The organism is Streptomyces sp. NPDC001292, assembly GCF_042896465.1.
Lineage (GTDB): Bacteria > Actinomycetota > Actinomycetes > Streptomycetales > Streptomycetaceae > Streptomyces.
The window spans coordinates 1-115343 of the sequence record NZ_JBIAXG010000011.1 but is presented as its reverse complement, the minus strand read 5'-3'; the positions used below and the strand labels follow the sequence as shown (position 1 = coordinate 115343).

Below are 115343 nucleotides of genomic sequence, written 5' to 3'. Positions count from 1 at the left end.
TGCACCCGCTTCTGCGCGTTCTTCGACACCACTCACCGGGGCCGGGTCGCCCATACGGCCGGATTCACCGGCCTAGGCGTGGGTGCGACCCGCTTCGCAGCCGAGGTGATGCTCGACCTGCTGGCCGGCGAGCGAACCGAGCGGACCGAACTGGAGATGGTGCGGCGCAAGCCCCTTCCGTTCCCGCCGGAACCGATCCGCTGGGCGGGAATCCAGGCCACCAGGCGGTCCCTCGCCCGCGCGGACGAGAACTCCGGACGGCGCAATCTCTGGCTCAAGACCCTCGACCGGCTCGGCCTCGGCTTCGACAGCTGATGTCCGCTCATCCGGGCGAGGCAAGGGTGCCCGCGGAGCCGGCCCCTCCCTGTCTCGGCGATGCCCGTCGGCAGGACCACCCGGCGCCACAGCCAGGGGCCCCGCCCGCGACTCCGCCTCCAGCACGTCCAGCGGCTCTCCCCGCATGATCGCGGCCGACACCTCCGCGCCCGGTGCCACTGACCGGGCGCGAGCCACGGCTTCGTCTCGCCGACCTCCATCCCGGCGAGGCCAAGACTGACGCCCGCGATGCCTTCGTCATCGCCGACGCCGCCCGATCGATGCCACACACCCTCCGCTCCATCGAACTGGACGACGAGACCATCGCCGAGCTGGAGATGACCGTCCCTGGCCGACCCGGTCTCGCGGGCGTACCACGACAAGAGGACCGCTCAAGGAAAAGCACCACACCCAAGCCCTCCTCTGCCTCGCGAGACCACGAGCCAACGTGCTCGTCGCGATGCTCCGCGACGGCACCTTCCACGACCCCCAACCCGCCTCCACAGGTTGACGAAACCCATAGGGGCACCAGCCCCTCGTGGCGTCAGGGGCCGCAGGCCTCAGGAATTGGCGGACCACACCTGGCGGCCGCCGACCCAGGTGGACTGGACGGGGATCTCGGAGATACCGTCCGGGTCGGTGCCGAAGGGGCTGGCTCCGAGCACCACGAAGTCGGCGAGCATCCCCGGTGCCAAACGGCCCTTGAGGTGGGACTCGCCGGTGGCGTGAGCGGATCCGGCGGTGTACACCTCGAGCGCCTGAGCAACCGTCAGCCGCTGGTCGGCGCCGAGCACCCGGCCGTCGGCGGTGCGCCGGGTGACCATGGTCTGGACAGCGAGCAGCGGGTTGAGCGGTCCGGCCGGGTAGTCGGAGGAGCCGGCGACGGTGACCCCGGCGTCCAGCAGGGTGCGGTGCGCGCACACCTGCTCGGCGCGGTCGTCGCCGTAGTAGCCGATGAGCTTCGCGCCGTGCCCGTGGACGAAGGAGCCGAACGGGACCGGTGTGACCCCACTGCGGCGGATCCGTGCGACCAGGGTGTCGTCCACCATGCTGCAGTGCTCGATCCGGTGGTTGACCGTGTTCTGCGGATGCAGGGCGCGGGCCCGTTCGATGGCGTCCAGCACCTTGCCGACCGCCAGGTCGCCGTTGGCATGGACGCCGACCCGCAGCCCGGCGGCGTGCGCTGCCTCCACCGTGGCCGCCAGCTCCTCGTCGCCCATCACCTGGATACCGTTGTCACCGCCGGTCTCCGCCCGGTACGGCCTGCTGCACAGACAGGTGCCGCCCGCCAGCGCACCGTCGGCCATCAGCTTGACGCCCACCACCCGCACCCACTCGTCGCCGAAGCCCGCGTGCAGCCCGGCCCGGCGCAGCTCGTCGAGGTAGCGGTACCACAGCAGCATGCCGACGCGGGCGGTCAGTCGCCCGCGCTCGGACGCGAGCTGGTACAGCTGCAGCTCCTTGGGGGTGACCAGGGCGTCGCACCAAGAGGTGATGCCGGTGGCGTGCAGGTCGGCGCAGACCTCTCCCAGCGGGCCGACGAGGTCCTCGATGCTGTGGCTGGGCAGGAACTCGGGTTCACCGACGGCCCGGTACCACTCGTCGAACCAGGCCCGCTCGTACATCCAGCCGTCCAGCCGCCCGCCGGCGTCCCGGCCCAGGTCGCCACCGGCCGGCGCGGGGTCACCGTCACGGAATCCGGCGAGTTCCAGCGCGGGCGAGTTGGCGACGGCCATGTGGCAGGAGAAGTGGATGACCACCACCGGACGGCCCGGGGCGAGGGCGTCCAGGGCGGCACGGTCGAGTCGGCCCTCGGGGTCCGCACGCGGGTCGTAGCCCTCGGCGGTCACCCACTCGCCGGGCGGGGTGGCCGCGGCGGCGGCGGCGATGCGCTCGCGCGGCGGCACGGAGGTGTCTCCGCTGCCCAGGTGAAGGCGCAGCTTGGTCTCGGCGAGGCAGGAGGGATGGCAGTGCGCGTCGTGGAAGCCGGGCACGACGTGTCCGTCACCGAGGTCGGTGCGGTCGGCGGTGGGAAAGGTCTCGGACAGCTCGGCCAAAGAACCGGTGGCGACGATCCGGCCGGCCAGGACAGCAAGAGCTTGGGTTTGTGGTCCGGCGAGCGTGGTGATCGCGCGGGCGTGGAATATCCGCACCTTCTCCCGCCGGTGCGACGCGGCGGCCGACACCGGGGAGCCGGACTGCGGAAAGGCGGCTTGGGTTGTCATGGTGGGCTCCTCAGACTGTGGCGGGGGTGGAAGCGGAGGGGGCGGACGACTCGTCCGGGAGTACGGGCGCACCGCTGCAGGCCCGCAGCACCAGCTCCACGGCGACCGCGGTCACGACGTTGACGGCCAATGAGATCAGCCCAGTGCTGATGGCGCCGTGGTAGGAGCCGCCGAAGGTCAGCCAGATCAGTACCGCCTCGCCGGCGACGATGCCGGCGCCGGCCGACCAGGAGCGCAGCAGCGGGCGGCGGGTGAGCGCGGCGGCGGTGGCGGGCGCCATCTGTCCCAGGCCGCTGTACGTGAGCAGCAGGAGGTTGGCCAACGCGTCGGGGCGGGTGATCCCGAGCACCAGCGCGAGGGTGACCGCGATGACGACCGTGCCGTGGTTGATCAGCAGCCCCGAACGCGCGCCGCGCGGGCGCAGCACATTGCGGGCGACCAGGGTGGACATGCCGAGCACGATGCCCGCCGAGGGCACCATGGCGGTCGCGGCAGCGGCCACCGCGATAACGCCGAGCAGCCAGTCGGGCATCGCGCCGGAGGCCAACTGCAGCAGCACGCCGTTGCCAGCGGGCGAGGCCACGCCGCTGAGCGTGGTCAGCGCGGTGAAACCAACGATCATCGGGATGGCCTGGGTGGCGCCGTACACCGGTATCCAGATGCTGTTCTTACGCAGCGCCTGCTCGCTGCCGGCCGCCAAGACGGGGGGCCAGCCCTGCGGCATCGTCAGGAAGAGGACGCTGAAGAGGCTGGTGAGCATGGCGGTGAAGAACCACACCTGGCCGTGCGCCCCGCCTGCGGGCACGCTCAACAGCTCCCAGTGGTGCTCCCGCAGCTGGGCGCCGAGGTGGTTGATGCCGCCGTTGTAGTGCGCGGGGACCATCACCAGCAGCACCAGCAGCGCGACGACCATCAGGGCGTCCTTGAGGTAGGCCGCCTTGGCGACGCCCTGGATGCCGGACCACAGCACGAAGGCGACCACCAGCACCGAGGCCGCGATCATGGCGGGGGTGCCGGTGTCCTTGTTGCCGGTGGCCAGCTGGATGACCAGGCCGAGTCCGGTGATCTGCAGTTGCAGGTACGGCAGCAGGAAGACCACGCCAAGGACGGAGGTGAGCCCGCCGAACAGGCGGCTTCCGTAGCGGTCGGCGAAGAAGTCGCCCTGGGTGAGGTAGCCGCGGTCGCGTCCCATCCGCCAGATGACGGGCGCGATGGCGTACAGGCCCACATAGGCGAGCGGCAGATAGGGCAGCGCGTAGGTGACGGCCACACCCGAGGTGAAGGCGAGCCCGGCGAGGCCGAGGAAGGTGAAGGTGGTGTAGATCTCGCCGGCCTGCAGCAGCCAGGTCGTGAAAGCGCCGAAGTTGCGTCCCCCGACGCTCCACTCCTCCAGGCTGGCAGCGGGCCGGCGGCGGCCGAGCAGACCGAGGGCGCCGATGGCGACCATGCCCAGGACGCAGACGAGCAGCGTGACGGACATCAGCGCTCCTCCCCGGTACCGGTGGCGGCGGCGTTGCGGCGGCAGCGCTCCACGTAGGCCAGCGCGGGAGTCAGTGCGAGCACCCACCCGACGGACCAGACCAGCAGTGAGGGCAACCCCAGCCACAACTGGGGTCCGTTCACGAAGGGCAGCCACACGGCCGCCAGTAGCGCCACCACGGGCACCGCGAGAAGCGTCAGCGCAAGAGGCATGTTCATGCTCCGCATTCCGGGAGGGATTCCAGCCCGCGTCCTTGGCTGCGGGGCGGGATCGGATCGCAGCAGCATCGGCCCGCACTGGCAATTGGGGCTTGATTTTGCAGCAAACCGGCGTTCAGATAGCGTCCATGAAGTTTTCCGCCGACCTGGACGAGACGGACCTTGCGCTCGTCACCGCGCTGCAGACCTCGCCGCGAGCCTCCTGGGCGCTGGTGGGCCGGGCGCTGGGCATCAGCCCGGTCACCGCCGCCCGGCGCTGGGAGCGGCTGGTGAAGGCCGGGCTGGCCTGGGTGACCGCGTACGGCGGCGACTTCGTCGCCCGGCACCATGTGGCGGCGTTCGTCGAGGTGGACTGCGTGCCCTCGCGATTGTCCGCGGTGGTGGCCGGGCTGGTGGAACAACCACAGGTAGCCAGCGTGGAACACACCTCGGGGCGGCAGGACCTGCTGCTCACCGTGCTGGTCTCGGACCTGGCAGCGCTCTCCCGGCTCCTCACCGACGTGATCGGCCGCCTGGACGGAGTGCTGGCCACCCGCAGTCAGATCGTCACCGAGCTGCTCACAGAGGGGTCCCGCTGGGACCTGCGGGCACTGGACCGCGACCAGCGGCAGGTAATGCACGATGGCCGCGACGACCTGGCGGTCCAGGAGTCCGACCCCACCCCCGCGCCCGAGGACATCCCGCTGATGCTGGCGCTCGGCCGCGATGGTCGGCTCGGCTACCAGGAATTGGCGCAGCGTACAGGGATGAGCGAGTCCACCGCACGGCGGCGCACCTCGCGGCTGCTACGCACCGGCGTGCTGGTGCCGCGGTGCGAGATCGCGCACTCACGGTCCAACTACCCGGTGTTCGTCACCTACCGGATGAACGTCCCTTCGGCCGCGTTGGCGAGAGTGGGCTCCGCGCTGTCCGGGGTGCCAGCGGTGCGGATGTGCGCCTCGATCTCCTCGGCGCACAACCTGGTGGTCAACGGCTGGGTGCGGTCGGTGCCGGACAGCCGACGGCTGGAGGAGTACCTGGTCGAGCGGTTCCCGGAGATCACATTGGTCGACCGGTCGCTCACGCTGGCGAACTTCAAACGGATGGGCTGGATTCTGGACGACGAGGGCCGGGCGGTGCGCTCCATCCCCATCGACCTGTGGCGTGCCCCGGCATAGCGTGACAGCCGGGCCCTACCGTGGGATGTGCCGCCAGTCGAGGAAGCCTTCTTCACGGTGGACTCCACCGTCACCCGTGGCATCCCGGTGATCACCGTGAAGCCGAACGCGACCTCGCCGAAGGCGGCGCCTGCCGCGGGCTCGATGGAGAACGTGACGGTCATCTTCTCCGTCGCGGCGAAGGGCACCGACTTGGTCTCCCACACTCCGCGGCAGTCCACCGGGCGTCCGGAGCTGACCGAGGCCGCGATCGTGGTCTCGGGCGGCGGCGGAGTGGGTTCCGCGGAGTGGGCTCCGCAGAGTGGCTGGTGCCGTTCACGCTGGGCGCCGCCTGGGCGCGCGGGGACGTGACACATCAGCGCGCGGGCTGGGTGCGTGGCGGGCCATGACGTCCTTACTGACGCCCAGCCGGATACACCTGGTCGTGGACTGCTGCCGGGTCCCGGACCAGCGCGTCAGCAGGGCCTGCGGGCATGGATGTCTCCCTGGTGGCCCGGTCGATCCGGTGTGTCGCGGCCGGAAAAGGTTTGAGATCAGGCCATTGACAACCGGTGTGTCGTAGGCCACTTTGTTCGCCGTCGTCCCTCGTCGATGAGGAGTCGCGGATGGCTGCGCAAGAAGAAGTCCGGCCAGAGATAGAGCTGGACGAGGATGCTGCCCGTCTCGCAGAGATGGGCTACAAGCAGGAACTCCATCGCGGTATGACCGCGTTCTCGAATTTTGCCGTGTCGTTCTCGATCATTTCGATCCTGGCGGGCTGTATCACATCGTACGGGATCGCGCTGAAGTCGGGTGGTCCGTCGACCATCGTGCTCGGCTGGGCGGTTGTCGGTGTCTTCGTGACGTGTGTGGCGCTGGCCATGGCCGAGGTGTGTTCGCGCTACCCCACTGCGGGTGGTCTCTACTTCTGGGCCGGTGAGCTTGCCAGGAAGAACAAGCGTGCCTGGGCCTGGTTCGTGGGCTGGTTCAACTTCATGGGCGAGATCGCCGTGACTGCCGCGATCGACTTCGGGTGCGCCACGACCTGGATGGCGTTCATGAACCTCGTCTGGGGCACCGAGGTCACTGTCGGCCGTACTTACCTGCTGTTCCTCGCGATCATTCTTGTGCACGCGCTTCTCAACACGTTCGGCGTGAAGCTCGTCGCGTTTCTGTCGAACGTCTCTGCCTGGTGGCACGTGGTGGGCGTCCTGGTCATCGTTGCCGTGCTGTGGGCGCTGCCCGAGCACCACCAGTCCGCCGGGTGGACGCTGACGGGCTGGCACAACGCCACCGGCTGGACCTCCGGCCTCTACGTCTTCCTCATGGGCCTGCTGATGGCGCAGTACACCTACACGGGGTACGACGCGTCGGCCCATGTGGCGGAGGAGACCAGGGGAGCGGCCCGCAGCGCTCCACGCGGGATTGTGATGAGCGTGGTGATCTCGGTCATCGGCGGTTTCATCCTGCTCTTCTCCATCACCGCATCGATCCAGGACAAGAGTTCCGCGGGGCTGGACAAGCTGGCCGCGTCGAGTACCGGGCTGCCGCCGGCGCAGGTCTTCCTGGACTCGCTGAACAGTCCGGGCACGGCGAAGTTCCTGCTGTTCATCGTGTGTGCCGCGCAGTTCTTCTGCGGGATGGCCTCGGTGACCGCCAACTCCCGGATGAGCTATGCGTTCTCGCGCGACAACGCCCTTCCGGGGTCGAGAATCTGGGCGAAGGTCAATCCGCGCACCGGGACGCCCACGAACTCGATCTGGTTCTGTGTGACGCTCTCGGCGATCCTGACGCTGCCGGCGCTGTTCAACACCACGGCATACCTGGCGGTGACCTCTATCGCGGTGATCGGCCTTTACATCGCCTATGTCACGCCGGTGCTGCTGCGTCGTCTGCGCGGCAACGAGTTCGTTCCGGGACCGTGGCACCTGGGCAAGTGGAGCAGCCTGGTCGGCTGGGTCGCGGTCGTGTGGGTGGTGGTCATCTGCGTGCTGTTCGTGCTGCCGCCGACCCGGCCGGTCAATGTCGACAGCTTCAACTATGCGCCGATCGCGGTGGCCGTGGTCGGTCTGTTCGCGCTGGTGTCGTGGTACGCGGGCGGCCGTAAGCACTTCATGACCAGCCGTGACAACCTGGAGGAGCTGTGACGTCGTGACGCCTGCGGCCCCCGTTGGGCATGCGACGGACCCCGATCTGGGAGAAACTCCGTTGCGGCCGGTGCGTTCCCACCACGCTTTCGAGTCGCGCGTGGAGCAGCTGGCGACCGCGATCAGGCCGGGCGGGTATCCGCGTGGTTCGGCGCTGCCGACCGAGCGGATCCTGGCCGAGCGCCTGGGAGTGTCGCGGGCGACTCTCCGGGAGGCGATCGCCGCATCGCGGATGGCGGGTTTCGTCGAGGCGCACCCCAGCCGCGGCGGTGGCACCGTCGTCGTCCACCGGCCGGAAGCCGGGGGAGGGGTTGCTGCCGTTCTCGCGCGAGGAGCTGAGGAGCTGCTGGACGCATTGGAGTTCCGGCGGATCGTCGAGCCGGGAGCGGCGTATCCGGCGGCGAAGGCCGCCGATCTGGATGCGCGGCGGCGTTCGCAGTTGGGGGAGACGCTGGCGCTGGTCGACGAGGCCGCGGACCCGGCCGGGCAGCTGCACGACACGCTGATCGCGATTCCGGTGCTGACGACGAACATCGAGTACTCCCACCACCAGCACCATGCGGTGGTCTCCGCGGTTCTGCGCGGGCGTCCGGACGGGGCCCGGCAGTCAATGAACTCGATGCGAAGATCGAGGAGATGATCGCCCCTTTCGTGCAGGCGGTGGAGCGGCTGGATGAGATCCCCGGGACAGGCCCGGTCGCAGCCGCGGTCATCGTCGCCGCAACAGGGCTGAACTTGTCCCGCTTCCCCACCCTCAGCCACCTGGCCTCCTGGGCCAAGTTCGCCCCGGGGTGAAGGGGTCCACCGGGACGAAGAAGGGCAAGAACAGCACCGGCCACGGCAACCGGTACCTCGCTCGCGTGCTCGGCGAGGCCGCGGTCGGTGCCGCTCGAACCGGCAGATTCCTCGGCGAACGCTACCGGCGCATCGCCCGCCGCCGCGGAAAGAAGAAGGCGATCGTCGCCGTCGACCGCTCCCTCCTGGTGATCATCTGGCATCTGCTGTCCGACCCCGACACCCGCAACACCGACCTCGGCTCTGATCACTACGACCATCGCATCAACCCCGAACGTCGTAAACGGGCCCACATTCACCAGCTCGAAGCCCTCGGCTACAAGGTCACCCTCGAACCCGCAGCCTGACGGACAGCACCACCTGGACCGAGGCGTTACCGCCCCCGGTCACGTTGGCATGCCCGGACTCACGTGGATTTTCGGATCAGGCGCAGATCGTCAACGGCATGACGCTCACAGACAACGACACGATTCCCAGCATGGGCGAACCTTCTGAGCAAGTGGAGCAACAAGTCACAGAGGCGCCAGACCCCACGGCGGGTCTGGCCACCGCCGACTTGCCGGTCAGCGGACTGACCCGAATCTAGGAGTCTTCATGAGTTGGAGCACGAAGCGAATCAAGCTGGGCGCGTGCACGGTTGGGGCGCTGACCGCCGCCGTCCTCGCCGTCAGCACCACGCCAGCCGCAGCGAGCGGGACCTTCAGCGGCCGCGCCTATGTCTACGGCGCTGGAATCTTCTCCGACGACTGGGGCGACGAGGGCGTTCTGTCGACCAGCACGCACACGTACTCCAACGCCACCTGTCTGTGGCAGAAGATCCTGTGGGCGGATGGCTATCTCCCCTATCTCTCGGACGTCGACGGCATCTTCGGATCCAAGACCAAGTCCGCGACCCAGGCCTGGCAGAGATTTCATCAGCTGAACGACGACGGGGTCGTCGGCAAGGCCACATTCTCGATGGCGAACGGCGCCCTGTTGGACAACGACAAGAACGGCACCGTCGACACGTTCGACGGCTACAAGTACAAGACCTCAATCTGGCGTGACAGTGAGGGCCGGTACGCCTTCTACGACGGCGATGGCCAATCCCGGCTCGCTGGTTACGACTACCGGACCTGCAGCTGACTGCGGACGCCGGTCAACTGCCAACATCGGCATCGGCGCACACCCGAAAGCTCCCGCCGGCAAAGTCCCGGCGGGGGCTCTTCGGGTGCCCAGGCGGGATCAAGGGGGCGAGCGGACTGGCACCGCCCCTACGAGGCCCTGGCCGCGCCGGACCCGGCCCGGCCCACCGTGCTGCGCCGCCGGCTGCAGTGGCTGCCCGTCCGGCTGTTGTGGCACCCGTACTGGACCGGCCCGAGGCGCATGCCGCTCGGCGACGTGGGTGAGCGACGGGTGCGCTTGTGTCCGGCGCCGGTGCCGCTGCGGCGCGCTCGGCGTAGTTCTTGCGGTCGGTGACCGGGTCGGTCAGGTCAGCCTTCGGGATCAACGCAAGGAATGGTTCGAGTTCCGGATCCATGAGGCCATCCTGGCCATCGATGCCCAGGGGATCATCCGCCAACCGTCGGGCATCGGGCCCGGGTTACGCACCGAAAAGGACCTCAAGACCCCTCACCGGCCGATGCGTACCACGTCGAGTGTCGCCCCTGCCCGCGCCGGGGCGTCCAGCCCGGCTCGCCCTTCTGCTCGCGTGGCGGCGCGGTCGCCGGCGCCTACCACACCGGCCGTTCACGAGGGTGCCCCGGCTCGCGAAGCTGCTGCGCGTGCCGGCCCCAGCCGACCGGGCACCGGACATCCCCGACCTGTCCCCGTATCAGTCAGGCGTCAGGGTACGAGAACAGCTCCTGGACCTGTCCCCGTATCAGTCAGGCGTCAGGGTACGAGAACAGCTCCTGGAAGTCCGCGTCGAACAGCGACGTACGTGATGTGATGTCAAGCCTCAAGCAGCGAGTGTGCGTGGTGACTGCATTCACCAGCCTCTTGGTGTGCCTCCATCCCTTTTCTTCGCAGGGAATCCAGGCCTTCGGGCCGGGGGAATGCAATGGCAAGCCCTGTCCGCAACCGCCTGCACTCCACACCGGCCGCCCGCAGGACCGGACACGACAGTCAGCGCGATCCACTGCGCCGACGAGGGGGTACACAAGGGCAGATGGAGCGGGGCAGCGCGCACAGGCGTCGCAGAGTATGCCTGGACACAGGCATTCCCTCATGCAGCCATCGCCATCGCCGTCCTGCTGAGCGAGGCGTCGCGCGCAGGGGCCCGATCGGCGAGGACGACAACCCGCAGGAGCGCGAACGGGCCGATCCCCGCCAGAGCGGACGCCGACCGCTGGACCGTCTGCTCGACCAGGGCCGAGGGCTCGGACCGGATGGCGTACAGGCAGAACAGCGCCCCTGCCGTGAACGCATGGCTCACGGCGACGGTCACCCCGGACTGAAGACGGATTCCCGGCCCTTCCGCTTGCTCCGGAAGGAGACCCGCCCCGCCGAGCGGTGATGCAGTCCGGCGAGTGAACCGGCCCCCGCGCGGTCGCCCGCCGGGCCGCTTCACCCACCCGCCGTACCCGCCCGGACTCGGGGCGAGCTGCTCGTGAACCGCCGTGAGCCGGTGGCGTCCGCGCCCCGATGGGCCGCTCACGGTCTGCGTCCTTGTCCGCAATTAGGTTCGTGCCGCCGCCGAAGGACGCTCAAATATTGGCGAGTACACGCCCATTGTCCTGGGCGCGGCGAAGGGGTTACATGGTCCCTGCACGCGGACGAAAGCGCTTTCTATCAGTCGGGAGAACCCGGTTGAATGCCCCTTGACCGCCGCTGGGAGGCTGTATGACACCGCCCCGCACCAGACGCTACTCACTCGCCGTCGCCGCGCTCGCCGCGACCGCCTCGCTTGCCGCCGCCACGTTTCCGGCCCAGGCGGCCCGCTCCTCAACCGCCCACACTCCGCTGCGAGCCCAGGCTGTGGCGGCGTACGACTTCGGACACCCGGACCCCGCCGACCCAGGTCGCGAGCAGGACATCGGACGCTCCGGCACCACGCTCAGCCTGATCAACGGCGGCTCCGCGATGCGCGTGGCCGACGAAGCGTACCCGGGTGCTTCGCCCGCCCTGCAGGTGCGCCAGCAGAACCCGGCCACCGCGGGCAACGACGACTGGAAGGCCGGGGCCTGGGACGCCGAGGGCATGTCGTCCCTCGGGGCCTTCCGCAGTGCCCGCGGTGCCACCGTCATGGGCTGGTTCAAGATGACGGGCGACAATCCCGCCCTGAACTCCAACACGGCCAACCCGAGCGACCGTTACAACGCGATAGGACTGGCCGGCGTACTGTCCGGAACCTCTGACGGTCACGCGGTGCGTGCGCTGCTCGAACTCATCCAGGTGAACGGCGAGTTGAAGCTGGTCGCGCTGGGGAGACGCCTGGACAGCGGCGCCTCCCAGACTTTCGCCGCCGAGGCCCCCTGGGAAGAACTGCTGCCCCGCGGTGAATGGGTCCACCTGGCCGCGACATTCGACTTCCGCGACGGCACCCTTGCGCTCTACCGCGACGGCAAGCCCCTGGACGGCTTCTACGTCACACCGGGCGACCCCTGGGAACTCGCCACCACGCCGGCGCCCCACCGCGCCTCGCCCACCGATCCCCGCGGCATCAAGATCGGCGGCAGCTTCCCCCAGAACACCCGGGAGAACAACGCCTGCGACTGCCGCATGGACGACCTCCTGTTCCTGGACCGCCCGGTGCCGGCCGGAGCGGTGGCGGCGGAGTACCGGCGCATGACGCGGAGCCGCTGACCGCTCCCGTCCTGGATCGTTTTCCCTACTTGTCGCGCCAGCCCGAAGGGACCCGCATGGCGTCACGACGTACATATCGAAGGAACTGGGCGGCTGTGGCCGTCAGCGCAGCCCTCGCCCTGGGCGGTCTCGCCGCCCCTTCCCACGCAGACGAGCCCGCCGCAGCGACAGCCGCCCTGACCGACCCCATTCCGCAGAAGCCCGTCCAGTCCACGACGAGCCTCGTCATGGAGGAGTTCGCGCAATTTCCCAAGTCGGAACCCGTTCCGGCACCAACGGATCCGCGCCTGATGCGCCACGCCCGGATCAACACCATCAATGAACTCCCCGACGGCTCCGGCCGGATGGCGACTCCGGACCTCAACGGCACCCTGTACGTCACCGACCCCGGCGCCGCGACCAGCACCTCCGGTGGCACCCCGCACCCCTACCTGGACGTCAAGGCCGCATTCCCGCACTTCTTCTCGGGCCGCGGCCTCGGTCAGGGCTTCGGGTACGCGGCGTTCCACCCGGAGTTCGGCACGAACGGGCGCTTCTACACCATCCACACCGAGCTCGCGTCGCAGGCCACCGAGACCCCCGACTACCGGCAGGCCGGCACGCTCACCTATCACGGCGTCATCACCGAGTGGACCGCCGACGACCCCTCCGCGGCCGTCTTCCACGGCACCCATCGCGAGGTGCTGCGTATCGCTTTCGCCGGCCAGGTCCACGGCATTCAGCAGATCGACTTCAACCCGACGGCCAAGCCCAACGACGAGGACTACGGCCTCCTCTACCTAGCGGTGGGCGACGGAGGGCAGGGCGTCGGCAACAGCGAGCCGCAGAACCTGGCGCTCCCGCACGGCAAACTTCTGCGGATCGATCCCGCGGGCCGCGACAGCGCCAACGGCCGGTACGGCATCCCCGCGTCCAACCCGTTCGTCGGTGAGCCCGGTGCCCTTGGGGAGATCTACGCCATTGGCATGCGGGACCCGCACCGCTTCAGCTGGGACGCGGGCGGCAGCCACCGTATGTATCTCGGACACATAGGCGAGCACGCCATCGAGTCGGTGTACGAGGTCAAGGCCGGGGACAACTTCGGCTGGAGCGAGCGCGAGGGCCCCTTCGCATTCGACAAGAAGACCACCGACCCGTGCGCCCGCATCCTCCCCCTTCCCGCCGACGACGCCCAGTACGGCTACACCTACCCGGTCGCCGCCTACGACCACGACCCGGGACCCGGCTGGAACTGCCGGTCCGACGTGGGCCGCGCCATCGCCGGAGGCTCCGTCTACCGCGGCAAGCACGCGCCGGCGTTGCGCGGGAAGTACATCTTCGGCGACCTCGTGGATGGCCGGATCCTGGCCGCGGACACCCGCGACATGCGCCGCGGCGCCGACCTCGCGCCGCTCGAGCAGCTGATGCTCTTCGACAAGTCGACCGGGAAGACGGTCACCATGCGCGACCTCGCCGGTGACCAACGTGTCGACCTGCGCTTCGGCTCCGACCGCAGCGGCGGCCTGTACATCGTCTCGAAGGCCAACGGCAAGGTCTGGAAGGTGACCGGGACCCGCACCTTCGCCGACTGCGAGATCGGCAACACGCCCACCACCCACACCACCGGCCCCGACAACTGGGCGCCGGTCACCCCGGCCAAGTGGGCGTACACCGAACGCGAGACGATCATGACCGAGCCGGGCGTCGCCCGCCCGGGACCGCGGCGCCCCTTCGAGTACGCCGTCCTGACCGCGGGCCCGAGCTACTCCTCCGTCACCGTCGAGGCGGAGGTTCGGATCGACACCCCCGTCGAGATCACCAACCGTGACGTCATCCTCATCTGGGACTATCAGTCGGACACCCGATTCCAGTACGCGCACCTGTCGAGCGACAACACCATCTATCCGCACAACGGTATGTTCACGGTCAACGACGCCGACCGGCTGCGCATCGACGACCAGTGGAACGGAACCTTCGGCGCACCTCCGGCGATCAAGGACGACGGATGGCACAAAGTGCGCCTCACCCACTGCGCCGACACCGGTGAGACCGCCGTCTACCTGGACGGCAGCCCCAACCCGCTGATCACGGCCACCGACCCGGTCTTCGCCTCGGGCCGGGTGGGCTTCGGATCCTTCGACAACGTGGGCCGCGTCCGTCACCTGAAGGTGACGGGCACTGCGGCCGGCGACTGACCTCGCGGGGGCGGGCCGAGACCTCGGCCCGCGACCCGACGGGCGCCCGCCGAGTCCGAGCCGACGGGCGCCCGCCGAACAGGCCCTCCCGGATCGGCCGCCCGTTCTCGGCGGCGAGCAGGCGCGCCCAGCGGCCGGGGTCGGCCTCGACGCGGTCGGCGTTCGAACAACCCGACAGACGTGCTGTTGGGCGCGGACCAGGACGGCGACGGCGCGAGCCAGGTCGCTGTGATATGGCGTTTGGCCAGTAACTGTCCGCTGCCGTCGACCAGGGCCACGTCGTGCGTGATCCCAGGATTCGGCGCGAGCCCGGTCCGACATCTCGTAGCTGTTCGTGGCACCAGCTCACACCGCGGGCCCGGGTCTGCGTTGGAGCTGAAGGGGCTCGGGCATGACAAGGGGTCACCGTGCGGGGGGCTCGCGGCACCAACTCCAACGAGCGATCAGACAAGCAGTGTTGACGAAGGTGGCCGTCGCGAGGACGCCGGACACCGCCACTCTGGATAGAGGGATCGAGTGCCCGGACGGCTCAAGGCATCAGTCCGGCCCATGTGGCCACCACCGGGACCATCGTTCACGGCTCGAACAGCCCGTTGGCACGCACGTCCCTCGTGACTGTCGCTATCACCGGATAAGGACGGCTCCGACGTCGCTATCACACGCCACACCAAGACCATCTCGCCCGTGGCCAGCAGCTTCGGGGACAGCACTTGGGAGTGACGAATCCACGGCCCGGGAGATCGTGGGGCCTTCCCTCAAAGTGCGATGTTCATCGGTCGCCGCACAGCCCGCGGGAAGAGTCCGGTCCAGGCGCGTCGCCCTCGTCTCGCTGACTTTGGCGTGGCTCCGACATCCGGTCGTGGAGGGCCAGGTAGAGATTGGCGACGACGACCGTCGACGTGATCGGTGCTCCGAGCAGCTCCTCGACGCGCCGCAGCCGATATCGCACGGAGTTGGGGTGCAGGAACATCGCCTGTGCGGTGGCGCGGACGTCCTGGTCGCAGTTCAGGTAGGTGACTACCGTGGCGGTCAGGTCGTCCCGGGTGAGCAGGTGGCCGAGCTGCTGGCGCGCCTTGGCCGAGACAGCTTCGACCGAGCGGCTGGCGAGCAGCCAGGTCACCAGGTCGACGTCCTCGAACCGCAGGATCGACCCTGGCTGCTCGGTCTTCTCGACGGTACCCGCCCCGAAGCGGTGGTGCCGGCCTCGCATCGCCACCCTGAGAGCGCGCTCGGCGTCCCTGGTCCGGGCGCGGGCGAGGTTGAGGTCCTCGAACGGCTCGCTCAGTCCGACGTGGTGGGTGCGAGCGGCCACCCGGAGCCAGTCGTCGAGGACGACACGGTCACCGGCCAACCCGCTGAACCCGTCTGTCTGGTCGGCTTCCAGGACGAGCGGCAGACCGAAGCTCTGGGCCGTCTCCAGGAGGACGTCCCGGGGGTCGGGGTGCGCGGGTGCCGGGCCGTCGCCGCGTGAGGTGTCCTGGTCGACCTTCGGTACGGCCACGAATGCGCGCATCGTACGATTCCGCTCGAAGCGGAAGGGACGCAACCGGTCCCAGATGCGGCTGGCCGTGTCAGGAGTCATGCCAGAGCGGATCGTGCGCAGGATCTCGGCGGCCTCAGTCACGGATTGGGCCAGCGTCAGGGTGCGCAGTCCCCGCATCGCTCCCAGAAGCTTCTGGGTCGCGTCCAGGATCGGTTGACCGAGTTCGCCGATGACCTGCTCACGGCGTGAGGCGATGGCGATCCAGTACCCGACGCCGCGCAAGGCCACCGGACGTGCCGTGACATGCCAGCGCCCGACGGTGAAGCCGCGCTGGCCGCCGTGGCTGCTTCCCGCGCGCACCGCGCTCCAGATGAGTACCGTGGGGCCCTGGCCAGTGGACTCGACCACGCGTCCGGACTCCTCGTACAGGATGGCCGCGCCATGGGTAAGCGCACCGATCCGGTGCACCAGGGCCTTGATCGGCTGGTCCGCGGCCAACGCCTCCAGCAGGTCCTCCTGGATGCGCAGGCGTTGCCGCAGCAGGTAGGCGTCCGAGGACAGCTCGGACTCATATACGTACTGCTCGACCTGCAGGAACGGCACCGACGGGTCGACCGTGAGCAGGTTCAGGCCCGCTGCTTCGGCGGCTCGGCGCAGGGTGGGCGGGACGTCCTGGAAATGGACGCCGACGCCGAAGAGCAGCGCTGCGGCCCGGCACTGGACGAGTTCCTCGACCAGCGCCTTCTGTTGCCGCTCGGCGTCCGGCAGGCCGACGAACCGCAGGCCCGTGGTGAGCATGAGCCAGTCCTGGCGCAGCCACTTCCCGGCGCTCTCGATCTCGACCGAGTGTGCGCCGCGGATGCGGCGGTCAAGGTCCCCTTCGTTGACGATCTTGAGACCGAGGTGACGCTCCCCGAGCAACATGCGAACGGTGATGTTCCGGGTCGGTGGCATGCGCGCAGCGAACCAAATTTTGTGCTGCCGCACAAGCCTCAGCTGTCGGATTGGTAGATCGTACGTCGACCGGAGGCTGGTGCTCCCTCATTCTGTTCTCCACTCCGCAATCGCGGCGCCTACTACATCAGGAGCGCTTGTGCCAAAACTCCGTGTGGCTGTCGATGTCGGCGGCACTTTCACCGATGTGTGCATCTTCGACGAGCAGGCGCACGCGACCCGTGTGACCAAGGTGCCGTCCACGCCGGCGGACCCGATGCGTGCGGTCGTCGCCGGAATTGAGCGGGCCGGGATCGACCTGGCGGACGTCGGCCTGTTCTCGCACGGGACGACCGTCGCGACCAACGCCCTCATCACCCGCCGCTTCCCGGCGGCCGCGATGGTGACGACCCGGGGTTTCCGGGACGTGCTCGAGATCCGGGACGGCACCAAGGACGACCTGTGGGACGCCTACTCGGACGTGGCCCGGCCGTACATCCGGCGCCGCGACCGCTTCGAGGTGTCCGAGCGGATCGACGCCGAGGGACGCATCGTCACTCCGCTCGACGAGGAGGAGGCACGTCAGCTGGCCCGGCTGCTGGCCCGCCGCGGCGTGAGCACCGTCGCGGTGTGCTTCATCAACTCCTACGCCAACAACGCGCACGAACTGCGCATGGCACAGATCCTCGCCGAGGAACTTCCCCAGGCGAGCGTGTCGACCTCCGCCGAGATCCTTCCGGAGATCTTCGAGTACGAACGCTTCAACACCACGGTCGCGAACGCTGTGCTTGCCCCGCTGGTCACCGGCTATGTCGACCGGCTGGCCGAGCGCCTGAGCCACGGCGGGTACGGGGGCGATCTGCTCCTGCTGCACTCGGGCGGCGGCTCGATGACCCCGCGGATGGTGGGCCGGTTCCCCGTCCGTCTGGCGGCCTCCGGTATCGCGGCCGGCGCCATCGCCGCCCGGCACGTCGCCGCGCAGTGCGGTTACCCGAATGCGATCGGGCTGGACATGGGCGGCACCAGCACCGACATCTGCCTGGTACACGAAGGGGAACTGCGCACCACCAAGGAGTGGTCCGTCGAGTACGGCTACCCGATCATCTTCCCCAGCATCGAGGTGCTCACCATCGGCGCCGGCGGCGGCTCTCTGGCCTGGATCGACGAGGCGGACTCGCTGCGCAACGGCCCGCAGTCGGCCGGCGCGACGCCGGGACCCGCCTGCTACGCCGCGGGCGGCGAGGAGGCCACCAACACCGACGCCAATCTCGCCCTGGGCAGGCTCGGCACCAGCCTGGCAGGAGGCGCCAAGTCACTCCAGCCCGAACTGGCGGAGAAGGCCATCAAGAAGATCGCCGAGCCGCTGAGGCTCGAACTCGCCGAGGCTGCGGGGGCGATCATCAGGGTCGCCAACGCCAACATGGCCGACGCAGTCCGGCTCGTCTCGATCCGGCGCGGCTACGATCCCCGCGACTTCGCGCTCGTCGCGTTCGGCGGCGCGGGCGCCCTGCACGGCGCCGAGGTCGCCCGCGAGCTCAGCATCCCGACCGTGATCGTCCCGCCGAACCCGGGCGTCACCTCCGCGCTCGGCTGCCTGCTCGTCGACATCCGGCACGACCTGTCCGCGATGTTCTCCTGTCTGGCGCACCAGGCCGACACCGAGGAATTCGAGCGCACCTTCCAGGAGCTGGAGCAGGAGGCCTCGCAGCGCCTCACCCACGAGGGCATCGCGCCCGAGCATGCGGTGCTGCAACGCAACGCCTCGATGCGCTACCAGGGACAGTGGCGCTCGCTCGTCGTGCCCTGCGGTACGGGGCCGGGCGCGCTCGCCGAGGCGGTGGAGCGCTTCCACGAGGAGCACGAGCGCGAGTTCGCGTTCCGCCGGAACGACACTCCGGTCGAGATCTACCAGCTCGGCCTGCAGGCGACCGGTGTAACGCCGAAGCCGGCGTTCGCCACACACGACCTCGCCGTCGGCCCAGCCCCCGAGCCGACGGCGACCCGGCAGGTCTGGTTCCCCGACACCGGCTGGGTCGAGACCGGCATCCACCGCCGCGACGACCTCCCGGCCGGCACCCGCCTCCAAGGGCCCGTGATCGTCGAGCAGTTGGACTCCACCACCGTCGTCCCACCCCGCGCCGAGGCCGAGATCGACGCCTGGCTCAACATCCGCATCCACCTCCAGGAGGCCTGACGTGAGCACCACCGAGCACCCCCCGCACGAGCGGACGCTCGATCCGGTCACCTTCGAGGTCCTGAAGAACGCCTTTGCCACCTCGGTCGACTTGATGAGCGAGCAGATCCTGCGGACCTGCTACTCCTTCGTCATCTACTGCCGCGACTTCTCCTCCGCGCTGTGTGACGCACAGGGCAACACCGTCATGCAGGGCAGCCAGGACATCGCCGTACACGTCGGCACCCTGCACTTCCAGTGCAAGGCCGTCATCGAGTACTTCGGCGACGACATCCACCCCGGCGACGTCTTCGCCATCAACGACCCGTACCGCGGCGGAACCCACTTCAACGACATCAGCTTCATCCGGCCCATCTTCGTCGAAGACGAGATCATCGGGTTCGCCCAGAACAAGGGTCACTGGGCCGACGTCGGCGGCACGGTCCCCGGCTCATTCGACGTCACCGCGAAGGAGCATTTCGGGGAGGGCCTGCGCATCCCGGCGCTCAAGATCTGGGACCGCGGCGTCTTCCGCCACGACGTTGCCCAGCTGATCGTGCAGAACACCCGCTCGCCGTTCGTCGGCCTCGGCGACCTGCACGCGCAGTCCGAAGCGACCGCGGTGTGCGAGCGCGAACTCGTCCGCCTGGTCGACCGATATGGCCGGGACACCATCGTTGCGGCGATGGCAGAGGTCCAGGACTACGTCGAAGACCTGGTGCGCAGCAAGGTGAGCGAACTACCCGACGGGACCTGGGAGGCCGTGGACCACCTTGACGCCGACCCCGGCAGCGAGGAGGGCCTCGTCCCGATCCGGGTGAGGATGAGGATCGAGGGCAGCACGGTCACCTACGACCTGTCCGGCAGCGCGCCCGCCGTCGCGACCTTCCTCAACAGCGGCTACGGCGCCACGTATTCGGCGCTCTACGCCGGCACGAAGAGCTTCTTCCCCGACGTCCCGCTGAACTCCGGCTTCTACCGTGTGGTCCTCGGCGACCTCGGCCCCGAAGGGACCGTCGTGAACGCCGGCTGGCCGATCGCGGTCACCGGATTCTGCTCGGGAGCTTACGAGAAGCTGATGAACGCGATCATCGAAATCTGGTCGCGGATCCTGCCCGAGCGAGCCATGGCCTGCTCCTTCAACCTCGAATACCTCCTGGTCGGCGGCCGTGACGGCCGGAGCGAGGAGCGACCCTACTTCATGTGGTACGACTGGATGGCCGGCGGCTGGGGCGGCCGCCGCACGAAGGACGGCTCCAACGCCACGTCCCCGGTGTTCGGCCCCGGCCTGGCAGTGCAGCCACTGGAGGGCCAGGAACGTCTGTGCCCCGTACTGACCACCACGCACAGCATCACCCCCGACTCCGGTGGACCGGGGATGTACCGCGGCGGCTGCGGAGTGGACAAGGGCGGCCTGCTCACCGACGCCGAGAAGACCGTCATGTCGTACTGCTGCGACCGGGCCCGCTCCATCACCTGGGGCATCGAGGGCGGCTTGCCGTCCGTCCCGCACGGCGTCTGGCTCAACAAGGGCACCGAGGAGGAACGCTTCCTCGGCAGTGTCTTCTCCAACGTCGCCGTCGAGTCCGGCGACACGTTCACCCGCCCCTCGGCCGGCGGCGGCGGATACGGCGACCCGCTCAGGCGCGATCCCCACCTCGTCGTCGAGGACGTGATCGACGGCTACGTCTCCCTCGACCGCGCGGCCAAGGACTACGGAGTGGTGATCCGGCCGGTGAGCCCCGAGCTCGACGAGTACGAACTCGACCGGCAAGCCACCGACGCGCTGCGAACCGAGATCGCCGCCGCCCGCGCCGACTGGCTCGCCCAGGACCCCGAGGAACTCGCCGAGCGCTACCGCGCCGGTGAGGTCGACATGCTCGACATGATCCGCCGCTACGGAGTCATCGTCGACTGGGGCACCGGAGAACTGCTGCCCGAGACCACCGAACAGTTCCGCCGCACCCTGCGCGACCGCGCGCTCGCCCACTGGGTGTGACCAAGCCCCCCGCTCCCGGTGCGCACTTACCCGTGCGAAGGGTTCCTCGCCGTGTTGGCGACGCAGAGGGAGCCGGCACACTCGACGGCCACCGCCGGGTGTGCCCGTGCCCTATCGCGGCCGAGGTGATCGCGCGCAAGTGGGGCGGTACGGCACAGCGGCTGATCGAACACCACGGACGAATTCACGCGGCTGCACCGCCGGTCGACAGGAGGTGAACGGCATGGGCGTACCCCTCACTTGGCTGCTGCGGCGCCCGGAACTGCGTCTGAAAGTGCTGGCTGGGCGCGACGGCCTGAACCGCGAGGTGAACTGGGCGCACAGCATCGAACTCGCCGACCCGGCACCGTGGCTTGGTGGCGGCGAACTCGTGCTCACCACCGGACTGCGGCTGCCGGCCTCGGCCGACGCTCGCAAAGATTACATCAGGCACCTGGCGAAGGCCCAGGTGGCCGCCGTCGGCTTCGGCGTGGGCCTGTCGCACGCGCGCGTGCCCGACGCCCTGGTCGAGGCGGCCGCTCACCGGCGGCCGGCACTACGACGACGATCGCATGAGCGGGGCCTTCGTCCAGCCCACCGTGGCCGAGCTGGCCGGCGACGACCCGCTGTGGCGCGAGGAACTGTTCGGCCCTGTCCTCGCCGTCCGCCGCGCCCAGGACACCCAGGAAGCGCTCGCCCTGGCCAACGACAGCGACTTCGGCCTCTCCGCGGCCCTCTTCACCGACGACCTGCGGGCCGTCACCGCCGCGATGGACCAGGTGGACGTCGGCGTGTTGCACATCAACTCCGAGACGGCCGGCGCCGACCCGCACGTGCCGTTCGGCGGCGCCAAACAGAGCGCGTACGGGCCGAAGGAGCAGGGCCGCGCAGCGCGCGAGTTCTTCACCCGCACCACGACCGTGTACCTGCGCAGCTCCGGAGGGCCGACGCTGTGACCACACCCTCGGCGTTGCCGCTGAGCGGCGTACTCGTCGCCGACTTCGGCCGGGTCCTCGCCGAGCCCTACGCCACCATGCTCCCCGCCGACCTCGGCGCCGACGTCATCAAGGTCGAGCACCCCGCTACCGGGGACGATACCCGCGCCTGGGGCCCGCCCCACGCGCACGACGAGGCCACCTACTTCCTCTCCGTCAACCGCAACAAGCGCTCCCTGGCGCGGTCGGCGCCGCCCGCGACTGCCTCCAGACCGCCCTTGAATATGCCGACTCCCGTGTCCAGTTCGACAAGCCGATCAGCACCTTCCAGCTGACCCAGAAGAAGCTCGCGGACATGAGCGTCTCCCTCGGCAGCGCAGCCCTGCTCGCCGTGCACCTGGGCAGGCTCAAGGACCAGGGCCGGATCCGTCCCGAACAGATCAGCGTCGGCAAGCTCAACAACGTCCGTGAGGCCCTGGACATCGCCCGCGAGTGCCGGACCATCCTCGGCGCCAACGGCATCTCCTTGGAGTACTCGCCGCTGCGCCACGCCAACAACCTGTGTAGTCCTCACCTACGAGGGCACCAGCGAGATCCGCACCCTGGTCGTCGGGCAGGCTCTCACCGGCCAGGCCGCCCACCGCTGATGCTCGATACCCCTCCGGAGAAACGCCCAATGACGCCATCGATACCCAGTCGCTCCACAGCTGCAGCCCTGCCGGCCCCTTCCGACATCAGCCGCGTCGGCGTCGTCGGAGCGGGGCTCATGGGCAGCGGAATCGCGGAAGTCTGCGCCCTGGCTGGGCTCGCCGTGCTGGTGTGCGAGACCGGCCCGGAAACCCTCGAAGCCGGACGCGACCGGATCACCGCATCCCTGGACCGCGGCCTCCGCAACCGCAAACTCAGTGAAGCGGAGCGCGATGCCGCGCTGGGCCGAATCCGCTTCACCACCGACTTGGCGGACTGTGCCGACCGGGACATGGTGATCGAAGCCGTGGCCGAGGACGAGCACATCAAAACCGAGGTGTTCGCGAGCCTGGACAAGATCGTCACCCGGGCGGACGCCATCCTCGCGACCAACACCTCGTCCATCCCGGTGATGAAGCTGGCCATGGCCACCCGCCGCCCGGAGCAGGTCGTCGGCACCCACTTCTTCAATCCAGTGCCCGTGATGCCCCTGGTCGAGATCGTCCCCTCACTTCTGACCGGCAACCAGGCCCACGGGCTCGCCGAGGCCTTCGTCACCGAGAGGTTGGGCAAACGGGCCATCAGATCACAGGACAGAGCGGGCTTCGTCGTCAACTACCTCCTCGTCCCGTACCTGCTGTCCGCCGTCCGCATGCTCGAATCCGGCGTGGCCACGGCCGAGGACATCGACCAGGGCATGGTCCTCGGCTGCGCCCACCCCATGGGTCCCCTGCGGCTGGCCGACCTGATCGGCCTCGACACGGTGAAGGCCATCGCCGACTCCATGTACGAGGAGTTCAAGGAACCGTTGCACTCTCCGCCGTCCCTGCTGCTGCGGATGGTCGATGCCGGACTGTTCGGCAAGAAGAGCGGCCGCGGCTTCCACGACCACTCCCGCTGAGAGACGCACGCGAAGAAGCGCATGTCTGACCAACAAATGGAGGACCTGAAGTGCGCATCCGGCTGGGCGCGTCGTTGTCAAGGCTGCGCGGTGCCACGCCCAGGTCAGCGGGCGAACGCTTAGTTCAGCCGGATGCCGGTCACCATCATCGCCCTGCCGGCCACCCCGGAAGCCGCCCGACCCGCCATGCCCACCGGCCCCGACGTCATCTCGCTGCGGAGGACCCTGTGATCCACACCCTCGACCAGCAGAACGATGAGCACGTCACCCGCCCCCACAGCGAGGGCATGCGCGACATCGCCGCCGCGGCCCTGATCGAGCACGGCGGACGGTTCCTTCTCATCGAGACCGCCGCCCGGGACCATCGAGCGGGGGTGTGCCCGCTCCAGCAGGGATCGCGGCCCAGTCGGCCGGGACCGTGTCGAGGGCGGCCTTGCTGTGGGGGTTGCCGACGTTCATAGCACTCCGATGCGCAGCAGCCGCCGGGACTGCTTGAGTTCGCGGGTGGCGATCCGCCGCGCGACGTCGGTGTGCAGCTGCCGGAAGGTCATGGAGAGCACGTCGTCCACGTACTGGGAGGGGGTCTTGTGGAACCAGCCGGAAGCGATGGCGATGCCCGCCGTGGTGAACCGCCAGAGTTTGTCCGCGTCGCGGACCAGTTCGTCCTCGTGGGACCGGGCGTAGGGCCGTGTGTCGTGCCCCTCGATAATGGCGGTCACCCGTGTGATGATCTCCTCGGTATAGCCGAGTCCGCCGAGGATCTCCCGGGCGAGCCGGCACCCTTCCCGCTCGTGCACGTAGCGGATGTCGGCGGTCTGCCAGTTCTCGCCGAAGCCCCTGGTCAGGATGTCCTCCTCGTCGACGCAGTACCAGCCGATGTCGTGCAGCAGGATCGCCAGGCGCACGACGAGGCCGTTCGCGCCGGTGCATTCCGTCAGCAGCTGCTCGGCGAAGTCGAAGGAGAGGGGGAGGTGGATGTCGTTCTTGCGCACACGCATGTACTTCGCTGCACTGCGCCAGACGTCGTCCAGGTTCGGTCCCTGGGCCGCCGGCCCGGCGGAGTCGACTGCGGTAGGCATGATCGCGGTCTCCTCGGGCGTATCGGCATCGGTGGACATGAGGCGGGGTTCACCGTCAGTCGAGGACTGTGACGACGCCGCGTGAACCGTCCACCCGGATACGCTGTCCGGTCTTGATCAGCGTGGAGGCGGTGCCGGTTCCCGTGACGGCGGGCACGTTGTACTCGCGGCAGACGATGGCGGCGTGCGACATCATGCCGCCGATGTCGGTGACCGTCCCGCGGATCTTCCCGAACGCCGGACCCCAGCTGGGCGCCGTGACCGGCGCGACGAGGATGTCACCTTCCCGCACGGTCCCGAGCTGCTCGGGACTGGTGATGACGCGGGCTATCCCTTCGACGACGCCTGGGGATGCGGCCATGCCGGTGAGCCCGGCGGTGGCGTCCGGGCCAGCGAGCCATGCGGCGATCCGGTCCGGGGTGATGCCCCACAGCATGGCGGTGAAGGGCTCGGTGATGCCGGCCGGCGGCTCGTTCAGCGCGGGTTCGGGACGTGCGGTGGCCAGGGCGCCGACGATGGCCTGGCGGCGGGCGACCTCCTTGGGCCAATACGCCGTTCCGGCGGCGGGGGAGCCGACGGCCCAGCCGTTGGCGTAGTCGAACAGGACCTGGCGCACCTCCTCACGGCCCAGGTAGAGCAGGTCGTCGGGGTCCTCCCAGAACCCAGCCTCATGCAGCATGCGCGACAGCTGGCGGACCTTGCGCCAGAACACGCCCATGGTCCAGTGCTCGATGTAGAAGTTGTGGTCCTCCACGTATGGGTACACCATGCGCGCGAGCCCCAGTTTGGCGTCGAACTCCCGCACCGCCTCCGGAGCGAGGAGCTCGCGGTACTCGCCGGTGATCCGGTCGCGTTCAGCGACCAGGTCGGCGACGCGGCGGTCGATGTGGTCGCCGCGCTCCAGGCGCTCGATGTAGTCGGCGATGTAGCCCAGGGGAATCGAGGGATGGTCGAGCCAGTACTCGTCGGAGCCGTAGAAGCCGTTGCCGCAGGTGAAGTTGAACCACGGCTGCTTGGCCTCCTCCCACGCCCTCAGCCACTCCTCGCCACGCGCTGTGACCGCCACCGCTGCGAGCCGCTGCTCGGCGTCTCCGGAGCTGCGCAGCGGGGCGGCGACGCCGAGCGTCAGCGCCAGCTTCGCCAGGGACTTCAGTTCGTCGTCGGGCCGGAACAGCTCCGTGTCGACGCCTTGGACCATCGCGGCGATCCCCTGGTCCGGAATGTCCGGGAACTGTCGCTTGCAGAACTCGAAGAAGTCGAGGTAGGCGGCGTAGCCGAGGTTGAGGAACTCCATGTGGTACTGCCAGCTGCGGTAGCACAGCTGGATCAGCCGGTCGTAGCCGCTGAACAGGTCGCAGCTCGCGTCCAGGCCGAGACCGGACTCGATGTCCGCGAAGGGCACCACCTCGGGGAGGGCGGTGAAGTCCAGCTTCTCCATCTCGGCAATGGTGTCGAACACCTTCCGCTTCCAGTTCTCCAGCAGTGCGTCCCAGTTGGCGTAGTAGTGTCCTGCGCGGCGGAGGAACTCGGGTACTCGGGCGGGGATTTCCTCGGCCGGGATGGCGACGGGGCTCATGTACACGTATCCGTTGTGGATGCGGTACTCGATTCCGCCTGCGCGTGGGACGAGGAAGTGCCGGCTGTTGTACTGCCCCAGACAGCGTATCGAGAACTCGACCCCGATGGTCTCGAACGGCTTGAGCACGTTGGGCCAGTGCTGGCTGTCGCAGAACCAGAACTTGCGCTCCTCGCTGTCCCGCAGGTCCTGCTGGAACACCAGGTAGTACGGGTACAGCCGTTCCCAGCCCTCTGCTCCGGGCGGTGCGGCGAGCTCGTACGGGCTGGAGAAGCACGTCCGTCCACAGGTGGTCTGCGCAGCCGACGTGCTCGTGCCGCCAGCCGGCGGCGGTGGGCCCTCCAGCACCGTCGGGGGAGCGCTGTGCGAGGGGGCGGCCTGCGGCGGCTGGTCGAGGAGAGTCCGGACGATGCTGCCGACGCCTGCTCCCGAGGCGGGAGCGGCGGCCTGCCGGGGCCTGCGGCTCCAGACGGTTTCCGGGCGGCTCTGCAGCAGTGCGACGTTGTCGGGACCGGGCAGATCCGCGTCGATGGCCCATTCGACGTCCTGCGGGGTGCGGTAGTGCTGCTCGGCGGCCTTGGCCAGGCGCGCCACGGCGACGATCTCCTCAGGAGTCAGACAGGGCGACATGCGGCGCTCCTCGTCCACCGGGCGCCGGACCAGGGCGCCGGCAGCCATGTCGGCGACCAGTTCCTCGGCCTTGTCCGACACAGTCGTGCGCACTGGTGTGAGCATGACCTTGTCGACGACGTAGTGGTCCGGGGTCACCTCGCCGGAGACGACCATCTCCCCGATCCCCCAGCTCGCGTCGATGACGATCTTCGAGTGATCGCCGTTGCCCGGATCCACGGTCATGGCGACGCCGGCCACACGAGAGCGCACCATCTTCTGCACGGCCACGGCCATGGACAGACCCTCGACCGGAATCCGGTTGCGGGCTCGGTAGGCGATCGCCCGTGCGGTGAACAGGCTGGCCCAGCACCAGCGGACCGCATCCAGGACGGCGTCGCCCCCGACCACCCACAGACGGGTGTCCTGCTGCCCGGCGAAGCTGGCGTTCGACAGATCCTCGGCGGTCGCGCTCGACCGAACGGCGACGGGGACCTCAAAGCCGCACTTCGCCGTCAGGGCCTGGTACGCCGCACGAAGCTCCGTTCCCACGTCAGCGGGCACCGGCTGCGCCATGATGGCCCGGCGGATCGTGGCGACGGCGTGATCTGCCGCGGCCATATCGTCCGGATCGACGCCCTCGACGGTCCGGGCGACCCAGGCCTGGAGTCCGTCCTGGGCGAGCACGGCGTCGAACGCTTCCGTCGTGATCGCGAAGCCCGGCGGTGTGGGCGCCCCGGCGGCGGCCATCGACGCCAGACTCGCGCACTTCCCGCCGAGGCGGGAGAGATCGATCTCATCACCGCTGTCGAGACGAAAGATGTACTTCTCCACGTATCAACCCTCCCACTCGACGCCCCGGCCGCGGACTGCGGAAGGACGGGTTTCCACCGGCGGGGTGTGACCCTGGAACCCCTTGGCAGGCACTGGTACCAGGCGTCGCAGTACGACAAGGCGGTTGCGCTCACGTCATGGAAGCGATCAAGTAGTGCCCCGCCCTCCGGAACGCGTTCCTCACGTGCCGCGTCCGCGCCGTCCGTCCCGTAGCAGGTTCCGCTCCGCGGGTCGGAAAAGCAGGTCTCCTTGATCACGATCCCCTGGCCGGCACCCGCCGGCCATCGGCCCCTGCCGGCCGTACCAGGAATCGGCCCCTGCCGGTCGTACCAGGAAAAGGGGAGTGGTGGCCGGTTCGCTCAGCCGGCTGTGATCAATCGGTCGTGAGGGGCATCTCGGCCCAGATGGTCTTGCTCTCGCGGGCGTGGCGGGTCCCCCAGTGCTGGGTGAGCTGGGATACGAGCATCAGGCCGCGCCCGCCCTCGTCGAAGGTGTGGGCGCGGCGCAGGTGCGGGGAGGTGCTGCTGCCGTCGGAGACCTCACAGATGAGGGTGCGGTCGTGGATCAGCCGTAGCTGGATGGGGGGCAGGCCGTAGCGGATGGCGTTGGTGACCAGCTCACTGACCACCAACTCGGCCGTGAAGGCGACTTCGTCCAGTCCCCAAGCGGCCAGCCGGTCGGAGGCGTCCGTGCGCGCCCGGGCGACGATGGCGGGGTCGGAGGGCAGGTCCCAGGTGGCGACCTGGCGCTCGCTGAGGGCTCGCGTGCGGGCGATGAGGAGGGCGATGTCGTCGTCGGCGGTATCGGGAAGCAGCGCTGCGAGCACGGCGTCGCAGAGGGCGTCCAGCGACTGCGCGGGCCGGGCGAGGGCGCGGCGCAGCGTGTCGAGCCCCTCGTCGATGTCGCGGTCGCGGGCCTCGACGAGGCCGTCGGTGTAGAGGGCGAGGAGGCTGTCCTCGGGCAGTTCGAGCTCGGCGGCCTCGAAGGGCAGACCGCCCAGGCCGAGCGGCGGGCCGGCGGGCAGGTCGACGAGTTCCGCGGCACCGCCGGGGGTGACCACGGCGGGCAGCAGGTGGCCGGCGCGGGCCATGGTGCAGCGGCGGGAGACGGGGTCGTAGACAGCGTACAGACAGGTGGCACCGAGGCCCCCCGCTGCTTCGGCGACGTCGGCGCCCTCGGCCGGGCCGGCTTCGGCGTGCGTCCGGGTGACGAGATCGTCGAGGTGGGTGAGCAGCTCCTCGGGCGGCAGATCGATGTCGGCCAGGGTGAGCACCGCCGTGCGCAGCCGACCCATTGTTGCGGAGGCCTGGACGCCGTGGCCGACCACGTCGCCGACGACCAGGGCCACCCGGGCACCGGAGAGCGGAATGACGTCGAACCAGTCGCCGCCCACGCCGGCCCGGGCACCAGCGGGCAGGTAGCGGGAGGCGACCTCCAAGGCTGCCTGGCCGGGCAGCGCTTGCGGCAGCAGGCTGCGTTGGAGCGTCTCGGCGGTGGTGCGCTCGCGGGTGTAGCGGCGCGCGTTGTCGATGCACACCGCCGCCCTGGCCGTGATCTCCTCGGCCAACAGGACGTCGTCCTGTCCGAACGGCTCCGGGCGCCGGCTACGGGCGAAGAGAGTCACACCGAGGGTGACACCGCGAGCGCACATCGGCACCACCATCACCGAGTGCGCCCCAAAGAGCCGGATCCGGGCGGCCCGCTCCGGATCGTGCGCCGCCCAACGAGCCAGGGCGGACTCGGTCATCTCGTACACCGCGGAACGGCCCGTGGCCAGGCACTCGGCCGCGGGCGAAGAGGCCGGGTAAGCCGCCGTGTTCCCCGGCCTGAGCATGCCCTCGGGGAAGGTGCCGGTGCTGGACTGCCGGGCGGTCCGGCGCATGGTGACCGGGCAGACCAGAGGCCCGGAGGGCGGCTCGTCGCCGCGGTGGATGAAGGTGAGTAGGTCGACGGACGCGTAGTCGGCGAGTGGGGGAACGGCCACGTCGGCCAGCTCCTGCGCCGTGCGCTCGATGCTCAGGGTGCTGCCGATGCGGGTGCTGGCCTCGTTGAGCAGTGCCAACCGCTGCCGGGCCCAGTACTCCTCGCTGTTGTCGTATGCCATCTGGGTGATGCCCATCACCCGGCCGGACGGATCCTTCACCGGCCACAGCCAACTGCTCCAGGCCCGCTCGTGGGCCTCGCGCGGCGCCCTGATGTAACTCTGGTTGCGCACCGGCACCCCGGTCTCGGCTACCTGGCGCAGCTGCGCCCGGACCTCCTCGTACATCGGGTCGGCCAGGTATGCCGGATCAGACACGACCTCGTCGGGCAGCCGCCCGTGCCCGTCGGCCTCGGTGACGCCCATCAGGCGACCCGAGGCCTCGTTGAGCCGCCGGTACCGCAGCTCGGTGTCGTACAGGAACAGGAAGACCGGGGCCTGGGTGAACGACCGATCGAGGAGCAGCAGGTCCTCCTGGCGTCGGTGCTCCTCCGCCGGGACGGTGGACATCACGTATCCCCGGGTCCGTCCCGCGCCGTCCAGCGACGGCTGGAGCCGCACCTCGACCGCGAGCCTGTGCCCGTCCCGATGGCGCACGGCCAATGCCCCGCGCCAGGGCTGCCGCGCACCTGCGGCGAGCGCGGTCGGTTCCGGGACGTCTGCCGCGAGCAGGTCGGCGGCCGCGTGTCCCACCGCCTCCTCGGGCGCGTAGCCGAGGAGCAGTTGGGCTCCCTCACTCCATCCGGTCACGATGCCCCGCTCATCCAGGGTGGCGGTGGCCGGGTACGGATGGAACGGATCGCAAGGGTCTTGCGGCCGACCGCCGGGAGCGGCAGGGTCTGGCATCATCGCCGCCACTCTCCTCTCGGGGTGAGACCGGCGCAGGCATCACCCCAAAACCCAGTATCCTGCCTCAAGGAGAGCAGCGAGGAGGGCGTCGGTCGGCTGTCCCGGGCCCCACTCAGGCCGTCGGTACGGAGAACCAGGTGGCCGCCGGGGCAAAAGGCGATGCGGTGGTGTCTGACGGGACACCCCGACGCCTCTGTGCTGTGGGGAAACCTCGATTTCGGCGGTCGACCAGGCACTTCGTCTCGGGGCGCCGAGGCTGTCGGGTGACGTCTTGCGGCACGGTTGTACTGGTTGCTCAAACCGCCGAGAAGCCGGATCCGGCCCTCCACTGGGCCGTGTAGCCCGTGGGCTGCTCGCTTCGGTCCGGGTGTCGGCGCGGCTCGCGAGATCAAGGCGCTGTGGCCCGGTGCGCACGGGCGCCGTCGCCGGTTTCGCCGAGGGACGCTGTCCAGGAGGCGACTTGGGTGCGGGAGGCGAAGCCGAGCTTGCCCAGGATGCGCTCGACATGGCCGTCCACGGTGCGGGGGGAGATCACCAATGTCTCGGCGATCGCACGGTTGCTCAGTCCCGTGGCGATCAGGCGCGCCACCTCCATTTCCCGGTCCGTGAGCGGGCAGTTCCGGGCGACACGCGTCGCGGCGGATGGCCTGGCGGCGGCGGTCTCGAGTGCGAGCTCGATCGCCTCGGCTTTCGTCAGATGAGCCAGGCGCTGGGTGACCGTTTCCACCCGGTCTCTGCCCAGGACCTCGGCAACCTGTTGAGCCATACGTTTGGAGTCCGCGGTGATGTGGGGTCCGAACGCGTCGATGGACGTACCGAGCCGGTGCCACACCGCTCCGGCGGCGGCTCCCAGCATGGCGGCGTTGTCCGCGTGCTGGTTGGACATGGCGATCCAGGACATCAGCTCCAGAACCAAGGCCGTGCAGACGCCGTCCGTGAAGTCACGCTGGATCTCCAGGGCCGCCGTCGCCGCGCGCTTGGCGGCGGCCATGTCGCCCGCACGCCAGTGCTGCAGGCCGCTGATCCACAGGGCGTAGGCGTGATTCCAGCGCTCACCGTGCCGGGCGCTCACGGCGAGGACCTCCCGACAAGTCTCCAAGGCGTCGCCGACGGGCTCCTGGAAGTTCCGCGCCATGGCCAGCTGGAACTGCGCGGTGAGCACCGCCCCGGTGTGGCCGAGTTCCTGGTGTCCCTGCACGGCCCGGTGGTACAGGTCGATCGCCGTGGGCAGGTTGCCGCTGAAGAGGTGGTACAGGGCCCGCCAGTTCGCCGCGTGCGCGGCCAGTTCGGGGTCGTCCAGTACCTCTGCCACGCGCTCCAGCTCCGTCAGACGGACGGCGGCGGCCTCGCGGTCGCCCTGCAGAAGGGTCGCCCAGGCCGCCACCCACAACACCGAGCCCCGTTCGACGGTGTCGCCGTCCAGCACGCTGAGGATGCGGTCCAGCCATCGTCTGCCCTCGCTGAGCGAGCCACCGGCGATCCAGAGGTAGCGCAGGCAGGACGCGAGCCGGCCGCCCGCGGGTCGTTCATCGGGCGTGGTGAGGGACCATTCCAGCACTGCGAGCAGGTTGGCATGGTCACGGCGCATTGTGGCGAGCATTTCGTGCTGTCCGGGGCCGCACCAGCGCTCCACCATGGAGCGGGCCTGACGCAGGTAGTGATCGCGCATGCGGCGCCTCAGCACCGGCAGTTCTGCGAGTTGGCCGAGCCGCTCGGCGCCGTATTCGCGCACGGTCATCAGCTGCCGGTAGCGGACCTGCTCGCCCGTGTGCTCGGCTATCACGATCGACTTGGCGACCAGCCGGTCGAGGATGTCGACGATGCGCTCAGGGGCGAGGTCGCCGAACCCGCATACCTCTTCGACCGCCGTCAGGTCGCATCCGCCCGGAAAGACCGACATCCGTGCCCACAGCAGGCGCTCGTCGCCGGAGCACAACTCGTGGCTCCAGTCGATCAGTGCGCGGAGGGTCTGCTGTCGGGGGCGCGCCACGCGGCTGCCGCCGGTGAGGAGTTCGAAACGGTGGTCGAGGCGCTCGACGACTTGGCCGACGGACAGGGTGCGCAGCCGGATGGCGGCGAGCTCGATGGCGAGTGGCATCCCGTCGAGCCGCTCGCACAGTTGCTGAACGGCAGGACGGTTGGCCCTGGTGACGGCGAAGTCGGGGGCGACGCTGCGCGCCCGGTCGACCAGCAGCTGAACGGCTTCGCTGTGGTCGACACTCGCGGCATCGTGCAGTTGCTCGGCCGTGGGTACCGACAGGGGCGGGATCAGTGTGACCAGCTCACCCGCGATACCGAGCGGCTCGCGGCTCGTGGCGAGGACGCGCAGGCCCGGTGCCGCTTCGAGAAGTTCGGCCAGCAGGTCGGCTGTGGTCGTCAGCACGTGCTCGCAGTTGTCCACGACCAGGAGCACCTGCTGGGTCCGCAGATGATCGACCAGTTGCTGGGTCGCGGACCGGTTCGACTGGTCCAGTACGGCGAGGGCTGAGGTGAACGCGGAGGCCACCTCGCGTTCGTCGTCGAGGCTGGCCAGCTGGATGACCTGCGTACCGTCCCGAAAGGCCTTGCGGATCCGGTCCGCGACCACCAGGGCGAGCCGTGTCTTGCCGATGCCGCCGGGTCCTGTGAGCGTGACGAGCCGGGAGGCCGACAGGTTCCTGCGCACGTCGGCGATCTCCTGCCGCCGCCCCACGAAGCTGGTGAGGCCGCCGGCGCCGACCAGGCAAGCGCGTCCACTGTCGTCCTGCATCGTCATCGATGTCCTCGCCTCGGCCGTTCCCCGGTCACTGACGCTATGCCGAAGGACACGCCGTGCCAAGAAGTACGCGCAACGAGAGACGACGTTCGCCCCGGTCAGCGCCTTGATCCATACATCAGCGCTCCGATTCGACATGTTCCACGACTCAATTCGACCTTGTGTTCGATGCGACGGGTACCCGCACGGGGGGAGGGGGTGGGGAAGGGGGTCATCTCACCCAAGACCGCGGCCGTGCCCGTGACCAATCTGCTGTCACCACGACGCGGGCCGGTGCTGTAGCGGACACGGCACCGACCCGCGTGCCACACCTCCGACAGGCAGGAACGGGGCAATGTCACATTTGAGGACGAGCCGCCCGGTGAAGGAACTCGGCAAGATGTCCGGCGCAGTCGTCGTCGACGCGGACACCGCTGGAGTGCACGGCACCAGATTCGGGACAAGCGAGCGTCTCGCATCCGTCGGCTCCCCGGGGTGGACCCCATGAACCAGCGCCATCTCAGGAACGCCTTCGGCCGCTTTGCCACTGGCGTCACAGTCGTCACCTGCGCCACCTCGGACGGCGGACGTCACGGCGCCACCGTCAACGCGTTCACCGCCGTCTCCTTGGAACCAGCCCTGTGTCAGGTGACCCTGACCCGCGAGTCCAAGGCGTGCCGGTACCTGAAGGACGTACCCTTCGCGGTCAACATTCTGGCCGCCGACCAGGTCGACGCCGCTTGGCACTTCGCGGGCCGGCCCGTGGAGCCGGAGCCGGAGTGGTCCGACGGCCCCGTCGGGCCCGTGCTCACGGGAGCGGCCGCGACGATCTCGTGCCACCCGTGGCGCACCTACGACGGCGGCGACCACTTGATCGTCATCGGTGAGGTGGTCGAGGCCGACATCACCGATCTCGAACCGCTGCTGTTCCACGCCGGAACCTTTCGCCACTTGGGCCGACGGGATGCGAGCGCCCACTGGGACGCCTGTCTGGACAGCCCCGAGAGCGGGTGGTTCACCGGCGCATCGGCCTTCACCGCGATGCACGCGGAGCGCGTCACGCGCCGGGCCGCGTAATTCCCATCGCATCCCCGAATCAGCTAGGAACGACATGACTCTCGAAGACACCCGCTCCCCGGCCGCCACATCCGCCGAGGAGGTCCGCAAAACCCGCCCTCTGACGGGCGACGAGTACATCGAATCGATCCGAGACGGACGGGAGGTGTGGGTCTACGGCGAGAAGGTCAAGGACGTCACCGAGCACCCCGCCTTCCGCAACTCGGTGCGCATGACCGCCCGGCTGTACGACGCCCTGCACGACCCGGAGAGGCAGTCGGTCCTCACCGTCCCGACCGACACCGGCAGCGACGGCCTCACCCACCCGTTCTTCCGCACCCCACGCAGCCGCGAGGACCTGATCGCCGACCGCGACGCCATCGCCGAGTGGGCGCGGATGACCTACGGCTGGATGGGCCGCAGCCCCGACTACAAGGCGGCCTTCCTCGGCACCCTAGGCGCCAACAGCGAGTTCTATCAGCCCTACGGCGACAACGCCCGCCGCTGGTACACGGAGTCGCAGGAGAAGGTCCTCTACTGGAACCATGCCATCATCAACCCGCCGGTCGACCGCGACCGCAACCCGGACGAGGTCAAGGACATCTTCGTCCACGTCGACGAGGAGCGCGACGACGGCCTGGTCGTCAGCGGCGCCAAGGTGGTGGCCACCGGCTCGGCCATCACCCACTACAACTTCATCGCCCACTACGGCCTGCCCATCAAGAAGAAGGAGTTCGCGCTCGTCTGCACTGTTCCGATGGGCGCGCCCGGCATGAAGCTGATCAGCCGGCACTCCTACTCGATGAACGCCGACGTCATGGGCAGCCCCTTCGACTACCCGCTGTCCAGCCGGTTCGACGAGAACGACACCATCTTCATCCTCGACAAGGTGAAGATCCCGTGGGAGAACGTCTTCATCTACGGTGACGCGGACAAGGCCAGCACGTTCTTCCCCGGCTCCGGCTTCCTGCACCGCTTCACCTTCCACGGCTGCACCCGCCTCGCGGTCAAGCTCGACTTCATCGCCGGCCTGCTGATGAAGGGTGTGGAGGTCACCGGCACCAAGGACTTCCGCGGCATCCAGACCCGCGTGGGCGAGGTGATCGCCTGGCGCAACCTGTTCTGGGGCCTGACCGACGCGATGGCGAACAACCCGGACGCCTGGAAGGACGACGCCGTCCTGCCGAAGCTGGACTACGGGCTGGCGTACCGGTGGTTCATGACGCAGGGCTACCCGCGCATCAAGGAAATCATCATGCAGGACCTGGGCAGTGGGCTGATCTACCTCAACTCCAACGCCAAGGACTTCTCCGTCCCGGAGATCCGCCCGTACCTGGACAAGTACGTGCGGGGCTCCAACGGTTACGACTCCGTCGAGCGGGTCAAGCTGATGAAGCTGATCTGGGACTCCATCGGCAGCGAGTTCGGCGGCCGGCACGAACTGTACGAGCGCAACTACTCCGGCAACCACGAGCAGGTGCGCGCCGAGATGCTCTTCACCGCCCAGGCCACTGGTGCCGCCGACGCCATGAAGGGCTTCGCGGAGCAGTGCATGGCCGAGTACGACTTGAACGGCTGGACCGCACCGGACCTGATCAACCCGGATGACGTGAGCATCCACCGCCGCTGACCACCGCCGGCCGGGGCGGTCCGGCGCCGCCCCGGCCCCCCCAATGGAGTCGCACCACCGGACGGGCAATTCTGCGCGCCCTGCTCGGCGCAGTGCGCCGAGCAGGTGAATCGTCCCTGTTCTTGGACGTATTCGTCGAGCGAGCCACCGAGAAGGCGGCCCCCGCACCCAGCACCGGCCAGGTTCGACCCAACGGTTCGGGCTGACGGCCCGCGACCGAAACCCGAAGCGGTACGACTTCGTCCCCGAACGAACTGAGACAAGGAGGCGGACGTGACAGCATCATCGCCCATGGACTGCGCGGAGGTCTCGCCGGCGGTCCACTCCATGGGAGCAGTGTGGACCGGCTTGCACGACGTGCCGTCCGAATGGCCTGGTTGCGCTGTGACCATGGGCGTCTTCGACGGGTTTCACCGCGGTCATACCGCGCTGGTCCGGCGGGTGCGCGAGCGAGCGGCAGAGCATGGGCTGCCGTCCGCGTTGCTGACCTTCGACCCGCACCCCCTCACGGTGACCCGCCCGGAGCGCGTGCCCAGGCAACTGGTGTCCCTCGAAGAACGCATCCGCCTCGCCCATGACCTGGGAATCGACGTCGTACTCGTGCTGCCCTTCACTGCGGCGCTGGCCGGCCTGGCGGCCGACGAGTTCATCGGCCGAGTCCTCGGCCACACGCTCCGGGCCCGCGCCGTTGTGGTGGGCGAGAACTTCCGCTTCGGTCGAGGAGGCGGTGGCGACGCCGTCCTGCTCCGCCGTGTGGGGAGGCGGCTCGGTTTCGCCGTGGACGCAGTGCCCCTCGTCGCCCACGCCGGCCGCACCTGCTCCTCCACCTTGATTCGCAGCTGTCTGGCAGCCGGTGACCTCAAGGGAGTCGAAGAGCTGCTGGGACGCCCGTGGCGTACGCCGGTTTCCGTGCCGCCTCCGTCGTCCGGCGGCACCGCGTCACCGGCTGCGAAAGCCGACGGCACCGCGAAGCGGTAGGACCACCATGGACTTCACGTCGAGACGGTCGCGGAGGCCCGCGTCAAGAACTTCCGCAAGACGGGGGAACCACGGCTACGGGAGGTGTTGGGCACCGTTCGGTCACCACCCACGCTTCGACATCGTGCTGGCGCCTGCGACGGAGGATGGCCGATGACCTTCACTTACGAGGCCCTGCCCATGCGCGTGGTCTTCGGCGCAGGCAGTCTCCGTCGCTTGCCCGAGGAAGCGGAACGATTGGGGCTGAGGCGGCTGCTCGTGCTGTCCACACCCGGTCAGCGCGCCCTCGCCGAGCATGCCGCCGGTGTTCTGGACGACGCCTGCGCCGGAATGTTCACCGGCGCACGGACGCATGTGCCGATCGAGGTCGCCGACACCGCACGCCGGGCCGCCCGCGAAGCGAACGCGGACGGCTGCCTGGCCATCGGCGGCGGCTCCACCATCGGCCTGGGCAAGGCCATCGCCCTGGCCTCCGGCCTGCCCGTGATCAGCGTGCCGACCACCTACGCCGGCTCGGAGATGACAACCGTGTGGGGGCTCACCGAGAACGGGCGCAAGCGCACCGGCCGTGACCGGGCCGTCCTGCCGCGCAGCGTGCTCTACGACCCCGAGCTCACCCTGTGTCTCCCCGTGGACGTGTCGGTGACCAGCGGCTTCAACGCCATAGCACACGCGGTCGAGGCACTGTACGCGCCGGACGCCTCGCCCATCGTGTCCCTGATGGCGGAGGACGGCGTGCGCTCCCTGGCCGCGGCGCTGCATGCGATCTCGGCCGACCGCCTGGACCTCGACGCGCGGACGGACGCCCTGCGGGGTGCCTGGCTGTGCGGTGCCTGCCTGGGGGCCACGACCATGTCGCTTCACCACAAGCTCTGCCACATCCTCGGCGGTACCTTCGACCTCCCCCATGCCGCCACACACACGGTGCTGCTGCCCTACGTCGCAGCCTTGAACCTCCCCGCGGTGCCGACGGCTGAACACGCCCTGCGGCGGGCCCTGGCAACGGACGACGTGCCGAAGCACATGGCACGGATGTCCGTCGGCCTCGGCGCTCCACGTTCCCTCGCCGAACTCGGCCTCACCGGGAACGAGTTCGACGAGATCGTGATCCAGGCGCAGAGCCAGCCGTACGCCAACCCGCGGCCCGTCACCACGGAGGCCCTCCGCTGCCTGCTCATGGACGCCTTCGACGGGACGCTCGCACCGTGAAGACGCGACAACCGGATCGGCGGAGTTCTCTTCCGCCCCTGCACCCGGGCGCCGGTTCCTACTGTCTCGGGTCGGGACGAGGTGCTCATCGTCGGTTCCAAAGCTGACTTGCAGGTGGCGGGCATCTGGCCCAACCACCCGGCCGGCCGCCGTGCGCCACGGCCGCGCTGCCCGGCTCACCCGACCTGGCACGGACGCTGCCCGCCCGTCCCACGACCGAGCCGGAGCCGGGCCGCCGGGCCGTCCTGGCACTGCCGGCCGAGCTCCACCGGGTCCCGGTGGCGCGCCGGTGCGCCACCGCCGCGCTGGCCCAACGGCGCTTGCCGTCGGCCGCGCGTATCGGCGGAACTGGTCATCGGTGAGCTCGCCGCGAACGCCGCTCGGCACGGCCGCCAGGACATGACCACGGGCACGGGCTCACCCCGGCGGGCAAGTCGAACATTGCACCCTTCCAAGGGAGTTGACTCTGCCTGGCCTCGGCAATGGTGTCGTACGCGCGCATCCACGTTATGCAGACCTGCCGCCCGTGAGCTGTCCGGCGTTGCGCCGGACCGGGCGGTGGCCGGACCTCTCATCAGCGTCTCGGACGGCACCTCCCGGGCCCGGTGACACCACCCCCCAGGTCATCCGTTCGACAGGAGGACACAGTCATGCCGGGCCCGGAGGCCAGCGGTCCTCTTGCAGGACCGCGAAAAACATAACGGGGGTGACGTCACCTGCCGGGCACTGGTCGGCTGTGCGTACGCCTGTGCGTGGCGAGGGGCGTGGACAGGTGAGCGGTGAGGGCGGTATGCAGTGCTATGGGCTGCTCTATGGCCAGATGCCCGCAGTCGATGACCTCGAGAGCGGCCTGCGGGATGCCCTCGGCGAGCTCTTGGGCGTGCGCCGGTGGAGTCGCCACGTCGCGGGAGCCGCCCACCACGAGGGTGGGCGTGGTGATACCTGGCAGTTCACGGCGCAGATCGTATGTGGCCAGGGCGTCGCAGCAGGCCGCGTACCCCGCGGGGTCGGCCTCGGCGAGGTTGCCGAGCAGCCTGCGGCCGAGACGCGTCCTCGCCGAGGTCCCGCTGGCGAACCAGCGGCCCGGACTGGTCACCAGAAGGGGAGCAGTGCCCTCGCGGCGGACGAGTTCTGCCCGCTCCTGCCAGGGCCCGGGCGCCCCGAAGTGGGCGGAGGTGCAGACCAGGGCCAAAGACGCAAGGCGCTCGGGATGGAAGGCCGCGAGGTGGGTGCCGATGGCTCCGCCCAGGGAGATGCCCGCATAGTGGAAGCGGTCCCAGCCGTGGTGGTCGGCGAGGTCGAGCACCAGGGAGGCGAGGTCCTCGACCGTGGTGCTGCCCGGTGCGGGATCGCGCAGCAGGTCGGTGGGAGAGCCGCTGTGCCCGGGCAGGTCGAAGCGCAGCACCAGGAAGCGACGGGCCAGTGAAGGAAGCTGGGGTTCCCAGACCGCCTTGGAGGTGCCCAGGGACGGTCCAAGGATCAGGGGTGGTGCATCGGCCGGACCGATGGTGTGGTGGTGCAGCAGATGGGATGGGGGCACGGTGTCTCCTGCGGCGGGTCAGCGTTCGAGGACGAGGGCGAGGCCCTGGCCGACGCCGATGCAAAGGGTGGCGACGCCCGTGCCGCTGCCGCGGCGGGCGAGTTGGTGGGCGACGGTGCCGGCGAGGCGCGCCCCTGAGGCGCCCAGGGGGTGACCGAGAGCGATCGCGCCGCCCTGCGGGTTGAGGATGGTGGGGTCGAACTCGGGCCACTCGGCCACACAGCCGAGCACCTGGGCGGCGAACGCCTCGTTCAGTTCCAGAACGTTCAGGTCGGCGAAGGTCCGGCCGGCCTTGGCCAGTGCCCGGTGGGTGGCCTCGACCGGGGCGAGCCCGAAGTACTGCGGATCGATGGCGGACACACCGGTGGCGGAGATCCGGGCGAGGGGTTCGCGGCCGGTGGCCTTCAGGCCCTCCTCATCGGTGAGCAGGAGGGCGGCAGCGCCGTCGTTGAGCGGTGAGGCGTTGCCCGCGGTCACCGTGCCGTTCTCGGTACGGAAGGACGGCTTCAGCCTGGCCATCGCCTCCAGGGAGGCGTTCGGGCGGATGCACTCGTCGGCACCGAAGACGACGGGGTCGCCCGTGCGCTGCGGGATGCGCACCGGAGCCAGTTCGGCATCGAAGAGGCCCTCGGCCTGTGCCTTGGCGGCCTTCTGATGGCTGCGCAGGGCCAACGTGTCCTGCTGCTCTCGACTGATCTTGTGCTTCTCGGCGATCAGCTCCGCCGACTCGCCCAGCGGGATGGTCCACTCGGGGTTCATGCGCGGGTTCATCATGCGCCAGCCCAGCGTGGTCGAGTAGAGCTCGGTGTGCCCGGCCGGGAACGCCTTGTTGCTCTTGGGCAGGACGTACGGCGCGCGGGTCATGGATTCCACGCCGCCCGCGATCGTGATGGAGGCGTCGCCGACAGCGATCGCGCGGGCGGCCTGGATCACGGCCTCCAGCCCGGAGGCGCACAGCCGGTTGACGGTCACGCCGGGCGCCGAGGTGGGCAGGCCGGCCAGCAGGACCGCCATACGGGCGACGTTGCGGTTCTCCTCGCCCGCGCCGTTGGCGTTGCCGAGGTAAATGTCGTCGATGCGGACCGGCTCCAACTCGGGCGTACGGTTGACCAGCTCGCGGAGCGCGTGGGCGGCCAGGTCGTCCGGGCGCACCGCGGCGAGGCTGCCGTTGTAGCGGCCGATCGGGGTGCGCACCGCGTCGACGATGTAGACGTGCTTCATGACGGAATTCCCTCGGAAACACGGATCTTTGCGGCTGTCCGACCGGTGATCTCCTCGGCGGTGACACCGGGGGCGGTCTCCGCCAGAACCAGGCCGTCGCCGGTGACGTCCAGGACACCCAGATCGGTGACGATCCGGTTGACGCATGCCTTGCCGGTCAGCGGCAGCGCGCACTCCTCGACGATCTTCGCCGAGCCGTCCTTGGCGGTGTGGGTCATCACGACGATCACACGCCGGGCTCCGTGGACCAGGTCCATGGCACCGCCGATCCCGGTCACGAGCTTGCCCGGAATGGCCCAGTTGGCCAGGTCGCCCCTCGCGGAGACCTGCATCGCGCCGAGCACGGCGACGTTGATGTGCCCGCCGCGGATCATGGAGAAGGACAGGGAGGAGTCGAAGAAGGACGCCCCGGGCAGGACGGTGACGGTCTCCTTTCCGGCGTTGATCAGATCGGGGTCGACCTGCTCCTCGGCGGGGTAGGGGCCGGTGCCCAGGATGCCGTTCTCCGATTCGAGAATGACCTCGACTCCCGGAGGAAGGTGATTGGGGATGAGGGTGGGCAGGCCGATGCCGAGGTTGACGTACTGCCCGTCCTGGAGTTCCCGGGCCGCCCGCGCGGCCATCTCCTGACGCGTCCAGGCCATCAGCTGCTCACCGTCCGCTGCTCGATCTTCTTGTCCGCCGCCTGCTCCAGGGTGAGCGCCACGACCCGCTGCACGAAGATCCCCGGCAGGTGCACCGCGTCCGGATCGATCTCACCGGGCTCGACCAGCTCCTCCACCTCGGCGATCGTCACCCGCCCGGCCATCGCGGCGAGGGGGTTGAAGTTGCGGGCGGACTTGTTGAACACGAGGTTGCCGTGCCGGTCGCCCTTCGCCGCGCGGACCAGCGCGAAGTCGGTGCGGATGCCGTGCTCGAGGACGTACTCGGTGCCGTCGAACTCCCGCACCTCCTTCGCCGGCGAGGCCAGGGTGACGCCGCCCGCACCGTCGTACCGCCACGGCAGACCGCCTTCGGCGACCTGGGTGCCGACACCGGCGGGCGTGTAGAAGGCGGGGATACCGGCACCACCGGCGCGCAGCCGCTCGGCGAGGGTGCCCTGCGGGACCAGTTCCACCTCCAGCTCCCCGGCCAGGTACTGGCGGGCGAACTCCTTGTTCGCCCCGATGTAGGAGCCGGTCACACGCGCGATCCGGCCCGCGGCCAGCAGCACCGCGAGGCCGGTGTCCATGGCCCCGCAGTTGTTGGAGACCACGTTCAACCCGCTGACCCCGCGCTCGTAGAGCGCCTGGATCAGCACGTTCGGCACACCGCTCAGCCCGAACCCGCCGGCCGCCAGGGAGGCGCCGTCCGGCACGTCGGCCACTGCTTCCAGGGCCGACGCGACCACCTTGTCCATCAGGCCACTTCCTCTTCGGCCGCGAGGTCGGACGGGTGCTGGGCCAGCGGCGTGACCTCGATCGTCATGTAGGGGAACAGAGGCAGGTTCCACAAAATGTGGTGTAGGGCCTCGTTGTCGGCGACGTCGAAGACGCTGATGTTGGCGTACTGCCCGACACACCGCCAGATGTGCACCCACTCACCGGACTTCTGCAGTTCCTGGCAGTACGCCTTCTCGCGGGCCACCAGGACCCCGCGGACCTCAGGGTCGAGGTCACGCGGGATGTCGACGTCCATGCGTACAGCGAAGAGCACGGTCGATCACGCCCTGTCGAGGACGAAATCGTAGGTGACCTCACGGCCGTTGCCGCCCGCGACCGGGGTGGGGTCGAGGATGAGCTCGGGCTTGACGGCGGAGGCGATGTCGTCGGTCACGTGCTCGCCGCCCTTGAAGTACAACTGGGTGGTGATGAGCTGGTGGCCGGGTGCCGAAACCTTGAGGTGCAGGTGGGCGGGGCGCCAGGCGTGCCAGCCGGCCGCGGCGATCAGCTTGCCGCAGGAGCCGTCCGTGGGGATCTGGTAAGGCGCCGGCTCGATGGTGTGGATCCTGAAGTTGCCCTGGTCGTCGGCGATGATCGTGCCGCGCAGGTTCCACTCGGGGAGGTCGGGGGCGAACTGGGAGTAGTAGCCGTCGTTGTCGGCGTGCCACAGCTCGACCTTGGCGCCGGAGAGCGGGGTGCCGTCCACCGACCGCACCTGTCCCTGGAACAGCAGCGGTGTGCCGGCCTCGCTCTCCTGCATGGGCAGGGTGGCCTCGGAGGGCAGGCGCGGGGAGTCGGGGACGTAGTAGGGGCCCTCGATGGTGCCCTTGCTGCCCTGCCGGTTCTCGTTGGCGACCTCCTCGACGACGTGCTCCAGCCACACGTCGAGGAAGAGCGGCCACTCGCCGTCCTCGCCGACCTGGATGAGCCAGGCCTTGAGGGCGTCGTACTCCGCGTAGGTGAGCTTGTGGCGACGGATGATGTCGTGGGCGGCGGTCAGTAGTTCGGTGACCAAGTTGTCGACGCGCTTGGTGTCGACGTCCGCGGCCTCCGCACGCTGCTTGCTGCGGAACTGTTCGGTGGCGGCGGCTCCGGAGGCGGCGGCGGTGGCCTGCTCGGTGATGATGCCGGTCATGGGGTGTCCCGTCCCTTGCGTCGAGTCTCAGCTGTCCTGCCGGTAGCGGGCCAGCTTGTCGGGGTCTATGTCGATGCCGAGCCCGGCGCCCTCGCGGATGCGCAGCGTGCCGGACTCGATGGTCAGCGGTTCGGTGAGGAGGTCGTCGGTCATATCGAGGAAGTTGGACAGCTCGCCCGCGTGCCGTGCCGCGGTGCGGTGAGCGGCACCGAAGGCGACCGAGCACAACGTGCCGATCTGGCCGTCTACCTGATTGCCCATCACCACCTCCACGCCGAGCCCCTCGCACTCGTGCAGGACGCGCTGGGAGCCGGTGAAGCCGGTGCGGGCGGTCTTGATACTGATCGCGGTGGCGGAACCGCTGAGGAGTTCGCGGGTCACCTCCGCCGGGCGGGTGGCGCTTTCGTCGGCGATGAAGGGGACCGGGCTCTGTGCGACCAGCCAGCGGCGGCCCAGCAAGTCGTCGGCGGGGCAGAGCTCCTCGGCGAAGGTCAGCCCGAGGTCGGCCATCTCGCGCAGGGCACGTGCCGAGTCGGAAGCCGACCAGCCGCGGTTGCCGTCGATGTACAACTCGACGTCCGGACCGAGAGCCTCGCGCAGCGCCCGGCAGGCGGCGACGTCATCGGTGTAGGGCCGCCGGCCCACCTTCACCTTGAAGGTGGTGATGCCGTAGATGTCCCGGGCCCGCTCGGCCTCCGCCACCATCTCGTCGGCGGGCGCGAAACCGACCATGTGGCTCACCCGCATCCGGTCGGTGTAGCCGCCGAGCAGACCGGTGACCGGCATCCCGGCGGCCTGGCCGAGGATGTCCCACAGAGCCATGTCGAGCGCCGCCTTGGCGGTCGGATTGCCCACGGTTCGCTCCAGCCGGGCGTGCACGGCCTCCCGTTCCAGCGCCGTGAGGCCCATGATCTGCGGCCTGAAGATCTTGTCGATCACCGCGACGATCGACTCCTGGGTCTCGCCGTAGGTGTACGGGCGTGGCGGGGCCTCGGCCGTGCCGACGAGCCCTTCGTCGGTGTGCACCCTGACCAGGACGTGGTCGGCGGTATGCACCTCGCCGCTCGCGAATTTCAACGGTTTTGCATAAGGAATGGCAAAGGGAATTGCCTCCACCTGGACGATCTTCATGCCACTCCTTGGGGAATGTGCGGGCCCGGCCCGAGAAATACGTCGTTGCGTTCCAGCACCCCGAGGAGATTCCGCAGCAGCGGTGATCCGTCGTCTTCGCGCCAGGCCAGGGCCAGCGGGACGGACAGGGCGTCCGTGATCTCCTTGTACCGGACACCCTCGCGGGGTGCGGAGCGGATGGAGTCCGGCAGGACGGCGAGCCCCAGGCCCGCGGCGACCAGGGCCAGGGCGGCGGAGGTCTCGGTGACCTCGTAGGCACAGTGCGGCGTGAAGCCGGAAGCCAGACAGCTGCGGACGACGGCGTCGTTGACGACCGAGCCGAGCGTGGCGCCGTACATGATGAAGTCCTCGTGGCGCAGCTGTTCGACGCGGACGCTGCCGCTCTCGGCGAGCCAGTGCTCCTCGGGTACGGCGGCGATCAGCCGTTCGTCGGCGAGGGAGCGGTGGGCGATGCCCTCCTGGCGGATCGGCGGACGCAGGACGCCGACGTCGAGGCGCCGCTCGATCAGCCCGAGCTCTTGGGCGGGCGTGAGCATATCGGTGTGCACCTCCATCATCACGTGCGGCATCTCGCGCTTGAGCAGCCGTGCCAGTGCGGGCAGCTGGCGGTACGAGGCGGAGCCCGTCAGGCCGACCCGCAGCACCCCTTCCACCCCCGACGCGAAGCGCCCCACCCTCGTCACCGCCTCCTCGACGGCCTTGAGGATGCGCTCCACATCGGTGCGGAACACCTCGCCGGCGCCGGTCAGGGTGACCTGCCGGGTCGTGCGGGTGAACAGGTCCACGCCCAGTTCCGACTCCAGGCGGCGGATCGCCTGGGAGAGCGGCGGCTGGGCCATGTGCAGGCGTTCCGCGGCCTTTCCGAAATGACGCGTCTCGGCGACGACCGCGAAATACCGAAGATGCCTGAGCTCCATCTGACTGCCCCTTTCCTTCCGGGGGCCCTCGAACGCGCTTCAGCGTAGGGAGCGACCCCCATACCACACAAATATTCAGTTCGACGTTATTGAGACGATAGTGATACCAATACCCCCTGGGTCAACCCTGGGGGAATGTCTGGGGCCGACTCTTCACCACGCCGTCGTGATTCTGAAAAGCGATGGCAGCGCGGCCGCAGTTGATCCACTCGCGTGGACTGTCCGGCTCGTACTCGGCTCCGACGATCAGCGCCTGCTTGCACAGAGGGCAGAGGCCCTGCTGCCGGACCGCCAGGAGGAGACTCGTCTTGTCCATCGGCGCTGGCGCCTTCCTGCGGCGGCGATCCCGCCAGTACTCGGTCAGCGCGGGGTCGTCCGGGGACGCTCCGCCCTTGACGAGCTGATGGCGGACGATGCCGGGCCAGGCGAATTTGATGAGGAAGGCACCGCTGCCGCGGTCGCCGAAAACCCATCGATCACGTCGGGACGGGTGGAACCTGCCGAAGTACTGGTCCACGACCCAGTACCTTGACTTGTTGCGGTGACGACGTCTGGCCCATTTGAAGGTCAGCCGCCACATGTAGTGATCCAGCGACGAGAACGTCGTCGTGGACGCCACCGCCCGGTAGTAGGCCGCCCAACCGCGAACGATCGGGATCAACCTGCGCAACACGGCCTCGGCATTGGACCCGTGCAGGCCCTTGACCTCGGTCCGCAGTCGCGCCCGGAGCCTCGCGCAAGCCGCTGTGCTCGGCTTGATGATCAGCTTGACGCCCGTTCGGCGGACGGTGAAACCGAGGCAGTCGAACCCCTCATCGAGGTGGACGACCTGGGTCTTGGGGCGGCCCATACGAGCAGGAAGACTTCGACGACGGGGTGAAGAGGTTCCGGAGAAGGCACTCGGTCCGAAGCCGGTGGATGACCGGCTATGCCTGCAGGGCATCTTGTACGTCCTCTGCAACGACGTCGGCTGGCAGCTGCTGCCGCTGGAGCTGGGTTCGGGCTCCGGTCAGACCTGCTGGCGCCGCCTGGGCCGGTGGCATGAGGCCGGCGTCTTCGACCGGCTGCACCGCCTCCTGCTTGCCGAGTTGCACGCACGCGGCCGACGAGCTGGACTGGTCGCGCGCCTGCGTGGATGCCTCTCACATCCGTGCGAAAAAAGGGGGCGCGGCCACCGGTCCATCGCCGGTCGACCGCGGGAAGACGGGCAGTAAGCACCACCTGATCTGTGACGGCCGCGGCACCCCGTCAAGGTCATCACCACGGCCGCCAACGTCAACGACGTCACCCAGACCCTGGCCCCGGTGGACGGCATCCCGCCCGTGGCCGGCAAACCCGGCAGGCCCCGCCGACGACCCGATGCCGTGCTCGACGACAAGGGATACGACAGCAACCCCAATCGCCGCCAACTACGCGAGGCGGCGATGTCGCTCATACTCCGTGGCACCGTGCTCGCCCTCCTGCCCAATCGGCCCATGCAGGTCGGCGGCCCATATACCACATTTGAGGGGTCTGCAAGCGGAACCGGCGTGTTGTTTCCGAGACGCGTCCTTAGGACGTGGTGCTCTTTTCGGTAGTCAGCCCGCCGGGATGGATGACCCGGCTCAAGAAGGCCTGGGTGCGCTTGTGCCGGGGATTGCCGAGGACATCCTGCGGCAGGCCCTCCTCCACCACGACGCCTCCGTCCATGAAGACGACGCGATCGGCCACTTCACGGGCGAAGCCCATCTCGTGGGTGACCACCATCATCGTCATGCCGTCGTCCACCAGGCCACGCATCACGGACAGCACCTCGCCGACCAGTTCCGGGTCGAGCGCGCTGGTCGGTTCGTCGAACAGCATCAGCTCCGGACCCATGGACAGCGCCCGGGCGATCGCCACGCGCTGCTGCTGTCCACCGGAGAGCCGCGTCGGGTAGCTGTTCTCCTTGTCGGCGAGACCGACCCGGGCGAGGTTCTGCCGGGCGACCTCGATGGCCTCTTGTTCGCTCCGCTTGAGCACCCGACGCTGGGCGATCGTCAGGTTCTTCAGCACGCTCAGGTGCGGGAAGAGGTTGAACTGCTGGAACACCATGCCAATCCGGCGGCGGACGGGGTCGATGTCGACGTCCGGGTCGGTGATGTCGACGCCGCCGACGACGACCCGTCCGGCGGTCGGTTGCTCCAGGAGGTTGGCGCAGCGCAGCAGCGTTGACTTCCCGGAACCGGAGGGACCGATCACGCAGACGACCTCGCCCACAGCGATGGAGAAGTCGACGCCGCGTAGAACCTCCAGGTCGCCGAAGCATTTGTGCAGTCCGCTGATTTCGATTGCCGCTGTCATCTCGCTGGCTCCATCCCTTCGGGTGACCTGCTGCAGGGTCCGCACGTTGTCACCTCGCCTTCGCATGCTTGGCCTCAAGACGCCGCACCAGATAGCCGAGCGGGATGGTGACCAGCAGATAGCAGAGTCCGGCGACGAAGATCGGCGTGGTGTTGGCCGTCTGACTCGCCAAGTCCCGTCCGAACTTGGTCAGTTCGCGCTGTTGCAGGGTCACGCCGAGGAACAGGACCAGGGACGAGTCCTTGAACAGCAGGACCAGCTCGTTGGTCAGCGGCGGCACGATGATCCGGAACGCCTGCGGGATGACGATCGACCGCATTGCCATGCTGTGCGACATGCCCAGGGTGCGCGCGGCTTCCAGCTGGCCCGGCGGGACTGCCTGGATGCCGGCGCGGATCGTCTCCGCCATATAGGCGGCGGACACCAGCCCGAGTGCCAACGCGACCTGCCCGTAAGCGCCGCCGGGCAGCGCCATGCCCGGAAAGGCGAGCGGGACGCCGTCGCCGACGAAGATGAAGATCAGCAGGGCGGGAAGGCCTCGGAAGAGCTCGATGTATGCCATGGCGAGCCATCGGTACGGCGCGACCGAGGACAGCCGCATCAGTGCGATCACCAGCCCGAGGACGAGCCCCGCACCGAACCCCGTGAGGGTGTACCCCACGGTGTTCAGCAGAGCGACCGTGATCAGGCCCGGGAACAACTGCTTGGCCACCGACGGCTCAAAGAACTGATGCTGCAGCTGGGACCAGTTCGCGAGCGAGGCCGCCACGACGATGGCGATGACCAACAGGACGTACTGTGCGCCACGGCTGAGCTCTCGGCGGCGGCGCGGCGAGAGGCCGGAGCGCGCTGGGATGCTCGCAGTCGGGTCGGCGCTGGGAGTCTGCACGGCCATCAGGAGTCAGCCCCCTTGGGGATGGTGCCTATCCACTGCTCGTAGAGCTTCTTGTACGTGCCGTCCGACTTGGCCTGCTTGATCGCCTTGTCGATCGCAGCCAGCAGCTTCGGGTTTGCGCCCTTCCTGACAGCGAAGCCGTACTGCTCACCGGTGTTGAGATTCCCCGCCAGCTGGAACTTGGCGGCGACGGCCTTGTCCTTGAGCCAGTTGAGTACGACGGGATAGTCCTGGATGATCACGTCGACCTTGCCGGTGCGCAGCCCGTTGAGTTCGGCATCGGAGCTCTCGAAGGACATCGCGTCGATGCCCTTGGCGTGCGCAAGGTCCTCGCCGGTGGTCGCCGACTGCGAACCCAGCTTGAGGTTCTGCGACTTGACGTCTTCCAGGGACGCGGCGGACACCCCCTTGCGGGCGAGCAGGGCCTGGGTGGCATCGAAGTACGGGATCGAGAAGTCCAGGTTCTGCTTGCGCTCGTCGGTGATCGTCATGCCCGCGGCGGCCACATCACAGATGCCGGCGTTAAGATCGGCGCCGGTCTTGATGGTCTCGAACGCCTTGTCGACGACCACCTGTTTCACGCCAAGGTCCTTCGCTACCAGATCGATCATCGAGACATCGAACCCGACGACCTTGCCGCCCTTCTCGAACTGGAAGGGGGCGTAGGGGAGGTGGGTGCAGGTCGTAAGCTGTCCGGCCTTGACCAGCTTGGCGCCGCTGGCCGTGGTGGTGGAGGTGGTGGAGCCACTGCTGCACGCGGTGGCGACGAGCGCCACCGAAACAGTGAGGGCAGCCAGAGCAGGGCTGCGGGTGAGACTGGCCTGCGCGTTCATGAGGGGATTCCCCTTGTGATTGAGGGACGGGGAGCCGGCCCAGGGGGGCGTGTGTTGCCCAGGACACACGAATGTTTAATTAACGTCTAGGTACCAGATACTTCACGGGCCCTAAACAGATGCTTATCTTTGGCGGCATGCTCGACTCGCGACAGATCAAGGTATTTGCCGAGGTAGTGCGCACCGGTTCGTACTCCGCAGCAGCCAGGAGCCTGGGTTACACGCCCCCGGCGATCAGCCAGCAGATGAAGGCGATGGAGCGGGCTGTCGGGACGCCTCTGTTCGCCCGTGTCGGCCGCGGGTTGAAGCTGACGGACGCCGGCCAGGTGCTGGCCCGGCACACGTCCGACATCCTGGAGAAGCTCATGTCGGTCCAGGAGCAGATCGCGGCAGTCGCTCGGCTCAAGGCTGGACGGGTGCGGATCTGTGCATTCCCTAGTGCGAGCGCCACGTTGGTGCCGGCGGCGGTGTCGCGCATCACCGACAGCCACCCGGGCATCCGGATCGAGTTGACCGAGTTGGAGCCGCCGCTGTCGCTGGAGGCGTTGTGCCGGGGCGACAGTGATGTGACCCTCGGCTTCTCGTACGCCGACGTGGTCGCCGAGCAGCCTGATGAGGAACTGCTGCGAGTGCCGCTGACCGATGACCCGATGCTCGTGCTCATGCCGACCTGGCATCCACTGGCCCGACGCCGCTCCGTCGACCTGTCGCAGTTGGCGCAGGATCGGTGGATCGCGGGGTGTGTGCGCTGCCGTGGCCACCTTGTACGCAGGTGTGCTGAGGCAGGGTTCGAACCGGATATCGCCTTCGCCAGCGATGACAACCTGGCGGTGCAGAGCTTGGTGGCGGCGGGATTCGGTGTGTCGCTGATGCCAGCGATGGTGCTGTCGTTCATGCGCCACCCCAAGGTGGCAGGGCTACCGCTCGTCCCTGCTGCGCACCGACACGTCTCCGCCTACACCTTGGCCGGCCACGAGCAGATTCCGGCTGTCCGACTGATCTTGGACGCCTTGCGACAAGCCGCCAGCGAGCAGAGACCGCGGGGCGTAAAGGCAGCGCCTTGATCCTTACGAGGGTTCAGCAGGCCCCTGATAGATAAGCAGAACTTTCCGGAACCGAAGAATCCTTCGCTGGACGTCTACGATCGGAGCTAGGCAAGCTGCAGGCATGACGCAGCCCCGTGGATTCGAGACGCTTGCCATTCACGCCGGGCAGGAGCCCGACCCCGTCACCGGCGCCGTAGTGCCGCCGATCTTCCAGACGTCCACGTTCAAGCAGGACGGGGTGGGGGGTCTGCGCGGTGGTTACGAGTACAGCCGTGCCGGCAACCCCACCCGTACCGCGTTGGAGGAGTGCCTCGCCGCCCTCGAGGCGGGCACCAGGGCCTCCGCCTTCGCCAGCGGTCTCGCGGCCGAGGACTGTGTGATCCGGGCCGTCTGTGCCCTGGGCGATCATGTGATCATCCCGGACGACGCCTATGGCGGTTCTCTCCGGTTGCTCCGCATGGTGCTCAGCCGCTGGGGCCTGACCAGCACTGCTGTGAACGTTGGTGATGCCGACGCGGTCCGGGCCGCGATCCGTCCGGAGACCAGGCTCATCTGGTGTGAGACGCCCACCAATCCGCTGCTGGGTATCGCCGACATCCCGGCTCTGGCGGCGGTCGCGCATGAGGCCGGCGCGCTGCTGGCGGTGGACAACACCTTCGCCTCCCCGTACCTGCAGCAGCCGCTGACGCTGGGTGCGGACATCGTCATGCACTCCACCACGAAGTACATCGGGGGCCACTCCGATGTCATCGGCGGTGCGGCGGTCGTTCGGGACGAGGAGCTCGCCGAGAAGGTCCACTTTCATCAGTTCGCGGTCGGTGCCATTGCTGGCCCGTTCGACGCCTGGCTGACCCTGCGCGGCATCAAGACGCTAGCCGTGCGCATGGACCGGCATTGTGACAATGCCGAGCAGATCGCCGATGCCCTCGAGGAGCACCCGCTTGTGACCAGGGTGCTCTACCCGGGGCTGCCGGGCCACCCGGGACACGAGATCGCCTCCAAGCAGATGCGCCGTTTCGGCGGAATGATCTCCTTCCAGGTCGACGGCGGTGAGCAGGCCGCGACGGACGTGTGCGGCCGCACCCAGCTGTTCACCCTCGCCGAATCACTCGGCGGCGTGGAGTCCCTCATCGAGCACCCGGCTCGGATGACCCATCTCTCCGCCAAGGGCACACCGCAGGAAGTCCCCGACAACCTGGTGCGGATATCGGTCGGCATCGAGCGAGCCGACGACCTGATCGCCGACCTGGTCCAAGCCCTGAACTGACCAAACTCCCTGTTGTTCCCTCCCGACAGGAGCAAGCACCATGACTCCGACCGACACCGTGCTCCGCGGCACCGCACTCGGCCATCTCATAGACTCCGTCCGCTCGGCAGTTCGCCTGGAAGACAGCCCTGGTGAAACCGCACGCCTGGTCGCGGACGCCCTCAAGCCTTTCCTCAGCGAACCGGATCTGCTCCCCGCCGAGTACCGCCGCGGCAACCCGGAGGGCTACTGCCAGCACCTCGTGCACGCCGAGAAGGACGGCAGCTTCTCCATCGTCGCCCTGGTCTGGCAGCCCGGCCAGAGCACGGCGATCCACGACCATGTGGCCTGGTGTGTCACCGGGGTGTACGAGGGCGCCGAGATCGAGTACCGCTACGAGCTGCGCGGCTCGGGCAGCGACGTCCATCTGGTACCCGGCCCCGAAGTGATCAACGCGACCGGCGCGGCCTGCGGGTTCGCCCCGCCCGGCGACATCCACCGAGTCCTCAACGCCGGCGACACCCCGGCCATCTCGGTGCACGTCTACGGCGCGGACATCTCCCGCCTGAGCACCAGCATCCGGCGCCAGTACGACCTCCCCATCGTGGCAGCCGTGTGACGCACGACCGTGGTCACTCCTCATCAGCTCAGTTCACAGAATGGAAGGTAGGCCGGCCATGACCACGCGCGCGGCGCCCGACGTATCCCGGGCCACGGAGGACCCCTCCGCAGGTGGAGGACCTCCGCGCGATTGAGCGCAGGGTGCTCTGCACGCCAACCGGGTTCGGCCCAACCCGTCCTCATGAAAGTGGGCGGTCACCAGGCCTCGTGTGCCTCGATGACCACCATCATGACCGCGCTGTGGTTCCACGCGCTGCGGGCGCAGGACCGGGTGTCGGTCAAGCCGTATGCCTCACCGGTCCTGCACGCGATCAACTACCTCCTCGGCGAGCTGGACGAGTCGAAGGTGACCACTCTGCGCGCCTTCGGAGGGCTGTAAGCGCAGACCATCATCCGCGGCTGACCCCGATGTCCAGCTCCAGCCATACGTGGGTGTAGAGTGGCGGTACCGACGACGCGGGGTGGAGCAGCTCGGTAGCTCGCTGGGCTCATAACCCAGAGGTCGCAGGTTCAAATCCTGTCCCCGCTACGAGAGGGAAAGGGCCCGGCCGTCCGGGCCCTTTCCTGTTGCAGCCGGACCGGGCCCGCCGGCTCGGTGAGACACCGACACCGCCCTCACTGCCGGAGTTGCCACCGCAGCCCAAACCGGTCAACCGAGGCATGGGCATGCAAGAACGGGTCCGTGTTGCCGAGGATCTCCAGGTTGACCCGGCGGAATTCGGGGTCCCGCCGCCGGCAGGCCCGCTCAACCGCTTTCCCCGAGCCGGTCCATGTCGGACAGAAACGACAGTCTCTTGGACCTCGGCAGGTCAGACAGCCGTTGAACACCCGGCTCGTCCGCGAGGAGAACTGAGTACCCGGGCAGGAATTGAACGTCACCGATCACCGCGAAGCCAGGCTCAAGCCGCCGCAGCACAGTCGGATTCCCACCTCGCAGGGCAGCCCCGATCCGGTCCATCCGCCAGTCACCGGTCATGGCCCGAGCCTACCCACAGGTGGTCAAGACCTGCTCTTCGCTCCCCATCCTCCTCACTCACTTCAAGGACCAACCAGGCGAGGCGAGGAGCGGCCCCGGCGCCGGAACTTCCCCGCACCCAGATCATCGACCCGTCACCGCTACGAGGACGTCCACCCCCTGGTGGAGAAGGGCTGGACGATCAGCGCCATCGCCCGGAGGCTGAACCTCGACCGCAAGACCGTACGCGGCTTCCGCGACACCGACCTCGACGAACTGCCGGCCTCCGCCCGCGACCGCCGCCCCAACGGCGTGCTGGAGCCGTTCAAGGCATATCTCAACGCCCGCTTCACTGACACGCAGGGCCAGGTCAGTGGCACTCGCCTGTTCCTTGAGATCCGCGAACGTGGCTACCGGGGCAGCCGCCAGGTCGTCCGCAAACACCTCGCCGCACCGCGGGCTGGCACCGCCGAACCTGTCCGGGCCGACATCCCCAGCCCTCGCAAGATCACCTCCTGGATCATGCGCCCCCGCGAGACTCTCACCGAGAGCCAGGACAAGCGGCTGCTGGAGGTTCGGCTCGCCTGCCCGGACATCACCCGTGCCTGTGACCTGGCCCGAGCCTTCGCCGATCTCGTGCGTCACCGGCGCGGATACCCGCTACTGGAGTGGATCCGCCAGGCCGAACAGGAACGCTTCGGTCATCCACCTGAACTTCCAGATGCGGCCACATCATGGCCAGACGCTTCAACTGGCCCTCCACCGGCACCCCCAGCGAACGCAGTGAGTCGCTCGGTCTGAAGTGGACGAGTGTCCCGGTGGTGCCGTCGGGCTCGACAGGCTCCAGGTCAGTAGCCGGGATGCCGCGCTCGTAGCGTTGGGTCCAGGCCCCATTGAGCCGGCGGTTGGTGTGGACGAGCCATTCACTGAGCGCGGCAACCACAGACATGCCCCGACGCGGATGGCCGTCCTGAAGCAGTTCCGCTTCCGGAAGGTCGAAGAACCGAAGATCCTTTGACGCCATGACCGGCTTCTTGACGATCTGGCCGTGCTCGTCTGTACGGGTATCGGTGCCCCGCCCGTCATCCGCCACGGACAAGGAGCCATCCGGATAGAGGGTGACGAGGCAGCGTCCACCACCCCTGCTGGATGCTTCGTCAGCGGCGTATGCAAGCACCTCAAGAAGAAGATGCCACGGGCCACCCGGCGCGAACTTCTCCGGAGCTTGTCGGATAGATGCCAGGTGGTCCAGATCGATGACGCTGGACCAATCGTGCGTGGTGTTGACCCAGGAACCCCTAGAGACCTCCATCAGGCAAGTATCCAGTCAGCTCGTGCTGGCCTCGCAGGCAGCCCCACCAAGAACGGCCGCTCACGGAACTGCGGCCAGAGCCGTTTTCAAGAATCGCCATCAGAGGCGGTGAGCAGGCGTTCTCCGATGCGGTCGCGGGCCTCCAGGCAGAGGACGCCACGGCCGGCGGCGTGCAGGGCGGTGGCGGTGGCCGGCCGGACGCACCCGCACCGACCTCGATGACGTCGTGACTGTCCGGGTGGGACATGGGCGGTTTCCTTTTCGTCGCTGGTGTGAGTCATCGGGGTGGCGGGTTCTGTGGGGCAGGGCCGGGCGTGAGCCGGCACGGGAACACCGCTGCCGGCTGGAGGCGTGCGCGACTGTCTGCGGCTGCACGAGGCAAAGAGGTGCCTTACAGCTGGCTGGCGGGTTCCAGCACGATGCGGAAGCGGGGCCCCGGTGCGCAGCCGCGCGACAGCCTCACCGGCCTGCCACAGGCCACCCGGCCGCGGGGGCTGCGCCCCGGCGCACGGCGTTGAACGCGGTCACGCCGGCGCAGCCGAAAGGCGCAGCCTCGAAGGGCTCCGGCCCGTCGGGGATGCGCGCCAGAGCGTCGGCGGGAACCCTTCACCACGCCGGTCCGAGGCGGTCGTTGGTGGCTGCCTCGGACCGTTGCTGTCAGAACGTCAGCCGCTCCGTGGACTCCAGGTTCTCGTTGACCTCGCGTTCGGTGAAGTACATCGGCTTGTGGCGCCAGTTGACGTACAGGTCGAGCTGGTCGGAGTAGTGGGGGGACTGGGTGCCGTCGGGGGCGGTGAAGCCGCTCTGGCCGGGCGGCATCACGTCGTGGCCCGAGATGCGGTCCGGGGTCGCCACCATCAGGTCGTTCTCGGTGCCGCGGTTCATGAAGACCGGGCCGGAGAGTTCGGCGTCCTTGCCGGTCATGGGGATGCCGAGGTAGCTGCTGGTGCCGAAGGTGTGCCGGGGGGCCGGGGCCAGCCAGTCGGCGGTGTTGCCGCTGCCGTACTCGTCGGTGAGTTTGTCCGCCGTGGCGCGGAGCGCGGTGCGGATCACCTGGGTGGCGCTGCGGCCGCCCAGCAGATCGGCGCGCTGGGGGACCGTGGCCGCCTTGCCCAGCAGCGCGTTGTAGAGGACCTGGCCGCCGGCCGTCACATGCTGGCTGCCCGGCGTCGGCTTGCCGGGCACCGGGTACTCGGTCGTCGCATACTTCGCGGCGACATCCTCGGGCAGGCTCTTGCCGAGCGTGTCGGCCAGGGCCGACGCCAGCCAGGTCCGCATGATCTCGGTGCCGGGGCTGTCGTAGCGGCCGTCGCGGTCCTCGTCGGTGTTCCGGCCGTTCCATGCGGCGAGGGCATCGGCGACGTGCCGTTCGGGGCTGTCGGCGGGCAGGCCCGCTGCGGCCTTGCGGATGAGGGGGCGGAACCAGCCGGCGTTGACGTCCGTGAAGGCGCCGTTCTTCATGATCTGCCAGAGCTCGTCGGCGCTGACGGTCTTCTTCGCGGCGAGCTGATCCTGGAGTACGACCACTCGGTCGGCGCTGGCCCACGGCGTGAAGTCGGAGTTGGGGTAGCCCGGGGCGGGGGAGTTGTTCCAGTTCGCCAGCCAGCCCTCGCGCGGGTTGAGGATGTGCGGGTTGCCGATGCCGGCGGGCTGGATGCCGTGCCACTCCATCGTGCCGGTGCCCTCCACGGGCAGCCGCCGGTCCTGGGTCGCGGGGCGGTCGGGGAAGTGGCCGGCGAAGAAGTAGCCGATGTTGCCGTGCCGGTCGCTGTAGTACCAGTTGATGCTGATGGCCAGCCGCTCGGCCTGCTTCTCCCACTGGGCGTGGTTCCGGGCCTGCGTGGAGTCGACCCAGGCGAACAACGACTCCAGTTCCTTCCCCGCCCAGCTGCGCTTCTTCGTGTACGCCACGTGGTGTTCGGGGTCGACGGCGACGACCGGCCCGTGCACGGTCGAGCGCACCTGCACCGTGCGGTCGCCCGAACCCTTGACCCGTACGGTCTCGGTGCGCGTCTGCATCGTGCGGTACGCGCCCCGGTAGCGGTAACGGTCGGGGGCGGCGCTACCGCAAGTAACAGGGTGAACGGGCGGTGAAATCGCACAGTCAATCGGAATGGAGGTCGGCTCCCCGGTATTCGTCACAGGCCACCCACGGCGGCCGCCGCGATGATCGCGGCTGCTACGGACCTGCGATCAGCCAAAGGATGAGGCACGCGTCCAAAGGACTACCGGATCCAGCAATCTCTTGCGCGGCTGAAGCTTCTTCCCGCTTCAACGGCACTGAGGTTTTCTCGTGATCGTGGACAGCGGATGGTTACGCTGCGGGGACGAGGTCTTGTGCTGTCAGGGCTCTGGTTTCGACCGGGGTGACGTATCCGTAGACGGGATGCTTCCGCAGGCGGGTGCGGTTGTACTCGACCTCGATGAAGCGAAAGATGTCGGCGCCCGACCAGGCCGGGACCGGCTTGACCAGCGCGACGATCCGGGAACGTTCGGCCTCGGTGATCCTGCGCTTGCGTTGCCCGCCCAGATCCTCCAGGCCCTCCAGCCTGAGCGGTTGAAGCGGGGCAGCCAGCGGCGCACCGTCTTCTGACTGCACCGCATCTCGTCCGTGATCGCCGGCATCCGCAGCCCGGCCGAGCTCAACTCGACCATCCGCGCCCGCAGCGCCAGATCACGCGGCGCCTTGCCCGCCCGCGACAGCGATCCACCACCCGTTGCTCGTTCGCGTCACGGCCGCGCCCGTAACACCCCAGCCCAGCACCCGCCCCCAAGCACCCGAACCACCCCGCCACCAGGCCATGAACCCACAGAAAGAGGAATCCAGCAGTAGCAGTTCTTAGCCCACCTGGCTGGACGTGACGGAGCGGGTCACGGGTCTGCGCGGTCTGCCGTGTTTCCATTGCGGCAGGAGGCACATGACATGGCTGACCAGCGACAGGACGACATCCGTTCCCGATTCACCACGTCTCGGCGCCGGGTGCTGGCCGCGGCGGCCCTGGCACCCGCACTCACCGGGGCGCCGGCCGGCGCCCGTGCCCTGTCCGCCGGGCCGGAGGCCCGCGCCCTCGTCGAGCCGGTGATGACCAAGCTGGCGGACTGGGCGGAGGTAGGGAAGGCTTTGGGTCGCCCCGGTGACATGAGGCGGTTCATGTACCACACGGGCTTGCCGCGCCGGGACCTCACGGTCTACTCCCGCGGTATCCGGATCGACCCCGCGCTTGCCCTGGGCACGCACGTGTCCTTCGTCCGGTACGCCGATCACAGCACGCTCCTGATGGGCGACGCCGTGGTCACCGAGCGCGAACTGCAGCGCTTCAGTGACGTTCTGCAGGTGCATGGGATCACGCAGACCGCCATCCACAAGCACCTGCTCGCCCACGAGCCGGACGTCTGGTGGGTTCATCTGCACGCCCACGGCCACGACCCCGTCGCCATTGCCCGCGGTCTGCGTGCCGCGCTCGACTCCACCGGCACCCCACCCCCTGCACCCGTCGCTTCCTCGCCGCGCGTCCACCTGGACACCGCCGCGATCGACGCCGCGCTGGGCGTCAAGGGCTTCGCCGACGAGGGTATCTACAAGTGTACGTATGTCCGCAGTGAGACCATTGCCGACGGCCCTGTGATCCTGCCTCCGGGCCTGGGCGCCACCACCTCCGTCAACTTCCAGCCGCTCGGCGGCGGAAGGGCCGCGCTCAGCGGTGACCTGGTGATGATCGCTAGCGAGGTCCAGCCCGTTCTCGTGGCCCTGCGGCTCGGCGGCGTTGAACTCGTCGAGGTGCATCACCACAACCTGACTGACGAACCACGCCTGTTCTTCGTCCACTACTGGGCTGTCGGCGATGCCGTGAGGCTCGCCAAGAGCCTTCGCCGGGCCGTGGACACCACCAACGTCGTGCCTATGCCCGGAGGAGCCGCCTGGTGACCGGGGACAAGGAGACGATCACGGGGCGGGCACGGGTGTATCGTGATGCCGCCGCAGAAGCTGCAGTGGGACACGGAGACGATCTGTCAGGTCCTCCCACCGGTCCCGGACGAAACGGGCCCGCCACCGGCTCACCGTGGCGCCTCGACGCCCAGTCGGGCCGCAACGTCCTTGTTCGAGGCACCGGTTGCGCTCTCCAGCATGATCCGGCACCGCAGGGCCAGCGCCTGCGACGATGTCCGCTGTCTCGCCCAACGCGCCAACTTCTCACGCTCGTCATCGCTCAGCACCGGCTCAGCCTTCGGCCGTCCCGTCCTTGTCATACGGCCGAATCGTGTCGAACCAACACCTATTTGCGTAGCGAATTCCCGACTCAGGACACCGGTAGGGCTTGGTTGCATAACCAACAGCGTCCTCGGCGGGGAGCGGGGGCCGACGCGGGGTGCCCCGCCGCCGACCGGACCCGGGGCCGAGGGGCACGCTGCCGACGCGGGGCCCCGGGTCAGGTCGTCAGCACGACGCCCGCGTAAGAGGCCCCGGCGACCACGATCCAGGCGCCCAGCCCGAGGGCGGCCATGCGGGCACCGGAGCGGACCAGGGTCGGCAGGTGCACGGCGCTTCCGAGACCGACCAGGGCGGCCGCGAGCAGGATCTCCTGGACGAGGTCGGCGGCGTTCAGGAGGCCGTCGGGCAGCCACCCGGTGCTGCGTAGCCCTACCATGAGCAAGAAGGCGACCACGAAGAGCGGTACGACGGCGGGGCGCCGGCCGCGCGCCGGCGCGGCCGCGAGGTCACCGCCCGCCCGGGCACGCCGCCTGCGCTCGACCAGCGAGACCCCGGCGACGAGCGGTGCGAGCATCGCCACCCTCATCAGCTTGACCAGCACCGCGTCACCGAGCGCGGTGGGCCCCGCCGTCTGCGCGGTGGCCACCACCTGCCCCACGTCGTGCACGCCCGCCCCGACCCAGCGGCCGAACTGGACCGCGTCCAGCCCGAGGGGGTGCTTCAGCAGCGGCAGCACCGCGATGGCGAGCGTGCCGCACAGCGTCACCAGAGCGACGGAGGTCGCCACGTCCGCGGAGTGGTCCGTGGCCCCGGCCGCCGCTGCCGTCCGGCCCGGCTTCCCGTGCTGCTGGGCGCTATGGCTCCGGTCGTGCTCCTCGCGGCCGAGCACACTGCTGACCGCGCCGATCGCCGAGGCGCCGCAGATCGCGTAGCCCGTCGCCACCAGCAGCGGCTGGTCGCCGCTCAGTCCGAGCCGTCGGCCGAGCCACAGGGTGCCGAAGAACGTCGCCACGACCACGCCGAGGACCATCGCGACCGTCGCCCAGCCGAGGCCCAGCACGTCCCCGATGCTCAGTTTGAGGCCCAGCAGGACGACTCCGGCCCGCATCAGCCGTTTGCCGGCCATGGACAGTCCTACGCGGCCGCGGTTGCGTACCCAGGTGCGCGAGCCGGGCAGGTGGGCGGCGACGATGCCGAGCGCAACGGCGGCGGTCAGCATCGGGATCCCCGGCAGCAGGGCGTGGACACCCTCGGCGAGCGCGACGCCGGTCGCGGCGAGGGCCAGCCCGGGCGTGTTGCGGCGCAAGGCCCGCCGTGCGGCGTCGAGCCGTCCGGGCGGACCGGGCGGCGGCACGGAGCGCTCCTTGCGGGTCGCCCCTGAGGCCGGGCCGGCGGTAGTGCGCTGCGGTTGTTCGACGTCCGATGCCATGATCACCAGCCTCGGTGTGCCCGTCCCGCCCCGGTAGACGGGAACTGGTGACCAGGCCATAGAGTTTCCCTATGAGTGCGACGAGAGTGAGTGACACGGGGGGCTCCGGAGGCCGGGACCGTCGGGCCCGCCCGGCCGGGAACGGAGACCGGGCGGGCGAGGGGGCCGCTGGGGCGGGGCAGCGCCCCCTGCCGGATCTGCATGCGCTCCAGCTGCTGGTGGCGGTCGCCGAGACGGGCAGCCTGGGCCGGGCGGCGGCCCGGCTGCGGATCAGCCAGCCGTCGGCGAGCGCGCGGATGCGCACCCTGGAACGCCGCCTCGGCCTGCACCTGGTGGAGCGCTCCACCTCGGGCTCCCGGCTCACCGCGACCGGCGCGGTGGTCACCGACTGGGCGCGCTCGGTGCTGGAGCAGGCGGCGGCCCTGGTCGAGGGCGCGGCGGCGCTGCGCTCCCGGCAGGAGAACCGGCTGCACGTGGCGGCCAGCCTGACCATCGCCGAGGAGCTGATGCCGGGCTGGCTGGTGGCGCTCCGGGAGAACGCGTCCGACGCCCACGTCGGGCTGACCGTGACCAACAGCTGGGGCGTCATCGAGGCGCTGCGCCGCGGCGAGTGCGACCTCGGCTTCGTCGAGGGGCCCCGGGTCCCCGACGATCTGCACCGGTCGGCCGTGGGCCGCGACCGGCTCGCCATCGTAGTGGCGCCGGGACATCCGTGGACCCGTCGGCGTGCGCCGCTGACCGGCCGCGAACTCGCCGACACCCCCCTGCTCGTGCGGGAGTCCGGCTCCGGCACCCGCGAGACGCTGGAGAAGGCGCTGCGGCAGTACGACGGCATCGCCGTCCCGGTCCTGGAACTGGGCTCCACCGCCCCGTTGCGCAGCGCGGCGGCGCGGGGGGTCGCGCCTGCGGTGCTCTCGGCGCTCGCGGTGCGCGAGGACCTCGACCTCCACCGCCTGGTGGAGGTGGAGGTCGATCCGGCGCTCCCGCTGCGCCGGGTCCTGCACGCGGTGTGGCCCAAGGGCCGCGAACTCCCGGAACCGGCCCTGCACCTGCTCCGCGCCGCCCGCAACTCCTGACCGGCCCCCGCTCCCCGCCGGGGATGCTGTTGGTCGCTGGTCTCGGCTTTTTTGGGGTTATCGCGGTGGGAGTCCGGTCTCGGTCATGAAGCCATCGAGCGCGGCGGGCCGGTGCTGCAGGCTCTCGAGCCGGTTGCGGACCAGGGCCTCGAGTCGGCTGACTGTCCCGGCAGTGAGGTTGGCCAGACTCCGCCTGCACTGCGGCCAGACGCCCTCCACTGGATTCAACTCCGACGCGTAGGCCGGCAGCCAGAAGACCGTCAGCCAGGGAAAGGCGGCGACCAACTGCTGCATTGTCCGGGAGACATGAGTGCCCAGCCGATCCCAGACCAGGACATCGAGCCCGGCGGGGTGGATCTGGACGCTGTCGTCGATGAGCTGTACGGCCTGTCGCCGGGTGAGTCCACCGTAGCCCGGGACCAGCGTGCGAAGGCCGCCCGCGCCGCCGGGGGACCGGGAGCTGGCCGAACGGATCCGTCGACTGCGCCGTCCCACCCTGGCGGCGTGGGCCTGCAACCTGCTGGTGCGCGAGCTGCCGGACGAGGTCGAGCGGTTGCTGCCTCGGTGAGGCGTTGCGGCAAGCCCCCAGGATCTGGACGGGAAACAGCTGCGGAGCTGTCGGCGCAGCAGCACGAGCCGACCTTCGTTCTGGCCCGGCAGGCCGGCCTCATCTCCCGCCGCAGCCGCTCCAGCTCGGGCCGCTCGCTCTCGCGCACCCGCCCGGTGGCGGCCTGCGGCGCGGGCCGGTCGGACGACGCCGACCCGTTGCGGTGCCAGCGCGAAACCCAGCTGTGCAGCGTGCCCGGATGGATCCCGAGCTCCTCGGCGACCTGCGGGATCGGTTGTCCCGTCTCGATCACGATGCGTACAGCACCCTCAGGGACTCCACGCCACGAGGGGAGGGACAGACACTGCTTCCCCCAGGTGTCCCCCTGCAGCGTCACGACAAGCCGCAGCGGGTGTACGGAGCCCGCTTTGAGTGGGCCTGTGGCCATCCTCCGGCCAGGACAAGGATGGTGGACCTGGTGCAGGCTGACGACCCCTGCGCCAACGGCCCCTGCCGTACCGCTCCCGGCAACTCGGCCTCTCCGGGGAGGCCGCACGACGCTACGCCGACGAGTGGAAGGCCGCCATCCACGACAGAACCCCGCTCGCCCGCGAGATCCACACTGGTGAGTGGCAGAGACCTCGACCCGGCGGCCCGGCTGCTCCCTCGGGAGCGCCCCTACCCTGACACAGGCGGACTAATGGGCCATCTACGTCCAGCCGGGCACACCGGACGATCAGCCGTCAGTTGAGCGGGCCACAGGGCGGCAGGAGCCGGGCGGGAAGGGGCGGACCTGCCCGACCGGCGTTGCCGGCCACCCCGTCTACGCCGGTCGGCGTCCATGGCGACACGGCTGTGCCGACAGGCTGCTGCGCGCCGACGCCATCCTCACCATGCCCACCGAGCGGGACGATCCTCGCCGCCTTGGCTCTGGTGCTGTTGCCCTTGCCGTCCGGCTGCGGGCCCGCGTGGGCGGTTCGGTCCTGCCCGAGCGGTGACATCGAGTGACCATCTCCACCTCGGTGATGACCTCTCGTCAATACGCGCTCCATGCACTCCGTTCAGGCCATGCACTCCGTTCAGGCCGCCGAGTGACTCCTCGATCGACCCCCACCACCACGCAGCGCTCGCGATCGTAACTTCTCCATTCATTCCTCTGCTTTTGATCAAGCAATTGCAAAGGATGCTGGTCGAAACAAGTGCGACTCCCGCCCGCCCAGCGACGTCGCGAACGCCAAGTCGTTTCACGTTCCCTCAACATTCAACTCCCCACCCCCTGAGCAGCGTGATCAGTCCCTAGGGTCCTTAAGGCTTTTGTAAGGAAGGGACCCATGGAACAACTCCTCTCAATCCGGGCTCGCGGCGTTACAAAACGTTTCGGTGACGTCGTCGCGCTCGACGGCATCGACCTCGATGTGACGCAGGGGCATATCCACGGCCTGGTCGGACCGAACGGCGCCGGAAAGACGACCTTGCTCGGCCTTCTGCTGGGGCTCTCGGTTGCCGACAGCGGTCGCCTCGAAGTCCTGGGGACACCGGTCGGGCGGGCGCTCGCCGCTCCCGACGGTGTCGCCGGCTTCGTGGACGGTCCTGCTCTCTACCCCTCGCTCACCCCACGGCAGAACCTCGCCGCGCTGGCCGCACTCCGCGGCCACGACGCGCGCACGGCGGGAGTCGACGACGTACTGGCCGAGGTCGGCCTCACCGACGTCGCCGACGACCGTACCCGCGGCTTCTCCCTCGGCATGCGCCAGCGGCTCGGGCTCGCAGCCGCCCTGCTGACCAAGCCCCGGCTGCTCGTGCTCGACGAGCCGTCCAACGGCCTTGATCCGGCGGGCAAGAGGCACGTGCACGCTGTCCTCAACCGGCTCGCAGCCGACGGGACCGCCGTCCTGCTCTCGAGCCACAACATGGACGACCTCGAGGCGCTGTGCTCCGAGGTGACCATCGTCGCCACCGGACGCGTCGTCTTCTCCGGCCCGCTGAGCAAGCTGGCCACCGACAACCGTGAACTCGACTACCGGCTGCTCACCTCCGACCCGCAGGCCGCCCGCCGGGTGGCCGACGGCGCTCCGGGTGTCCGGGTCGTCGAGGACGCCGGGGTACGGCAGGACGCCGGACTGCTCGTCGTACGCGCCCTGGTGCCCGCCCTGGACGACCTCGTGGTGCGGCTCGTGGAGGAGGGCGTCGCGCTGCGCGAGTTCACTCCCGTGGTGTCTCCGCTCGAAGCCGCGTTTCTCGCCCTCACCGAGCAGCAGCAGGAGGCCGGCCGATGACCGCGACCCTCACCCAGAGCCGGGAAGAGGAACACGAGCAGGTGACCAGGGGCGCTCGCGTCCCCGTCACCCGCGTCTGTCGCTTCGAGTTCGTCAAGCTCGTCTCCCAGTGGCGGATCCGCCTGCTGGTCCTCGCCTGCTGGATCGTTCCTGCTCTCTTCGTCGCCGGCGTGAGCCAGCAGAGCACCCTCCCCGTGGACACCCTCTTCGGGCGCTGGATGCACGCCTCCGGGTGGGCCGGGCCGCTGGTGATGCTCGGTTTCGCGGGAACCTGGGCGCTGCCGCTGCTGACCTCGATCGTGGCCGGTGACGTGTTCGCCTCCGAGGACCGGCTCGGCACCTGGCGCCAGCTGCTCGTGGCGGTCCGCTCGCCTCGGCGGATCTTCGTGGCGAAGGCAGTCGCCAGCCTCACCGTCCTGCTGCTGCTCGTGGCCGGGCTTGCGGTCTCCAGCGCGGTCGGCGGCCTCCTTGCGGTCGGCGACCAGCCGCTGGTCGGCCTCGACGGCCACCTCCTGGCGCCGTCGGACGCCGCCGTTCAGGTCCTGCTCTCCTGGATCTGCGCCCTCGCTCCGACCCTGGCGCTCGCCGCGCTCGGCTTCCTCGGCTCGGTCACGCTGGGACGGTCCCCGATGGGGCTGCTGGTGCCCGTACTCGTCTCGCTCGCGATGGCGGTCGCCCAGATGCTGCCGCTTCCCGTGGCCGTCAGGGTCGCCCTGCCCACCTACGCCTTCATCTCCTGGAACGGTCTGTTCACCAGCCCGCAGCAGCTCGGCCCGCTGCTGATCGGCATCGTCGTCAGCCTCGTGTGGGCCGTGGTCGCGACAGTGCTGGCCTACGTGCTCTTCGTACGGCGCGAATTCACCAACCTGAGCCACGACGGTTCGGGCCGCCGCGCGATCACCGTCGGAGTCCTGCCGCTCGTCGGGGTGGCCGCCGTGTCGTTCGCGGTCGTCGCCGCGACGACCTCGGCGACGGGCTCCGGGATCGAGCAGGACAAGGTGCAGCGCTCGGTCGCCACGGCGTTCGCGCACTTGTACCGCATGCAGACCGACGAACTCAACCGACCCGCCGTCACCGAGGCCCAGCTGAAGGCCACAGCGGCGTGCAACAAGGGAAGCACCAGGGTCGCAGCGCAAGGCCCGGGCAACGACTGGCGCTGCGTCGTGACCTGGCACCTTCCCGGCGTCGAGGCCTCAGGACAGGCCATCTACCAACTCGACGTCACTCCGGACGGGCGGTTCATGGCCGATGGCGATGGACCGAAGGAAGTGAACGGCTACTTCCTGGTGCGGACCCCCGAAGGGGACGCACCGAACCCGCTGTGGCAGTTCGACGGCAACGTCGAACTGCTCGACACCCCGAAGGGATGAATTCAATGCAGGTAACTCGCCGCCGCAGGCTCGTCGAGGAAGCTGGGATCAGCCTCCTCGGTAGACGCATCGGCCGCCGGATACCGCTGTTGACGGCGGGCACCACCGCCGTCGCTCTCGTGGCCGCCGGCACGGCGTTCGCGCAGACCCACCAGTTCGGCACGGACCAGGTCGGTCAGGTCACTGCCGACGGCCAGGTCGTCTCCGGCAACCAGTACATCGCCCCGTACGGCGACCGTCTTGTCATCAACAATGGCAAGATCATGTCGTCCTCGGTCAGCCCGGACGGCACGCACCTCGCCGCCTCGGTCGCCGACGGTGGCGCGGCCCTGGCCATCGTGGACCTGAAGAACTGGAAGACGCAGCAGCTCGTCAGCAACGCCGCGTCGTCCAACCCCCGCATCAGCAGCAACAACGTGGGCCAGGAAGGCCCGACGTACTCGCCCGACGGTTCGCAGCTGTGGCTGGGCCAGCCGGACGGCTACACCGTGTTCACCGTGAACGCGGACGGCAGCGTCTCCAGCCCGAGGACCGTCACCATCCCGGCGCAGGGGTCCAAGCGCGCCCTGGTGGGCGAGGCGGTGTTCTCGGCCGACGGCAAGACCGTGTACTCCGCGGTCAACGGCCAGAACCGGGTCGTCGCCATAGACGCGGCGACCGGGACCATCAAGCAGAGCTGGGCCGTGGGCAACGCCCCGCGCGACATGATCGTCGTCGGCAACAAGCTCTACGTCAGCAACGAGGGTGGCCGCCCGGCCAAGCCCGGCGAGCCCACGATCAACTCGTACGGCACGCAGGTACTCGCCGACCAGAAGACCGCTGCCACCACCAGCGGCACGGTCAGCGTCATCGACCTGACGAACCAGGACGCCGCCGTCTCCAGCATCGAGGTCGGTCTGCACCCGACCGCCCTGTACGCCAAGAACGGGGCGCTGTTCGTCACCAACACCGCGACCAACGACGTGTCGGTCATCGACACGGCGAAGGACCAGGTCGTCCAGACCATCGCCACCCGGCCGTGGGCCGAGGCCTCGGTGGGTTACGAGCCCGACGCGGTGACCCTCACCGACGACGGTCACCTGCTGGTGACCCTCGGCCGTGCCAACGCGGTCGCCGTCTACCGGTACACCTCCGCGCAGGAGCCGGTGAGCTACGTCGGCCTGCTCCCGACGGACTACTTCCCCGCGGAGATCACCACCGTCGGCGACCAGGTCGTGGTCTCCAACACTCGTGGTATCGACGCCCGCCGCCCCACCACCAAGGCCGGGCACGGCACCCACGACACGACGTCGAGCGTGCAGAAGTTCACGCTGCCCGACGACAGCGTGATCAGGTCCTACACCGGCAAGGTCTTCAAGCAGAACGGCTGGAACGGCGAGTCGCTCAAGAAGTCCGACGGTTCCCCGGCCAAGCCGGTGCCGGTCCCGGTCAAGCTCGGCGACCCCTCGACGATCAAGCACGTCTTCCTGCTCGTCAAGGAGAACCGGACCTACGACCAGGTCTTCGGTGACATCCCGGAGGGCAACGGCGACCCGTCGCTGACGCAGTACGGCGAGAACGTCACGCCGAACCAGCACGCCCTGGCCAAGCAGTTCGGCCTGTACGACAACACGTACGACATCGGCACCAACTCCGCCGAGGGCCACAACTGGCTGATGCAGGCCGACAACCCGGAGTACACCGAGTCCTCCGCCGGTGAGTACACGCGCAGCTACGACACCGAGGACGACGCCCTCGGCCACCAGCGGACCGGCTTCATCTGGACCGGTGCGCAGGACGCCGGCAAGTCCGTGCGGAACTTCGGTGAGTTCCAGCAGTTCCTGACCAAGCCGTCGGGCGCGAGCTGGCAGAACCTGTACTGCGACAGCAAGAACATGGAGGCGACCGGTCAGGACACCGCCTACCCGCTGAACTCGACCTCGCCGATCCCGTCGCTCAACGACGTGTCGGTGCCCGGCTACCCGAAGTTCGACACCAGCGTCCCGGACGTCTACCGGGCCGAGATCTGGAAGCGTGACTTCGAGAAGAACGGGCCGGCGAACCTGAACATGTTCTGGCTCTCCAGCGACCACACCGGTGGCCCGGTGAGCGGGGCCGCTCAGGTCGCGGACAACGACCTCGCGGTCGGCAAGATCGTCGACACGATCTCGCACAGCAAGTACTGGAAGGACTCGGCGATCTTCGTCGTCGAGGACGACTCCCAGGCCGGCCTCGACCACGTCGACGGCCACCGCGCCCCGGTCCAGATCATCAGCCCCTGGGCCAAGCACGGCACGGTGGACAGTCACTACTACTCGCAGATCAACATGATGCGGACCATCGAGCAGATCCTCGGGATCCACCCGATGAACCAGAAGGACACCGCGGCCAGCCCGATGGCCTCGGCGTTCACCCAGAGCCCGGACTTCACGCCGTTCAACGCGCTGCCCAACCGGGTCTCGCTGACCGACGGTGTGAAGACCGCCCCGTCCTGTGGTCTGGACACCCCCGCGGCGCAGAACCCGGCGGCGGCGGCCGTGCCGTCGGCCTCGGTGCCGGCGGACATGAAGAACGTCGCCGCGGAGTGGGACCAGTGGAAGTCGAAGCAGCGGCTGACCGGTCCCTACGCCGTGCCGGACTACGCTCCCCCCGCGCAGATGAACCACTTGGCCTGGTACGAGTCGTCCAACTGGACGAAGCCGTACCCGGGTGAGAAGAAGATCTACGCTCCTCAGGACGTGCCGGGTGCGTACATCCCGTCGGCGGAGAACGACGGCTGACGTAGGCCGGTCAGTACAGCCTGATCGCGTCAAGGGGCCCTTGGCCGGCACCACCGCCGGTCAGGGGTCATTTGCCGAGGTGGAGCACGAGGTCCAGGTCTTCCTCAGCCATGTGCTGGAAAGCCGTGTAGTGCCCGGCGTGATAGCTCTGGCACGACGCGACCGCGAGGGACAGGGACGCCGGGACGGTTCCGGCACCGGGGCGGTCCTGGTGCGGCCGACGAGGGACATCTCGTTGCCGACGAGGAAGCGGTATCAGTAGTGACGGCCGGGCTCCGCCCGCGCACCTCGGGGTGCACCGAGTGCCCCAGCTCCGGCGACGCGAACGCGACGCCGGCCTTGACCACGTCGCGGAACCCCTCGTCCTTCGCGACCTGGTAGTTGACGGGGATCGTGGCGTCCGGCATACCGTCCCGCCCGTCCGGGGCGAAGGGTCAGGGCTGTTTCAAAGTCCTCGTGACGCTGCGAAGTTGCACGTCACGGTGGTGTGACTGCTGCTGGTCGGCCCGTCTCGCACGCAACGAAGCTCCCGATGGAGCGGGTGACTTCTCCAGTCGCCCTGCCGAACCGGAGCTTCGATGTGCCGCCGAGACAGGAGACCAGGACCTGCTCCAACGCCACCCGCGGCAACAACAAGGTCGAGGTCGCCGCGGGCTGATCCCGCCCGTGCGGAGGGCCGCACCCGGAACAGGGTGGGCCCTCCGCCGTACTCGGGGCCGGCCGCGGGGTTCAGCCGGCGATCATTCCCCGGTGGTCAGCAGCGCCCGCCCGATTTGCGCGAACACCCCCTTCGGGTGAGCGCGGAACAGCGGCTCGGTGCCGAACAGCACGACCGGGGAGCCCTGCGCGGACGTACCGCTGACGACCGAGGCACGGCCCGCCGCGTCCAGGGGGCCGCCCGAGCCGTTCTCCAGGGCCCGCCAGTGGCCGGAGACAAGCGGATTGCCGCTGCCGTACGACTGGTCGGCGCGTACGCCCGCACCCAGACCGGTGAACCACAGCGGGGAGTAGACGAAGCTGTGCCCGGAAGCGCCACCGGTGACCGGGCCGCCCGCGTTCACCACCCGCACCACGCCGTTGGCGTCGCCGTGGCCCTCCACCGCCGTGGCGGCGAGCAGCCCCGCGTCGGCGTTGAAGGCCGCGCCCGTCGAGCCGAGGCCGACCATGCCACCGCCGCCCTTCAGGAAGCCGTCGAGTGCGGCGCGCGCCGCCGGGTCGAGCGCCTTGTACGACAGTCCGGTGGACACGTACAGGACATCGGCGGCGGACCAGTCGAAGCCCGTGTTGAGCACGGCCGTCGAGACCGGCACCACGTCGAAGCCCATCTCACGCAGCGAGAACAACTCGCCGGGCGTCACCGCCGCGGCGACCCGGGTGCGGTGCAGATCCGCCGTGCCGCGCTGCTCCGTCGCCCGGAAGGCGACGCCGTACCGGTCGGCGAGCACCCGTGCCTGCTCGCGTGCCGAGCCGGGCACGATCGCCGTCCCGTCATCCGTGCGGCGCACCCGGACGCCCTGCGCCAGCAGGGAGTTGACCGCCGCCAGCTCCTTCGGGTCGTCGAGTCGCAGCGCCAGGTCCCCGTGCGGCGCGACATGGCCGGTCGGCGCCGCCGCATGGACCGTACGTCCCTCGACACGCAGCCGGCCGTCCTCGGCCCGGTCCACCGTCGCACCCCAGAGCAGCCCGAGGCTCCAGCCTGAGATGTCGTACATCGCCGACACGTCCGCGCTGATGTCCCGGCCGTCGGCCAGGATCACATTGGCCAGACCGCGCTTGGGCTGGTGCATGTCGACGACGTACGAGCCGGCCGGATACGTCCGTCCGTCCAGCCGGAAGCCCTCGTCCGCCCGTACGACCCGCACGTCATTGGCGGTCAGATGGTCCACCAGCCGGGCCGCGGCCGTCGCGGACCTCTGCCCGCTCCCGGCCGGAATCACATACGCCCGGGGGAACTCGGCGGTGTAGACGTCCTCGGGGCCGATACCCGGCACACCCGGAACGGTCTCCTCCGACACCGGCCTCTGTGCCTCGCCCGCCGTGCCGCGCCGGAAGATCTCGATCTGGTCGGCGATCACCGAGGCGCGGTGGTCCAGGGCGTAGTCGAGCGTGGCCCGCATCGCGGCGCCCGCGATGGCGGTGTTGATCGTCGACCTGCGTCGCAGTTCGTCGACCGGCTGGGTGTCGTAGTCCCGCCCGTTGACCCGCATCGGGAACTCGACGGTGTGGGCCGCGACCGTGCCGTGGAACGGCATGTACTGCGGGGTGAAGATCGGCGGCCAGTCGTCCCAGCCCTCCTGCTGGTCGCGGAAGGGGATGATGGCGGGCTGCACGCCGTCCTTCTGCGGGGTGTAGCCGAGGCCGTTGATGGCGGCCTCCATGCCCAGCGCGTTGGCGTAGGAATTCTTGAGGAAGAGGTCGTATTCGTAGTTCTCGCCGTGCGGCGGGGTGGTCGGCTCGATCAGGGTGCCGTTGACGTATCCGTGCAGGTCCAGCATCATCACGGGCTGTTTGTCGATGGCGATCTGCCGGATGGCGCGGGACTCGGGCTGGCTGGCGGTGATGAAGTCCCGGTTGAGGTCGAAACCGTTGGCGTTGGCGCGGGTGCCGGCGATCCTCCCGTCCGGATTGGCCGTGACGTTGAGGTGGATACGGCTCTTCGACAGCAGCTCGGTGGTACGGGCGTCGTCCGCCGTGGCCAGCCGCTCGATGAGCTTCAGCGCGGCGTCGGTGCCCTCCCACTCGTTGCCGTGGATGTTGTTGTTGATGAACACCGGTGCCTTGTAAGCCGACTTGATCTCCCGGTCCTTGGCGGCGGCCGCGGGGGAGTGCTCGATGCGCTCTCGCATCCGCTCCTGGTCACGGGCCTGCGCCGCGGTCTCCGGCGCGGTGACCGTCACCAGATACAGCTCGTGCCCGCCCGCCGAACGCCCCGCCACCTCGACGCTGACCCGGTCGCTCAGCTTCTGAAGCTCGTTCAGCTTCGGCGCGATGGCATGATATGGCGTCAGGCCCAGCTTGACCGACTTGTCGGCCGGGTTCACCGGGGGCGGGACGAGCACGGTGTGGCGCGGATAGCCGGTGTCGTGGCGCAGGGCCGGCGTCGGCGCGCCGAGCGCGCGACTGGCCGCGGCGGCCGGAGCGAGGGCAACGGCGGTGTCCCGGCCGCCGCCTTCACGTACGGGGGGCTGTGGCTTCCGGGGAGCGGCGGTCGCCGGCGGCGGTGCGAGCAGCAGCGCGCCGGCCAGGGCCGCGGTGGCGATCAGAACGGGTCTGGGCATTCCCATGCCTTTCATACCTCCGGTTGATCGGAAGTGATCGGAACGCAGGTCTACCGGTTAAGTTCGTACTCAACAAGAGGGTCTGCTGAGACACATGCGCCCCATAAGGCGATTGGAAGCGTCGATCGTGAGTCACACCACGTCGGTGCTCCGTCCGCGGCGCCGGCCGGAGGCGGCTGCGGCGGGGGAGGCCGCGGTGGCGCGGGCGCCGGGGACCTTCCGCGTAAGGTGGGGCTGGCATCTCGCCGGGGCTTACATGGCCAGCCGTCGCCCGCCAGCGGGCTTCGCACTGGCTGCGCAACTTCTGTGACGCCGCCACCGTGAGTGATCGTCGCCACTCCAGCGCTCGGGGGATCAGCCGCAGACCGCCCTCATGACCTGCCGCCTCACCGGCGAGAACACCATCTCCTAGCGCGACGTCACAAAGCCACACCGACCGAAGATTCGAAGATTCCAGGATGAAACAACGGGAGAAGACGACCTCTCACCGACCCGCTGCGCGAAGCGCCTCGACGGACAGCAGGACGTCGCCAACCGGCGTATCGAAGACCCGCTTCGCGAGTACGACTGACGTAGCCTGCACGTGTCCGAAGCCCCTGGCGTTCTGTCCAGGGGTCTCGTCGTTCCCGGGTCCGATCACCGCGTGGTGGTCTGTCGGGTCGATAGGGCTGAGCTGAAGCGTCGAGGCGTGATCACGAGTTGCGTCGGGCCGTCCAGGTCCTGGGGTGGTGGGTGCCCGGCATCTCGCCCGATTCCGTGTGCCGCTTGGTACGGAGCACCTCCCTGGTGGTCCCGACCAGAAAGCCCAGTGCGAGCAGCCCTGCCACGATCGCACCCTGCAGAATTCCGTCGGCCTCATGTTCGTCGAGGTACGCAACATGACGGACCTCGGTGGGGTGCGCCGGGTTGTATACGACGGCTATGTGCGCTCCCGGGTTCGCATCGTTTGCGGAGCTGGGCACGATATCGACATCCGCGCGCACGGGGCCGGACGGTGTGCCGAAGTGCACGGTCACGGAGGTCGCCCAGCCTTCCTCCGACCGGCTGGTGATCTCGACCACGGTTGCGTCGGTCCTGCGGCCCTGGTCCCGGAGGTGCGCGAGCACCTGGTATTCCTGACCAGCTTCCCAACCCATGACTCCGGCGAAGGTGGCGAACATCAGAAAACCCCCGGCAACCAATCGGACTTTGGCCCAGCGAGGGGACACCAGCCACGATTCCGGACCGAGCCGCAGCAGCCCAGCCACGAGGTGGCCCGGCGAAGGAACGGCCCAGCCCTGGCGGCGTACCAGCCTGGAGATACCGTCCGCTGCAGCCAGCGCCACCGCCCAGCCGAGAAGATAGAGCCACACGGACCCAAACGGTCCGAATGCCAACCACACCACGATGGCCACGGCGGCCGCCAGCGCCCTCCACCCAAAGGGAGAGCCGTACTCATCCCGGCTGCCGCTCAGCACGGATTTGCGCTCATCCATCTGCGCCTCCACACCCCGTTACGAGATGAGACTCATCGGCTGCCGCACTGGTTGCAGTGGTAGCTGGCCGTCCTGTGTCGGGGCGCCTCGTCCGTTCCTGGGCTTCAGGCGGAACAGGGCGAGAACCGCGTCATCGGGCCGATGCCCCTGGTCGGCGAGGAGGGCGCGGATGTGTTCGAGACGCTCGAGGTCCTTCAGCCCGCGGGGTTGGACGGTGGCCTTGGCCTGGCCGATCAGGGCGGTGGCCGCCCGAGGGCTTTGCGGGCGCTCGCCGGTGGCCACGGCGAGCAGGTCGACCTCGTGCTTGGTCCGGGCCGCAGGATCGGCGATCTGCGCCGTGCCCGCCGCGCCGAGCGACAGCCCCGTCTCGTCGATGGTGAAGGAGCGGGCCCCACGCGCGGAATGGCCCGCATGGCGTCCGGCTGCAGGGCCCACGCCATGACCGTTGGGTGCAGGGATCCGTGCCACGTCCTGTCCGCTCTGAGGGCGGAAGATTCGTCCTGGTCCAGCGGGACCCCGGCTACGGCGGCTACGGCGCCGCCGACGCCCCCGTGCGGTTGGCGGCCCAGCGCCCGGCACGCTGACGGCCGCTCCGGTCAAAGCACGGTGAGAGGCTGGTGAGACCCCCCTTTCGTTCACGATCCGTTCAGCTTCCGCTCAGGTCGGCCGACGGACAATCGCCGCGATCCGGATCGCAGCCCGCGTCCCGGGCAGGAAGATCCCCGGCAAACCTGAAAGGGCCGCCCATGCTCAGCCCGACCAGCCGGTCGGTCGCGCCGGCCGACGGGCCGCCGCGTGCGGCCGTGCCCCGCTCCCCGCGCCCGTACCCGTACGAGCGTCCGGCGCTGCTGATCATCGCGGCCCTCGCCGCGATGCTGTCCCTGTGGGGCATCGACCGCAGCGCGTACCACGGCTTCTACGCGAGTGCCGTGCGCAGCATGACGGACAACCCGGTCGCCTTCTTCTACGGCTCCTTCGACCCGGGCAACTCGATCACGCTCGACAAACTGCCCGGCTTCCTGTGGCCGCAGGCGCTCTCGGCACTCGTCCTCGGATTCCACCCGTGGGCCCTGGTGCTGCCGCAGGCACTGGAGATGGTGGCCTGCGTCGTCCTGCTGCATCTGCTGGTGCGCCGCTGGGCGGGGGTTCCGGCCGGGCTGACGGCCGCCCTCTGCCTGACCCTCACGCCCGTGACCGTCGGCCTCGGGCGTTCCATAGTGGAGGACGCGCCGTTCGTCCTGATGCTGCTCCTCGCCGCCGAGGCCACCCAGCGCGCGACCGAGCGGGCCCGGCTGCGCACCCTGCTGCTCGCGGGCGTCTGGGTGGGCCTCGCCTTCCAGTGCAAGATGCTGGAGGCCTGGGCGGTGCTGCCCGCGCTCGCCGTCACCTATTGCGTCGCCGCGCCCACGACCCTGCGCCGCCGGTTCGCGCACGTGGCGTCGGCCGGCGCGGTGACCCTGCTGGTGTCGGTGTCCTGGATGGCGGCGGCCACCCTCACCCCGGCCTCGGCCCGCCCCTACCTCGATGGCACGACCGACAACTCGGCGATCGGCCTGGTCGTCGGCTACAACTTCCTGACCCGCTTCCACACGATCGGCGTCGATGCGGCCGGCACCGGCAGCATCGTCACCGGCCCCGCGGTCCACGCGGCCGGACGGGCGGGGCGCGGCATCGGCGACAGCGTCTGGAAGATGTTCGGCCCGGGTCTCGCCACACAGACCGGTTGGCTGTACCCGCTGGCCGCGCTCGGCCTCGTGGGCGGTGCGGTGACCCTGTGGCGGCGGCGCGCGCCCCGCACGGACCGCGTGCTCGCGGGCTACCTGCTGTGGGGGGTGTGGCTGGCCACGTTCTTCCTGGTGTTCAGCTTCGGCAGCGTGACCGGGCACACGTACTACATGGGCGTCGTGGCGGTCGCGCTCGCCGCGCTCGCCGGTGCCGGGGCCGCCCAGGGCGTGAGGGCCTGCCGGACCGGGCGCAGAGGAGCCTGGGTGCCGGCCGCGGTGATCGCCGCGAATACCGCCTGGTGCGTGATCCTGACGCTGCGGTACCCGGGGTTCTTCCCCTGGACGGCGCCGACGGCCACGGTGCTCTGCCTGGTGGGCCTGGGCCTGGTCGGCACCCGCCGGCCGCGCGTCGTCACCGCCGGCCTGGCCGCCTGCCTGGCAGCCGTCCTCCTCGTCCCGGCCGTGTGGTCGGCCTCCGCGCTCTCCCCGCGCTACAACGTACCGGGGTCCATGGGCCGCGTCGGCCCCACCAGTGTGCGCCCCGGCAACCCGCTGGCGCGCCTCGGCCGGCCCCGCGGGCGCCTGCTGGCCTACCTGCTGGCCCACCGGGGCGGTGCCGAGTACCTCGCGGCGATCCCCGGCTGGTCGGAGGCCGCACCGTACATCATCTCGGACAACGCTCCCATCCTGCCCATGGGCGGATTCACCGGCCGGGTCCCGTATCCGACGCCGGGCCGCTTCCATCAGCTCATCGACTCCGGCCGGCTCCGCTATGTCGTCCTGCGGAACTCCGGCAGTGTCGCGGCGAGCCACCGGGGGAGTGCGCCCGTGGACGGAGTCGTCCGGTGGACGGCGGCTCACTGCGCGGTCGTCCCGGCGGCGGAGTACGGCTCCGGGGACCGGGGGCCGGTCGTGTACCGCTGCGGCTCGGGCCACGACGAGTGACCCGGGACCACGCCGTCGCGAAGCCGACCCTCCCACGCACCACCCTGTGCTGGGCCCGTGCCGAGCGCACCCAGTGGTCCGAGATCACGTCAACAGCCGCCCCGGAGCCGTCACTTCTCCTCTGACTCCGAGCGTCAGGTGGCCAGGGACGCTCGGATCCGCCCTCCGTGACGATTCGTAGTTGGCCACTGTGTCGACCGATGGTTGGCCATCGGGCGCGTGAACTGCCTGGCCGAGTCTGATTCGGGAGACCGACGTACTTCGGCTCCCGTGCTGTGCAGCGGGGCCGAAGGGGTGCCGTCCTCGCTCCGACTCAGGTCTGGGTGGCTTGGGTCACCATGCGTTGATGACCGGCGCGTCGGGTTCGTACTGCCGCCAGGCCTCGTTGAGGCGCGCGAGCCGGTCCGCGGCGGCGATGCCGCGCAGGGACGCGACCTTGCCGTCGCTGAGTTCGAACGCCACGGCGCCCACGACCCGGTCGTCGACGACGGCGAGGACGGCCGGGGAGCCGTTGACCAGCGCGATGTGGAACGCGGGGGAGCCGCCGGCCAGCCGCCGCTTCGCCGGAGTGGGCTTGAAGCCGGCCCGCACGTAGGAAGCGACGCGCTCGCGCGTCGTGCACCGCAGCAGCCGCCTGGCCAGTCCGGCGCCGTCCGAGACCGCGGTCGCGTCGTCGGTGAGCAGGGCCACCAGCCGTTCGGTGCGCCCCGACGTGGCGGCGGCGAGGAACTCCTCGACGATCCGGCGCGCGGACGCGGGGTCCACCTCGTCGCCGCCGCGACGCTCGGCGACGACCCGGCGTCGGGCCCGGTGGACATGCTGCTGGCTCGCGGACTCGGTGATGTCGAGGATCCCGGCGATCTCGGCGTGGGGGTACGAGAAGGCCTCGCGCAGGACGTAAGCGGCCCGCTCGACCGGCGAGAGGCGCTCCATGAGGGTCAGTACGGCCAAGGACACCGATTCGCGCTGCTCGAAGGTATCGGCAGGGCCGAGCATCGGGTCGCCCTCGAGGAGTGGCTCGGGCAGCCAGTCTCCGACAGCGCGCTCATGGCGCGCCTGCGCCGAGCGGAGCCGGTCGAGGCAGAGATTGGTGACGACCTTGGTCAGCCACGCCTCCGGCACCTCGATACGTTCCCGGTCCGCGGCCTGCCAGCGCAGGAACGCGTCCTGGACGGCGTCTTCGGCGTCGGCCGCCGAGCCGAGCAGACGGTACGCGAGCGAGGCCAGCCGGCCCCGGCTGGCCTCGAACCGATCGATGGCTGCACTGTCCATGCGGCACAGCCTATGCGGCGACCCTCACACCGACCCGGTCAGGCGCGGTGGCCAGGCGGCGCTTGCGCTTCGGCATGCCGAAGGTCGGGTGGGCGATGCCCCACCCGGCCCCCTTGAGCACGCCCGACTTGAGCCGCGCGGCGGTCCGGCCGCCCAGGTACCAGGACTTCGCCCGGGCGTCCCCGTCCACCATCTGAAAGATCGCGTCCCGCCGCCCGAGACTGATGTGGTTGCCGTGGTACTTCAGCCCGGTGGTCGGGACCTTGCTGCCCGTCAGGCGCGCGATGATCGCGGCGGTCGCCTGCATGTTGGTGAAGCCGGCCGAGGCGCAGGACATCGGCAGCGGCCGGCCGTTCTCGCCGATCGCATAGGCGCAGTCACCGGCGGCGTAGACGTCCGGGTGCGAGACCGAGCGCATGGTGCGGTCGACGACGATCTGGCCGGTCTCGGCGACCTCCAGGCCGCTGGCGGCCGCGATGGGGTGCACGGCGAACCCGGCCGACCACACGGTCACGTCGGCCGGGATGGACGTACCGTCGGCGACGATCGCCCGTGTCGGCTCGACGGCTTCGACGGCGGTGTGCTCGTGGACGGTGATGCCGAGCCGGTCGAAGGCCTGGCGCAGGTGACGGCGGGCCTTCGGGGAGAGCCAGGCGCCCGGCTCGCCGCGGGCGGCGAGCGCGACCGAGAGGTCGGGCCGGGACTCGGCGAACTCGGTGGCGGTCTCGATCCCGGTCAGCCCCTCACCGACGACCAGCACGGTGCCGCCCTCGCCCAGGCCGGCCAGGCGCTCGCGCAGACGCAGCGCCGAGGACCGGCCGGTCACATCGAAGGCGTACTCGGCCACGCCGGGGACGCCATGGTGGGCTACGGAGCTGCCGAGCGTGTAGAGAAGCGTGTCGTACGCGAGCTCGCCGTCGCAGGCCTCGCCGGTCACGGCGACAGCCCTGCGCTCGGGGTCGACACCGGTGACGCGCGCCAGGCGCAGCCGCACCCCGGTACCCGCGAATACGTCGGCGAGATTGCGGAACGCGAGATCCTGGCCGATCGCGAGCTGGTGGAGCCGCATCCGCTCGACGAAGTCGGGCACGGCGTTGACGACAGTGATCTCGGTGTCGGCGGGGGAGAGCCGGCGGGCCAGGTTTCCGGCGGCGAAGGCCCCGGCGTATCCGGCGCCGAGTACGACGATGCGGTGCTTCATGGCTTTGCTCCTGTCTCGTTCGCGTGCCCCTTGAACGAGACGGCGCCCCGATCGCTGACAGGAGCCGGGTGTGACGCGGGTCACCGAGCTAAGGTGAGCGGCTGAGCCTCCGACAGGCGCCTGGGTCTGTCTGGGCAGTCGAAACGGGGCGATGGCCAACCGCTTGGGCTCGTTGGCGCTGTCCCAGATGCGACCGGTGTAACCGCATTCGCGGTTCTTCTGGGGCTGCGGCTGTACCTGTACGCCTTCGTCAAGAACACCTTCGACTCCTAGATCCAATGGGCCAAGACGCACAACAGCCTGTTCGTGCTGACCTGGGACGAGGACGACTTCACCCCCGCCAACCACATCCCGACGATCATGGTCGGGCCGAGGGCCAGGGCCGACGAGTACGCCCAGAAGATCAACCACTACGACGTGCTGCGCACACGCAGTCGGCCATCTCCCGGATCTGCGTGATCTGCCGTCGGGCGCCCTGTGTCCGGGAGGCTCGGATTCAGGGATGGAGGGCCGCCTCGCCCATGACGCGGACGCCCGTCTCCTCCCCGGGGCGCACCGGCACCGGGCCCGCGATTCGGATGTCGACCGGGGTGTCGTGGCCCTCGACGGCCACGGTGACCATGGCGTCGTGGCCGTGGTAGCAGACGTCCGTGACCGTGCCCCGGGCCGCGCCGTCGCAGTCCAGGGCGGTCAGCCGGAGTTGTTCGGGGCGGAGCAGGACCGTGCCGGCCCGGAGTCCGTTCGCGGGGACGGTGAGGGGCACGGGACCGAGCGCGGTCAGGGCCGTGCCGTCGCGGTCGACGGTGCCGGGAAGCAGTACGGCTTCGCCGACGAAGCGGGCGACCCAGGGGTCGGCGGGGCGCCGGTAGAGGTCCTGCGGGGTGTCGCACTGGGCGACCTCGCCGTCGCGTACGACGGCGACGAGGTCGGCGGTGGACAGGGCCTCCTGCTGGTCGTGGGTGACGAGCACGGCCGTCGCACCCGTGGCCCGCAGCGCCGCCCGAACATCCGACCGCACGCCTGCTCGCAGCGCGCTGTCCAGGGCGTTGAACGGCTCGTCCAGTAGCACGAGTTGGGGCTTTGGGGCGAGTGCGCGGGCCAGTGCGACGCGCTGTTGCTGCCCCCCGGACAGCTCGTGCGGCATGCGGTCGCCGTAGCCGGCGAGCCCGACCAGTTCCAGCAGTTCCCCGGTGCGGCGCCGCCGTTCGCCGCGGTCGGCGCCCGTCAGTCCGAAGGCGACGTTGCGGGCCACGTTCAGGTGGGGGAAGAGGGCGCCCTCCTGGGGCACGATGCCGATCCGGCGCCGCTCCGGTGGGAGGTGGACGCCGGGCCCGCCGAGAAGCCGGTCGCCGAGCCGGACCGTGCCGGTGTCGGCGCGCAGGAAGCCGGCGACGACCCGGAGCAGCGTTGTCTTGCCGCAGCCGGAGGGGCCCAGGACAGCGGCCAGCGCCCCTGCTGGAACGGTGAGTTCGAGGCCACGAAGGACCGGTTCCTCGGGTCCGTAGGACTTGGTGAGCCCTTGGATGTGCAGTTCGTTCATGTTCTGTGCCTGCCCAGGAGGTAGGAGGGAATGGCGGCCAGCAGGATCAGCGCGGCGGCGTACGGAGCGGCGGCCGCGAAGGATCCCGCTCCCGTCTCGGTCCACAGCCGGGTGGCGAGGGTGTCCATACCGGTGGGGCGCAGCAGGAGGGTCGCGGGGAGTTCCTTCATACAGACCACGAAGGTGAGTGCGGCCCCGGCGGCCACACCGGGCGCGGCGAGCGGCACGGTGATCTCGCGCAGCACCTGCCACGGCCGCCGCCCGAGGGAACGGGCCACGTCGTCAAGGACGGGCGGCGCCTGGAGGACGGCGGCGCGGGTTGCGGCCACCGCGACGGGCAGGAACAGCACGGCGTACGCGCCGATGAGCAGCGGGAGTTGCTGGTAGAGGGGGTAGGCATAGCGGACCGCGACGAAGACCAGCGCGAGGGCGACCGTGATGCCAGGCAGCGCGTGCCCGGCGTACGCGGCCTGCTCCAGCAGACGGGCGCCGCGCCCCCGGTGCCGGGCGGCGATCACCCCGACCGGCAGGGCGAGGAGCGTGGTGAGGCCGGCGCCCGCGGCGGCGACACCGAGGGTGGACCAGGCCGTTTCCGTGAGCCCGTCCAGATCCCAGGTGGCAGAGTTTCCGACGGCCAGCCAGTACCCGAGGACGGCCAGGGGGAAGACCACGGCGACGGCCACGACCGCCGCGCACCACAGGAGGGCGGGCGGTCGCCAGCGGCCGAGGGCGACCGGGACCGCCGGGCGGGCGGTGCCCCTTCCGGTCCTGGCATGCCCGGCTCGGCCGCGCGTCCGGGCCTCGGCGGCGACCAGGGCGACCGTCATCACCACCAGCACCACGCTGAGTGCGGCCGCCGGGGTGCGGTCGAAGGAGGCGCGGTACGAGGTGTGGATGGCCAGGGTGAAGGTGTCGTACCGCATCAGCGAGACCGCGCCGAAGTCGGAGAGCGTGTACAGCGCGACGAGCAGGGCACCGCCCCCGGCCGCCGGTCGCAGTTGGGGCAGGGTGACCCGGACGAACGTCCGCAGCGGCCCGTTCCCCAGGGAGCGCGCGGCCTCCTCCTGCGCCGGGTCGATGCCGCGCAGCGCGGCGGTGACCGGCAGGAGGACGTAGGGGAAGCTGACCAGCGTCATCGCGAGCGCGGCTCCGCCGAAGCCCGCGAGCCCCGGCGCGGCCGACAGCCAGGCGAACGCCGTGACATAGCTGGGCACGGCGAGCGGCAGGGTGGCCATTACCGACCAGGCGCGGGCCCCGGGCAGTGCGGTGCGCACGGTCAGCCAGGCCAGCGAGACCCCGAGCACCAGAGAGCCCGCCACGACCAGGGCGGTCAGGCCGAGGCTACGGCCTAGGAGGTCCCGGGTGCGCGGGTCGGAGACGACGTCCCAGGCGAAGGCGGGACCGCGCTCCAGAGCGCGGACGGCGAGGTAGCCGAGGGGCAGCAGGGCGAAGGCGGCGGCCAGGCAGGCGGGTACGAGCAGAACCAGGGGCGGCCTCCGGCCGGCCGTACCTCCGCTTCCTGGCGTATGCGCCCTTCCGGGCAGGGGCAGGCGGAAGGAACGGGCCCAGCGGGCGGAACGGGCCGGGCTGCCCTGGCCCGGCCCCTCTGCACGCTCGGGACGCTCAAGCCCGGGCGGGGCAGGGGCTCGGGCCGGGCGTTCGGTGGCGGACGGCGGTGTGTGCACAGCGAGTCAGACCAGACCTTGGTCCTGAAGCATGGTCAGTGTCTCCTGCAGGGACTCCAGTTTGCCCAGGTCGATGTCGGGGGACTCGAGCGATTCGAACGGCGGCAGGTCCTTCACCGAGCTGGTGATACCCGCGGCCAGCGGGTACTCCTTCGTCTCGTCCGCGAAGTAGGTCTGCGCCTGCTTCGACAGCAGGAAGTCCAGGGCCCTCTGAGCGGTCTCGCTCTGCCCGCTGTCCTTGAGGATGCCCGCGCCCGCGACGTTGATCAGCGCGCCGGGGTCCTTGCCGGGTAGGAAGTGCAACTTGGCGGCGACCTTGTCCTCGCCCTTCTCGGCCACTCGCTCGTACCAGTAGTAGTGGTTGACCAGACCGAGAGAGACCTCGCCGGACTCGACGGCGTCCAGGGTGGCGAGGTTGTGGGCGTAGGCCTTGGCCCCGTTCGCCTTCAGGCCCTTGAGCCAGGTGCGGGTGGCGTCGTCGCCCTCCAGGACCCGCATCCCGGTGACGAAGGCCTGGAAGGAGGCGTTGGTGGGCGCGAACCCGACCTTGTCCTTCCACTCCGGCTTGACGACGTCGAGGACGGTGTCGGGGAGTTCGTCCTCGCGGACCTTGTCCGGGTTGTACGCGATGACGCGGACGCGCCCCGAGAGGCCGACCCAGTCACCGTCGGAGCCGCGGTACGCCTTGTCGACCTTGTCGAGGGTGGCCGACGGCAGCTTCTGCAGCACGCCCTGCTTGGACAGGGCTCCGAGCGCGCCGGCGTCCTGGGAGAAGAACAGCCCCGCCTTAGTACGGTGGCCCTCCTCCAGGATCTGGGCGGCGAGTTCCGCGCTGTCGCCGTATCTCACCTCGACCTTGCTGCCGACTGCCTTCTCCAACTCGTCCAGAAGCGGCTTGACCAGCTTCTCATTGCGGCCGGAGTAGATGACGAGGGCGGAGTCCCCGTTCTCGGCTCCGGCGCCGCTGTCGTCGGAGCCGCAGGCGGCGAGGGCGGGAAGCAGCAGACCGGCCGCGGCCAGCGCGGTGATCCGGCGCGCCGAGGGGCGTCGCATCGTGTGGTGCCTTCCTTGCTTGTGTGCCGCTGGTCACGTCGACGGATAGCGGACGGAAGCAATGCTGTGACTTGTTCCTGACCTTGCTATGAATAAGGTAAACCTTACCTAACAGTCAAGATTCCCTTTGCAGGCAGACGTTGCCAGGAAAGTGCGCGCCCCGTGATACACCCGTCCAAGCCCCTCCCGGCTCCGCCCGCCGTCCCCTCAACTGTCCCGTCCCTCCCGGATCCGCTCCCGCCGTCCGACATGCCGTGCCCGCGCGGAGTGCCGCTACCCGTGCCGCCGGACAGTGTGCCCTTCGCGCGCGAACTCGCCGCGCACGGGGAACGCTTGGCGCTCATCACCCCTGAGGGAGAGCTGTCGTACCGCGAGCTGGCCGAGCGGGTGGCCGCCACCGCGGAGCGCCTCGGTCCCGTACGGCGGCTGGTGCTGCTGGCCGGCGCCAACAGGACCGACGCGCTCGTCACGCACCTGGCCGCACTGTCCGTCGGGCACCCCGTCCTGCTCGTCCCCGGGGACAACGAGAGCACGATCCGCTCACTGACCCAGGCGTACGCCCCCGACGTCGTGGCCCGCCCGGACGCCGGCGGGGTGTGGACCATTCACGAACGGCACCGCGAGAGCGTCCACACCCTCCACCCGGACCTCGCTCTGCTGCTGAGCACCTCCGGCTCCACCGGCTCGCCCAAGCTGGTGCGCCTGTCCCAGGAGAACCTTCAGGCCAACGCCGATTCCATCGCCACGTACCTCGGCATCGACGACACCGACCGGGCGGCCACCACACTGCCCATGCACTACTGCTACGGCCTGTCCGTCATCCACAGTCATCTGGCGCGCGGTGCGGGGCTCGTCCTCACCGAGCGGTCGGTGTCCGACCCGGCCTTCTGGGAGGAGTTCCGCGCCGCCCGCGCCACCTCGCTGGCCGGGGTGCCGTACTCTTTCGATCTGCTCGACCGGGTCGGCTTCGAGCGGATGGAGCTGCCGCACCTGCGCCGCGTCACCCAGGCCGGAGGCCGGCTCGCACCCGAACGTGTCGTGCGGTACGCCGAATTGGGCCGCCGCTCCGGCTGGGAGTTCGTCGTGATGTACGGCCAGACCGAGGCCACGGCCCGGATGGCCTACCTCCCGCCGCACCTCGCGGCCCGGCACCCCGGGACCGTCGGCGTGCCGATCCCCGGCGGTTCCTTCCGGCTGCGGCCGGTCGACGGCCACGGCCCGGACGCCCGTGAACTTGTCTACTCGGGGCCGAACGTGATGCTCGGATACGCGCGGGACCCGGCCGACCTCGCCCTCGGCCGGACCGTGCAGGAACTGCACACCGGCGACCTCGCCCGGCGCACACCCGACGGGCTCTACGAGATCGTGGGCCGCCGCGCCCGCTTCGCCAAGATACTCGGGCTGCGCATAGACCCGCAGCGCGTCGAAACCGTGCTGGAGCAGCACGGGGTCACCGCCTACTGCGCGGCGGACGGCGAGGCTCTGGCCGTGTGTGCCCTCGGCGCGGCCGGCGAGGTGACGCGGATCCAGCGGCTGGTCGCGGCCGAGTGCGGGCTCCCCGCTCGCACCGTACGGGTCCGGGGCCTGGCCCGGCTCCCCCGCCTGGCCACGGGCAAGCCCGACTACGAGGCCGTGCGCCGGCTGACGCGCCCCGCGGAGGAGGAGGCGGCGCCCGCGCCCGGTAAGGACCTCCGCCGCCTCTACGCAGAGATCTTCGACCGCGCATACGTCACCGAGGACAGCAGTTTTGTCGGTCTCGGCGGCGACTCACTGTGCTACGTCGAGTTGTCCCTGCGCCTGGAGGAGGCACTGGGCCGGCTGCCCGCCGACTGGCACACGAGCACGATCCGCGAGCTACAGGCCCTGGCGGCGCCGGCACCTGAGCGACCGGACGAACGAAAGGAACGAGACCAACACGATGACCATCGGGACGCGCCGGAGCCGCGGCGGGCCCGACCGGCTGCGGGACTCCAGAAAGCGCTGCGGTCCTGGACCACTGTGGACTCCTGGCGGACCTTCCGCACTCTGGAGACCGGCATCGTCCTGCGCGCCGTCGGGATCGTCTGCATCGTTGGCTCGCACATCCAGCTCTTCGACGTCATGGGCTTCGCCCACGTCCTTGTCGGCGTCGCGGGCTACAACTTCGCCCGTTTCCAACTCACCGACGCCGGGCGCCGTGAGCGCGTACGGCGCCTGTGGCGCAGCATCGCCCGTATCGCCCTGCCGAGCATGGTGTGGATCACCGGCGCGGTGGCGCTGACCGACTTCTACGAACCGGCCAACGCCCTGCTGCTCAACAGCCTGTTCGGCCAAGTGACCGACCGTTTCGAGTGGGCCTACTGGTTCGTGGAGGCCCTGGTCCACTTCCTGGTGGTCCTCGCCGTCCTCCTGGCCGTACCGCTGCTGGACCGGCTGGAGCGACGGTACGCCTTCGGGGTGCCGCTGACACTCATGGGCATCGGCCTCATCGGCCGCTACGACCTGCTGGGCCTGGAACCTGTCCGCCCTCATCTGAGCCCCGCCGTGGTCTTCTGGCTGTTCGCGCTGGGGTGGGCGGCAGCGCGGGCGCGCACGGCCGGGCAGCGGGCGCTGTTGACGGCGGCACTGCTGCTCACCGTGCCGGGCTTGTTCCATGACCAGCCTGTGCGCACCGCCATCGTGATCGCCGGACTGGGGTTGCTGATCTGGGTGCCGACGCTGCCCAGCCTTGCCCCGCTCAGCGCGCTCGCGGGTGTCCTGGCGAGCTCTACGCTCTACATCTACCTGACGCACTATCAGGTCTATCCTTACCTCGAGGACGGATTCCCGCTCACCGCCCTGTTCGCTTCCCTTGCGGTCGGTGTCGGCTATGGGGCTGTCGTGACCCGGGTGGCGCGGAGGGTCCGGTGGTTGTGACCGGGAGTGAGTGGCCCGGGGAACCCGCCTTGAAGGGGTGGCGGTGGTCGGCCCACCGTCGCCCGCGGACCGGGCCGGACCGGCATCGACGGCTCGATCCGGTCCGGTATCGCATCACTGATCACCAGGGGTGCCTTCGGAAGGTCAGATCGGGACCTGCGAGGACGGCGAGTGCCATGCGTCGTCGTGGGGAGAGACGCGATCAGTGGGGCCGTGCCGCGCAGGCGCGGTCGTGCGAGGGCCGCTCGCCGGTGGTCAGGAAACCGGTGACCGCGTGGTTCGTCCTGGGCTGGTGGGGGCCGGACGGCAATGTCCGCCTGGTGGTGGCCACCGCCGACCCGGCCACCCTGCCAGCGAAGGCGACCTGGTACCTGGCCACCGACCTGCCCCGCCTGGGCTCCCCACGCGCCGCCGAATCGCCCTACCCGCCCGCCACGCTGGCCGAGATCGTGCGGATCTACGGGCTGCGCCACTGGGTCGAGCAGAGCTACAAACAGGTCAAGGATGAACTCGGCTGGGCCGACTTCCAGGTCCGCTCCGACACCGCCATCCGGCGCGCCACCAAACCCTCGTGAACTGCGCGTTCAGCTTCTGCTGGAACACCTGGTTCGCCCCGCCGTCACCCACTCCAGCCGATCCATCACCCGGGCCTGACGCACTGCCAGGCACGTTAGAGAGGGGGAGAACCGGAGTCCCAGCAGCCCCAACCGGCCTCCTGGCCCCAAGCACTCCCGGCCGTCCGTGGCTGGCTGACGCCCTGGGCCACGCTGCAACGCTACTGGCGGGCATGGTCGACGAAGCCCCCGCCCCCAGCACTCCAGGAACTTGATCAACACCGTCGGCAGCGGCAGACCCCTCGATCTCTACTGCCCGATCCAACAAACCACCGCTAGAGGGTGCTGCGACAGCAACCCTCCGCCGCTACGAACGTTCGAACGTGTTCGACGGAGAATTTTGCTATACAACTGATGGAACATTCGATGTTGATGATCGAACAGTCTACGAAGACTCGTCACTCAAGGTTTCGTCGTAGTATCGGGGTGACCTAGCCTCCGCTCCATGTCTAGTCTCTCCCGCCGCAGGCTCCTCGGTGCCCTCGCCGGTGGCACTGCGCTCTCTTTCCTGCCCCCGTCGCTGCTGAAGGCGATGGCCGCGCCGCTGCCTCCCGGTGGTATGGATGCGATTGAACACGTCATCATCCTGATGCAGGAGAACCGTTCCTTCGACAACTACTTCGGCTCCCTCAAGGGCGTGCGCGGCTTCGGCGACCGTACGCCGCTGCGTCTGCCCACCGGAGCCACCGTCTTTGAGCAGCCGCGGTCAGGCGGTGGCAAGGTCCTGCCGTTCTCGGCCCGGCAGGCGGCGATCGACGTCGGCCGCCCCGAGAACGACATCCAATACCTCGGCTCGCTCCCGCACGGCTTCTCCGACGCCAACCAGGCCCGGGGGAACGGCTGGTGGAACGACTGGGTCGCGGCCAAGGGCCAGAGCACCATGGCCTTCTACGACCGGCGCGACATCCCCCTCCAGTACGAATTGGCCGACCGTTTCACCATCTGCGACGCCTGCTTCTGCTCGGTCTACGGCTCGACCAACCCCAACCGCAACTACCTGTGGACCGGCACGACCGGCTACGAGCCGGACAGCGCCAACCGGGCCGTTACCAACGCCGCGTACTCCTACACCCACCCGGGTTACGACTGGACGACGTACCCCGAGCGCCTGGAGGCCGCCGGCGTCTCCTGGCAGATCTACCAGGAATGGGACAACTTCACCGACAACGCGGTGGAGTACTTCCGGCCCTGGAAGCAGATCGGCCGGAAGATCCTGTCCAAGGTCAGCGCCCAGTACTCCACCACAGAGCAGTTCTACGACGGCCTGTGGAGCAAGACCGCGGACCAGCGGAAGGCCGCGCTTGCCCAGTTCCAGCAGGGCATCGACTCGCTGACCGAGGCGGAACGCCAGCTTTTCATGCGAGGCGCCTACCGCTCCGAGCCGGACACTCTCGTCCAGCGGATCAGATCCGACATCAAGGACGGCACGCTGCCGAAGGTCAGCTGGCTGGTTCCGACGGCGGCGCTCTCCGAGCACCCCAGCTCCTCCACCCCGGTCGGCAGCGCCAACCTCATCTACGATCTCCTCGACGCCATCGCGAGCGACCCGAAGACCTGGTCGAAGACGGCTCTGTTCATCAACTTCGACGAGAACGACGGCTACTTCGACCACGTGCCCGCCCCGGTCGCGCCCCGGCCCGACTCCGGCAACAGTGACGACTGGTTCAACGGCAAGCCGGTCGGCCCCGGTCCGCGCGTGCCGATGACGATCGTGTCGCCGTGGACGGTGGGCGGTTTCGTCTGCTCGGAGGCGTTCGACCACACCTCGGTCATCCGGTTCCTGGAGAAGTGGACCGGCGTCCAGGAGCCCAACATCAGCGCCTGGCGCCGCAGCGTGTTCGGCGACCTGACCTCCGCCTTCGACTTCAACCGCGGATACGCGCAGCCCAAGGTGGAGCAGCCCGGCCCGGTGCCGGCGCGGGTCGGCCGCTGGAACCCCGTACCGCCGAAGAACCAGTCGCTCCCGGAGCAGGAGGCCGGCATCCGCCCGACGCGCCCCTCCCCGTATCGGCTGTCCCTGCGGGCCGACGTCACCGGCTCCGACGTACGCCTCCAGCTCGGCAACGCAGGCACCACCGCCGCCACGTTCACCGCCTACCCCGGAGACGGCACCTCCCCGCGCGCGTGGACCGTCTCAGCGGGCGGGACCGCCGACAACACGATCGGGTACGGCGCCGACGGCTACGACCTGCAGGTCCACGGCCCCGGCTGGTCCGTCTGGGAGCTGCGCGGCACCGGCGTGGGCGCCGAGGCGTACCTCGTCGAGCAGGCCGTCCCCGGCCAGGTGAAGGTCCGGTGCGCCAATCCCTCAACCGCCACCCGCACGCTCCTCGTCGGCGAGTCCGTCTACCCGCGCAAACCCGGTGACCATGTCCAGACCGTCACCCTCGCGCCCGGCGAGTCCCAGACCGTGCCGATCCAGCTCCCGGACCACGGCTGGTACGACGTCGTGGTCGTCGACCAGGGAGACCCGGCGTTCCTGCGCCGGATGACCGGCCGCCTGGCCGACGGCAGGCCCGGCGTCACCGACCCGGCGACCGGTGCTGCCCCGGCGCTGGCCGCGACGATCACCCTGCCGGAGCCGCTGCCCTCCCAGGACACGCCGCTCGTGCAGGGCAACCCGGCCGATGTCGTCGTCACCGTGCGAAACCAGGCCGACGCCAAGCTCGACCGGCTCTCGGTCGCCCTACTCGCCCCCTCCGGCTGGACGGTCGAGCGGGCCGCGGCGGCGCCGACGGTGGTCGCACCCGGGGATTCGGCCGACGTGCGCTTCACCGTTACACCCGCTCCGAACGCCACCGCAGGCAGCCTGGTGGTCGCCGCCCACGGCGACGGCAACGGCCTGCTCAGGCTCGCCGACGCGCGTGTCCGCTCCGGGGTCGCCCCTGCGATGAGCGTCTCGCTGACCGGTCCGGCGAGTTCGCCCGGCACCGACGGCACCGTTCTCTCGCCGGGCAGGCCGGTCACCGTGACCGCCACCGTCACCAATTCCGGCGGCACCCCGCTCACCGGCCTGACCGCCACGCTGGACCTCCCGACGGGCTGGACCGCCACCCCCAGGGGCGACGCGCCGACGGCCGTTCCAGCCCGCTCTTCCGCCCGCCTGGAATGGGACGTCGTCGTGCCCGCCTCGGCGGCGCGCGCTGCTGGCAGCCTCAAAGCGACCGTCACGGCGAATCCGAGTGGCAGAGTCCAGCAGGCGACCGCGTCCCTGTCCGCCAAGACCGGGCCCGTCATGACCGGCTACCTGCTCGCGGAGGACTTCGAGTCCGTCGCCCCTGCGCTGGCCTCGGCGGCCGACCTCAGCCGGCCCGGCTTGCTCGGCTGGACCCGGACCACCCCCGAGGGCTGGACGGTCACCAACGCGCCGGCCATGCCGCAGGGCACCCGGGAGCTGCAGGGCTGGACCTTCCTGTCCAAGCAGTTCTGGTTCCCCGGCGGGCAGGACCGCCCCAACTTCAGCCGTGCCCTCGGCGTCGTCGCGGTCGCCGACCCCGACGACTGGGACGACACTGGCAGCCCGTCCGGCCGGGGCCGGTTCGACTCGACGCTGACCACCCCGGCGGTGGCCATCCCGTCGGGCACCTCCACCCTCCACCTCGGCTTCGACTCCCACTACCGGCAGGAGAGCCCGCAGGAGGCCGAGGTCACCGTCCAGTTCGACACGGGTGACAAGGTCCAGTTGCTGCACTACAGCAGCGCTACCTCCGGGAACACCAACAAGGGCCAGGACCAGGAGAACCGCCTCGTCCGGCTCTCCTGCCCCGTCCCGGCCGAAGCCGCGTCGGCGAAGGTCAGCTTCCGGATCTTCAACGCGGGCAACAACTGGTACTGGGCGATCGACAACGTCCGCGTGGGCACCAGCCCGATCACCGACGCCTGACCGGCTGGCGGCCTGACCGGGCTCCGCTCGGGGACGTACAGTCGTCCCCGAGCGGAACCGCGGTGATGCCTCAGTCTTCGACAGCGTGCCCTGGAACCTCGTGATCAAAGCGGTGGAGGCTCACACCGATCAACGCTGGGTGGTTCTGTACGTGGAGCGATGGCTGCATGCTCCGCTTCAACTGCCCGACGGAACCTTGCAGGTGCGGGACCGGGGAACTCCGTAAGGATCTTCGGTTTCGCCCGTGCTGGCGAATCTGTTCCTCCACTACGCCTTCGATATGTGGATGGCGCGGGAGTTCCCGACTTTCACTTTCGAACGCTACGTGGACGACGCGGTCGTGCACTGCGTCAGCGAACGCCAAGCCAGAAGGCTGGCGGCAGCGATAGGGAGCAGGATGCGGAGGTCGGGCTGTGGCTGCATCCGACCAAGACACGGATTGTCCACTGCAAGGACGCGAACGGGCAGGGCTCGTATGAAGCACACGTCATTCACATTGGCGCATCCATCGGCGCACAGGCCATACCTTCGCTCAGCTCGCACGCATCATCAATCAGATCGTGCGTGGGTGGCTTCAGTATTACGGGGCGTTCTATCGCTCCGCCCCGAAGCCACTCCTGCGGCGCATCAACGCTTACCTGGTGCGCTGGATCCGCAGGAAGTACAAACGGCTGGCCGGTTTCAAGAAGTCCAAGGAATGCTTCCTGGGCATCACGAAGCGATACCCAGGAATGATTGCCCACTGGCGCTTGTGCCGCAATTTCTGGTGACCAGGGTGACAAGAGCCGTGTAACGGGAGACTGTTACGCACGGTTCTGTGGTAGCCGGAGGGTGAAACTCCCTCCGGCTACCCGAACCGACCAGCTTTTCGCCGGGCGCATCCGCCGTGAAGTCGCGCAGCACGCGGCTCCAACACCGCCGCCGACCACATCGAGGCCACGAAACTGGCTCTGGCCCAGTTGCCGAAACGGCTCCGGCGGGGGCGTAGGACGCTGATCCGCACCGACTCTGGCGGCGGCACGCACGAGTTCGTCGCCTGGCTCGCCCGGCGCGGGCGGTGGCTGTCGTACTCGATCGGGATGACCATCACCGACGCCACCCATCAGGCCGTCCTGAAGGTCCCGGCTTCCACCTGGACGCCGGCCGTCGAACCCGACGGCGAGATCCGCGACGGCGCCTGGGTCGCCGAACTCGCCGGCGACTGCCTGACAGGCTGGCCGAAGGAGCTACGGCTGATCGTGCGCGAGGAACGGCCGTACCCCGGCGCCCAGTTACGCTTCACCGATGCCGACGGCATGCGGTTGACCTGCTTCGCCACCAACACGGCCGGCGAGGCGATCACCGCCCTCGAACTGCGCCACCGGCAGCGGCCCCGGGCCGAGGACCGCATCCGCGCTCCCCGAACCGGCCTGCGCAACCTCCCTCTCCACCGTACGGCTCAGAACCAGATCTGGTTCGAGATCATCCAGTTCGCCCTGGACCTGCTCGCCTGGACGCCCCTGCTCGCCCTGTCCGGCGCCGCGCGGCTCTGGGAGCCCCGCCGACTGCTGCTCCGCCTCTTCTCCGCCGCCGCCCAGTTCGTCGCCACTGGCCGCCGCCGCATCCTCCGCCTTGCCGGGCACTGGCCCTGGACCGGCGTGCTCACCGGCGCCCTAGACCGGCTCCAAGCCCTCCCGAACCCCGGCTGACCAGCACTTTCCCGCCCCTGCGAGCAACACGAGCCCACCGGAGCCGTGGAACCCGGCGCACACCCCGACGCGACAGCCGGGCACTCAACCTGCCGAAAATCCTCATCACACTCACCACAAAGGGTCTGTCAGCAAGCTGACGGGCCCTCATGAACCATCGAGACTAATTCGGCGCCTGCCCCACGCGGCTGTCAGCACCCACAAACCCCTTGTAGAGCGCTTGTGAAGACCCGTCATGTCGCTCTCATGAACTCTGCACGGCTTCCTCGATTAAATCTTGATCATTACCGTTACGGTGGTGATCCCTTTTACGGGGAGTGCATCTCCTACCAGGAAGCAGAAGCGTGAAGAAACGTACTACCCTCATATGCGCGGCAATTGGTGCGGCAGTTACCCTTGCCGGGGTCTTACCCCAGCAGACGCCGGTCACAGGACAGGACACCGTCACCCCGGTCGCACAGACCAAACCCCTGAACCCGCAGTACGTCACTACGGCGAACAGCGAAATCACCATGACGGTCGACCTGACCCAGGAGCAGATCGACAAGGCACGCGGCCGCGTCAAGGCGGACAAGCCGCTCGGGAAACCGAAACAGACCAGCAAGCGCTCTGCCGATGCGAACCGGCAGAGCGGCAAGCCCATGACGCTCGCCGACGCCTACAAGCAGGCCGCGGACAGCATCAAGGAAGCCCACGCTAATCCCTACAAGGACTTCGGCAAGGGAGCGCAGACCGCGACCGCAGGCGACGGCAGCAAGATGAACATGAGCCTCGCCGCTTCCTACGATCTCAACGAGAGCACTGTCGGCTACCCGGTCGGAACCACCCCGCCGGCCACCCTGGAAGCCTTGTGCTTCGGCGGTACCGCAGAGTTCGACGCGGTGATTGACCGCTTCACCGCATGCGGGCGCACCAAGCTCACCGCCAAGTACTACAAGGTCGACTCCAGGACTGGCACCCGCGAATACATGGGCACGAACACCGGTCTCGTGCAGCTGTACACCCAGCAGTACAACAACGAGCGCTCTACCCGCATGTTCGCCAAGATGCAGAAGGACTCCGTCACCTACGACTGGGGCTGGTGGGACAACATCTGGACCGCCCCCGGCGTGGACCTCACCGTGATCGGCAACTGCTGGGGAGACACCAACAGCTGCTCGGCGACCGGCTCCCCCATCACCCTGGACTGGCAGAACTGGAACAGCATCGACACCTGGTTCCACTGGAACGCCAACAGCGACGAAACCAAGGGCATCGGCCGGGACAAGATCGCCGCTCACGGCACGCACGTTGAGCTCTACACCGACAGCGGCGACTACCGGTCCGAGTCCCGTGCGTCCATCTCTCGCCGCCTGGTGCGTTGCGACTCCGCCAGCTACATCTACGCAGACTGGCCGAAGGGCTGCGTCTTCCTCGAGACCATCCCCCGCATGATGTACTCCCGCGCCGCGGACTCCCCGCACAAGGGCGTTGCTGACCACATCTACAAGGCCCAGAACCAGCCGGACACCACCTATCCGACCAGCGGGGGCCTGAAGTTCATCCCCGGCAAGTACATCGCCGGCAACTACTACGCGCCGGGCCTGCACCGCCTGCACGAGAACTTCCATTTGACGCAGATGAACGCGAACACCTCGCACAAGGACCAGGCCTGCACCTCCACCGGCGACTACTCGACCACCGGTCTCCCGCTGTCGCTTCGGCCGGAGCCGGGTGTTGAGGACTGTGACGAGTACCCCTTCCGTGCGACCCTCGAAGGCGCCGCTAGCCCGAACTGGGACTTCTCCGTGTGGCCCGTGGACCTGTCGCAGAACCGCTCCGGTGGGAACACGCTGATGAACTACGTGCGGAACCACCGGATCCTCGCCTGGGACGACACGCTGCCCTCGCCGGCTGACACGAATGACCGCTACTACGTGCAGATTGTGGACTTCTAGACCAGCGATCACCGTAAGTAGAATGAACGGTGCCTCTCACTGCGGGGGCGCCGTTCCATTCGCACCACTCCTGCAGGAGCCTCCATGGACTTGCTGACGACGCTCGACGGCTACTTCGGAGGCTGGTGCTTCACCTTCACCACCCTACCGCCCCGCGAAGCGCTGCAAGCCATGGAAGCCGGCCACACGAGCGATGTCGCCAACCCTGTCGATGCGCTCCGCGAAGAAGCCGACGAGGGGATTGAGGAAGACGGGATCCTCCTCGTAGCCGGCCGTATCAGCCCAGCGTGGAGCATCGTGATTGAGACCAACGGCAACACCGGCCTGATCGGCGCCGGGCACTGTGTTCTCCTCGAGCTGTGCACCCCCGAGCAGTTCGCGATGACCGTGTTCAAGAACCCCAACCGGCTCGAGATGTTGTACGCAGACCTCGACGACAACTGGGCGGGCCTAGACATCACCAGCGGACGCAGGTGGGGCACCCTCGGTCACGTAGCCGGAGCGCTGCACGAGGCAGGCTTCACCGCGGACGGCGGCCTGCACGACACACTCAGCGGCTACCCGTACAACGACCTGGCGCGCCACGCGATCACCGCGATCACAGGCCTAGACACGCTCGAGGTCGGCGCCACAGGGTGGGTTTCCGGCATCGTCCCCACCGCGACGGCCTTGCAGCAGATCGACCGAAGCCGCGCTCTGGCGACAGACACTCGCGGATTTTCCCGTCAGCAGGACCGGATCGGTGAGGCGCCCTGAGAGATACCTTGTGGGCGCCCTGGAGAGCGCCTTGACCCGCGACGACCACGTCGCTGCGAAGGTCACCACCGTCACCACCGGAAGCCCGTCAGCGGAACCACTGACGCGAGCAACCGACACCACCCCGGGCGCCGCCGGCCCGTCAGCGGATTCCGGCCGGCCTGGGACCTGAATCAAAAATCGCTGGTCATGAGGTTGTCAGCGGTCTACGATCCGCCGCCATGCCAACAAACGAACAGATCATCAGTCAGGCCCCTGAGTCGAATCGAGGCCGGATACGTCTTTCCCGAGAAAACCGTGGATATCGACACCGGCATCCGACGTCGACTGGCGGAAGGCGTCTACGACCACCTGGACGGGCCGTCCCTCTGTGAGACGGTGACCGCGCACCTCCAGGAGATGTGTCCGGACAAGCACCTGCGACTGCTCTGGGTGGACCAGCCGCAGTCGCTGGATCCGGCGGACGAGGACGAGGGACGGGCCGCGTTCCTCGAGTTGCTCAGGACGGAGAACCAAGGGATCCGCCGGGTCGAGCAGTTGGACGGAAACATCGGGCTCATCGACGTCCGCCGCATCGCGTACGCAGACGAGGGCGCCGACGCGATCGGCGCCGCCATGCAGCTGGTCGCGCACAGCTCTGCGCTCATTCTGGACCTGCGCGAGTGCCGCGGTGGGGCACCGGAGGGCGCCGCGATGTGGTGCAGCTACTTCTTCCGCGACGACCAGGTGCACCTCAACGACATCTACGACCGGATCACCGGCGCCACACGCCAGTTCTGGACGACCGCGCACCTTCCCGCGCCGCGCTACACGGACCGCTCGGTCTATGCACTCACCAGCTCGATCACGTTCTCCGGCGGCGAGGACGTGGCGTACACCCTTCAGGCACACGGCCGGGCCGTCCTCGTCGGTGAGACGACACGCGGCGGCGCGCATCCGACCGCCCGCCACCCGATCACGGAACACATCCTTGTGACCGTGCCGACCGCCCGAACCATCAACAGCGTCACCGGCACTAACTGGGAAGGCAACGGAGTGGTCCCGGACATCCACGTCCCGGCGGACCAGGCACTCGACACGGCACTCAAGGCCGCCCTGGAACACCTGGCGGCGTAGCTGTGCCGAGCTGGGGGCGCTCGCTCCGAGGCTCGGGTCACACGGGAACCGAGCCCACCTTGCCGCACGAAACCTGCCACGGTCTTGAGCGACCCCCGGCCCCGGCCCGCCCGGTCTGCCAACCGGAACGACTGCCAGCTAACCGGTCCCTCGCAGGTCCCGATTCGGCCCACCGATGACATCCAGGTCCAGCACTGTTCGATTCCTGACCCGGGCAAAGCGGCTGCGTGCTCTACGCTCTGTCGTACGGCGGGCGGGGATCGAGGCGGTACGCGCTCACTGGCCCGGAACCGACGACGGCTTCGCCGTGCTGTCCCGGCTGACCGGGCTGAACCGCGCCACCGACGGCACGTCGGCGGCGCGGTCTGATCCACAGCGGTAAATCCGTACCCCGCCCTCCGGTTGCGGGAGCGGAGCCTGGGGGGTGATGGTGAGACGGATCGTGAAAGTGGACCCGGCCGCGTCGCGCGCGACCGCCACCGGCAGGCCGACTCGGCACGCGGCGGCCTCGACTGGATCGCCACTGGAGCCGCTGTGCGCACAGACCTCTCGTACGCCCAGCAGGCGGGCCGCGTCGAGGAGTTCAGCCAGGAGCACGTCGCCGAGCCCGCGCGCCGACCACGCGGGGCCGATGAGCAGGGCCAGTTCGGCGCCGTCGCCGTCGAGGAGCAGGCCGGCGAAGGCCACCGGCCGCCTCCCCGGAGTCTCGGCGAGCAGCCCGCAACCCATCCGGGGCGAGACCAGGCGCTCGGCAGCCGCGCGGCAGCCGGACACCGGCAGCGGCGCGCACGCGGCATGCAGGGCGGCGACGGCCCGTCGGTCGGACCTCCGCACCGCCCGCAGGGCGATTGCCTCGTCTCCTGGAAGCCGCAGGTGCCCGCCGGGCCAGGAGGCCCGGACGCCGCCGGGTGCCAGCATCGTCAACAGCCGGGCGCCGAGCCGCTCCAGACGGGTGAACGGGAGGGCGGGGCGATTGGCGGTCAGTGTCCCGCCGAGCGGATCCCGCAGCACCAGACGGCACGGCGCCGGGTCGAGGACGGTGGGCGGGGTGCCGGGCGGGTGCCAGCCGATGGCGGCCCCGCCCAGCAGGCGGCCCAGAGTCTGTGGAAGCCCGTCCGGCCTCCAGGACGCCGGTCCGCGACGCGCCCGAAGGAGGGCTTCCCGGACACGGATCGATGGCCGCATGCCACCCTCCCATCAGCGGAATGTTACGCACAGAACAGAAGCTGGCGCTATGCGTAACACGCCGAGCCTGATCGTTTCACTCCGCCACACCGTCCCGACCGCCCGCGCCCGATGGCGGTGCCGTTGGTCCATCCGGCTTGCCGTCGCGCTCGGGGCCTGCGCCGCAGGTGAGATGGCCGAACCCGCCCTGCCCGCCCCGCATCTCCTCGCACCCGGATAGGCGACGGCTCGCTCCAACCGCCGCCGGGTCCGGTGATCCGGGCGCGGACCGGTCGGGCCGGTACGGCCGAGGGCACCGGCGTCCGCTCAGCCCTCGGGTTTCTGTGTGGCCTTCTTGGAGCGCATGCGCTTGACCTTGGCGATGCTGCCGCAGGCTCGGCCCGTTTCTCCGGCGTACATGCTGCACCAGGTGCGGGAGTTGTTCCGGGACTGGTCGTAGAAGACCCAGCGGCAATCCGGGCACGCCCGCAAGCGGCGCCATCGCTGTTCCAGCACCAGTTCGACGGCCAGCCTGAGGATTTCCTCCCGCGCGGTTCCAGCTCCCCGGAACGCAATCCCGCCCTCTCCGACTCGGACCGTCTGCGGGAACTGCTCCAGCCAGGAATCCAGGCGTCCACAGGCGCGGCCCTCCACATCCGCCCGCAGGTCATCCCGCAGCCGGACAAGATCCGCCACCTCCTCCGCACCAGGGGGCGGTACCCGGATGAAGACCTTCCGCCAGATGTCGGGAGATGCAGCCAGCTCAGGAAGAGTCTCCGTCGGCACACGGGTGTCGTTCGGGATCGACCAACTGTTCAGGAAGCACCGAAGCTCTTCCACCCTGGGGTCAACGCCAGTCGCAACCATGCAAACAGCATAGGCGGTAAACGGCGACTGTTACCATTTATTTTTATGACCGGTAACACTGAGGGTGGCGCCCTCAAGCCCAGCTACCGCAACGTCCTGGCCTTCCCTGGCCACACAACCTGGTACGTCGCCGCCGCCCTGGTGCGGGCACCCGTCGTGATGGCACCGCTCGCCCTGGTCTTTCTCGGCTACACAGCCCAGTCGTTCACCGTCGGCGGCATGCTCGCCGCAACCCACGCCCTGGGCGAGGCCGCCGCAGCGCCCTTCATGGGTCGCCGTTTCGACACCCGCCCCTTCACCAGACAGCTCCGCCTCGCGCTGAGCATCGAAGCCCTCGTCTTCGCCGCCCTGGCCATCAGCGCCGCCCGCGCCCCTCTGCCTGCCCTGCTGGCCCTGGCTTTCCTGGCCGGCGCTGCCGCTTCCGGCGCCCCCGGCGGTATGCGCGCACAGCTCTCGGCCACTACACCCGAACACCTGCGCCCCACCGCGCTGAGCTTGGAAAGCTTCCTCGGGCAGTCGGTCTGGGCCATCGCCCCGCCTCTAGCCTCCCTGTTGTATGCCCAGTTCTCCGCCGTCGGCGCGCTGCTGGTCATGGCCGCCTTCTCTGCGGCCCCCGTCCTGTTCGCCCACCGCATTCCCCACACGGCCCCCGCCCCGCCCGACACAGCACAAAATCAGCACCTCGTGCGCACGGCCAGCCTCCTCCGCCTCGCCTGGCCCACCGCCCTGCTGTCCGCGGCAATCATGTTCCTCATCGGCACCGCGGACGTCCTCCTGCCCGCCCGGTTGCAGGACACCGGCGCCTCCCCCGCACTGGCCGGGCCGGTCATGACCGCCTTCGCCCTCGCCAGCGCCCTCGCCGCCCTCCTCTACGGCATCCGGCGCTGGCCCGGCACACCGTGGGGCCAGACCCTCGCCCTGCTGCCGGCGGTGACCGCCGTATTCGCCCTGCCCGCACTAACCGACAATCCCTGGGGCCTCGCCGCCGTCTTCGCCATCGGCGGCTTCCTCTACAGCCCGCTGATGGTCATCCGCAATCTCGCCCTCCAGCAACGCCTGCCCCAACCCGCCTGGGCCACCGGGTTCTCCCTCCTCTACGCGGCCGCCGGTCTCGGCTACGGCGCGGCTGGGCTTATGGGTGCGATACTCCTGCACATCGCCGACTCGGCCACAGCGTTCCTCGCATGCGCTGTGACCACCGGCCTGTTCGGTGTGGCCTCCCTCATCGGTGAACGCCTCTCCTCGCCCCGTACCCTCACCGCCGTCCCCAACAGCACCCCCCTCGCCGCAGCGCAGGCGACGACCCCACCTCCCGGAATCCAGCACCGGCGAACAGTCGGCTAGCTTGATCTTTCTGGCGCAGGTCGAGTCCGTCCAGCAAGCGGCGCAAAGGCGGGGATCTCGTCGCTCTTCGCCTCGACCTGCCGCTGGGGACGACGGCCTGGGAGGTGTGCAGGACGGCGGCGAGCAGGTGCACGGCGGCGCCGTCGGTGCGGCTGCCTCGCACGGTCTTGCCCTCCACGGCCAGTCCGGTCGGCGTGGGCGTGAGTTCATCGATGGGATCGGTGGCCAGACGGGCGAGCCAGGTGCCCACGGCGTCATCGAGGCATCGCCGTCGAGGCGACAGGGGCCGGCCCAGGGTCGTGGCGACCGGGGTGGCTGCCTCGAGCCCGAGGCGCCTGCGCAGCTCAGGGCCGCTGTCGGCGGCGAAGCGGGCGATACAGGCCAGAGAAGTCGCGCCGCTGAGCACGGCGACCAAGCACAGGGCGAGCAGGGCGCCGAGGCGGTAACGGCGCCCCGGACGCGCCGCGGGTCCGGGATGTGGTCCAGCACCTGGCCAGGGCGGGCAGTTCGGGCAGGTCTACAGGCGGGCACGGCAGCTCGACGCCCTCAAGTGGCGCACGAGGATACGGATCGGGAAAGATGACACGCGAACTCGACCCCTGTTCATGACCTTTGGCTTCGACAACCTTGATCATCAGGAGTCGCGTTCGTTACTTCCAGCCGGGCCAATCCGCCACAGCTCACCTATCGGGTGAATCGCTCACCTCATCACGTGAGAACGCATCCGCCCTGGCTCGACTTCGCCCTGGTCCTGAAGTTTTTCGAGCAGGAGGGCCGGTTCCCGGAGTTCGTCAAGGAGGTCCCGCAGGCCGCGGTCGAGTAGGGGCGCCCAAGTATCCGCCGGGGAAAACAACGATATGGCTCTCATGACGCCTGAGCTGCCCTGATACGCCTAGTGCCCCCTCTACCCGTGGAGCGGAGCCCGTTTGTCGTGCCTTGAGGTGCGCTGTACCGGCACGGCGTCGAACTGCTTTTTCAGGTCCTGACCGAGCGCGAGGAGAAGAACAGCGTCGCGATCGCCTCCAACGAGTCGTTCGACTGGAGCCGCACCTTCAACGGCACCATCATCGAGACCGGCACTGACTCCTGCCGCCTCGCCAGCACACGAGCCCGGGCAGAGGAACCCGCCAAGGCCGGCTGAGTGCGATAGTTGCCGATCTTGACTTGAGCGACGAGGGGGCTGAGGGACATCGGAACGAAAACCGATGCTAAAAGATTGTTGCATGTGGGTTCAGCGAGTGATCGAACTGACCGGGTGGGAACCGCTCGGGATCTCCGTCGACTGGGCGGCGATCGAGGGAGAGCTGAGGGTTCCGCTGCCGGCGGACTACAAGGAGCTCTACGAGGCGTTCGCCGGGGGCGTCTTCAGTGATTCCGTCTACTTTCTGGGGCGCGACGAGGGTATCGCCTTCGACTTCCTCACGCAGTGGCGAGGGGACCTTTCGGTCGATCAAGACGGAAGGTACGGTGATGTTTCTGCTGTGGATCCCTACTCGGTTTACGCGCCGGGAGGTAAGGGCCTCGTCACCTGGGCGTCCACGGAATGGGGTGACCAGTACTGTTGGCTGATCGACACCCAGCGGCCCGATGAGTATCCCGTCCTCGCGCGAGCCGAGGACAACGAGTGGCGCCGGTACGACATGTCCACGTCGGAGTTCCTCTATCGCGTCCTTGCCGATGCTGATTTCCAGCCGTTCGGGATCGCGCAGTACGACCTCGGCACGACGTTCAAGCCCGCCTGCGGCGACGATGAGTGACGGTGTGTCGCATCTGGACCCGAGCTAGGATGCGCCGTAGGTGCCGCGGGACTCGCCGTGGACCTCGCGGATCTCCTCGGCCAGGAGCCGGTCCTCGCGCTGCCGGGCGGCCCAGGCCTCAAAGCCGGCGAGCCACTTGTAGTAGCTGGATCGGTTCAGGTCCCGAACCTGGCAGAGCCGCTTCACGCCGTAGGCGTCCCGGTTGTCGTGGACGAGCTGGAAGCGGCTCACCAATTCGTCTCTCCGGCGAAATACTTGGCCGCCTTGCGGAGTATGTCCCGCTCGGTGGCGAGCTTCCATTCACTCGCCTCGAGCTCGGCCACTCGGGCCTCCAGCTGACGGATCCGCTCGTCCGGATCGGCGGACGGCGCCGCCTTTCCGGCCTCGGCCGGTGTCTTCCCCTCCGCTGGGGAGGCGGTGGCGGTGATGCCGCGGCGTTCGCGGTCCCGCAGGACCCACTCGCGCCGGGTGGCCCGGTTGATGCCCAGGTCAGCGGCGATTCCCTTGTAGGTCGCCCCGGGCGTGGACTCGTACAGGGCCACGGCATCGGCCTAGATCACAGATCGCCGTCGCCGACCAAGGCGGCGGAATCGGCGTGAACAGGAACGTGCCCAACGGGCGGATGCCGATACTGGGGGTCATCGGGGATCTTCCGGCGGGCACGCCGGTGGCATTCGAGGCGGCCTTCGGCTGGGGCTGGCTGGTAGAACTGCTCCGGGAACATGACTTCGCGCCGCCCCTCTCCATCCGCTGCAGTGCAAGGCCATTGGCTCGGCACGGTTGGAGAACGACAAGGTCGACGCGGCCACCCTGGCCCATCTGCTGCGGGCCGACCCGCTGCCCGAAGCGTGGATCGCCCCGCTGCCGGTCCGACAGCAACGGGCCATGCTGCGGCACCGGACCCAGCTGGTGCGGCTACGGACCCTGTTGCGCAACCGAATCCACGCCGTACTGGCCTCGCCAACCGCAAGAACTGCGGCTCCCACGGTGGCCGGCCACCCAAGTTCGACAAGGCCGACTACAAGGAACGCCACGCGGTGGAGTGGGGAATCAATCGCCTCAAGCGGCACTGCGCGGTCGCCACGAGATACGACAAGCTCGCAGTCCGCTACGAGGCGACCGTGCCGGTCGCAGCCATCAATGAGTGGCTGTGACCAGCACTTTCGAAACGCACCCTAGGGGCGTGCAGACGGCTACCGGACTGTCACCACGGCCGGTTCGCTCTCGGTCCCGTCGGGGGCCACCGCCACGAGGGCGACGCGGGTGCCCGGGCTGACGGCGTCGAGGACGTACGCGTCGCCGGAGATCCGGCCCAGCCACTGGGGCGACGCACCGGCCGTCCGCAGGTCGTAGTACCAGACCCTGTCGCGGGCCGACCGCCAGCGCAGCCCCACGGTCAACCCGCTGCCGCTGTCGCTGGGGGCGCTCGCGTCGACGCGAAGTCCGGTGGGTGTCGACGGCTGTTGCGCCGCGCCGCGCGCCGCGATCCGCAGCTCGCCGACGTACACGGTGTAGTCGCCCAGGGGCGCACCGGAAGGCGCCACCACACCCACGGAGACCGCGGTGATCAGTGCGCCGCGGCGCGGAGCAGCTTCGAACTCGATCCGTCGCCACCCGTTGGCGTCCGCTCGTCGGCCTCTCGCCGTCAGCCACACTGTGTGGTCCGGGGCGTGGGCGTAGCTGACTCCCAGGCGCACGAGTCCGGTCGAGCCGAGTGAGCCGTCGCGGACGAGCAGGGACACCACCACCGGCCGGTCGGCGTCGATGGCGGTCTTGAACAACCGGGCCTCGGTGCCGGCGCATTCGCTCAGCGGACCGCTGAGGCGAAGAGAGTTGCCGCCGTCGTAGGCCACAGAATGGTCGTAGTCGATGTGGAGCAGTTCCTTGGCGCCGGTCGTCCCGTCCAGGTCGCGGGTCCACCACTGCCAGGTCGGCAGCACGTCCTGGATGCTCATGCTGTACCAGACGCGCTGTCCGGCCGGGGCTCCGCGCAGGAAGAACCGATCGCCCTGCCCGGTGTTGAAGCGGGTGGTGAACGGCAGCTTCGCGATGACCGACCGCTCCGGGACGAAGTTGGCGATGCCGTACTGCGGCACCCAATGCGGGCTCAGCACCTGCTCGACGGTGGGATGGACCGGTGTGGCGGGGATGGCCGGGTTCTCCGCTTTGCCCGACCAGAATCTGCGGTCCGCGATGTGGACCGCCTCCTGCAGCGCCGACAGGTCGGCCGCCTGCGAGCCGAGTTGGGCCCGGGTACGCCTGACCAGTCGGTCGGACTGGCTAAACAGCGCCAGACTTGCCACCGGCGGCCGTTCTCCGTTGAGTGGGATGACCTGGTCGGCGTAGTAGTCGAGGGCGTTGGCATGCACCCCGTCGTTCTCCTCCCCGATGTCCAGGGCGAAGAACAGCGTCCGGAAGGGGTCCAGTCCGCGCTGTTCGGCGAGTGTCACCGACGGCGCGACGTAGTCCCCGCTGTGCGCCCAGTCGGCTTCGGCGAAGCCCTGCGGCCAGGCGTAGTTGACGAAGATGCTGTCGACCTTGCGCCCGGGGACGATCCAGCCCGCGTTGTGCTCGTCGAATCGGTTCTCGTACTCGCCCGAGCCGTCCGTCCACAGCGCGTCGTAGATCTGCAGGTAGAAGGCGGGCATGCCCTTCGCGTACGCGCGGGCGTGCATTGACTCGAACATTGCGGCAAGGTCATCGGCCTGGCCGCGGCTGATCGTCATTCCCTCGATATTGAGGAAGTACCCGTCGTACCCGAAGTAGGCGGCGAGGTCGACAAGCTTGTCGCCGACCAGGTAGCCGCCCTTGGAGTCCTGGGCGATGAAGTCCGTGACCGCGCCCGGTGTCGCTGAGAAGTAGGGCTGGAAGACGGTCCCGAGAGCCAGAGCGCCGTTGCGGTGGGCGGCGTCGACGCACGCCGGGTTCGGGATGCTGTCCGTCCGGCCCGAGAGGCCCATCCAGTCGCCCACGTAGTCCTGGTACTGGGCGAACCTGGTGATGTACGGGTACTGGTCGAAGCCGTAGCGGGTGTGGCGGAAGGACGGCGCGCCCGCCTGGATCGGCCAGTAGAAGGTGTTGAGGCTGAGGATCTGCGGTCGCGGGCTCAGCCGCGGGTTGGCCTGTGCCGCCGCCGGGAGGTCGATCCGGCGGGCGCACGGCACCTGGCTGCGCATGTAGGCCGCGTTGGGGTCGGCGGCGATGTCGTAGTCCAGGAGGGCTTGCACGCCCTCGGGGCTGTCCGGCTGCAGTTCCGTCTGGGTGGGGGGAAGCTCGGGGCGGCGCCGGCGGGCGCGGCGCCACGCGGCTGCGGCACCGCGGCGGCGGCCGTCTGGCCGCCCCAGGTGCCCGCCGCGGTCGCCGCCAGCGTCGCCCCTGCTGTCGCGAGGAAACCGCGCCGGTGCATGGTGAAGGGTAACTTCGACTCTCTGCTGGACATTTCAGTCCCTTTCGTCGGATGGATGGGTGCCGTCACAGCGAGGCCGGGGCACTTGCGCCCGCCTTCCCGGTAGAGGTCGATCGGCACGTCGTAGTCCAGCCGGAACACGGTGGCCTGCGGGTCCAGGCAGTCCTCAGGGACACTGGTGTAGAGCATCCCCGGCACCCCGTCCAGGCTCGGCGTGGCGCGGAAGGTCAGCTCCCGGTTTCGCGCCGACGACCGCGACCCGCGGCGGGGTACCGCGCATTCGATCGTGTCCACCGGCCGGTCGAACGCGAAGAGCGGCCCAGTGCACCGCGACGTCGATCGGTAGAAGTGAGTGAAGCAGCAGCACGGCAGCAGGGTCAACGCATTGGTCCAATGTTTCCAGTCGACGCATGAATGAAATGACCGATGTCGCCACATATTCCGAGCAATACACCCGATGCTCTGGGCTGCGGCCTCCAAGCCGGGCCCGTGTGCCTATCTACCCCGAGCACAGCCGCGCAGCAAAGCCGGCTCACACCAGGCTGACCTGGTGCCCCACGGGGCCGCCGAGTGACCGGCGGCGACCCCAATAAGACTGGCAATTTGCCCCGCATGACTTACAGATCGCTGAATCACGCTTGGAAGCAGGAGAAAAGTGCAAGCGCACGAGGGCGCCCGGCAGGTCTGGCCGGGCGCCCTCGTGGGGCGGGCCGTCAGGCGGTCCTGCTGTCGTACAGCACGGGGTTCAGCGGCGTCCGAAGGATCTGGCCGACATCCGTGTCGGGCATCCAGCCGAGGTCGCAGGTCTGGTGGTCGTTGGTGGGCTGGGCGACCCGGATGTCAGCGTCCACGTAGATCACAGTCATGACACGGTGCGGCACCATGCCGCGGTTCGGGCCCGCGTGGTGGAAGGTCCAGCCGCGGTGGAAGCCGGCGTCGCCGAGGGCGAAGGGCTCGACGACGTCCTCGAAGTTCTGCTCGGCTTGCTTCAGCCGTGCCTCGGACTCGTCGGAGATGGGGAGGCCGCGGCCGTAGGAGAAGTTGTGGCTGCTGCGGGCGTAGGCCAGCGGGCCTATGCCGAGCGGGGGTCTCCTGGAGCGGCAGCCAGATGGTTAGGCAGCGGTCGGAGGACAGCGGCTACTGGTCGGCGTGCCAGGGGGTGATGCCGCCGCTTGGCTCCTTGTACAAGGCCTGGTCGTGGTTCAGCGCACGGCGTGCACGCCGAGGAACTTGGCCGCGATGCCGGCCAGTCGGCGCGAGAACACCAGCCGCTGGACCTTCTCGTTCTCCCGCCACAGGTTCGTCACACGACTACTCGTTGGGACAGGGCATGAGCTGGCGGGCGTCGACCCGACGGGCAGGAGCAACTCGCGGCGATGCAGCGGCACCTGGCCGACAACCTGTCCCGTCCCATGACGGTCCGCGATGTGGCGGCTGCCGTTCACCTGTCGGAACGACATGCCGAGCGGCTGTTCCGGGAACAGACCGGTGCCTCGTTGATGACGACCGTACGCCGGATGCGGCTCGACCTGGCCGCGGTCCTGCTGCTCGACACAGACACCACGGTGACCGGCTTGCCGTCGCCGTTCTGCCGGCGAGAACCGTTTCTACCGGGACACAGTGATGGTGCACTGAGTAGACGTCAGTCCGCCGCCGTCGGCGGCGAAAGCGACAGTGACGGCGTAGTTCCCGGGTGCGACGTCGGTCCCGGCGCTCAGGCGGACCTTTTCCGAAGCCTCGAGCGGGCCCGAGGCTCGCAGACGGCCTTGGGGGCGCTCGGCGGTGAGTCCCTGGGGCGTGATGAGTGTCCACTCCACGTCGTGGCCCTGGAAGTCTACGTCCTGCGCCGTGATCGTCACGTCGACGGAAGCCCCCTGGCGCACGGTGAACTGGATCTGCGGCAGGTAACCCCACGCCGGGGAGCGGTACTGCTTGGCGATCTGCGCCCGGGTGACCTGTTCGCCGTAGCGCGGGGTGGTGTAGAGCGACTCGAGCTGGATGCCGTTGAAGCGGTGCCGCTGGGTCAGCTGGCGGTGGCGGGCCATTGCCTGCTGCTTGCCTGCCTGATCGTTGGCCTGGGTGTACCGGCTGATATCGATATCGGCCAGGGCGAGTTCGCAGCCCCAGGCGAGCCGGTCGAGGACGATCGCGGCGGCGCTGGTCCCGTCGGTCTTCGCTCGCGCCGCGGCGACATCGATCGCGGCAGCCTGGTACTTGGAGCGCAGGGCCGCCCCTTGGCCAGGCGTGTTGAGGACGTCCGGGTCGTCCGCGGTGCGCAGCAGGTAGTCGGCCATCTCCGGAGCTGCGGGCCCGAACCGCGCGGGCAGGTAGCTGCTCGTGAAGTCGTCGTAGGTCAGCGTCGGATCCCATGCGCAGCGGGCGCCGAACAGGTGGATCGCCTCGAACTGCAGCCAGTTCGCCGGTTCCGAGTACATGCCGATGCCGTTGACGCCGACGCTGCGGTACACCTCCGCGTCCTGGGCGAGGATCCCGATCGGATTGCCGAGCTCGCGCCAGCGGTAGCGGCGCGAGTAGTCGTAGATCGCCAGTGTGCCCGGGTGGGTCGCGCGCCACCGACGCAGCGCGTCCAGGTAGCGCGCGTTGACGGACGAGGACGGATCGCCGAGCGGGACGGCGTACGTCCGTCCGTACGCGGCGAAGTCGATGAGCACCGTCGGGTCGAACGTGTGCCCGGCCGTGGGCGTGTCCAGGCCGACGTCGTATGCGATGCGCTCGACCTGGACGTGGAGTCCGGCGTCGGCGAGGGCGGCAACGAGCTTGTTCACAACGTGAACTTCGGCGTTGGTGACGGTGCCGAACTCGGCGAGGGTGGCCTTCGGCCACGTCGCCCCGTCCGGCGGCCAGCAGTCGAAGATGGCGATCTCGGGCCGGGCCCGCAGGTAGGTGACGACGTTGGCGATGTACTGCGATACCGCCGCGTCGTCGTGCACGTTGAAGACGTTGACCCCGAGAGTGTAGTACTGTGGGTAGTCGGCCCGGCGGAGAAATGCGTCGTACCCGTGGCCGCCGACTTCCACGATGATGCCGCGCTTGGCGAGTTCCGGTGCCATCCCTGCCGCGAAGTCCTCGTAGCGTGTAACTCCGGCCCCGTAGTAGTCGTACGGGAAGACCAGGACGTTGAGCCGCTGCTTGCCCATCCAATCGATCAGCGCGGTGAGGCTGGACTGGCTGATGCTCCAGCCCTCCTCGATCGCCTTGCGCCGGACCGGCCAAGGTGGAGTGACCACGCTGGTCTGGGCGCGGACCGTGATGTCGCCGGTCTGCGGTACGGTCTCGGCGGCACCCTGGTAGTAGCTGAACTGCGGTGCGAAAAAGCCGACTCCGAACTGCTCCAGTAGCGCGTACGTCGCGTACACCACGCCGCGGTCGCCCACACCGCTCAGCAGCACGCCGTGCGGCGTGGCGCTGACCAGGTAGCTGTCCGTGACCTGGTCGCGCAGCCTTGTGTCGGCCTTGGCCAGCCACTCCGGCGGGACGGTGGTTGCCTGGCGTCGGCTGCCGGGCAGCACGAGCACTCCGGAGGTTGCCGTCTGCGGCTGTTCGGGCCGTGCACACAGGACCTGGAGGCGGGCACCGCTCATCCGCTCTACGTAGTCGGCCAGTTCAGTGGCCGCGAACCGTGCGGTGGCGCCGCCCCACCACAGCACCGTCGCCTTGCCAAGGCCGTTGTGGACGAGCGGGAACGTGGCTTCGGACCCGCTGTCGTCCGCCGCCCGGGACGGCGTCCCGATAGTTGTCATGGCGACGGCTCCGGTCACGCCGGCGAGGAACGATCGACGCTTGAGGTGTCGCATAACGCCTCCTGGTGTCGGGCATTGCGTGTCATGGATGGGGGCGGGTACAGCGCTGGCCGGCGCCTTGTGCGGGTGACGTGCGGTGTTCACCGTCCGCAGAGGAGGCTCGTACGAGCGTCGGGCGGTGCGGGGTCCTGCGGTGTGTGGCGAGGCGGTGGCGGAACAGGCCCAGAAATTATTCCGAAACCGGATCGTATTGAGTACGAGGCAAGGACGGCAAGAGGGCTACACCGGAATCCCGCCCCGGGCGGTTGCAGCCGGGCCGCTTTTTCCAGCCGCGATCTCTGTGCCCGGCCGTCGCCCCCGTTCCCAGCCCCATGGCGACCCGTGTGTCAAAGGTGCCACGGGGGTGTTGGCCGGAACGGACGGAGTGTGATCACCACGGTTCGTCCGCCACCACGGAATCACGACTCGCTGCGCTGGAAGGCCCTGGCCACGAAAGCGGCGATTTCTTCCAGACTTTGCCCGAATAACGAACAAGGGCGCATCATGCTGCGGTGACTGCTACTCCTGCCCGCCGCAACAGGTCGGCCTACGACGATCTCGTTCTCGCAGAGCTGCGCCGATCGGGGGCGCTCAGCCGCACCGAGCTGAGCCGGCGCACCGGCCTGCCCAAGACCACGCTGTTCAGCATCGTCGCCGGACTGCTCGAAGGTGGTGTCCTGGTCGAGCAGAGCGCCGACGACACCGCAGCGCGCGGCCGCGGTCGGCCGGCGACCCGGGTCGTGCTCAATCCTTCCGCCGGCCTGTACGCGGGGTTCGACATCGGCCGCAGCCGGATGCGCCTGGTCATCGTCAATACCTCGCACGAGGTGGTGGCCAGCGGCATGCACGACCTGCCTTCCGCGGTGCGCGCCGACGTAGTGGCCCCGGCGGCGGCGGATCTGCTACGGCGGGCGGCCGGTGAGGCGGGGGTCGCCCCGTCGACGCTGACCGCGATCGGCGCGGGCCTCGTCGGAATCGTCGGCGTCGAGTGGAAGCCCAGGGAGATCGAAGCGCTGCGGACGCGCATCGCCGAGGAGTTCGGTGGGCCGGTGGTGCTGGGCAACAACTCGCGCGCCGCGGCCCTGGCCGAGGCGACCTGGGGCGCGGGACGCTCGGTGGAGGATCTTGTGTATGTGCGCTGGTCCACGGGAATCGGCGGCGGATTGGTCGTTGGGGGTCGAGCCGTGGCCGGGGCGCACGGGTGTGCCGGTGAGATCGGCCATGTGAGCGTTGATCCGGGTGGGAAGCCCTGCCACTGCGGTGGCCGGGGCTGCCTTGAAGGAATTGCCGGGGGCGCGGTACTGCTGGAGCAGTGCGCCCGACAGGGTCTTGCCCTTTCCGACCTGGACGCCCTGGTCTCCGCGGTGCGCAACCTTTCCCCGACGGCAACCCGGGTGGTCTCCACCGCTGCCGACAGGCTGGGCCGGGTACTGGCCGGGGCTGTGGCGCAGCTGGACCCCTCACGGATCGTGGTGGGAGGGGAGTTGGCGCAGCTGGGGTCGCTGGTCCTGGACCCGATCCGCCAGGCGATCAGCCGGCTGGCCCTGCCGCGTGCGACGGGACGGGTCGATGTTGTGCAGGCGGATCTGGGAGTCAACGCGGCGGCTCTCGGGGCGGTGGCGCTACTGCTTCGGGAGGAGCCGACAAGGGCGTGAGGACCGTCGGCGATTACAGGGTCGCCGACCTCTTGTGGACCAGACCTCCCCTAAATATGATCCGATCCAGGAAAAAAGGGCTGCCGAGAACTCTCCGCCACCTCTTCCTGCGGCCCGGCCTGACGCGCTGTCCCACTCGCTCCTCCCTCAGAGGCCGATCGGAAGGTCCGTCTGCCTGTGTCACCCCGAAACCTCCTGTTCCTGATGACCGACCAGCACCGGGTCGACACCTTGGGCTGCTATGGCAACACCACCATCAGCACTCCCGCGCTCGACTCCCTCGCAGCCGAGGGCACCCGGTTCGACAGCTTCTACACCCCTACCGCCATCTGCACCCCGGCCCGCGCCTCACTGTTCACCGGGCAACACCCCTTCCGCCACGGCCTGCTGGTGAATCCCGAGCGCAACGGCGGCGGACGCGACGAAGTCGAGGACGGTTCGCCGGTGCTCTCCCAGCCGCTGCTGGCGGCAGGCTACAACATGGGCCACGTGGGCAAGTGGCACATCGGCCGCGCCCGCGGTCCCGAGTACTACGCGATGGACGGGGAACACCTTCCGGGGGCGCTCAACCCCGTCCACCATCCCTCTTACGAAGCATGGCTGGATGCCAAGGGCTACCCCCGCTTCGCGGTCAAGGACGCGGTATTCGGCTCGGCGGCGAACGGCACCGGCCGCGGTCACCTGATCGCCGGCCGCCTCCAACAGCCGCCCGAGGCCACCGTGGAGGCCTACCTCACCGACAAGACCCTCGAGCTGCTGGACCGCTACGGGGACGCCTGGCACACCGAGGGCAAGCCGTTCATGCTGTCCTGCCACTGGTTCGGTCCTCACCTGCCCTACCTCATCCCGGACGAGTACTACGACATGTACGACCCGGCATCGATACCGCTGCCGGCCTCCATGGCCGAAACCTTCGCCGGTAAGCCAGACGTTCAGCGCCACTACTCCGCGTACTGGTCGGCGGACGAATTCGACGCCGACACCTGGCGCAAGCTGATCGCCGTCTACTGGGGTTATGTGACCCTCATCGACCACCAGGTCGCCCGCCTCCTGGACGCGCTGAAGGCCCGCGGCCTGTGGGAGGACACCACCGTCGTCTTCACCGCCGACCACGGCGAGTTCACCGGCTCCCACCGGCTCAACGACAAGGGCCCGGCGATGTACGAGGACATCTACCGCATCCCGGGAATCGTGCGCGTCCCCGGCTGCCCGCCGCAGGTCCGCGACGACTTCGCCACTCTCATCGACCTCAACCCCACGGTCCTGGGGCTGGCCGGTCTGCCCGCACTGGAACCCTGCGACGGGGCAAGCCTGCTGCCGGTACTGGCCGGCGAACCGGCCGATGGCACCCGCGAGCAGGTGGTCACCGAGTTCCACGGCCACCACTTCCCCTACTCGCAGCGGATGATCCGCGACCGCCGCCACAAGCTGGTGTACAACCCTGACAGCGTCAACGAACTCTACGACCTCGAAGCGGACCCGCACGAACTGCACAACGTCCACGAAGCACCCGCGTACGCCGGCGTTCGGCGAGAACTGACGGCGCGTCTCTACCAGGAGCTCCTGCGCCGGGGCGACCCCGCCTACACGTGGATGAGCTACATGTCCGACATCGGCGGCGGCCGCGCGCCCGACGTCGACGGCGTGGCGGATGAGGTGGCATGAAACAGCACGCCACATCCACCGCGCCGACCCGGTGGTCGGGCCATTCAAAGAACGTCCCCATGGCGACAGGCGAAGCCCTCAACCCCGCACCGCCCATGGCCGGCAGCGCAGACAATCCGGCCAGGCGGCTGTCCCAAGTCCTCAGCCTCCGTGGTTCTCTGCTCTCCCTGTGCTCCGCGGCGCTCGGGCTACTGGTTTGGACTGTCCTCGCCCGCAGCAGCATCCAGGGCTTCCCCGGGCCCTTGTCGGTGCTGAGCCGCGGATGGGAGCTGATCCGTGGCGGCATCCTCCTCGACGACCTCGGCGCCAGTCTCAGGCGCGTCCTCACCGGCTACGTCATCGGTGTGGTCCTCGCCGTACCAGTCGGCTTCGCCATGGGCTGGTACCCGATCGTCCGCCGACTGATCGAGCCCTGGCTGCAGTTCTTCCGGATGGTTCCGCCCCTGGCGGTCATCCCGCTGGCCATCGTGCTCATGGGCATCGGCGAGACTCCGAAGGTCTTCGTCATCTTCCTGGCCGCCTTCCTCTCCTCGGTGGTGTCGACCTTCCAGGGTGTGGTGTCGGTGGACCTCACACTGGTGAACGCCGCCCGGGTGCTCGGCGCCAAGGACAGGCGGGTGTTCCTCGGCGTGGTGGTGCCCGCCTCCACCCCCTTCATCCTGGTCGGCATGCGGATCGGCCTGGGCGCCGCCTGGGCCACCGTCGTCGCCGCCGAACTGATCGCAGCCCAAAGCGGGCTCGGCTTCCGGATGCAGCAGGCCCAGCTGTACTACGACCTGCCCACGATGTTCGTCCAGCTGATCGTCATCGGCGCCGTCGGTCTGGCCATGGACCGGCTGCTCCTGCTTGCCGAACGCCGGCTGACCGGGTGGCAGGAAAGGAGATAGCGCCATGCCCTCCATCGAATTCCGCGAGGTCTGCCGTGACTTCGGCACCAAGGCCGGCGGCTTCCTGGCCCTGGACAACGTGAGCCTCACCATCGAGGACGGCGAGTTCGTCACCGTCGTCGGCCCCTCGGGCTGCGGCAAGAGCACCATGCTCAACATCGCGGCCGGCCTGCTGAATGCCACTGGCGGGTCAGTCACGGTCGACGGCGAAGAGGTACGCGGACCCAGCCCGGAGCGAGGCGTCATCTTCCAGCAGTACGCGCTCTTCCCGTGGATGACCGTCACCGAGAACGTCGAATTCGGCCTGAAGGTCGCCGGTGTCGACCGGACCGAACGGCGGGCCACAGCCCAGCGGATGATCGACATGGTCGGCCTGGGCGACTTCGCCGACGCCCTGCCCAAGACCCTGTCCGGCGGCATGAAGCAGCGGTGCGCCATCGCCAGGGCGTACGCCGTGGGTCCCAAGGTCCTCCTCATGGACGAGCCTTTCGGCGCACTGGACGCCCTCACCCGGGTCCGCATGCAGGATTCGCTGTTGGAGACCTGGAGCCGGGACCGCCGCACGGTCATGTTCATCACCCACGACGTCGACGAGGCGGTCTACCTCGCCAGCCGAGTCGTGGTCATGGCCGCTCGCCCCGGGCGCATCCACCGGATCATCCCCGTCGAGCTGCCGTATCCCCGTACCGAGGAGATGCGCCTGTCCGCCGAGTTCGCCAGCCTACGGCGGCAGGTCTGGAACGCCGTCTACCACCAGCCGAGCATGCTCGAAGGAACCACCTCATGAAGCGCAGAACCACCGGCCTGTGGGCCGCCGCCACCGTTCTCGTCCTCGTCACATCCGCAACCGGCTGCAGCTCCACGTCCTCCTCGTCCTCCGGCAAGACCACCTCGGTCACCTTCGGCTACATCGCGGACTACAGCGGCTCGGCCGCCCTCGCGGTCGCCGCCAAGCAGGGCCTGTGGCAGAAGGCGGGGCTGAGTCCCGACCTCAAGGCGTTCACCAACGGCCCCCTGCAGGTCCAGGCGCTCGGCGCCGGCGACCTCGACTTCGGCTACCTCGGCCCGGGCGCCCTGTGGCTCCCGGCCTCCGGCAAGGCCAAGATCGTCGCAGTCAACATGCTCGGCCAGGCCGACCGCGTCATCGCCCGCCCTGGCACCGGTATCACCAAGCCCGCCGATCTGAAAGGCAAGAAGGTCGCCGTGGCCGAGGGCACCTCCGGCGACATGATCCTCAACCTGGCGCTCGCGCAAGCCGGACTGAAGCCGTCCGACATCACCCGGGTCACCATGGACCCGAGCACCATCGTCACGGCCTTCTCCTCCGGCCAGGTCGACGCGGCGGCCATCTGGTACCCGCTGATCGACACCATCAAGAAGCAGGTGCCCGACCTGACCGAGGTCAGCCGCACCGAGGACTACTACCCGAAGCTGACGTTCCCCAACGTCTTCGTAACCCAGCCCGACCTGCCCGGAAAGAACCCGACGCTGGTCCGCAAGGTCACCTCCGTGCTGCGGCAGGCGGACGACTGGATCAGCGCCCACCCGGAGGAATCGGAGAAGGTCACCGCCGACTTCCTCAAGCTGCCCGCAGACCAGCTCGCCGGCTCCACCAAGTACGTGAAGCTGCTCTCCTCCAAGAAGCTGACCGACCTCACCGCCAACGGCACCGTCGACGGCTGGTTCAACGGCCTGGCCGACGTCTTCACAAGCATGGGCAAGCTCAAGTCGCCCTCCGACGCGAAGGACTACTACCTGGGCGACCTCTACAAGGCGGCAGGCAGTCCACAGCAGTGACCTCGCCGGCGGCCCCCGGCCCGCCGGTCCATCCGATGCCGCCACGTGCGACCGAGAAAGGATTCCGCGATGCCCGACATCATTCCTCCGGGCACGCCCCTGCCCTCGGCCGGCGGCGGTGCGTGCTGCGGCCCGCACCGCAAGCCTGCCAGGACGGACACCTTGATCCCCGCCGCCGTGCCGGCGCACGTGACGGACCCGCTCCCTTCCCCCGTTCCCGTACGGGAGCGCAAGGAGATCCTGCGAGGTATGGTCGCCATCCCCGGCGGCACCTTCTGGATGGGCGGAAACGACCCCGACGCCGTCCCCGGCGACGGCGAGGGCCCGGTTCGGCAGGTGACGCTACGGCCCTTCCACATCGACGCCACCGCCGTCTCCAACTCCGAGTTCGCCGACTTCATCAAGGCCACCGGGTACGTCACCGAGGCCGAGCGCTTCGAGTGGTCGTACGTCTTCGCCGACTTCGTCCATCCCGACGCCCGCAAGCACGTCATCAACGGCAGCGTCCTCGGCGCACCGTGGTGGCGCGCGGTGCGCGGCGCCTGCTGGCTGGCCCCGGAAGGGCCCGGCTCCTCGATCGACGACCGTCAGGGCCACCCCGTGGTGCACATCTCCTGGCACGACGCCGCCGCCTACGCCGCCTGGGCCGGAAAGCGGCTGCTCACCGAGGCCGAATGGGAGCGGGCCGCGCGCGGGGGCCTGGAGCGCAAACGGTTCCCCTGGGGCGACGAGCTCACGCCTCAAGGCCAGCACCTCTGCAACATCTGGCAGGGCGAGTTCCCCCACCGCAACACAGCCGAGGACGGCTACCTCTCAACCGCCCCCGTCAACGCCTTCCCCCCCAACGGTTACGGACTCCACAACATGACAGGCAACGTGTGGGAGTGGTGCCTCGACCGGTTCAGCCGCAACTGGCACGCCGCCGATACTCCACAGACCCGCATCGCCCCGACCGGCCCACCCAGCGGTAGCACCCGCGTGATGCGCGGCGGCTCCCACATGTGCCACCGCTCCTACTGCAACCGCTACCGGGTCGCCGCCCGCACCTCCAACGCCCCCGACAGCTCCGCCGGTCACATCGGATTCCGGTGCGCCTACTCCGGCTGACCCGCATACACCGCGACGCTCTTCGCCGAGTCGCCCGATTCCGTCTCCCGGTGCCGCCGAGCACCGAAAGACCACAGCGAGATACCGGCCACCCGGCTGGACCCCGCCGACGAGGAGAGTCCAAGGCGTCGGCACCCGAACGTCCCCGCCGTGCCGCCCATGGATGCGGCAAGCGCGCCCTCGTCGGTTCCCAGCCGCACACCTGCCGCCGAGGCCCGCCGACCGGCCGGACGGGCCCTGCGGCCTCTCACGTCGCGGTAGCACCACCTGTCGCACCCACGTCGCAACAGGAGGAACACTCGTCGCCATGCTGGAGTACAGGAGACCAAGTCCACCCGCACGAAGTTCGTCCGGGTGGAGCTGGCGTTTCGCCGTCCCGGCTCTACTCAGACGGCGGACACCGCGACGAGGTCGGCGACGATCGCACCCGCTTCCCCAACGGCCATGCATTCAAGGCATACGCAGGCTCTGCACTCATTTGCTAACCGTCCATCAGGGAGTCAAATCCGGCTGAACAGTCAGGGGCCGACAAACAGGCGAAGGAGCACCATGCTGTCAGACGGGCTGGGACTAAGAAGGCTTCTCGAAACCGAGTGTGGGGGCTGGGTTGTGCTGATCAGGCATGGTGCGGGGTGGGTGAGGTAGGTCCGGTGCGTCCGTGATGGTGGC

At 69.2% G+C, this 115343-nt stretch carries 87 protein-coding genes, 1 tRNA gene and 15 pseudogenes (1 of these 103 running past the window's edge); 56 read left to right on the top strand and 47 right to left on the bottom strand.

All coding sequences use genetic code 11. From position 1 onward, the window contains the following. Together ACFY4A_RS14960 and ACFY4A_RS14955 are read left to right on the top strand one after the other, a co-directional pair. Positions 1 to 315, top strand: partial view of an NAD(P)/FAD-dependent oxidoreductase gene (locus ACFY4A_RS14960; protein WP_390829849.1) — the final stretch only. Its footprint begins 1080 nt before the window's first position; 315 of the gene's 1395 nt are visible here — the last part of the coding sequence; its start codon lies off the left edge, out of view; the stop codon is at positions 313 to 315. Between the two features lie 203 nt (positions 316 to 518). Then, positions 519 to 656 (top strand): annotated as a pseudogene (locus ACFY4A_RS14955) (transposase); the annotation flags it as partial. Positions 657 to 875: 219 nt separating this feature from the next. On the opposite strand, the gene ACFY4A_RS14950 reads toward ACFY4A_RS14955, so the two are convergent. The 3 genes from ACFY4A_RS14950 to ACFY4A_RS14940 are packed head-to-tail and all read right to left on the bottom strand — an operon-like array spanning position 876 to position 4238. After that, the gene (locus ACFY4A_RS14950) at positions 876 to 2540 is read right to left on the bottom strand and encodes an amidohydrolase (protein WP_390829848.1); all 1665 of its coding nucleotides are present in this window, start codon (positions 2538 to 2540) and stop codon (positions 876 to 878) included. Positions 2541 to 2550: 10 nt separating this feature from the next. Beyond that, a complete protein-coding gene (locus tag ACFY4A_RS14945) occupies positions 2551 to 4020 on the bottom strand; it encodes a sodium:solute symporter (RefSeq protein WP_390829847.1) in 1470 nt (489 codons plus the stop codon). Then, positions 4020 to 4238 (bottom strand): hypothetical protein, encoded by a 219-nt coding sequence (locus tag ACFY4A_RS14940; protein WP_390829846.1) that lies wholly within the window; start codon positions 4236 to 4238, stop codon positions 4020 to 4022. Before ACFY4A_RS14940 ends, ACFY4A_RS14945 begins: the two co-directional genes overlap by 1 nt. A gap of 128 nt (positions 4239 to 4366) precedes the next feature. Between ACFY4A_RS14940 and ACFY4A_RS14935 the strand changes: the two genes are divergently transcribed. From ACFY4A_RS14935 to ACFY4A_RS14905, 7 genes and pseudogenes are all read left to right on the top strand, one after another. Beyond that, positions 4367 to 5395: an Lrp/AsnC family transcriptional regulator gene (locus tag ACFY4A_RS14935; protein WP_390829845.1), complete on the top strand. Its 1029-nt coding sequence runs from the start codon at positions 4367 to 4369 to the stop codon at positions 5393 to 5395. A gap of 45 nt (positions 5396 to 5440) precedes the next feature. Further along, positions 5441 to 5683 (top strand): annotated as a pseudogene (locus tag ACFY4A_RS14930) (electron transfer flavoprotein subunit alpha/FixB family protein); the annotation flags it as partial. Positions 5684 to 6000: 317 nt separating this feature from the next. Next, positions 6001 to 7521, top strand: a complete 1521-nt coding sequence (locus ACFY4A_RS14925; RefSeq protein ID WP_390829844.1) for an amino acid permease — start codon at positions 6001 to 6003, stop codon at positions 7519 to 7521. 70 nt (positions 7522 to 7591) lie between these two features. Continuing rightward, positions 7592 to 8161, top strand: coding sequence for a FadR/GntR family transcriptional regulator (locus tag ACFY4A_RS14920; RefSeq protein ID WP_390829843.1), 570 nt, complete (start codon positions 7592 to 7594; stop codon positions 8159 to 8161). After that, complete coding sequence (locus tag ACFY4A_RS14915; protein ID WP_390829842.1) at positions 8158 to 8316, top strand: transposase; 159 nt, start codon at positions 8158 to 8160, stop codon at positions 8314 to 8316. The genes ACFY4A_RS14920 and ACFY4A_RS14915 overlap by 4 nt, the downstream gene beginning before the upstream one ends. Beyond that, positions 8313 to 8663, top strand: coding sequence for a hypothetical protein (locus tag ACFY4A_RS14910; protein ID WP_390829841.1), 351 nt, complete (start codon positions 8313 to 8315; stop codon positions 8661 to 8663). Before ACFY4A_RS14915 ends, ACFY4A_RS14910 begins: the two co-directional genes overlap by 4 nt. A gap of 247 nt (positions 8664 to 8910) precedes the next feature. Continuing rightward, a complete protein-coding gene (locus tag ACFY4A_RS14905) occupies positions 8911 to 9441 on the top strand; it encodes a peptidoglycan-binding protein (RefSeq protein WP_390829840.1) in 531 nt (176 codons plus the stop codon). A 1081-nt stretch (positions 9442 to 10522) separates the two neighbouring features. Here the strand turns inward: ACFY4A_RS14905 and ACFY4A_RS14900 are convergent. Continuing rightward, entirely contained in the window at positions 10523 to 10732 is a 210-nt protein-coding gene (locus ACFY4A_RS14900; RefSeq protein ID WP_390829839.1) for a hypothetical protein, read from the bottom strand. 407 nt (positions 10733 to 11139) lie between these two features. Between ACFY4A_RS14900 and ACFY4A_RS14895 the strand changes: the two genes are divergently transcribed. Together ACFY4A_RS14895 and ACFY4A_RS14890 are read left to right on the top strand one after the other, a co-directional pair. Continuing rightward, positions 11140 to 12102, top strand: a complete 963-nt coding sequence (locus ACFY4A_RS14895) for a hypothetical protein (protein WP_390829838.1) — start codon at positions 11140 to 11142, stop codon at positions 12100 to 12102. A gap of 95 nt (positions 12103 to 12197) precedes the next feature. Further along, positions 12198 to 14276, top strand: a complete 2079-nt coding sequence (locus tag ACFY4A_RS14890) for a PQQ-dependent sugar dehydrogenase (protein ID WP_390829837.1) — start codon at positions 12198 to 12200, stop codon at positions 14274 to 14276. A 769-nt stretch (positions 14277 to 15045) separates the two neighbouring features. On the opposite strand, the gene ACFY4A_RS14885 is transcribed toward ACFY4A_RS14890, so the two are convergent. Further along, entirely contained in the window at positions 15046 to 16713 is a 1668-nt protein-coding gene (locus ACFY4A_RS14885) for a PucR family transcriptional regulator (protein ID WP_390829836.1), read from the bottom strand. A gap of 139 nt (positions 16714 to 16852) precedes the next feature. Between ACFY4A_RS14885 and ACFY4A_RS14880 the strand changes: the two genes are divergently transcribed. From ACFY4A_RS14880 to ACFY4A_RS14850, 7 genes and pseudogenes are all read left to right on the top strand, one after another. Then, on the top strand, positions 16853 to 18886 hold the full coding sequence (locus tag ACFY4A_RS14880; RefSeq protein ID WP_390829835.1) for a hydantoinase/oxoprolinase family protein: 2034 nt from the start codon (positions 16853 to 16855) through the stop codon (positions 18884 to 18886). A gap of 1 nt (position 18887) precedes the next feature. After that, positions 18888 to 20864, top strand: a complete 1977-nt coding sequence (locus tag ACFY4A_RS14875; protein WP_390829834.1) for a hydantoinase B/oxoprolinase family protein — start codon at positions 18888 to 18890, stop codon at positions 20862 to 20864. A 223-nt stretch (positions 20865 to 21087) separates the two neighbouring features. After that, a pseudogene (locus ACFY4A_RS14870) lies at positions 21088 to 21327 on the top strand (PucR family transcriptional regulator ligand-binding domain-containing protein); the annotation flags it as partial. Positions 21328 to 21415: 88 nt separating this feature from the next. After that, on the top strand, positions 21416 to 21799 hold the full coding sequence (locus ACFY4A_RS14865) for an aldehyde dehydrogenase family protein (protein WP_390829833.1): 384 nt from the start codon (positions 21416 to 21418) through the stop codon (positions 21797 to 21799). A 77-nt stretch (positions 21800 to 21876) separates the two neighbouring features. Further along, positions 21877 to 22020 (top strand): annotated as a pseudogene (locus ACFY4A_RS14860) (CoA transferase); the annotation flags it as partial. Further along, positions 22011 to 22425 (top strand): annotated as a pseudogene (locus ACFY4A_RS14855) (acyl-CoA dehydrogenase family protein); the annotation flags it as partial. The pseudogenes ACFY4A_RS14860 and ACFY4A_RS14855, both read left to right, overlap by 10 nt. Before the next feature lie 29 nt (positions 22426 to 22454). Next, positions 22455 to 23366, top strand: coding sequence for a 3-hydroxybutyryl-CoA dehydrogenase (locus ACFY4A_RS14850; protein ID WP_390829832.1), 912 nt, complete (start codon positions 22455 to 22457; stop codon positions 23364 to 23366). 119 nt (positions 23367 to 23485) lie between these two features. Here ACFY4A_RS14850 and ACFY4A_RS14845 read toward each other — a convergent pair whose 3' ends face one another. From ACFY4A_RS14845 to ACFY4A_RS14825, 5 genes are all read right to left on the bottom strand, one after another. Further along, a complete protein-coding gene (locus tag ACFY4A_RS14845) occupies positions 23486 to 23689 on the bottom strand; it encodes a hypothetical protein (protein ID WP_390829831.1) in 204 nt (67 codons plus the stop codon). A 132-nt stretch (positions 23690 to 23821) separates the two neighbouring features. Then, positions 23822 to 24445, bottom strand: a complete 624-nt coding sequence (locus ACFY4A_RS14840) for an HD domain-containing protein (protein ID WP_390829830.1) — start codon at positions 24443 to 24445, stop codon at positions 23822 to 23824. Positions 24446 to 24500: 55 nt separating this feature from the next. Next, positions 24501 to 27464, bottom strand: coding sequence for a PEP/pyruvate-binding domain-containing protein (locus ACFY4A_RS14835; RefSeq protein WP_390829829.1), 2964 nt, complete (start codon positions 27462 to 27464; stop codon positions 24501 to 24503). A 373-nt stretch (positions 27465 to 27837) separates the two neighbouring features. Next, on the bottom strand, positions 27838 to 30195 hold the full coding sequence (locus ACFY4A_RS14830; protein ID WP_390829827.1) for a SpoIIE family protein phosphatase: 2358 nt from the start codon (positions 30193 to 30195) through the stop codon (positions 27838 to 27840). Positions 30196 to 30682: 487 nt separating this feature from the next. Further along, positions 30683 to 33049, bottom strand: a complete 2367-nt coding sequence (locus ACFY4A_RS14825) for an ATP-binding protein (protein ID WP_390829826.1) — start codon at positions 33047 to 33049, stop codon at positions 30683 to 30685. Positions 33050 to 33532: 483 nt separating this feature from the next. On the opposite strand from ACFY4A_RS14825, the gene ACFY4A_RS14820 reads away from it, so the two are divergent. The 4 genes from ACFY4A_RS14820 to ACFY4A_RS14805 all read left to right on the top strand — a co-directional run bounded on the left by ACFY4A_RS14820 (position 33533) and on the right by ACFY4A_RS14805 (position 37901). Continuing rightward, a complete protein-coding gene (locus tag ACFY4A_RS14820; RefSeq protein ID WP_390829825.1) occupies positions 33533 to 34105 on the top strand; it encodes a flavin reductase family protein in 573 nt (190 codons plus the stop codon). A 34-nt stretch (positions 34106 to 34139) separates the two neighbouring features. Then, on the top strand, positions 34140 to 35714 hold the full coding sequence (locus tag ACFY4A_RS14815; protein ID WP_390829824.1) for a 4-hydroxyphenylacetate 3-hydroxylase family protein: 1575 nt from the start codon (positions 34140 to 34142) through the stop codon (positions 35712 to 35714). Positions 35715 to 35987: 273 nt separating this feature from the next. Continuing rightward, the gene (locus tag ACFY4A_RS14810) at positions 35988 to 36692 is read left to right on the top strand and encodes a hypothetical protein (RefSeq protein WP_390829823.1); all 705 of its coding nucleotides are present in this window, start codon (positions 35988 to 35990) and stop codon (positions 36690 to 36692) included. Positions 36693 to 36845: 153 nt separating this feature from the next. Then, a complete protein-coding gene (locus ACFY4A_RS14805; protein WP_390829822.1) occupies positions 36846 to 37901 on the top strand; it encodes a maleylacetate reductase in 1056 nt (351 codons plus the stop codon). A 712-nt stretch (positions 37902 to 38613) separates the two neighbouring features. Here ACFY4A_RS14805 and ACFY4A_RS14800 read toward each other — a convergent pair. The 9 genes from ACFY4A_RS14800 to ACFY4A_RS14760 form a co-directional block, all read right to left on the bottom strand. Then, positions 38614 to 39441, bottom strand: a complete 828-nt coding sequence (locus ACFY4A_RS14800; RefSeq protein ID WP_390829821.1) for an alpha/beta fold hydrolase — start codon at positions 39439 to 39441, stop codon at positions 38614 to 38616. A gap of 18 nt (positions 39442 to 39459) precedes the next feature. Continuing rightward, on the bottom strand, positions 39460 to 40662 hold the full coding sequence (locus ACFY4A_RS14795; RefSeq protein WP_390829820.1) for a thiolase family protein: 1203 nt from the start codon (positions 40660 to 40662) through the stop codon (positions 39460 to 39462). Next, a complete protein-coding gene (locus tag ACFY4A_RS14790; RefSeq protein WP_390829819.1) occupies positions 40659 to 41306 on the bottom strand; it encodes a 3-oxoacid CoA-transferase subunit B in 648 nt (215 codons plus the stop codon). The genes ACFY4A_RS14795 and ACFY4A_RS14790 overlap by 4 nt, the downstream gene beginning before the upstream one ends. Continuing rightward, positions 41306 to 42061, bottom strand: a complete 756-nt coding sequence (locus tag ACFY4A_RS14785; RefSeq protein WP_390829818.1) for a CoA transferase subunit A — start codon at positions 42059 to 42061, stop codon at positions 41306 to 41308. Before ACFY4A_RS14785 ends, ACFY4A_RS14790 begins: the two co-directional genes overlap by 1 nt. Further along, complete coding sequence (gene catC, locus ACFY4A_RS14780; protein ID WP_390829817.1) at positions 42061 to 42357, bottom strand: muconolactone Delta-isomerase; 297 nt, start codon at positions 42355 to 42357, stop codon at positions 42061 to 42063. The genes ACFY4A_RS14785 and catC overlap by 1 nt, the downstream gene beginning before the upstream one ends. A 6-nt stretch (positions 42358 to 42363) precedes the next feature. Then, complete coding sequence (gene catA, locus ACFY4A_RS14775) at positions 42364 to 43218, bottom strand: catechol 1,2-dioxygenase (protein WP_390829815.1); 855 nt, start codon at positions 43216 to 43218, stop codon at positions 42364 to 42366. A gap of 27 nt (positions 43219 to 43245) precedes the next feature. Beyond that, positions 43246 to 44349 carry a mandelate racemase/muconate lactonizing enzyme family protein gene (locus tag ACFY4A_RS14770; RefSeq protein WP_390829814.1) on the bottom strand — a complete coding sequence of 368 codons (1104 nt, stop codon included), beginning with the start codon at positions 44347 to 44349 and terminating at the stop codon, positions 43246 to 43248. Continuing rightward, positions 44346 to 45266, bottom strand: coding sequence for a LysR substrate-binding domain-containing protein (locus ACFY4A_RS14765; RefSeq protein WP_390829813.1), 921 nt, complete (start codon positions 45264 to 45266; stop codon positions 44346 to 44348). The genes ACFY4A_RS14770 and ACFY4A_RS14765 overlap by 4 nt, the downstream gene beginning before the upstream one ends. 121 nt (positions 45267 to 45387) lie before the next feature. Continuing rightward, positions 45388 to 46116, bottom strand: a complete 729-nt coding sequence (locus tag ACFY4A_RS14760) for a group II intron maturase-specific domain-containing protein (RefSeq protein WP_390829812.1) — start codon at positions 46114 to 46116, stop codon at positions 45388 to 45390. Here ACFY4A_RS14760 and ACFY4A_RS14755 point away from each other — a divergent pair. Together ACFY4A_RS14755 and ACFY4A_RS14750 are read left to right on the top strand one after the other, a co-directional pair. Further along, positions 46025 to 46480, top strand: a complete 456-nt coding sequence (locus tag ACFY4A_RS14755; RefSeq protein WP_390829811.1) for a transposase — start codon at positions 46025 to 46027, stop codon at positions 46478 to 46480. The two genes, ACFY4A_RS14760 and ACFY4A_RS14755, sit on opposite strands and share 92 nt — an antisense overlap. Before the next feature lie 39 nt (positions 46481 to 46519). After that, a pseudogene (locus ACFY4A_RS14750) lies at positions 46520 to 46843 on the top strand (hypothetical protein); the annotation flags it as partial. On the opposite strand, the gene ACFY4A_RS14745 reads toward ACFY4A_RS14750, so the two are convergent. The 3 genes from ACFY4A_RS14745 to ACFY4A_RS14735 are packed head-to-tail and all read right to left on the bottom strand — an operon-like array spanning position 46818 to position 49316. Then, a complete protein-coding gene (locus tag ACFY4A_RS14745) occupies positions 46818 to 47588 on the bottom strand; it encodes an amino acid ABC transporter ATP-binding protein (protein ID WP_390829810.1) in 771 nt (256 codons plus the stop codon). The pseudogene ACFY4A_RS14750 and the gene ACFY4A_RS14745 sit on opposite strands and share 26 nt — an antisense overlap. Positions 47589 to 47637: 49 nt before the next feature. Then, positions 47638 to 48483: an amino acid ABC transporter permease gene (locus ACFY4A_RS14740; RefSeq protein WP_390829809.1), complete on the bottom strand. Its 846-nt coding sequence runs from the start codon at positions 48481 to 48483 to the stop codon at positions 47638 to 47640. Further along, positions 48483 to 49316, bottom strand: a complete 834-nt coding sequence (locus ACFY4A_RS14735; protein WP_390829808.1) for a transporter substrate-binding domain-containing protein — start codon at positions 49314 to 49316, stop codon at positions 48483 to 48485. Before ACFY4A_RS14735 ends, ACFY4A_RS14740 begins: the two co-directional genes overlap by 1 nt. A 137-nt stretch (positions 49317 to 49453) precedes the next feature. Here ACFY4A_RS14735 and ACFY4A_RS14730 point away from each other — a divergent pair, with 137 nt between their 5' ends. The 5 genes and pseudogenes from ACFY4A_RS14730 to ACFY4A_RS14710 all read left to right on the top strand — a co-directional run bounded on the left by ACFY4A_RS14730 (position 49454) and on the right by ACFY4A_RS14710 (position 52758). Next, the gene (locus ACFY4A_RS14730) at positions 49454 to 50380 is read left to right on the top strand and encodes a LysR family transcriptional regulator (protein ID WP_390829807.1); all 927 of its coding nucleotides are present in this window, start codon (positions 49454 to 49456) and stop codon (positions 50378 to 50380) included. A 103-nt stretch (positions 50381 to 50483) separates the two neighbouring features. Further along, the gene (locus tag ACFY4A_RS14725) at positions 50484 to 51629 is read left to right on the top strand and encodes a cystathionine gamma-synthase (protein ID WP_390829806.1); all 1146 of its coding nucleotides are present in this window, start codon (positions 50484 to 50486) and stop codon (positions 51627 to 51629) included. Between the two features lie 40 nt (positions 51630 to 51669). After that, positions 51670 to 52227, top strand: coding sequence for a cysteine dioxygenase (locus tag ACFY4A_RS14720; RefSeq protein WP_390829805.1), 558 nt, complete (start codon positions 51670 to 51672; stop codon positions 52225 to 52227). A 151-nt stretch (positions 52228 to 52378) separates the two neighbouring features. Further along, a pseudogene (locus tag ACFY4A_RS14715) lies at positions 52379 to 52639 on the top strand (pyruvate dehydrogenase); the annotation flags it as partial. A gap of 45 nt (positions 52640 to 52684) precedes the next feature. Next, positions 52685 to 52758 (top strand) — tRNA-Met (locus ACFY4A_RS14710). Between the two features lie 131 nt (positions 52759 to 52889). Here the strand turns inward: ACFY4A_RS14710 and ACFY4A_RS14705 are convergent. From ACFY4A_RS14705 to ACFY4A_RS14685, 5 genes and pseudogenes are all read right to left on the bottom strand, one after another. After that, positions 52890 to 53205, bottom strand: a pseudogene (locus ACFY4A_RS14705) (diadenosine tetraphosphate hydrolase); the annotation flags it as partial. 123 nt (positions 53206 to 53328) lie between these two features. Further along, positions 53329 to 53829, bottom strand: a complete 501-nt coding sequence (locus tag ACFY4A_RS14700) for a hypothetical protein (RefSeq protein ID WP_390829804.1) — start codon at positions 53827 to 53829, stop codon at positions 53329 to 53331. Further along, positions 53780 to 54496 (bottom strand): ATP-binding protein, encoded by a 717-nt coding sequence (locus ACFY4A_RS14695; protein ID WP_390829803.1) that lies wholly within the window; start codon positions 54494 to 54496, stop codon positions 53780 to 53782. Before ACFY4A_RS14695 ends, ACFY4A_RS14700 begins: the two co-directional genes overlap by 50 nt. A gap of 657 nt (positions 54497 to 55153) precedes the next feature. Further along, the gene (locus tag ACFY4A_RS14690; RefSeq protein ID WP_390829802.1) at positions 55154 to 56638 is read right to left on the bottom strand and encodes a penicillin acylase family protein; all 1485 of its coding nucleotides are present in this window, start codon (positions 56636 to 56638) and stop codon (positions 55154 to 55156) included. A 201-nt stretch (positions 56639 to 56839) separates the two neighbouring features. Further along, a complete protein-coding gene (locus ACFY4A_RS14685; RefSeq protein ID WP_390829909.1) occupies positions 56840 to 57121 on the bottom strand; it encodes a helix-turn-helix domain-containing protein in 282 nt (93 codons plus the stop codon). 298 nt (positions 57122 to 57419) lie between these two features. Here ACFY4A_RS14685 and ACFY4A_RS14680 point away from each other — a divergent pair, with 298 nt between their 5' ends. After that, a complete protein-coding gene (locus tag ACFY4A_RS14680; RefSeq protein ID WP_390829801.1) occupies positions 57420 to 58421 on the top strand; it encodes a DUF1259 domain-containing protein in 1002 nt (333 codons plus the stop codon). A gap of 502 nt (positions 58422 to 58923) precedes the next feature. On the opposite strand, the gene ACFY4A_RS14675 is transcribed toward ACFY4A_RS14680, so the two are convergent. Continuing rightward, complete coding sequence (locus tag ACFY4A_RS14675; protein WP_390829800.1) at positions 58924 to 60135, bottom strand: YeiH family protein; 1212 nt, start codon at positions 60133 to 60135, stop codon at positions 58924 to 58926. 71 nt (positions 60136 to 60206) lie between these two features. On the opposite strand from ACFY4A_RS14675, the gene ACFY4A_RS14670 reads away from it, so the two are divergent. Further along, entirely contained in the window at positions 60207 to 61211 is a 1005-nt protein-coding gene (locus ACFY4A_RS14670; protein WP_390829799.1) for a LysR family transcriptional regulator, read from the top strand. Positions 61212 to 61268: 57 nt separating this feature from the next. Here the strand turns inward: ACFY4A_RS14670 and ACFY4A_RS14665 are convergent, their stop codons facing one another. Together ACFY4A_RS14665 and ACFY4A_RS14660 are read right to left on the bottom strand one after the other, a co-directional pair. Then, on the bottom strand, positions 61269 to 61706 hold the full coding sequence (locus ACFY4A_RS14665) for a transposase (RefSeq protein ID WP_390829798.1): 438 nt from the start codon (positions 61704 to 61706) through the stop codon (positions 61269 to 61271). Positions 61707 to 61930: 224 nt separating this feature from the next. Then, positions 61931 to 62206: pseudogene (locus tag ACFY4A_RS14660) on the bottom strand (transposase); the annotation flags it as partial. Positions 62207 to 62247: 41 nt separating this feature from the next. Here ACFY4A_RS14660 and ACFY4A_RS14655 point away from each other — a divergent pair. From ACFY4A_RS14655 to ACFY4A_RS14640, 4 genes and pseudogenes are all read left to right on the top strand, one after another. Continuing rightward, positions 62248 to 62509, top strand: a pseudogene (locus ACFY4A_RS14655) (DUF4291 family protein); the annotation flags it as partial. Between the two features lie 580 nt (positions 62510 to 63089). After that, a complete protein-coding gene (locus tag ACFY4A_RS14650) occupies positions 63090 to 64034 on the top strand; it encodes an ABC transporter ATP-binding protein (RefSeq protein WP_390829797.1) in 945 nt (314 codons plus the stop codon). Further along, positions 64031 to 65404 (top strand): ABC transporter permease, encoded by a 1374-nt coding sequence (locus tag ACFY4A_RS14645; protein ID WP_390829796.1) that lies wholly within the window; start codon positions 64031 to 64033, stop codon positions 65402 to 65404. The genes ACFY4A_RS14650 and ACFY4A_RS14645 overlap by 4 nt, the downstream gene beginning before the upstream one ends. A 5-nt stretch (positions 65405 to 65409) precedes the next feature. Continuing rightward, positions 65410 to 68163 (top strand): alkaline phosphatase family protein, encoded by a 2754-nt coding sequence (locus ACFY4A_RS14640; protein WP_390829794.1) that lies wholly within the window; start codon positions 65410 to 65412, stop codon positions 68161 to 68163. A gap of 67 nt (positions 68164 to 68230) precedes the next feature. Here the strand turns inward: ACFY4A_RS14640 and ACFY4A_RS14635 are convergent, their stop codons facing one another. From ACFY4A_RS14635 to ACFY4A_RS14620, 4 genes are all read right to left on the bottom strand, one after another. Beyond that, positions 68231 to 68338, bottom strand: a complete 108-nt coding sequence (locus ACFY4A_RS14635) for an alkaline phosphatase D family protein (protein WP_390829908.1) — start codon at positions 68336 to 68338, stop codon at positions 68231 to 68233. Positions 68339 to 68903: 565 nt separating this feature from the next. Then, on the bottom strand, positions 68904 to 71447 hold the full coding sequence (locus tag ACFY4A_RS14630) for a M14 family zinc carboxypeptidase (protein WP_390829793.1): 2544 nt from the start codon (positions 71445 to 71447) through the stop codon (positions 68904 to 68906). A 686-nt stretch (positions 71448 to 72133) separates the two neighbouring features. Then, complete coding sequence (locus ACFY4A_RS14625) at positions 72134 to 72916, bottom strand: DUF3592 domain-containing protein (RefSeq protein ID WP_390829792.1); 783 nt, start codon at positions 72914 to 72916, stop codon at positions 72134 to 72136. An 18-nt stretch (positions 72917 to 72934) separates the two neighbouring features. Next, the gene (locus tag ACFY4A_RS14620; protein WP_390829791.1) at positions 72935 to 73351 is read right to left on the bottom strand and encodes a hypothetical protein; all 417 of its coding nucleotides are present in this window, start codon (positions 73349 to 73351) and stop codon (positions 72935 to 72937) included. A gap of 311 nt (positions 73352 to 73662) precedes the next feature. Between ACFY4A_RS14620 and ACFY4A_RS14615 the strand changes: the two genes are divergently transcribed. Beyond that, entirely contained in the window at positions 73663 to 75585 is a 1923-nt protein-coding gene (locus tag ACFY4A_RS14615) for an ArnT family glycosyltransferase (RefSeq protein WP_390829790.1), read from the top strand. A gap of 333 nt (positions 75586 to 75918) precedes the next feature. On the opposite strand, the gene ACFY4A_RS14610 is transcribed toward ACFY4A_RS14615, so the two are convergent. Together ACFY4A_RS14610 and ACFY4A_RS14605 are read right to left on the bottom strand one after the other, a co-directional pair. Next, positions 75919 to 76857, bottom strand: a complete 939-nt coding sequence (locus tag ACFY4A_RS14610) for a sigma-70 family RNA polymerase sigma factor (protein WP_390829789.1) — start codon at positions 76855 to 76857, stop codon at positions 75919 to 75921. A 10-nt stretch (positions 76858 to 76867) separates the two neighbouring features. Continuing rightward, positions 76868 to 78058 (bottom strand): NAD(P)/FAD-dependent oxidoreductase, encoded by a 1191-nt coding sequence (locus ACFY4A_RS14605; protein WP_390829788.1) that lies wholly within the window; start codon positions 78056 to 78058, stop codon positions 76868 to 76870. 306 nt (positions 78059 to 78364) lie between these two features. On the opposite strand from ACFY4A_RS14605, the gene ACFY4A_RS14600 reads away from it, so the two are divergent. Continuing rightward, a complete protein-coding gene (locus ACFY4A_RS14600) occupies positions 78365 to 78517 on the top strand; it encodes a hypothetical protein (protein ID WP_390829787.1) in 153 nt (50 codons plus the stop codon). A gap of 37 nt (positions 78518 to 78554) precedes the next feature. Here the strand turns inward: ACFY4A_RS14600 and ACFY4A_RS14595 are convergent, their stop codons facing one another. Genes ACFY4A_RS14595 through ACFY4A_RS14585 form a run of 3 tightly spaced genes read right to left on the bottom strand, consistent with a single transcriptional unit; the run spans position 78555 to position 82336 of the window. Beyond that, positions 78555 to 79598: an ABC transporter ATP-binding protein gene (locus ACFY4A_RS14595; RefSeq protein ID WP_390829786.1), complete on the bottom strand. Its 1044-nt coding sequence runs from the start codon at positions 79596 to 79598 to the stop codon at positions 78555 to 78557. Next, the gene (locus ACFY4A_RS14590; RefSeq protein ID WP_390829785.1) at positions 79595 to 81283 is read right to left on the bottom strand and encodes an ABC transporter permease; all 1689 of its coding nucleotides are present in this window, start codon (positions 81281 to 81283) and stop codon (positions 79595 to 79597) included. Before ACFY4A_RS14590 ends, ACFY4A_RS14595 begins: the two co-directional genes overlap by 4 nt. Before the next feature lie 6 nt (positions 81284 to 81289). After that, on the bottom strand, positions 81290 to 82336 hold the full coding sequence (locus ACFY4A_RS14585) for an iron ABC transporter substrate-binding protein (protein WP_390829784.1): 1047 nt from the start codon (positions 82334 to 82336) through the stop codon (positions 81290 to 81292). A 279-nt stretch (positions 82337 to 82615) separates the two neighbouring features. On the opposite strand from ACFY4A_RS14585, the gene ACFY4A_RS14580 reads away from it, so the two are divergent. The 8 genes and pseudogenes from ACFY4A_RS14580 (at position 82616) to ACFY4A_RS14545 (ending at position 95225) form a co-directional block, all read left to right on the top strand. Then, positions 82616 to 85231, top strand: coding sequence for an AMP-binding protein (locus ACFY4A_RS14580; protein ID WP_390829783.1), 2616 nt, complete (start codon positions 82616 to 82618; stop codon positions 85229 to 85231). Positions 85232 to 85497: 266 nt separating this feature from the next. Next, positions 85498 to 85806: a hypothetical protein gene (locus ACFY4A_RS14575; protein WP_390829782.1), complete on the top strand. Its 309-nt coding sequence runs from the start codon at positions 85498 to 85500 to the stop codon at positions 85804 to 85806. Between the two features lie 484 nt (positions 85807 to 86290). Further along, positions 86291 to 89728, top strand: coding sequence for a phosphocholine-specific phospholipase C (locus tag ACFY4A_RS14570; protein ID WP_390829781.1), 3438 nt, complete (start codon positions 86291 to 86293; stop codon positions 89726 to 89728). A 503-nt stretch (positions 89729 to 90231) separates the two neighbouring features. Continuing rightward, positions 90232 to 90498: a group II intron maturase-specific domain-containing protein gene (locus ACFY4A_RS14565; protein WP_390829907.1), complete on the top strand. Its 267-nt coding sequence runs from the start codon at positions 90232 to 90234 to the stop codon at positions 90496 to 90498. Between the two features lie 135 nt (positions 90499 to 90633). Beyond that, a pseudogene (locus tag ACFY4A_RS14560) lies at positions 90634 to 91416 on the top strand (transposase); the annotation flags it as partial. A gap of 512 nt (positions 91417 to 91928) precedes the next feature. Beyond that, the gene (locus ACFY4A_RS14555) at positions 91929 to 93353 is read left to right on the top strand and encodes a hypothetical protein (protein ID WP_390829780.1); all 1425 of its coding nucleotides are present in this window, start codon (positions 91929 to 91931) and stop codon (positions 93351 to 93353) included. A gap of 84 nt (positions 93354 to 93437) precedes the next feature. Next, on the top strand, positions 93438 to 94109 hold the full coding sequence (locus tag ACFY4A_RS14550; protein WP_390829779.1) for a hypothetical protein: 672 nt from the start codon (positions 93438 to 93440) through the stop codon (positions 94107 to 94109). Between the two features lie 297 nt (positions 94110 to 94406). Next, on the top strand, positions 94407 to 95225 hold the full coding sequence (locus tag ACFY4A_RS14545; protein ID WP_390829778.1) for a S41 family peptidase: 819 nt from the start codon (positions 94407 to 94409) through the stop codon (positions 95223 to 95225). 276 nt (positions 95226 to 95501) lie between these two features. Here the strand turns inward: ACFY4A_RS14545 and ACFY4A_RS14540 are convergent, their stop codons facing one another. Further along, positions 95502 to 96410 (bottom strand): hypothetical protein, encoded by a 909-nt coding sequence (locus ACFY4A_RS14540; RefSeq protein WP_390829777.1) that lies wholly within the window; start codon positions 96408 to 96410, stop codon positions 95502 to 95504. Between the two features lie 306 nt (positions 96411 to 96716). Further along, a complete protein-coding gene (locus tag ACFY4A_RS14535; protein ID WP_390829776.1) occupies positions 96717 to 97085 on the bottom strand; it encodes a CGNR zinc finger domain-containing protein in 369 nt (122 codons plus the stop codon). A gap of 216 nt (positions 97086 to 97301) precedes the next feature. Between ACFY4A_RS14535 and ACFY4A_RS14530 the strand changes: the two genes are divergently transcribed. Next, entirely contained in the window at positions 97302 to 98600 is a 1299-nt protein-coding gene (locus ACFY4A_RS14530; protein WP_390829775.1) for an MFS transporter, read from the top strand. Here the strand turns inward: ACFY4A_RS14530 and ACFY4A_RS14525 are convergent. After that, positions 98512 to 99042, bottom strand: a pseudogene (locus tag ACFY4A_RS14525) (hypothetical protein); the annotation flags it as partial. The gene ACFY4A_RS14530 and the pseudogene ACFY4A_RS14525 overlap by 89 nt on opposite strands. 504 nt (positions 99043 to 99546) lie before the next feature. On the opposite strand from ACFY4A_RS14525, the pseudogene ACFY4A_RS14520 reads away from it, so the two are divergent. Both ACFY4A_RS14520 and ACFY4A_RS14515 read left to right on the top strand, forming a co-directional pair. Further along, positions 99547 to 99741 (top strand): annotated as a pseudogene (locus ACFY4A_RS14520) (AAA family ATPase); the annotation flags it as partial. A 97-nt stretch (positions 99742 to 99838) separates the two neighbouring features. Next, complete coding sequence (locus tag ACFY4A_RS14515; RefSeq protein ID WP_390829774.1) at positions 99839 to 100357, top strand: SMI1/KNR4 family protein; 519 nt, start codon at positions 99839 to 99841, stop codon at positions 100355 to 100357. Between the two features lie 24 nt (positions 100358 to 100381). Here ACFY4A_RS14515 and ACFY4A_RS14510 read toward each other — a convergent pair whose 3' ends face one another. After that, on the bottom strand, positions 100382 to 100588 hold the full coding sequence (locus ACFY4A_RS14510; RefSeq protein WP_390829773.1) for a hypothetical protein: 207 nt from the start codon (positions 100586 to 100588) through the stop codon (positions 100382 to 100384). Then, positions 100585 to 100899: a transposase gene (locus ACFY4A_RS14505; RefSeq protein ID WP_390829772.1), complete on the bottom strand. Its 315-nt coding sequence runs from the start codon at positions 100897 to 100899 to the stop codon at positions 100585 to 100587. The genes ACFY4A_RS14510 and ACFY4A_RS14505 overlap by 4 nt, the downstream gene beginning before the upstream one ends. A gap of 238 nt (positions 100900 to 101137) precedes the next feature. Between ACFY4A_RS14505 and ACFY4A_RS14500 the strand changes: the two are divergent. Then, a pseudogene (locus ACFY4A_RS14500) lies at positions 101138 to 101254 on the top strand (hypothetical protein); the annotation flags it as partial. Positions 101255 to 101550: 296 nt separating this feature from the next. Here the strand turns inward: ACFY4A_RS14500 and ACFY4A_RS14495 are convergent. Both ACFY4A_RS14495 and ACFY4A_RS14490 read right to left on the bottom strand, forming a co-directional pair. Then, complete coding sequence (locus ACFY4A_RS14495) at positions 101551 to 103584, bottom strand: hypothetical protein (protein ID WP_390829771.1); 2034 nt, start codon at positions 103582 to 103584, stop codon at positions 101551 to 101553. Between the two features lie 892 nt (positions 103585 to 104476). Then, complete coding sequence (locus tag ACFY4A_RS14490) at positions 104477 to 104629, bottom strand: hypothetical protein (RefSeq protein WP_390829770.1); 153 nt, start codon at positions 104627 to 104629, stop codon at positions 104477 to 104479. Between the two features lie 510 nt (positions 104630 to 105139). Between ACFY4A_RS14490 and ACFY4A_RS14485 the strand changes: the two are divergent. Then, positions 105140 to 105322: pseudogene (locus ACFY4A_RS14485) on the top strand (helix-turn-helix domain-containing protein); the annotation flags it as partial. A gap of 48 nt (positions 105323 to 105370) precedes the next feature. Here the strand turns inward: ACFY4A_RS14485 and ACFY4A_RS14480 are convergent. Further along, complete coding sequence (locus ACFY4A_RS14480; RefSeq protein ID WP_390829769.1) at positions 105371 to 107578, bottom strand: DUF4838 domain-containing protein; 2208 nt, start codon at positions 107576 to 107578, stop codon at positions 105371 to 105373. A 497-nt stretch (positions 107579 to 108075) separates the two neighbouring features. On the opposite strand from ACFY4A_RS14480, the gene ACFY4A_RS14475 reads away from it, so the two are divergent. The 6 genes from ACFY4A_RS14475 (at position 108076) to ACFY4A_RS14450 (ending at position 114674) form a co-directional block, all read left to right on the top strand. After that, entirely contained in the window at positions 108076 to 109218 is a 1143-nt protein-coding gene (locus ACFY4A_RS14475; RefSeq protein WP_390829768.1) for an ROK family protein, read from the top strand. A 177-nt stretch (positions 109219 to 109395) separates the two neighbouring features. Further along, positions 109396 to 110883: a sulfatase-like hydrolase/transferase gene (locus ACFY4A_RS14470; RefSeq protein WP_390829767.1), complete on the top strand. Its 1488-nt coding sequence runs from the start codon at positions 109396 to 109398 to the stop codon at positions 110881 to 110883. A gap of 59 nt (positions 110884 to 110942) precedes the next feature. Further along, complete coding sequence (locus ACFY4A_RS14465; protein ID WP_390829766.1) at positions 110943 to 111770, top strand: ABC transporter permease; 828 nt, start codon at positions 110943 to 110945, stop codon at positions 111768 to 111770. A 4-nt stretch (positions 111771 to 111774) separates the two neighbouring features. Then, positions 111775 to 112557 (top strand): ABC transporter ATP-binding protein, encoded by a 783-nt coding sequence (locus tag ACFY4A_RS14460; RefSeq protein WP_390829765.1) that lies wholly within the window; start codon positions 111775 to 111777, stop codon positions 112555 to 112557. Next, positions 112554 to 113567, top strand: coding sequence for an aliphatic sulfonate ABC transporter substrate-binding protein (locus ACFY4A_RS14455; protein WP_390829764.1), 1014 nt, complete (start codon positions 112554 to 112556; stop codon positions 113565 to 113567). The genes ACFY4A_RS14460 and ACFY4A_RS14455 overlap by 4 nt, the downstream gene beginning before the upstream one ends. Positions 113568 to 113636: 69 nt before the next feature. Further along, positions 113637 to 114674 carry a formylglycine-generating enzyme family protein gene (locus ACFY4A_RS14450; RefSeq protein ID WP_390829763.1) on the top strand — a complete coding sequence of 346 codons (1038 nt, stop codon included), beginning with the start codon at positions 113637 to 113639 and terminating at the stop codon, positions 114672 to 114674. The last annotated feature ends 669 nt before the right edge of the window (positions 114675 to 115343 follow it).

Bases quoted from the DNA above. Each gene is read 5' to 3' on its own strand.
- ACFY4A_RS14945 (WP_390829847.1), bottom strand. From the start codon at position 4,020: ATGTCCGTCACGCTGCTCGTCTGCGTCCTGGGCATGGTCGCCATCGGC.
- ACFY4A_RS14770 (WP_390829814.1), bottom strand. From the start codon at position 44,349: ATGAAGATCGTCCAGGTGGAGGCAATTCCCTTTGCCATTCCTTATGCA.
- ACFY4A_RS14820 (WP_390829825.1), top strand. From the start codon at position 33,533: ATGAACCAGCGCCATCTCAGGAACGCCTTCGGCCGCTTTGCCACTGGC.
- ACFY4A_RS14595 (WP_390829786.1), bottom strand. From the start codon at position 79,598: ATGAACGAACTGCACATCCAAGGGCTCACCAAGTCCTACGGACCCGAG.
- ACFY4A_RS14785 (WP_390829818.1), bottom strand. From the start codon at position 42,061: ATGGACAAGGTGGTCGCGTCGGCCCTGGAAGCAGTGGCCGACGTGCCG.
- ACFY4A_RS14680 (WP_390829801.1), top strand. From the start codon at position 57,420: ATGGCTGACCAGCGACAGGACGACATCCGTTCCCGATTCACCACGTCT.
- ACFY4A_RS14550 (WP_390829779.1), top strand. From the start codon at position 93,438: ATGGACTTGCTGACGACGCTCGACGGCTACTTCGGAGGCTGGTGCTTC.
- ACFY4A_RS14450 (WP_390829763.1), top strand. From the start codon at position 113,637: ATGCCCGACATCATTCCTCCGGGCACGCCCCTGCCCTCGGCCGGCGGC.
- ACFY4A_RS14795 (WP_390829820.1), bottom strand. From the start codon at position 40,662: ATGAAGCACGTCTACATCGTCGACGCGGTGCGCACCCCGATCGGCCGC.
- ACFY4A_RS14760 (WP_390829812.1), bottom strand. From the start codon at position 46,116: ATGGGCCGCCCCAAGACCCAGGTCGTCCACCTCGATGAGGGGTTCGAC.
- ACFY4A_RS14465 (WP_390829766.1), top strand. From the start codon at position 110,943: ATGGCGACAGGCGAAGCCCTCAACCCCGCACCGCCCATGGCCGGCAGC.
- ACFY4A_RS14725 (WP_390829806.1), top strand. From the start codon at position 50,484: ATGACGCAGCCCCGTGGATTCGAGACGCTTGCCATTCACGCCGGGCAG.
- ACFY4A_RS14695 (WP_390829803.1), bottom strand. From the start codon at position 54,496: ATGGAGGTCTCTAGGGGTTCCTGGGTCAACACCACGCACGATTGGTCC.
- ACFY4A_RS14865 (WP_390829833.1), top strand. From the start codon at position 21,416: ATGAGCGGGGCCTTCGTCCAGCCCACCGTGGCCGAGCTGGCCGGCGAC.
- ACFY4A_RS14790 (WP_390829819.1), bottom strand. From the start codon at position 41,306: ATGGCCTGGACGCGTCAGGAGATGGCCGCGCGGGCGGCCCGGGAACTC.
- ACFY4A_RS14615 (WP_390829790.1), top strand. From the start codon at position 73,663: ATGCTCAGCCCGACCAGCCGGTCGGTCGCGCCGGCCGACGGGCCGCCG.
- ACFY4A_RS14840 (WP_390829830.1), bottom strand. From the start codon at position 24,445: ATGCCTACCGCAGTCGACTCCGCCGGGCCGGCGGCCCAGGGACCGAAC.
- ACFY4A_RS14670 (WP_390829799.1), top strand. From the start codon at position 60,207: ATGAGTGCGACGAGAGTGAGTGACACGGGGGGCTCCGGAGGCCGGGAC.
- ACFY4A_RS14940 (WP_390829846.1), bottom strand. From the start codon at position 4,238: ATGAACATGCCTCTTGCGCTGACGCTTCTCGCGGTGCCCGTGGTGGCG.
- ACFY4A_RS14645 (WP_390829796.1), top strand. From the start codon at position 64,031: ATGACCGCGACCCTCACCCAGAGCCGGGAAGAGGAACACGAGCAGGTG.
- ACFY4A_RS14895 (WP_390829838.1), top strand. From the start codon at position 11,140: ATGACACCGCCCCGCACCAGACGCTACTCACTCGCCGTCGCCGCGCTC.
- ACFY4A_RS14555 (WP_390829780.1), top strand. From the start codon at position 91,929: ATGACGGTCGACCTGACCCAGGAGCAGATCGACAAGGCACGCGGCCGC.
- ACFY4A_RS14455 (WP_390829764.1), top strand. From the start codon at position 112,554: ATGAAGCGCAGAACCACCGGCCTGTGGGCCGCCGCCACCGTTCTCGTC.
- ACFY4A_RS14585 (WP_390829784.1), bottom strand. From the start codon at position 82,336: ATGCGACGCCCCTCGGCGCGCCGGATCACCGCGCTGGCCGCGGCCGGT.
- ACFY4A_RS14605 (WP_390829788.1), bottom strand. From the start codon at position 78,058: ATGAAGCACCGCATCGTCGTACTCGGCGCCGGATACGCCGGGGCCTTC.
- ACFY4A_RS14730 (WP_390829807.1), top strand. From the start codon at position 49,454: ATGCTCGACTCGCGACAGATCAAGGTATTTGCCGAGGTAGTGCGCACC.
- ACFY4A_RS14825 (WP_390829826.1), bottom strand. From the start codon at position 33,049: ATGACGATGCAGGACGACAGTGGACGCGCTTGCCTGGTCGGCGCCGGC.
- ACFY4A_RS14650 (WP_390829797.1), top strand. From the start codon at position 63,090: ATGGAACAACTCCTCTCAATCCGGGCTCGCGGCGTTACAAAACGTTTC.
- ACFY4A_RS14905 (WP_390829840.1), top strand. From the start codon at position 8,911: ATGAGTTGGAGCACGAAGCGAATCAAGCTGGGCGCGTGCACGGTTGGG.
- ACFY4A_RS14815 (WP_390829824.1), top strand. From the start codon at position 34,140: ATGACTCTCGAAGACACCCGCTCCCCGGCCGCCACATCCGCCGAGGAG.
- ACFY4A_RS14720 (WP_390829805.1), top strand. From the start codon at position 51,670: ATGACTCCGACCGACACCGTGCTCCGCGGCACCGCACTCGGCCATCTC.
- ACFY4A_RS14675 (WP_390829800.1), bottom strand. From the start codon at position 60,135: ATGGCATCGGACGTCGAACAACCGCAGCGCACTACCGCCGGCCCGGCC.
- ACFY4A_RS14935 (WP_390829845.1), top strand. From the start codon at position 4,367: ATGAAGTTTTCCGCCGACCTGGACGAGACGGACCTTGCGCTCGTCACC.
- ACFY4A_RS14735 (WP_390829808.1), bottom strand. From the start codon at position 49,316: ATGAACGCGCAGGCCAGTCTCACCCGCAGCCCTGCTCTGGCTGCCCTC.
- ACFY4A_RS14740 (WP_390829809.1), bottom strand. From the start codon at position 48,483: ATGGCCGTGCAGACTCCCAGCGCCGACCCGACTGCGAGCATCCCAGCG.
- ACFY4A_RS14925 (WP_390829844.1), top strand. From the start codon at position 6,001: ATGGCTGCGCAAGAAGAAGTCCGGCCAGAGATAGAGCTGGACGAGGAT.
- ACFY4A_RS14640 (WP_390829794.1), top strand. From the start codon at position 65,410: ATGCAGGTAACTCGCCGCCGCAGGCTCGTCGAGGAAGCTGGGATCAGC.
- ACFY4A_RS14685 (WP_390829909.1), bottom strand. From the start codon at position 57,121: ATGCCGGCGATCACGGACGAGATGCGGTGCAGTCAGAAGACGGTGCGC.
- ACFY4A_RS14805 (WP_390829822.1), top strand. From the start codon at position 36,846: ATGACCTTCACTTACGAGGCCCTGCCCATGCGCGTGGTCTTCGGCGCA.
- ACFY4A_RS14630 (WP_390829793.1), bottom strand. From the start codon at position 71,447: ATGGGAATGCCCAGACCCGTTCTGATCGCCACCGCGGCCCTGGCCGGC.
- ACFY4A_RS14540 (WP_390829777.1), bottom strand. From the start codon at position 96,410: ATGCGGCCATCGATCCGTGTCCGGGAAGCCCTCCTTCGGGCGCGTCGC.
- ACFY4A_RS14950 (WP_390829848.1), bottom strand. From the start codon at position 2,540: ATGACAACCCAAGCCGCCTTTCCGCAGTCCGGCTCCCCGGTGTCGGCC.
- ACFY4A_RS14765 (WP_390829813.1), bottom strand. From the start codon at position 45,266: ATGGAGCTCAGGCATCTTCGGTATTTCGCGGTCGTCGCCGAGACGCGT.
- ACFY4A_RS14625 (WP_390829792.1), bottom strand. From the start codon at position 72,916: ATGGATGAGCGCAAATCCGTGCTGAGCGGCAGCCGGGATGAGTACGGC.
- ACFY4A_RS14460 (WP_390829765.1), top strand. From the start codon at position 111,775: ATGCCCTCCATCGAATTCCGCGAGGTCTGCCGTGACTTCGGCACCAAG.
- ACFY4A_RS14885 (WP_390829836.1), bottom strand. From the start codon at position 16,713: ATGCCACCGACCCGGAACATCACCGTTCGCATGTTGCTCGGGGAGCGT.
- ACFY4A_RS14530 (WP_390829775.1), top strand. From the start codon at position 97,302: ATGACCGGTAACACTGAGGGTGGCGCCCTCAAGCCCAGCTACCGCAAC.
- ACFY4A_RS14490 (WP_390829770.1), bottom strand. From the start codon at position 104,629: ATGACTGTGATCTACGTGGACGCTGACATCCGGGTCGCCCAGCCCACC.
- catA (WP_390829815.1), bottom strand. From the start codon at position 43,218: ATGACCGGCATCATCACCGAGCAGGCCACCGCCGCCGCCTCCGGAGCC.
- ACFY4A_RS14745 (WP_390829810.1), bottom strand. From the start codon at position 47,588: ATGACAGCGGCAATCGAAATCAGCGGACTGCACAAATGCTTCGGCGAC.
- ACFY4A_RS14570 (WP_390829781.1), top strand. From the start codon at position 86,291: ATGTCTAGTCTCTCCCGCCGCAGGCTCCTCGGTGCCCTCGCCGGTGGC.
- ACFY4A_RS14610 (WP_390829789.1), bottom strand. From the start codon at position 76,857: ATGGACAGTGCAGCCATCGATCGGTTCGAGGCCAGCCGGGGCCGGCTG.
- ACFY4A_RS14915 (WP_390829842.1), top strand. From the start codon at position 8,158: ATGATCGCCCCTTTCGTGCAGGCGGTGGAGCGGCTGGATGAGATCCCC.
- ACFY4A_RS14755 (WP_390829811.1), top strand. From the start codon at position 46,025: ATGATCAGCTTGACGCCCGTTCGGCGGACGGTGAAACCGAGGCAGTCG.
- ACFY4A_RS14480 (WP_390829769.1), bottom strand. From the start codon at position 107,578: ATGCGACACCTCAAGCGTCGATCGTTCCTCGCCGGCGTGACCGGAGCC.
- ACFY4A_RS14850 (WP_390829832.1), top strand. From the start codon at position 22,455: ATGACGCCATCGATACCCAGTCGCTCCACAGCTGCAGCCCTGCCGGCC.